The organism is Hongsoonwoonella zoysiae (assembly GCF_013266695.1).
In the GTDB taxonomy this organism is placed as follows: domain Bacteria; phylum Pseudomonadota; class Alphaproteobacteria; order Rhizobiales; family Stappiaceae; genus Hongsoonwoonella; species Hongsoonwoonella zoysiae.
In genome coordinates, this window is record NZ_JABRXF010000003.1 from 287060 (window position 1) to 401101 (window position 114042).

At 60.0% G+C, this 114042-nt stretch carries 103 protein-coding genes, 2 tRNA genes and 3 pseudogenes (1 of these 108 running past the window's edge); 33 read left to right on the plus strand and 75 right to left on the minus strand.

What is annotated here, in order from left to right; genetic code table 11:
- Positions 1-16: 16 nt before the first annotated feature.
- Both speB and HPQ64_RS17730 read right to left on the minus strand, forming a co-directional pair.
- Positions 17-1069 carry an agmatinase gene (gene speB, locus HPQ64_RS17725; protein WP_172889971.1) on the minus strand — a complete coding sequence of 351 codons (1053 nt, stop codon included), beginning with the start codon at positions 1067-1069 and terminating at the stop codon, positions 17-19.
- A gap of 8 nt (positions 1070-1077) precedes the next feature.
- On the minus strand, positions 1078-2277 hold the full coding sequence (locus tag HPQ64_RS17730) for an aminotransferase (protein ID WP_172889972.1): 1200 nt from the start codon (positions 2275-2277) through the stop codon (positions 1078-1080).
- A 155-nt stretch (positions 2278-2432) separates the two neighbouring features.
- Here HPQ64_RS17730 and HPQ64_RS17735 point away from each other — a divergent pair, with 155 nt between their 5' ends.
- Complete coding sequence (locus tag HPQ64_RS17735) at positions 2433-3335, plus strand: LysR family transcriptional regulator (RefSeq protein WP_172889973.1); 903 nt, start codon at positions 2433-2435, stop codon at positions 3333-3335.
- Positions 3336-3427: 92 nt separating this feature from the next.
- On the plus strand, positions 3428-3745 hold the full coding sequence (locus tag HPQ64_RS17740; RefSeq protein ID WP_172889974.1) for an antibiotic biosynthesis monooxygenase family protein: 318 nt from the start codon (positions 3428-3430) through the stop codon (positions 3743-3745).
- Positions 3746-4014: 269 nt separating this feature from the next.
- On the opposite strand, the gene katG is transcribed toward HPQ64_RS17740, so the two are convergent.
- The 16 genes from katG to HPQ64_RS17820 form a co-directional block, all read right to left on the minus strand.
- Complete coding sequence (gene katG, locus HPQ64_RS17745; protein ID WP_172889975.1) at positions 4015-6189, minus strand: catalase/peroxidase HPI; 2175 nt, start codon at positions 6187-6189, stop codon at positions 4015-4017.
- A 601-nt stretch (positions 6190-6790) separates the two neighbouring features.
- Positions 6791-6866 (minus strand) — tRNA-Phe (locus HPQ64_RS17750).
- A 176-nt stretch (positions 6867-7042) separates the two neighbouring features.
- On the minus strand, positions 7043-8233 hold the full coding sequence (locus HPQ64_RS17755) for a tetratricopeptide repeat protein (RefSeq protein WP_172889976.1): 1191 nt from the start codon (positions 8231-8233) through the stop codon (positions 7043-7045).
- 379 nt (positions 8234-8612) lie between these two features.
- The gene (locus HPQ64_RS17760) at positions 8613-10238 is read right to left on the minus strand and encodes a bifunctional metallophosphatase/5'-nucleotidase (RefSeq protein WP_172889977.1); all 1626 of its coding nucleotides are present in this window, start codon (positions 10236-10238) and stop codon (positions 8613-8615) included.
- A gap of 248 nt (positions 10239-10486) precedes the next feature.
- On the minus strand, positions 10487-11341 hold the full coding sequence (locus tag HPQ64_RS17765; RefSeq protein WP_172889978.1) for a FecR family protein: 855 nt from the start codon (positions 11339-11341) through the stop codon (positions 10487-10489).
- Positions 11342-11486: 145 nt separating this feature from the next.
- A complete protein-coding gene (gene yacG / locus HPQ64_RS17770) occupies positions 11487-11714 on the minus strand; it encodes a DNA gyrase inhibitor YacG (RefSeq protein WP_172889979.1) in 228 nt (75 codons plus the stop codon).
- A 13-nt stretch (positions 11715-11727) separates the two neighbouring features.
- Complete coding sequence (locus tag HPQ64_RS17775; protein WP_172889980.1) at positions 11728-12534, minus strand: SDR family NAD(P)-dependent oxidoreductase; 807 nt, start codon at positions 12532-12534, stop codon at positions 11728-11730.
- 39 nt (positions 12535-12573) lie between these two features.
- Positions 12574-14103 carry an AMP-binding protein gene (locus HPQ64_RS17780; RefSeq protein WP_172889981.1) on the minus strand — a complete coding sequence of 510 codons (1530 nt, stop codon included), beginning with the start codon at positions 14101-14103 and terminating at the stop codon, positions 12574-12576.
- A gap of 144 nt (positions 14104-14247) precedes the next feature.
- Positions 14248-14883 carry a Maf-like protein gene (locus HPQ64_RS17785; RefSeq protein ID WP_172889982.1) on the minus strand — a complete coding sequence of 212 codons (636 nt, stop codon included), beginning with the start codon at positions 14881-14883 and terminating at the stop codon, positions 14248-14250.
- 51 nt (positions 14884-14934) lie between these two features.
- Positions 14935-15153 carry a translation initiation factor IF-1 gene (gene infA / locus HPQ64_RS17790; protein ID WP_014327290.1) on the minus strand — a complete coding sequence of 73 codons (219 nt, stop codon included), beginning with the start codon at positions 15151-15153 and terminating at the stop codon, positions 14935-14937.
- A gap of 270 nt (positions 15154-15423) precedes the next feature.
- Positions 15424-15900: an arsenate-mycothiol transferase ArsC gene (locus HPQ64_RS17795; RefSeq protein WP_281358327.1), complete on the minus strand. Its 477-nt coding sequence runs from the start codon at positions 15898-15900 to the stop codon at positions 15424-15426.
- The gene (locus HPQ64_RS17800; RefSeq protein WP_172889983.1) at positions 15876-16373 is read right to left on the minus strand and encodes a UPF0262 family protein; all 498 of its coding nucleotides are present in this window, start codon (positions 16371-16373) and stop codon (positions 15876-15878) included. Before HPQ64_RS17800 ends, HPQ64_RS17795 begins: the two co-directional genes overlap by 25 nt.
- Before the next feature lie 41 nt (positions 16374-16414).
- Positions 16415-17710 (minus strand): histidinol dehydrogenase, encoded by a 1296-nt coding sequence (gene hisD / locus HPQ64_RS17805; protein WP_172889984.1) that lies wholly within the window; start codon positions 17708-17710, stop codon positions 16415-16417.
- Between the two features lie 51 nt (positions 17711-17761).
- Entirely contained in the window at positions 17762-18196 is a 435-nt protein-coding gene (locus HPQ64_RS17810) for a DUF2948 family protein (protein ID WP_172889985.1), read from the minus strand.
- Positions 18197-18309: 113 nt separating this feature from the next.
- Entirely contained in the window at positions 18310-19599 is a 1290-nt protein-coding gene (gene murA / locus HPQ64_RS17815) for a UDP-N-acetylglucosamine 1-carboxyvinyltransferase (protein WP_172889986.1), read from the minus strand.
- 122 nt (positions 19600-19721) lie between these two features.
- Entirely contained in the window at positions 19722-20111 is a 390-nt protein-coding gene (locus HPQ64_RS17820; protein WP_172889645.1) for a hypothetical protein, read from the minus strand.
- Between the two features lie 52 nt (positions 20112-20163).
- On the opposite strand from HPQ64_RS17820, the gene HPQ64_RS17825 reads away from it, so the two are divergent.
- Positions 20164-20238 (plus strand) — tRNA-Thr (locus HPQ64_RS17825).
- A gap of 144 nt (positions 20239-20382) precedes the next feature.
- Here the strand turns inward: HPQ64_RS17825 and HPQ64_RS17830 are convergent.
- The 6 genes from HPQ64_RS17830 to HPQ64_RS17855 form a co-directional block, all read right to left on the minus strand.
- Positions 20383-21684, minus strand: a complete 1302-nt coding sequence (locus tag HPQ64_RS17830) for an NAD(P)/FAD-dependent oxidoreductase (protein ID WP_172889987.1) — start codon at positions 21682-21684, stop codon at positions 20383-20385.
- Between the two features lie 11 nt (positions 21685-21695).
- The gene (locus tag HPQ64_RS17835) at positions 21696-23318 is read right to left on the minus strand and encodes a GMC family oxidoreductase (protein ID WP_172889988.1); all 1623 of its coding nucleotides are present in this window, start codon (positions 23316-23318) and stop codon (positions 21696-21698) included.
- 11 nt (positions 23319-23329) lie between these two features.
- Positions 23330-24190, minus strand: a complete 861-nt coding sequence (locus HPQ64_RS17840) for an ABC transporter permease (protein WP_172889989.1) — start codon at positions 24188-24190, stop codon at positions 23330-23332.
- A 12-nt stretch (positions 24191-24202) separates the two neighbouring features.
- A complete protein-coding gene (locus tag HPQ64_RS17845; RefSeq protein WP_172889990.1) occupies positions 24203-25072 on the minus strand; it encodes an ABC transporter permease in 870 nt (289 codons plus the stop codon).
- Entirely contained in the window at positions 25072-26199 is a 1128-nt protein-coding gene (locus HPQ64_RS17850) for an ABC transporter ATP-binding protein (RefSeq protein ID WP_172889991.1), read from the minus strand. Before HPQ64_RS17850 ends, HPQ64_RS17845 begins: the two co-directional genes overlap by 1 nt.
- A 152-nt stretch (positions 26200-26351) precedes the next feature.
- Entirely contained in the window at positions 26352-27428 is a 1077-nt protein-coding gene (locus HPQ64_RS17855) for an extracellular solute-binding protein (protein ID WP_172889992.1), read from the minus strand.
- 559 nt (positions 27429-27987) lie between these two features.
- On the opposite strand from HPQ64_RS17855, the gene HPQ64_RS17860 reads away from it, so the two are divergent.
- The 3 genes and pseudogenes from HPQ64_RS17860 to HPQ64_RS17870 all read left to right on the plus strand — a co-directional run bounded on the left by HPQ64_RS17860 (position 27988) and on the right by HPQ64_RS17870 (position 31168).
- On the plus strand, positions 27988-29094 hold the full coding sequence (locus tag HPQ64_RS17860) for a mandelate racemase/muconate lactonizing enzyme family protein (protein WP_172889993.1): 1107 nt from the start codon (positions 27988-27990) through the stop codon (positions 29092-29094).
- A gap of 116 nt (positions 29095-29210) precedes the next feature.
- Positions 29211-30529 (plus strand): annotated as a pseudogene (locus HPQ64_RS17865) (aldehyde dehydrogenase family protein).
- 258 nt (positions 30530-30787) lie between these two features.
- Complete coding sequence (locus HPQ64_RS17870; protein ID WP_172889994.1) at positions 30788-31168, plus strand: hypothetical protein; 381 nt, start codon at positions 30788-30790, stop codon at positions 31166-31168.
- A gap of 143 nt (positions 31169-31311) precedes the next feature.
- Here HPQ64_RS17870 and HPQ64_RS17875 read toward each other — a convergent pair whose 3' ends face one another.
- From HPQ64_RS17875 to ccoG, 6 genes are all read right to left on the minus strand, one after another.
- Positions 31312-32154 carry a beta-keto acid cleavage family enzyme gene (locus tag HPQ64_RS17875; RefSeq protein ID WP_172889995.1) on the minus strand — a complete coding sequence of 281 codons (843 nt, stop codon included), beginning with the start codon at positions 32152-32154 and terminating at the stop codon, positions 31312-31314.
- A 130-nt stretch (positions 32155-32284) separates the two neighbouring features.
- Positions 32285-32800, minus strand: a complete 516-nt coding sequence (locus HPQ64_RS17880) for a response regulator (protein WP_172889996.1) — start codon at positions 32798-32800, stop codon at positions 32285-32287.
- 200 nt (positions 32801-33000) lie between these two features.
- A complete protein-coding gene (ccoS, locus tag HPQ64_RS17885; RefSeq protein ID WP_172889997.1) occupies positions 33001-33207 on the minus strand; it encodes a cbb3-type cytochrome oxidase assembly protein CcoS in 207 nt (68 codons plus the stop codon).
- Positions 33207-35420 carry a heavy metal translocating P-type ATPase gene (locus HPQ64_RS17890; protein ID WP_172889998.1) on the minus strand — a complete coding sequence of 738 codons (2214 nt, stop codon included), beginning with the start codon at positions 35418-35420 and terminating at the stop codon, positions 33207-33209. Before HPQ64_RS17890 ends, ccoS begins: the two co-directional genes overlap by 1 nt.
- 23 nt (positions 35421-35443) lie before the next feature.
- Positions 35444-35965 carry a FixH family protein gene (locus tag HPQ64_RS17895; RefSeq protein ID WP_172889999.1) on the minus strand — a complete coding sequence of 174 codons (522 nt, stop codon included), beginning with the start codon at positions 35963-35965 and terminating at the stop codon, positions 35444-35446.
- A 39-nt stretch (positions 35966-36004) separates the two neighbouring features.
- A complete protein-coding gene (gene ccoG / locus HPQ64_RS17900; protein WP_172890398.1) occupies positions 36005-37384 on the minus strand; it encodes a cytochrome c oxidase accessory protein CcoG in 1380 nt (459 codons plus the stop codon).
- Between the two features lie 588 nt (positions 37385-37972).
- Here ccoG and HPQ64_RS17905 point away from each other — a divergent pair.
- Positions 37973-39970, plus strand: a complete 1998-nt coding sequence (locus HPQ64_RS17905) for a copper amine oxidase (RefSeq protein WP_172890000.1) — start codon at positions 37973-37975, stop codon at positions 39968-39970.
- 70 nt (positions 39971-40040) lie between these two features.
- Here the strand turns inward: HPQ64_RS17905 and ccoP are convergent, their stop codons facing one another.
- The 6 genes from ccoP to HPQ64_RS17935 all read right to left on the minus strand — a co-directional run bounded on the left by ccoP (position 40041) and on the right by HPQ64_RS17935 (position 45738).
- Positions 40041-40919: a cytochrome-c oxidase, cbb3-type subunit III gene (gene ccoP / locus HPQ64_RS17910; protein WP_172890001.1), complete on the minus strand. Its 879-nt coding sequence runs from the start codon at positions 40917-40919 to the stop codon at positions 40041-40043.
- Positions 40920-40922: 3 nt separating this feature from the next.
- Positions 40923-41078 carry a cbb3-type cytochrome c oxidase subunit 3 gene (locus HPQ64_RS17915; protein ID WP_172890002.1) on the minus strand — a complete coding sequence of 52 codons (156 nt, stop codon included), beginning with the start codon at positions 41076-41078 and terminating at the stop codon, positions 40923-40925.
- A 10-nt stretch (positions 41079-41088) separates the two neighbouring features.
- Positions 41089-41823, minus strand: a complete 735-nt coding sequence (ccoO, locus tag HPQ64_RS17920; protein ID WP_172890003.1) for a cytochrome-c oxidase, cbb3-type subunit II — start codon at positions 41821-41823, stop codon at positions 41089-41091.
- 17 nt (positions 41824-41840) lie between these two features.
- Positions 41841-43496, minus strand: a complete 1656-nt coding sequence (gene ccoN, locus HPQ64_RS17925) for a cytochrome-c oxidase, cbb3-type subunit I (RefSeq protein WP_172890004.1) — start codon at positions 43494-43496, stop codon at positions 41841-41843.
- Between the two features lie 251 nt (positions 43497-43747).
- Positions 43748-44809 (minus strand): AbrB family transcriptional regulator, encoded by a 1062-nt coding sequence (locus tag HPQ64_RS17930; RefSeq protein WP_210260360.1) that lies wholly within the window; start codon positions 44807-44809, stop codon positions 43748-43750.
- 128 nt (positions 44810-44937) lie between these two features.
- The gene (locus HPQ64_RS17935) at positions 44938-45738 is read right to left on the minus strand and encodes a glutathione S-transferase N-terminal domain-containing protein (protein ID WP_172890005.1); all 801 of its coding nucleotides are present in this window, start codon (positions 45736-45738) and stop codon (positions 44938-44940) included.
- A 9-nt stretch (positions 45739-45747) separates the two neighbouring features.
- Here HPQ64_RS17935 and hemN point away from each other — a divergent pair, with 9 nt between their 5' ends.
- Positions 45748-47097 carry an oxygen-independent coproporphyrinogen III oxidase gene (gene hemN / locus HPQ64_RS17940; protein ID WP_172890006.1) on the plus strand — a complete coding sequence of 450 codons (1350 nt, stop codon included), beginning with the start codon at positions 45748-45750 and terminating at the stop codon, positions 47095-47097.
- A 164-nt stretch (positions 47098-47261) separates the two neighbouring features.
- Here the strand turns inward: hemN and HPQ64_RS17945 are convergent, their stop codons facing one another.
- From HPQ64_RS17945 to HPQ64_RS17965, 5 genes are all read right to left on the minus strand, one after another.
- A complete protein-coding gene (locus HPQ64_RS17945; protein ID WP_172890007.1) occupies positions 47262-47972 on the minus strand; it encodes a Crp/Fnr family transcriptional regulator in 711 nt (236 codons plus the stop codon).
- A 315-nt stretch (positions 47973-48287) separates the two neighbouring features.
- Positions 48288-48626 (minus strand): response regulator, encoded by a 339-nt coding sequence (locus tag HPQ64_RS17950; RefSeq protein ID WP_172890008.1) that lies wholly within the window; start codon positions 48624-48626, stop codon positions 48288-48290.
- Positions 48627-48841: 215 nt separating this feature from the next.
- Positions 48842-49462 (minus strand): response regulator transcription factor, encoded by a 621-nt coding sequence (locus HPQ64_RS17955; RefSeq protein WP_172890009.1) that lies wholly within the window; start codon positions 49460-49462, stop codon positions 48842-48844.
- A 12-nt stretch (positions 49463-49474) separates the two neighbouring features.
- Positions 49475-50668 carry a two-component system sensor histidine kinase NtrB gene (locus HPQ64_RS17960; RefSeq protein ID WP_246270781.1) on the minus strand — a complete coding sequence of 398 codons (1194 nt, stop codon included), beginning with the start codon at positions 50666-50668 and terminating at the stop codon, positions 49475-49477.
- 68 nt (positions 50669-50736) lie between these two features.
- Positions 50737-51891 (minus strand): pyridoxal phosphate-dependent aminotransferase, encoded by a 1155-nt coding sequence (locus HPQ64_RS17965; RefSeq protein ID WP_172890401.1) that lies wholly within the window; start codon positions 51889-51891, stop codon positions 50737-50739.
- Between the two features lie 229 nt (positions 51892-52120).
- On the opposite strand from HPQ64_RS17965, the gene HPQ64_RS17970 reads away from it, so the two are divergent.
- Positions 52121-55645 (plus strand): PAS domain-containing hybrid sensor histidine kinase/response regulator, encoded by a 3525-nt coding sequence (locus tag HPQ64_RS17970; RefSeq protein WP_172890010.1) that lies wholly within the window; start codon positions 52121-52123, stop codon positions 55643-55645.
- 45 nt (positions 55646-55690) lie between these two features.
- Here the strand turns inward: HPQ64_RS17970 and HPQ64_RS17975 are convergent, their stop codons facing one another.
- Positions 55691-56359 carry a response regulator gene (locus HPQ64_RS17975; RefSeq protein ID WP_172890011.1) on the minus strand — a complete coding sequence of 223 codons (669 nt, stop codon included), beginning with the start codon at positions 56357-56359 and terminating at the stop codon, positions 55691-55693.
- Between the two features lie 458 nt (positions 56360-56817).
- Here HPQ64_RS17975 and HPQ64_RS17980 point away from each other — a divergent pair, with 458 nt between their 5' ends.
- Genes HPQ64_RS17980 through pip form a run of 3 tightly spaced genes read left to right on the plus strand, consistent with a single transcriptional unit; the run spans position 56818 to position 59711 of the window.
- Entirely contained in the window at positions 56818-57132 is a 315-nt protein-coding gene (locus HPQ64_RS17980; protein ID WP_172890012.1) for a hypothetical protein, read from the plus strand.
- Positions 57129-58712: a sodium:solute symporter family transporter gene (locus HPQ64_RS17985; protein ID WP_172890013.1), complete on the plus strand. Its 1584-nt coding sequence runs from the start codon at positions 57129-57131 to the stop codon at positions 58710-58712. The genes HPQ64_RS17980 and HPQ64_RS17985 overlap by 4 nt, the downstream gene beginning before the upstream one ends.
- A gap of 18 nt (positions 58713-58730) precedes the next feature.
- A complete protein-coding gene (gene pip / locus HPQ64_RS17990) occupies positions 58731-59711 on the plus strand; it encodes a prolyl aminopeptidase (protein ID WP_172890014.1) in 981 nt (326 codons plus the stop codon).
- Here pip and HPQ64_RS17995 read toward each other — a convergent pair.
- Positions 59692-60102, minus strand: coding sequence for a DUF1475 family protein (locus tag HPQ64_RS17995; protein WP_172890402.1), 411 nt, complete (start codon positions 60100-60102; stop codon positions 59692-59694). The genes pip and HPQ64_RS17995 overlap by 20 nt on opposite strands.
- Positions 60103-60138: 36 nt before the next feature.
- Positions 60139-60618, minus strand: coding sequence for a secondary thiamine-phosphate synthase enzyme YjbQ (locus tag HPQ64_RS18000; protein ID WP_172890015.1), 480 nt, complete (start codon positions 60616-60618; stop codon positions 60139-60141).
- Positions 60619-60792: 174 nt separating this feature from the next.
- Here HPQ64_RS18000 and HPQ64_RS18005 point away from each other — a divergent pair, with 174 nt between their 5' ends.
- Complete coding sequence (locus HPQ64_RS18005) at positions 60793-61749, plus strand: alpha/beta hydrolase (RefSeq protein WP_172890016.1); 957 nt, start codon at positions 60793-60795, stop codon at positions 61747-61749.
- Positions 61750-62004: 255 nt separating this feature from the next.
- The gene (locus tag HPQ64_RS18010) at positions 62005-62871 is read left to right on the plus strand and encodes a thioesterase family protein (protein WP_172890017.1); all 867 of its coding nucleotides are present in this window, start codon (positions 62005-62007) and stop codon (positions 62869-62871) included.
- 25 nt (positions 62872-62896) lie between these two features.
- Here the strand turns inward: HPQ64_RS18010 and HPQ64_RS18015 are convergent, their stop codons facing one another.
- From HPQ64_RS18015 to HPQ64_RS18035, 5 genes are all read right to left on the minus strand, one after another.
- Entirely contained in the window at positions 62897-63391 is a 495-nt protein-coding gene (locus HPQ64_RS18015) for a hypothetical protein (RefSeq protein WP_172890018.1), read from the minus strand.
- Between the two features lie 77 nt (positions 63392-63468).
- A complete protein-coding gene (locus HPQ64_RS18020; RefSeq protein WP_172890019.1) occupies positions 63469-64089 on the minus strand; it encodes a 2-hydroxychromene-2-carboxylate isomerase in 621 nt (206 codons plus the stop codon).
- Positions 64090-64146: 57 nt separating this feature from the next.
- Complete coding sequence (locus HPQ64_RS18025) at positions 64147-65778, minus strand: cisplatin damage response ATP-dependent DNA ligase (protein WP_172890020.1); 1632 nt, start codon at positions 65776-65778, stop codon at positions 64147-64149.
- Positions 65779-65794: 16 nt separating this feature from the next.
- Complete coding sequence (locus tag HPQ64_RS18030; RefSeq protein ID WP_246270783.1) at positions 65795-66214, minus strand: DUF4440 domain-containing protein; 420 nt, start codon at positions 66212-66214, stop codon at positions 65795-65797.
- Positions 66215-66281: 67 nt separating this feature from the next.
- Positions 66282-67310, minus strand: coding sequence for a ligase-associated DNA damage response exonuclease (locus HPQ64_RS18035; protein ID WP_172890403.1), 1029 nt, complete (start codon positions 67308-67310; stop codon positions 66282-66284).
- 238 nt (positions 67311-67548) lie between these two features.
- On the opposite strand from HPQ64_RS18035, the gene HPQ64_RS18040 reads away from it, so the two are divergent.
- Both HPQ64_RS18040 and HPQ64_RS18045 read left to right on the plus strand, forming a co-directional pair.
- Positions 67549-68394, plus strand: a complete 846-nt coding sequence (locus HPQ64_RS18040) for an META domain-containing protein (RefSeq protein ID WP_172890022.1) — start codon at positions 67549-67551, stop codon at positions 68392-68394.
- 168 nt (positions 68395-68562) lie between these two features.
- The gene (locus tag HPQ64_RS18045) at positions 68563-69312 is read left to right on the plus strand and encodes a 2OG-Fe(II) oxygenase (RefSeq protein ID WP_172890023.1); all 750 of its coding nucleotides are present in this window, start codon (positions 68563-68565) and stop codon (positions 69310-69312) included.
- 4 nt (positions 69313-69316) lie between these two features.
- Here the strand turns inward: HPQ64_RS18045 and HPQ64_RS18050 are convergent, their stop codons facing one another.
- The 13 genes from HPQ64_RS18050 to HPQ64_RS18110 form a co-directional block, all read right to left on the minus strand.
- Entirely contained in the window at positions 69317-69859 is a 543-nt protein-coding gene (locus HPQ64_RS18050; RefSeq protein WP_172890024.1) for a hypothetical protein, read from the minus strand.
- 2 nt (positions 69860-69861) lie between these two features.
- The gene (locus tag HPQ64_RS18055; protein WP_172890025.1) at positions 69862-70503 is read right to left on the minus strand and encodes a lysophospholipid acyltransferase family protein; all 642 of its coding nucleotides are present in this window, start codon (positions 70501-70503) and stop codon (positions 69862-69864) included.
- A gap of 7 nt (positions 70504-70510) precedes the next feature.
- Positions 70511-71449, minus strand: a complete 939-nt coding sequence (locus HPQ64_RS18060; RefSeq protein WP_172890026.1) for a phosphatidate cytidylyltransferase — start codon at positions 71447-71449, stop codon at positions 70511-70513.
- Positions 71446-72054 carry a CDP-alcohol phosphatidyltransferase family protein gene (locus HPQ64_RS18065; RefSeq protein ID WP_172890027.1) on the minus strand — a complete coding sequence of 203 codons (609 nt, stop codon included), beginning with the start codon at positions 72052-72054 and terminating at the stop codon, positions 71446-71448. Before HPQ64_RS18065 ends, HPQ64_RS18060 begins: the two co-directional genes overlap by 4 nt.
- 173 nt (positions 72055-72227) lie before the next feature.
- Complete coding sequence (locus HPQ64_RS18070) at positions 72228-73427, minus strand: MFS transporter (protein ID WP_343036083.1); 1200 nt, start codon at positions 73425-73427, stop codon at positions 72228-72230.
- Positions 73428-73641: 214 nt separating this feature from the next.
- Complete coding sequence (locus tag HPQ64_RS18075; RefSeq protein WP_172890029.1) at positions 73642-75858, minus strand: 3-hydroxyacyl-CoA dehydrogenase NAD-binding domain-containing protein; 2217 nt, start codon at positions 75856-75858, stop codon at positions 73642-73644.
- 18 nt (positions 75859-75876) lie between these two features.
- Positions 75877-77085 (minus strand): acetyl-CoA C-acetyltransferase, encoded by a 1209-nt coding sequence (locus tag HPQ64_RS18080; protein WP_172890030.1) that lies wholly within the window; start codon positions 77083-77085, stop codon positions 75877-75879.
- Between the two features lie 57 nt (positions 77086-77142).
- Positions 77143-78306, minus strand: a complete 1164-nt coding sequence (locus tag HPQ64_RS18085) for an acyl-CoA dehydrogenase family protein (protein ID WP_172890031.1) — start codon at positions 78304-78306, stop codon at positions 77143-77145.
- A 79-nt stretch (positions 78307-78385) separates the two neighbouring features.
- Complete coding sequence (locus HPQ64_RS18090) at positions 78386-80182, minus strand: acyl-CoA dehydrogenase C-terminal domain-containing protein (RefSeq protein ID WP_172890032.1); 1797 nt, start codon at positions 80180-80182, stop codon at positions 78386-78388.
- Between the two features lie 387 nt (positions 80183-80569).
- Positions 80570-81868 carry an MFS transporter gene (locus tag HPQ64_RS18095; RefSeq protein ID WP_210260361.1) on the minus strand — a complete coding sequence of 433 codons (1299 nt, stop codon included), beginning with the start codon at positions 81866-81868 and terminating at the stop codon, positions 80570-80572.
- 190 nt (positions 81869-82058) lie between these two features.
- The gene (locus HPQ64_RS18100) at positions 82059-82835 is read right to left on the minus strand and encodes a TIGR02186 family protein (RefSeq protein ID WP_172890033.1); all 777 of its coding nucleotides are present in this window, start codon (positions 82833-82835) and stop codon (positions 82059-82061) included.
- On the minus strand, positions 82832-83761 hold the full coding sequence (locus HPQ64_RS18105) for a TSUP family transporter (RefSeq protein WP_172890034.1): 930 nt from the start codon (positions 83759-83761) through the stop codon (positions 82832-82834). The genes HPQ64_RS18100 and HPQ64_RS18105 overlap by 4 nt, the downstream gene beginning before the upstream one ends.
- 270 nt (positions 83762-84031) lie before the next feature.
- The gene (locus HPQ64_RS18110) at positions 84032-88012 is read right to left on the minus strand and encodes a peptidoglycan-binding protein (RefSeq protein ID WP_172890035.1); all 3981 of its coding nucleotides are present in this window, start codon (positions 88010-88012) and stop codon (positions 84032-84034) included.
- Between the two features lie 387 nt (positions 88013-88399).
- On the opposite strand from HPQ64_RS18110, the gene HPQ64_RS18115 reads away from it, so the two are divergent.
- The 3 genes from HPQ64_RS18115 to HPQ64_RS18125 all read left to right on the plus strand — a co-directional run bounded on the left by HPQ64_RS18115 (position 88400) and on the right by HPQ64_RS18125 (position 89901).
- Positions 88400-88855 carry a MerR family transcriptional regulator gene (locus tag HPQ64_RS18115; protein ID WP_172890036.1) on the plus strand — a complete coding sequence of 152 codons (456 nt, stop codon included), beginning with the start codon at positions 88400-88402 and terminating at the stop codon, positions 88853-88855.
- A 216-nt stretch (positions 88856-89071) separates the two neighbouring features.
- On the plus strand, positions 89072-89374 hold the full coding sequence (locus tag HPQ64_RS18120; RefSeq protein WP_172890037.1) for a hypothetical protein: 303 nt from the start codon (positions 89072-89074) through the stop codon (positions 89372-89374).
- Between the two features lie 14 nt (positions 89375-89388).
- Positions 89389-89901 (plus strand): hypothetical protein, encoded by a 513-nt coding sequence (locus HPQ64_RS18125; protein ID WP_172890038.1) that lies wholly within the window; start codon positions 89389-89391, stop codon positions 89899-89901.
- 192 nt (positions 89902-90093) lie between these two features.
- On the opposite strand, the gene pdeM is transcribed toward HPQ64_RS18125, so the two are convergent.
- Positions 90094-90765 carry a ligase-associated DNA damage response endonuclease PdeM gene (gene pdeM, locus HPQ64_RS18130; protein ID WP_172890405.1) on the minus strand — a complete coding sequence of 224 codons (672 nt, stop codon included), beginning with the start codon at positions 90763-90765 and terminating at the stop codon, positions 90094-90096.
- A gap of 53 nt (positions 90766-90818) precedes the next feature.
- Positions 90819-93335: a ligase-associated DNA damage response DEXH box helicase gene (locus tag HPQ64_RS18135; protein ID WP_172890039.1), complete on the minus strand. Its 2517-nt coding sequence runs from the start codon at positions 93333-93335 to the stop codon at positions 90819-90821.
- A gap of 135 nt (positions 93336-93470) precedes the next feature.
- Between HPQ64_RS18135 and HPQ64_RS18140 the strand changes: the two genes are divergently transcribed.
- Positions 93471-93728 (plus strand): DUF6460 domain-containing protein, encoded by a 258-nt coding sequence (locus HPQ64_RS18140; RefSeq protein WP_246270784.1) that lies wholly within the window; start codon positions 93471-93473, stop codon positions 93726-93728.
- 10 nt (positions 93729-93738) lie between these two features.
- On the opposite strand, the gene HPQ64_RS18145 is transcribed toward HPQ64_RS18140, so the two are convergent.
- The gene (locus HPQ64_RS18145; RefSeq protein WP_172890406.1) at positions 93739-94641 is read right to left on the minus strand and encodes a histone deacetylase family protein; all 903 of its coding nucleotides are present in this window, start codon (positions 94639-94641) and stop codon (positions 93739-93741) included.
- 278 nt (positions 94642-94919) lie between these two features.
- On the opposite strand from HPQ64_RS18145, the gene HPQ64_RS18150 reads away from it, so the two are divergent.
- Together HPQ64_RS18150 and HPQ64_RS18155 are read left to right on the plus strand one after the other, a co-directional pair.
- Positions 94920-96206: an MATE family efflux transporter gene (locus HPQ64_RS18150; RefSeq protein WP_246270785.1), complete on the plus strand. Its 1287-nt coding sequence runs from the start codon at positions 94920-94922 to the stop codon at positions 96204-96206.
- 107 nt (positions 96207-96313) lie between these two features.
- Complete coding sequence (locus HPQ64_RS18155) at positions 96314-97429, plus strand: Gfo/Idh/MocA family protein (RefSeq protein WP_172890042.1); 1116 nt, start codon at positions 96314-96316, stop codon at positions 97427-97429.
- Here the strand turns inward: HPQ64_RS18155 and HPQ64_RS18160 are convergent.
- From HPQ64_RS18160 to HPQ64_RS18175, 4 genes are all read right to left on the minus strand, one after another.
- On the minus strand, positions 97426-97965 hold the full coding sequence (locus tag HPQ64_RS18160; protein ID WP_172890043.1) for a GNAT family N-acetyltransferase: 540 nt from the start codon (positions 97963-97965) through the stop codon (positions 97426-97428). The genes HPQ64_RS18155 and HPQ64_RS18160 overlap by 4 nt on opposite strands.
- 90 nt (positions 97966-98055) lie before the next feature.
- Positions 98056-99093, minus strand: coding sequence for a choline ABC transporter ATP-binding protein (gene choV, locus HPQ64_RS18165; RefSeq protein ID WP_172890044.1), 1038 nt, complete (start codon positions 99091-99093; stop codon positions 98056-98058).
- Complete coding sequence (choW, locus tag HPQ64_RS18170) at positions 99090-99935, minus strand: choline ABC transporter permease subunit (RefSeq protein ID WP_172890045.1); 846 nt, start codon at positions 99933-99935, stop codon at positions 99090-99092. Before choW ends, choV begins: the two co-directional genes overlap by 4 nt.
- A 75-nt stretch (positions 99936-100010) precedes the next feature.
- A complete protein-coding gene (locus HPQ64_RS18175; protein ID WP_172890046.1) occupies positions 100011-100958 on the minus strand; it encodes a choline ABC transporter substrate-binding protein in 948 nt (315 codons plus the stop codon).
- Positions 100959-101266: 308 nt separating this feature from the next.
- On the opposite strand from HPQ64_RS18175, the gene betI reads away from it, so the two are divergent.
- From betI to HPQ64_RS18195, 4 genes are all read left to right on the plus strand, one after another.
- Positions 101267-101845, plus strand: coding sequence for a transcriptional regulator BetI (betI, locus tag HPQ64_RS18180; RefSeq protein ID WP_172890047.1), 579 nt, complete (start codon positions 101267-101269; stop codon positions 101843-101845).
- Positions 101846-101850: 5 nt separating this feature from the next.
- The gene (gene betA / locus HPQ64_RS18185; RefSeq protein ID WP_172890048.1) at positions 101851-103518 is read left to right on the plus strand and encodes a choline dehydrogenase; all 1668 of its coding nucleotides are present in this window, start codon (positions 101851-101853) and stop codon (positions 103516-103518) included.
- A gap of 104 nt (positions 103519-103622) precedes the next feature.
- The gene (betB, locus tag HPQ64_RS18190) at positions 103623-105086 is read left to right on the plus strand and encodes a betaine-aldehyde dehydrogenase (protein WP_172890049.1); all 1464 of its coding nucleotides are present in this window, start codon (positions 103623-103625) and stop codon (positions 105084-105086) included.
- A 51-nt stretch (positions 105087-105137) separates the two neighbouring features.
- Positions 105138-105779, plus strand: coding sequence for a glutathione S-transferase family protein (locus tag HPQ64_RS18195; RefSeq protein ID WP_172890050.1), 642 nt, complete (start codon positions 105138-105140; stop codon positions 105777-105779).
- On the opposite strand, the gene HPQ64_RS18200 is transcribed toward HPQ64_RS18195, so the two are convergent.
- Positions 105772-106371 (minus strand): TetR/AcrR family transcriptional regulator, encoded by a 600-nt coding sequence (locus tag HPQ64_RS18200; protein ID WP_172890051.1) that lies wholly within the window; start codon positions 106369-106371, stop codon positions 105772-105774. The genes HPQ64_RS18195 and HPQ64_RS18200 overlap by 8 nt on opposite strands.
- A 199-nt stretch (positions 106372-106570) precedes the next feature.
- Here HPQ64_RS18200 and HPQ64_RS18205 point away from each other — a divergent pair, with 199 nt between their 5' ends.
- From HPQ64_RS18205 to HPQ64_RS18220, 4 genes are read left to right on the plus strand one after another with little or no spacing between them, the layout of a single operon-like run.
- Positions 106571-106891, plus strand: coding sequence for a hypothetical protein (locus HPQ64_RS18205; RefSeq protein WP_172890052.1), 321 nt, complete (start codon positions 106571-106573; stop codon positions 106889-106891).
- The gene (locus tag HPQ64_RS18210; protein ID WP_172890053.1) at positions 106888-108528 is read left to right on the plus strand and encodes a sodium:solute symporter family transporter; all 1641 of its coding nucleotides are present in this window, start codon (positions 106888-106890) and stop codon (positions 108526-108528) included. Before HPQ64_RS18205 ends, HPQ64_RS18210 begins: the two co-directional genes overlap by 4 nt.
- Positions 108465-109028 carry a hypothetical protein gene (locus HPQ64_RS18215; protein ID WP_172890054.1) on the plus strand — a complete coding sequence of 188 codons (564 nt, stop codon included), beginning with the start codon at positions 108465-108467 and terminating at the stop codon, positions 109026-109028. Before HPQ64_RS18210 ends, HPQ64_RS18215 begins: the two co-directional genes overlap by 64 nt.
- 19 nt (positions 109029-109047) lie before the next feature.
- Positions 109048-109785 carry a haloacid dehalogenase type II gene (locus HPQ64_RS18220; RefSeq protein WP_172890055.1) on the plus strand — a complete coding sequence of 246 codons (738 nt, stop codon included), beginning with the start codon at positions 109048-109050 and terminating at the stop codon, positions 109783-109785.
- A gap of 10 nt (positions 109786-109795) precedes the next feature.
- Here the strand turns inward: HPQ64_RS18220 and arsC are convergent, their stop codons facing one another.
- From arsC to HPQ64_RS18235, 3 genes are read right to left on the minus strand one after another with little or no spacing between them, the layout of a single operon-like run.
- Positions 109796-110143 (minus strand): arsenate reductase (glutaredoxin), encoded by a 348-nt coding sequence (gene arsC, locus HPQ64_RS18225; protein WP_172890056.1) that lies wholly within the window; start codon positions 110141-110143, stop codon positions 109796-109798.
- Between the two features lie 6 nt (positions 110144-110149).
- Positions 110150-111247, minus strand: coding sequence for a quinone-dependent dihydroorotate dehydrogenase (locus HPQ64_RS18230; RefSeq protein WP_172890057.1), 1098 nt, complete (start codon positions 111245-111247; stop codon positions 110150-110152).
- Complete coding sequence (locus tag HPQ64_RS18235; protein WP_172890058.1) at positions 111247-111588, minus strand: DUF952 domain-containing protein; 342 nt, start codon at positions 111586-111588, stop codon at positions 111247-111249. The genes HPQ64_RS18230 and HPQ64_RS18235 overlap by 1 nt, the downstream gene beginning before the upstream one ends.
- Before the next feature lie 218 nt (positions 111589-111806).
- Between HPQ64_RS18235 and HPQ64_RS20825 the strand changes: the two are divergent.
- The 3 genes and pseudogenes from HPQ64_RS20825 to HPQ64_RS18245 form a co-directional block, all read left to right on the plus strand.
- Positions 111807-111999, plus strand: a pseudogene (locus HPQ64_RS20825) (helix-turn-helix transcriptional regulator); the annotation flags it as partial.
- A 77-nt stretch (positions 112000-112076) separates the two neighbouring features.
- Positions 112077-112454, plus strand: a pseudogene (locus HPQ64_RS20830) (S24 family peptidase); the annotation flags it as partial.
- Between the two features lie 21 nt (positions 112455-112475).
- The gene (locus HPQ64_RS18245; protein WP_172890060.1) at positions 112476-113282 is read left to right on the plus strand and encodes a thermonuclease family protein; all 807 of its coding nucleotides are present in this window, start codon (positions 112476-112478) and stop codon (positions 113280-113282) included.
- Between the two features lie 6 nt (positions 113283-113288).
- Here HPQ64_RS18245 and HPQ64_RS18250 read toward each other — a convergent pair whose 3' ends face one another.
- Both HPQ64_RS18250 and HPQ64_RS18255 read right to left on the minus strand, forming a co-directional pair.
- Positions 113289-113990 (minus strand): GDSL-type esterase/lipase family protein, encoded by a 702-nt coding sequence (locus HPQ64_RS18250; protein ID WP_172890061.1) that lies wholly within the window; start codon positions 113988-113990, stop codon positions 113289-113291.
- 21 nt (positions 113991-114011) lie between these two features.
- Positions 114012-114042 carry the final stretch of a lysine--tRNA ligase gene (locus HPQ64_RS18255; RefSeq protein ID WP_172890062.1) on the minus strand. The gene runs 1631 nt beyond the window's last position, so only the last 31 of its 1662 coding nucleotides appear in the window; the start codon falls outside the window, past its right edge — the gene reads right to left on this strand; the stop codon is at positions 114012-114014.

The following is a 114042-nucleotide window of genomic DNA, read 5'->3' on the forward strand; positions in this document are numbered from 1 at the left end:
TCCTAATTGTCGAAGCTTACTTGCCCACCCCGATCGACGAACTGAAGACCATCAGCGAAAGGATTTCAAAAAGCATCTGCGCGCCCGCGTGCGCGCTATTCGTCGTCGCATCATACTGGGGTGCGACTTCAACCACATCCCCACCAATGAGATTGACGCCTTTGAGCCCCCTCAGGATTTCCTGCGCCTCGCGCGTCGTCAGCCCGCCGATCTCCGGCGTTCCGGTTCCCGGCGCGAAAGCGGGATCCAGGCTGTCGATGTCAAAGGAAAGATACACCGGCCCATCACCGACCTTTTCACGCGCCATTTCGGCGATACGGTCTGTGCCCAGCCTCGAAATCTCTTCGGCATGGATGACGGTCATGCCGGATTCCGTCGAAAATTCCCAGAGATAGTCCGACGAGCCGCGGATGCCGATCTGGATCGTGCGCTCAGGGTCAAGCACGCCATCCAGCACCGCCTGACGGAACGGGCCGCCATGATGAAAACGGCTGCCGTCAAACGGCCCGGCTGTGTCGCAATGGGCGTCGATATGGATCATGCCCACCGGCTTGTCGCGCCCGACCGCGCGCAGGATGGGCAGCGTCATCGAATGATCGCCGCCGGCCGAAAGCGGCGCGACCCCGGCTGCCACGAGCTTTGAGACCGCCGCCTCGATATCCTCATGTGACTGCTCGAGGAAAAAGCGACTGCGGAATGGTACGTCGCCGATATCCGCAACGCCCAGGTCCGCCAAGGGCATGCACTTCAAGACATGATGGAACGGGCCGACACGCTCGATCGCGCGAAGCGCGCGCGGACCGAACCGGCAGCCGTTCCTGTTCGTGATACCGAGATCCATGGGCACGCCGAGAAGCGCGACATCGAGGTCGGAGAAATCCGGCGCTGCCCAGTCAACTGGGCGGTAAGGCGCATCGAGCAACGTCGGAACGCCGGCATAAGGAGCGACGCGCGTGCCCTTTTCATCGAAGAGCTTGTCGACAGCCGCCTTGAAGACGGGATCGTAAACCGCCGCCTCGTTATCGCCGCCGAAACGCCTGCGAAGTTCGTCAAGCTTGACGCTATCCATGATCCGCCTCATTTGCACGCGATGTTGCCTGAAATCGAGAGGTTTCCTGCGGCCGCAAACCTCTCGCCAAGGCCTAAAAGCACGTTTGCATCCACATTGGCGAATGCAACGCGAAGGTGGCCTTCCTGGCCGGGGCCGAAATAGCTGCCGGGAAGCGTGAGCACGCCCGTTTCGCGGGCAAGTGCTGCCGCAACGTCTCGCGCTGCCGCCCCTTCGTATGGATGACGCAGATACGCGAAATAGGCGCCGATCTGATCGATCCGCCAGGCCGGGAAAGGCTGAAGAGCGGCGCGGAAGGCCTCGATACGCTCCAGTATTGCAGCGCGCGTTTCCTCCCGCCAGTCCTTCAACTCGCGAATAGCCCAGGGGAGTGCAAGTTGAGGTACGCGCGGGGGCGAAATCTGCACGCAGTCCAGAATCTTGCCCGCTTCTGCTATGAAATCACCGGAGGCAATAATCGCGCCGACGCGATGACCGGGAATGGCATAGGCTTTCGAGAAACTGTAGAGGCTGACGACCGTTTTTCGCCAATCCGATGCGGAAAAAAGCGTATGCGGCGCCTCACCGGCTTGCGGCAGAAAATCCCGATAGGTCTCGTCGACGATGAGCCAGATGCCTCGCGCCTCGCAAAGATCCTTGAAGGCCCGCAGCGTGGTATCGGGGTAGACCGCCCCAGTCGGATTGTTGGGCGTCACAAGAACGACCGCCTTGACCTTTTCGTCGATCAGCTCCGCCGCACGCCGCGCATCCGGCACGAATCTATCTTCCGCTGAAAGCGGTAGCGGGCGAGCTTCGATGCCCAGCATATCCAGCGTCATCTTGTGATTGAAATACCAGGGCGCGGGCAGCAGCACGGCATCACCCGCCTTCGCCACGGCCATGACGCTTACGAAGAACGCCTGATTGCAGCCGGCGGTGATCGCCGTCTCATTCGCCGATATCTCCGCCCCGTAAAGGGCGCGGACATCCTCGGCAAACGCTTCGCGCAGGGTGCGGTCTCCGAATATATCGCCGTATTTCGCCGCTTCCGGCAACGCGGCGGCGTCCGAAAGCCTGGCGAGGAAGGATTGCGGCGGCGGATCGCCCGGCACCGCTTGGCTAAGGTTGACGACCGGCCCATATGCGCCGGAATAACCCGCAAGCCAGCCTTGCGCTTCGGGGATCGGCGGCGTCGCGGTATCGACGATCAGGCGATTGACCTCGGCCATGCAAAAATCCGTTCAGCTTCGCTGCGGGCCGCCCGCTTATTTGCCCAAGCGATAGACATGCCCATTCAGCAACCATAGCCGAGACACCCAGCACTTGAAGAATAGGAAAGTTTCAAAGATAACCTTGAAAAATATCAATCTGAATTGCGGATACCATGCGCCTGTCTGGAAGTGACCTTCATCTCCTCCGTGTCTTCGACGCGGTGGTACGTAGCGGTGGCTTCGCTGCTGCCGAAGTCGAGTTGAACCTAAGCCAATCGACGATTTCCAACCACATGAGCGCACTGGAGCAGCGCCTTGGCGTCACGCTTTGCCAGCGAGGCCGGCGCGGATTTCGCCTGACCGAACATGGCCGCGCGGTGCATGAAGCCTCGCGCCGGCTGGACAAGGCCTTGTTCGATTTTTCGGCCGAAATCGGCGCGGTTCGGGGAGAATTAAGCGGCGAATTGCGGATCGCCATCCTCGACGCGGTTGCGGACGACCAGGCAAACCGATTGCCGCAAGCGATCGCCGGCTTCCGGAAAAACGCAGCCAAAGTGAAACTCTATGTCGCGCAGGAACGGGCACAAGACCTCCAGCAGAAGGTGCGCGACGGGGTCTATCACTGTGGCATCGGCGTGCGGCTGAACCGGGTGGACGGGCTCGATGAACGGGTCTTGTACCGGGAACACCATGGGCTCTATTGCGGGCGGGGCCACCCCCTGTTCGATGCCGATGACGCGGCACTTACGCGCGAGACATTGAATGACTATCCATTCGTCCAGCGTGGCTACTGGCGCGATCGCGAAGCGCGGCAAACCGCGCTTGGCCCCATCGAAGCGACGGTTCACCAGATCGAACCACAGTTGCTTCTCATCCTGTCAGGTGAATTTATCGGCTTTCTGCCAACGCATTTCGCCGAAGCACGCGTGCGCTCGGGCGAGCTGCGCCGCCTTGCGCCGGACAAATTCGGTTACGAATCCGATTTCTGCCTTTTCACCGCGAAATCCGAACGCACGACTGATGTGATGACAGCCTTCATCGAAGCATCGCTCGACGCATGGCGCGACGCCATATAATCTGACAAACGAAATCGCTTTCGTTTTTCAATCATGGGTCGCAAGCTGGCAAGTCCAATGTAACCTGACAAGCACCGCCAAGGGAGGATCCGATGCTGACGATTTCGCCTGACACCGAATGCCAGACCGTCATCAGCACGTTCGAGGTCACGCCCGGCACATGCCAGGATCTGCTTGATGCGTTGAATGACGCCTATGACAGCTTTATCCGTCATCAGCCGGGCTTCATCGCGGGCGCCATTCATGTGAACGATGCCCAGATCCGTATCGCGACCTATTCCCAATGGCGCCGCCGCGAAGACTTCCAGGCGATGCTGCGCACCGAGGAAATGCGCAAGCGCAACCGTCACATCAACGATCTGTGCAAAAGTTTCGAGCCTGTCATGTATGAGGTTGTGGCCGGCTACTGATTTGCCCGCCGCGCGAATACCCTTTTGACACGCCGAAGCCGCTCGCGTTCTTCGCCTTCCGTCCAAAACGAGCCGATACGGCCAAGGAAGGGGATTTCGGTTCGGCAAGGAACGGCAGTGAAGCCGGAAAAGAAATCTTGCCCCAAATGACAACGCACGGCGAATTTCTTCGCCGTGCGTCTCTTTGAGCTTTCAATGTTTCGATCAGCCGCAACCAAAACTCGACAGCGGCTGGTCTTTCACGCTCGGGAATGCGTTCTTCCTGACAATCAGGAAAGATCGAAGCGATCCGCGTTCATCACCTTGGTCCATGCCGCGACGAAGTCCTTGACGAACTTCTCGTCGGCATCGTCCTGCGCGTAAAACTCGGCATAGGCGCGCAGAACCGAATTGGACCCGAATACCAGATCCATGCGCGTCGCTGTCCACTTCACCGAACCGGTCTTGCGATCCCGGATTTCATAGAGGCCGTCGCCCGAAGGCGTCCACTTGTAGGCCATGTCGGTCAGGTTGACGAAGAAATCGTTCGTCAAAGCGCCTTCCCGATCGGTGAATACGCCGTGCTTCGTGGCGCCGTGGTTGGTGCCGAGGACACGCATACCGCCAACCAGGACTGTCATCTCATGCGCGGTCAGACCCATCAGTTGGGTGCGGTCGAGCATCAGTTCTTCCGGGCTGACGACATAGTCCTTCTTGAGCCAATTGCGATAGCCATCGGCGAGCGGCTCCAGCACATCGAAGGACTCGGCGTCGGTCATCTCGTTGGTTGCGTCGCCGCGGCCCGGAGCGAACGGAACCGAGACATCGAAGCCGGCTGCCTTGGCCGCTTGCTCGATGCCGACATTGCCCGCCAGAACGATCACGTCAGCAATGCTTGCACCTGCTTCCTTCGCGATCGGCTCCAGAACGCCAAGCACCTTCGCAAGACGGTCCGGCTCATTGCCTTCCCAGTCCTTTTGAGGAGCCAGACGAATACGCGCACCATTGGCGCCGCCACGGTTGTCCGAACCACGGAACGTGCGGGCGCTATCCCAGGCGGTGGAGACCATTTCGGCAATGGAAAGGCCGCTTTCGGCAATCTTCCGCTTGACGCCACCGATGTCGTAGCCGGTCGGGCCCGCCGGGATCGGGTCCTGCCAGATCAGGTCTTCCTCAGGCACGTCCGGACCGATATAACGTGCCTTCGGCCCCATGTCGCGGTGGGTCAACTTGAACCAGGCGCGGGCGAATGTGTCCTTGAAATACTCCGGGTCCGCCATGAACTTTTCGCAGATCGCACGATAGGCCGGGTCAACCTTCATGGCCATGTCGGCATCTGTCATGATCGGATTGCGGCGGATCGAAGGATCGCTGGCATCGACCGGCTTGTCCTCTTCCTTGATATTGACCGGCTCCCACTGATTGGCGCCTGCGGGGCTTTTCCTCAACTCCCACTCGTAACCGAACAGGAGATCGAAATAGCCCATGTCGAAAACAGTCGGATGCGTGGTCCATGCACCTTCCAGACCGGAAGAAACGGCATCGGCGGCTTTGCCGCCCATGTGCGGATTGGCCCAGCCGAGACCCTGCTCTTCGACGCCTGCCGCCGCGGGCACCGGCCCCAACGCACCCGCATCCCCATTGCCATGAGCCTTGCCGACAGTGTGACCACCTGCGGTCAGTGCCGCGGTTTCCTCGTCATTCATCGCCATCCGGGCGAAGGTTTCGCGAACCTGAGCCGCAGTCTTCAGCGGGTCGGGCTTGCCGTTCACCCCTTCGGGATTGACGTATATGAGGCCCATCTGCACCGCCGCCAGCGGGTTTTCCATAGTCGTGGGGTCATCGACGCTTTCATAACGGTTATCGCTCGGCGCGAGCCATTCCTTTTCGGCACCCCAGTAAATGTCCTTTTCCGGATGCCAAATGTCCTCACGTCCGAAAGCGAAGCCGAAGGTTGTAAGGCCCATTGATTCATAAGCAATGTTGCCGGCCAGGATGAGCAGGTCCGCCCAGGAAATCTTGTTGCCGTATTTCTTCTTGATCGGCCACAGCAAGCGGCGCGCCTTGTCGAGGCTGACGTTGTCCGGCCAGGAATCAAGTGGAGCAAAGCGCTGGTTGCCCGTGCCGCCGCCACCGCGACCGTCAGCCAGGCGATAGGTGCCTGCAGCGTGCCACGCCATGCGAACCATCAAGCCGCCGTAGTGCCCGTAATCAGCCGGCCACCAATCCTGGCTTTCGGTCATCAGCGCATGAAGGTCTTTCTTGAGAGCCTCCACATCAAGCTTCTTCAGCTCTTCGCGATAGTTGAAATCCTTGCCCAACGGATTGGTCTTCGTGTCGTGCTGATGGAGGATGTCGAGGTTGAGGGCATTGGGCCACCAATCCATGACATTCGCTCCCATGGCGGTATTGCCACCGTGCATAACCGGGCATTTGCCTGTGCTGTCGTCAGTCATCGCGTCCATGGCCATCTCCTATCGTGGCTGTTTTTCGAGTTCTTACCGAGTGGCGAATTCAAGCATTTCACGGGGGTGTCGGGAGCTTGAGGGAAATTATCTTGAGGGAACGGTTCCTCGCGTGCACGGCCCGAACCCCGTCGCGTTTCCCAGAGCATATTCCGCCAAAGCCTGAAACGGATCTGGCGAAAAGGATATGCTCAAAGCATCGTCTCCAAAGCGATTTCTTGTCACGAAAGCGCTGCAGTATCAAATGCCGCTCCGCCAGTTCCATCGCTCCCGTCAACCCGCCCGTATGCAACAGAAACGCCGTGCGACTTGGTGATGCGGGATGTCCATAACAATCGCACACCATTGGATCGTGGCGCCTTTCTATCAAACGCATTGCATCAGATGAAATCGCAAAAATCGAGCGTCACGATAAATTATTCTTATGACCCCTTTACTCTTATGGCGGTGCGGTACGCAGTATCCTCGCACGCATGGTGTTCTTCTCGAGCGTGCGGTTCTGATTTACGAGAGGCCGCCAAACCCGCAATGCATCGGCGGAGAGTCATGCCGATGCATTTGCTCCGGTCTCGTGCAGATGAATTTCTATGGAAGGAACAAGTGGTGCCCAGGGGCGGAATCGAACCACCGACACGCGGATTTTCAATCCGCTGCTCTACCAACTGAGCTACCTGGGCAGAGGCGGCTGAGGTTGCCGAAGGCAGTTCGCCGCCCGAAGTGCGGGTCTTATAAAAGCTCGCTTGTCGTCTGTCCAGCGGGTCTTTTCCAGTTTTTCACAGCCAGGGAGAGAAACGTCGGGCCACCCTTGCCTCAAGGCAGCGCATGGCCGAGGCTGCCTCTGAAAAATAAACCTTCAAAACGTTTTCACAACGGAAACCATCCCAAGACCGTTGGAATATTGGCGTGTCTCATAGTTGGACTGAAGCCTGTGGATCTCGCTGGTAAATGCGAACGCTACATCCTCGCGAACCGGGACAGTAAGGATACCGCGCAGCCAGAACTCATTGTCGCGCTCAGCCTGGGTGAAACTGTTGAAACCGTCGGGATCGGCATATTCGCGCCGTATGTAACCCGCTTCGAGATCGAACGCCCATGGGTAATTCAACGCCTGCAAAGGCGAAGCGAAAATCACCGTTCCGCCGGCGGCGACACCAAGCTCCCAGTTTTCCTCATACCCGACTTCGGCGCTTTCGTAATCTCCCATCACCTGACCACGAAGCTGGAGAGCATCCGCCAACTGATAAAAATAGGTCAGCTTACCAAGCACCTGATATCCGTCGCGATTGGAAACGGTCGGATAATTGAGACTGTCGTAGAACCAGCGTCTGCGGATTTCCATGCGTGCGTTCACCGACGATTTTATATCCGGCAGATATTCGAACTTCGCGCCACCGCCGAGCTGAGCGTAGTAATTTTCGTTGTCAAGGCGCGCACCACCGACAATTCCGTAGAAGCCAAGCCGCGCGTTATAGAGGTCGAAACGGCCCATATTGAATGACGGGCCGAAGTTCAATTCCGCAAGTTCGTTGTCCAGCCGATGTATATCGGCGTAGCGGGAGCCGTAGAAAAGAAGATCCGCCTCGAACAGGTCTCCCTGATTGCCAAGATCAACAGACCCGTGAACCCCGCCGGATATAAACGCGTTCCAGTCCGGACTGCCGCTCGCATCCGGATTGAGAAGCACCGGAAAGCCGTTGAGGTTCAGCAGACTGTCGCCCGGACCCGCGTTGGCATTGGTCTGATAGCGCCCGCCAACCACGATAGCTCCGCCGAACTTCGCTGGTTCCTCCGCCTTTTCGATGGCCGCCAGGTAGGTGTCGGCGGTATTGGCGAGCTCTGATCCGGGAGCGGCATCATCCCGCGCTATTTCGAGATGCACGCGAGCGGTATCGAAAGAGCCCAACCGAAAATAAAGGACGCCCAGTTCAAGCCTCACCCGGGCAAGCTCGGGAGCAAAGACCAGCATGCGCTCGAATGTCCCGATCGCTGCTTCATAATCTTCCAGCCTCACGGAGACGATCGCATATTCAAAGGCAAGCTGCATATTGTCCGGTTCGCGGAGCATTGCTTGTAGCAACTGCGCCTGGCGGGCCACTATCTCTTTTTCAGCATGCTCACGCGGGTCGAAAACCTGCGCCGTTGCGGGCAAGGAATTCAGACAGGCAAAAGCAACCATCACGCTGGAAAACGCCAACGCTAGAAATACACCTCCCGCCCCGCTGTACGATTCACGGCTCAATTGAAAAGGTCCGCCCGCCTGTCTGTCGTCGCGGAACTTTAAATAATTAGCTGGATTGAGTCGCCGTCATTGGCGGTATTGGCAGGATTCAGGAGTCGATTGTTGCGTAGCAGCAACAAGGTAGTCTTAAAAAAGCGGCGCACCTTACTGGTGCGCCGCAATGCCGTTGTCAATTTAATTCAGATTATTCGACTTCGCGCACACGCTCGTCAAGATAAGGCTGATAGGGTTCTTCAAGTGCCGCAATATAATCCGCGACGACCTGCTCCAGCCCGGGCCCATAGTCGTAGGCATTCGTCGCATTGGCCGCGAAGATCTTGTAACCGTCGCCGCCGCCACGCATGTAATTGTTGCTAACGACCCCGTAGGTCTTCTCCGGATCGAGCGGAACCCAGCTTCCGTCCTGCTCGACTTCCACCTTGATGATCCTGCCTTCAAGCGGCTTTTTCGCCCTGGTCCAGACGTAACGCATTCCGGCAACCTGCGGGAAGCGGCCAGCACCTTCCTCAACCTGGGAGACGCCGTTTTCTAGAGCTGCGACGATATCCGCCCCCTTAAGCTGGAAGGTCGACAGCGTGTTCTGGAATGGCAGGACCGTGAGAACTTCGCCCATCGTGACCTCGCCATCGTCGATCGATGCCCGGAGGCCGCCGCCGTTCTGGATGGCTATATCGATGCCCTGGGCCTTGACGCGTTCAAGCATCGCGTCGGCAACGAGATTTCCCATTTCGCATTCGCGGGCACGGCAACTATCGCGCGACCCGTCGATAATCGCCGCGGAAGCGCCGACAATCTGGTTCTTGAGCTCCTCTAGCGGACCGGCAAGCTCTTTCACGCGCGCCGCAACGTCCTTGTCCGCGGCAATCGATGCATCCAGCAGGATCGGATCGCCGGCGGCGGAAAGAACGTTTCCATCGTCGTCGAACACAATCTCGATTTCGCCAAGGTATTTGCCGAAGGCATAGGCCTGAACGATAGGCACTTGCTTTCCAACCGGATTCTGGACGATGACCGGATAAGGCCCGGCCGCACCATCGTCCGTATTGGACAAGAGCGTATGTGAATGGCCGCCAACGATGACGTCGATACCCGGTACCTTGGATGCAATCTGCATATCGCGCGGAAGCCCCATATGTGTGAGCGCGATTATCTTGTCCACACCGGCGGCTTCAAGGCCCTCAACCGCCCCTTTCAGGTAATCTTCGGCGCTGATGAAGCGAACGTTCTCACCCGGAGACGATGTTTCGGACGTATCTTCCGCCAACGCCGAAACGATGCCGATCTTCGCACCGCCAACCTCGAGCACGAGAGTGCCTGGCACTTTTCCCTTCAGCGTCGGCTCATTCTCGACTTCGATGTTGCCCGATATGACCGGAAACTCGACCATATCGAGAAAACTCGAAAGGCCTTGCGGGCCATCGTCGAACTCGTGGTTGCCGACTGCCATGGCATCGAAGCCGATCACATTCATGAATTCCGCGGCGGCCTTGCCCTTGTAGGATGAATAGAAGAGCGAGCCTTGAAACTGATCCCCAGCGTCGAGCGTGACCACGTTCTTGCCTGCATCGCCCAATGCATCGCGCCGCTCGTCCAGCTTCGCCTTGAGGCGAGCGACGCCGCCATAGCATTCGCCATTTTCGTCGTCTTCAGCCGAACAGGTTGCATCGTATTTGTTAATTGGTTCAATGCGTGAGTGCAGATCGTTGATGTGAAGAATCGTCAAAGCGTATTCTGCGTGGGCCACGGTGGAAATCATTCCGCCCGATAGCGCTACAACCGCCACGCCCGCTGCCAAAAGATGTCGTTTCATGCCCTGTCCCCGTCCCAATTAGCCGCCGCTGCTTCGAATGGACACAGTGACGCGCATCCTGTGAAGTCGGGAGCAGCTCAACCCATGGTGACCGCCAAAGAACTTACGACGATCAAGTGACAAGAGATTGCCAGCCGGTTCGCGTACCGTCCAGCATTCCGGGCATAACAAGTTCAAAGTCGTGTGAATATCGCGCAAAAACCCGACGGATGGGAAAAAATCCCGCCGGAGTGGAGCGGCCTACAAGCTCAACAATTCGATGGCGGGTAGCAGTAGCGGGAGCTATGTCCGGGTCCGCGAATGTAATCCGCATTGGCGTCCGGAATGTCGAGCTTGCGGTCAAGCGGTTCCTGCGGGTTTCCTTTGAGGACGGGAGCCGGAATGGGGGAGCGGTATCGCGGTGCAAGAGCAGAATTGATCTGGCCGAAGGTTTGAAGCTGGTTCGCACCAGGCTCGGAAGCAGACCCGCCATTATTGCCGCGCTTGCCCGACAGGCTTGCGACTATCTGTCGGTAAAGCCCTTGCGGCGTACGACCCACCTTTCCTTTGCCTCCCGAGGCGAAAACCGAAAAGCCGGGACGGTAGATACGTTCGCTTCCACCGGCTCTTCCGCTGAAGACAAGGTCTTTTCCATAAACGAAAGAGTAGACGGACTGCCCGCCTTGCTCCAGCAAGGTCGCTATCCCGCCGCGGATACCGACGGTGCCCTGGCGGGTATTGATCGTCACACCACCTTTGTTCTTTGAGAGCCGACCGCCGACGAAACGGGCCACGCCTTTCGAAAAGGTCGCGACCATCTCCCCGGACTCGGCGGCAGGATCGTAGACAAAGGAATCGATAATCAGATTCGAATCAGGCCCCACGGTGAAAGTCGACCCGTCAACGAGCAGAATCTGCAGAAGTCCCGAACTGCTGGTGCGAATTTGCTCATTATAGAACACCGATTGCCCAAGCCGGATCGTATGAAGCTTTCCGCCCCCAAGCTGACCTTGAGCCGATTGATTGACCGCACTGGTAACGCCGACACCTTCTGCAGCGGCGCTTGCTGCAAACGAAGCGAGGAGAATTGTGCCTGCCGAAATGGATACACGGATCCGCTGCATGGAATGACGTTCTCCGATAAAACGATTCCGCCGACGCCCGCCCTCGGAATGCGTCTTTTGGCCGGCGCCACACACAGAAAACGCCTGATATGGTGCCGAGTCTGTGCTTTAGATCACTTAACGTCAATTGCAGCGTTGCAACAGATCACTCCCAATCGCGATCCCGTATCTGCTCCAGTTCATCGTAATCTTCCGGCTCCATTTCCACGACCGGTGTGGAATAGCCGCCGGACAGCCACCGGTTCAGATCCACGTCTGCGCATCGTTTGGAACAGAATGGATAAAAAGCTTCGATCGAGAGTTTCTGGCAGATCGGACAGGGACGCGGACGACGGGGCGTCTTTTCCTCTGCATTCACAGTATCTTTTGCCATCACGAATTCCGTATCAGCTGTATTTCAGCGTAATGCCCCCATCGACGACGAGTTCGATGCCAGTGACATATTTCGCCTCGTCGCTGGCAAGGAAGAGAGCCGCGTTGGCCACGTCCCAGGCATCTCCCATGTGGCCCATGGGAACTTGCGCATCACGCACCCGCCACATCTCTTCCACGTCACCCTCGGCATATGCATCGGCAAGTCCTGCCGCCTTTTCCACCATCGGTGTTTTCATCAAGCCCGGCAGGACGGCATTTACGCGGATATGCTCGCTGGCATATTGCACCGCGGTCGTGCGCGTCAAATGGTTCACCGCTGCCTTCGTCGCATAGTAAGTGGCATAAGGAACGCCCGTGTAGCGGATTGAGGCAATGGAGGAGATATTGACGATAGATCCGCCGCCGGCCTTCTGCATGACCGGAATGACGTATTTCATCGCCAGGAAAACGCTCTTGAGGTTAACAGCATTCACCTTGTCCCATTCATCCTCCGGCAGTTCCACCACGCCACCGACCTCGGCAATGCCGACATTATTGTCCAGGACATTTATCGTTCCGTAGGCATCGACCGCTCTTGCGACCATAGCCTTGACTTCGGCGGAATTCGTCACGTCGCATTTCAGCGCGATGGCACTACCGCCTTCGCCCTCAATAATCGAGCGCGTCTCTTCGGCAGCCGCCTCGTTGATATCGGCGCAAACGACCTTGGCGCCCTCGCGCGCGAAGAGAACCGCCGCAGCCTTTCCATTTCCCCATCCCGGCCCGATGGACCCCGCTCCCACCACGAGCGCCACTTTATCGGCAAGCCGTCCGGCCATTTGCCATCTCCCCTGTCAGATTTGTTTTTCAAGAACGTCTCAGTGGCCCTCTTCGAATTTTCCGGCACGCTTTTCATCCGCTTCGCGAAGATCGGTTTTCAATATCTTTCCGTAATTATTCTTCGGCAAGCTCTCCAGCCGGATGTAGTCCTTGGGGCGCTTGAACCGTGCGATCCGATTGAGGCAAAGCTCATCAAGTTCGCCAGGGCCCGCCTCGCCCGAATAATAGGCGATGACGACTTCCCCCCATTCCGGATCGGTTCTTCCGATCACCGAGGCTTCTCTGACGCCTGGATGTGACAACAGCACTTCTTCCACCTCCCTGGGGTAGATATTGCTGCCGCCGGAAATGATCACATCCTTGGAACGATCCTTGAGAGTGACGTAGCCCTCCTCATCGATCGCACCGACATCGCCGGTGTGCAGCCAGCCACCACGAAGTGTTTCTTTCGTGGCCTCCGTATTGTTCCAATATCCAAGCATGACGGCATCGCCACGAACGAGGATTTCTCCCGTTTCTCCCGCCGGCAAGGTTTCATCATTTTCGCCGCCGATACGAATCTCCACAGCGGAATTGACGATGCCCGCCGACCCCAGGCGCTCAAGCCATCGGGGATGGTCGCGATCGGCAATATCCGCCTTGGAAAGCACTGTTGCCGTCATTGGCGTTTCGCCCTGTCCGTAGATTTGCGCGAAATGCGGCCCGAACCGATCGACCGCACGACGAATGTCCGCAATGTGCATCGGCGCCCCGCCCCAAATGATAGTGCGAATGTTTTCGTTGGCCGGCTCAAGCGGACACTCGACAAGCCTTTTTATCATGGTAGGTGCCGCGAACATGGAAATGCCGGGCTTTTCCGCAAACGCCGACAACACTTCCACCGGGTCGAAGCCGCCTGACTCCGCAACAGCGTTGATACCGAACCGCCCCACATGCGCCATGATGTAAATACCCGATCCATGGCTCATCGGCGCAGCATGCAGCAACGTGTCGCCAGGGTTTGTCGGGTCGACATCGGTCAGATAGCCATAGGATGCTGACAGGAGATTCCGGTGACTCAGCATTGCGCCCTTCGGACGCCCGGTTGTGCCGGACGTATAAAATAGCCACGCAAGATCGTCCGGAGCGGTATCGGCAAGTGGGGCAGCATCGCCGGAAAACAGCCTATCGTATGCTGGCGAGCGAATCGTGACGAGGTGTCTCAACGATTCGGGTGCGCGAGCGCCAATTTCCGCCTCCGCGTCCGCTCCTACGAAAGCGACACTCGCGCCGGAATGCTCAAGGATCCAGGCCGCTTCGGCAGCGTGAAGCTTGGCGTTTATCGGCACCGCAGCAAGCCCGGCCCACCATATGCCGTACAGGATTTCCAAATACTCGATGCAGTTCTTGGAAAAAATCGCGACGCGGTCGCCGGCCTTCACTTCCGGCAGGGCGCACAGTCCTTCGGCAAGCCGTGCGGCCCTCCTGGCGAAATCCGAATATGTCGCTACCGATCTTGTGCCAACCGCGACCGCCGGACTTCCCGGTTGCGCACGCCCGGCACGCAGCAGCCAGGCTGCGAGGTTCATGGCGTTTCCCCTTGGATGCAGATCATGCCCGGCGCAGCATCCTGCCGGGCACTCGCATTCTTTCGAATTATTGCAATCCTATCGAGGATGGGAAGCGCGTAAACTCCGCCACAAGGTCAAGCGGGGCTATGTTCGTACGGATATTCAAGCTGAAAGGGCGGCAGGGTCCGCCCATAGGGCCGTCGCCGGATAGCCCACTCCGGAAAGCAGGGTCGCAGTCTCATATAGCGGCAGGCCCACGACATTCGGATAGGACCCGACCAGCTTGGCGACAAAACTTCCGGCAAGGCCCTGGATGGCATAACCGCCCGCCTTGCCGCGCCATTCTCCGGACGCGAGATAATCTCTTATCTCCTGGCGGGAAAGGCGCTTGAAACGCACGCGCGTCTCGATCACCCGCTGGCGTAAAACGCCCTTCGACGCGCTCACGCAAACGCCCGTATAAACACGATGCGCACGGCCTGAGAGAAGCTGAAGACAAGCATCCGCCTGATCGGAGGTTTCCGCCTTCGGCAGGACGCGCCTGCCCACCGCCACCACCGTATCCGCGGCGAGGATGACGGTGTCGGCTCCCTCAACCAACCTGTCGGCATCACGACGTGCGGCTTCCGCTTTCGTTCGCGCAAGCCTCGTTGCAAGCGCGCGCGGAGATTCACCCCGGTGCGGGCTTTCATCAATGTCGGCAGGCAGAAGTTTGTCCGGATCGATGCCGATCTGCTGCAAAAGCGCCAGACGACGCGGCGAGCCGGAAGCCAGAATAAGTGTCGGGCGTTTTTTCATGGGAAGCCGGTCGAAGACACGCGGATCGGCCGAAAAGCTTATCTCACGCGATCATTTGAAACGATAGGTGATGCGGCCCTTGGTCAGGTCATAGGGCGTCATCTCCACGAGAACCTTGTCGCCCGCCAGGACGCGAATGCGGTTCTTGCGCATGCGGCCCGCTGTGTGAGCAATGATTTCGTGGTCGTTTTCGAGCTTCACGCGAAAAGTCGCGTTGGGGAGCAGTTCCGTGACCACTCCGGGAAATTCTAGTACTTCTTCCTTCGCCATATGGTGTCCTGGTTGTAAGTGCCTATGAAAGCCTATCGCTTCGAAACTCGACATTCGAGACGAAACGACGACGCTTCAGTTAATTTGACCTGATCGCATGGAATGCATTCGACAGCAGTCGAATTCGAATGCAAAACGCGTCCGCGTGGCGGGAAACTAGCGGATCGCGAAGGAAATGTGAACAGGGCGTATCCGCCTGCGGCGATTTCCTTCTATTGAACGAAACTGCGCGGCGGAATCAATGCGTTTCATCATATCACAGAGCCTTCCTCAGCCGCTCGGCGCGGGCGACCATGCGAGGCGTTTCTTTATCCGCTCCATAAGAAGGTCACGCACACTGCGATAGGATTCGAGAATCTGATCGCGCGATCCGGTAGCAAGCGTAGGATCGGGCGTCGGCCAGTATTCAACCTCCACGGCCTCCGTCCGCGTCAATTCCAGCGCCTTATGATGGGCCTCGGGTGCGAGCGTGATTATGAGGTCGAAACCGGATTCGTCCAATTCCTCGAAGGTTTTCGCCCGATGGCTGGAAAGGTCGCAACCTATTTCCTGCATGACGGCATCGACAAACGGATCCGGTGCGCCACTTCTTGCTCCGCAGGAGCGGACGTAAATCTGCTGCGGGAAAAGCTTTCTGGTTATGCATGCCGCCATGGGCGAACGCACCGCATTCATGCTGCAGGCGAACAGGATAGCTCCCGGACGCACGCCGCCCACAGATGTCAGCCTTTCCAGTGCAGTGCGCAGATCAGCGTGAACAAGCGCCGCGCCGTCTGCATGTCAACGCGCACTTTTCCCTCAAGGCGCTCCATCAGGATGCGGGAGCCATCGTTGTGAACACCGCGCCGCCCCATGTCGATCGCTTCGATCTGGCTCGGGCTGGAGTGGCGAATCGCCTCGAAGTAGCTTTCGCATATCAGAAAATAGTCTTTGATGATCTTTCTAAGCGGCGTTAGCGACAGCACATGCGTAATGGCCGGCACGCCATTCTCTTGCGCGATTTCGAAGACGAGCTTCTTTTCGACGATGGAAAGCCGCAGCCGAAAAGGCCCTTCGAACTGGCCAACCGGCTCGAATTCATTCTCCTCCACGAGATCATATATGGCGACCGCACGCTCATGCTCGACGTCCGGCGTGGATCGGGCAATCGAGGCGTCATCGAGCTCCACCTCAACGAGGCGCCCTTTCGATATTGTCGAGCCCCCCTGCCCTTCCGCCATGAACCCTTTTTCCTTCCTCGCGGCAGGCTGCCGCCTCTTCATCAAAGATTGAGGCGGATCGCCACAGAACGTCCGTGAGCTTCCAGCCCCTCGGATCTCGCCAGCGCGATTGCAGAAGGGCCCAATTGCCTAAGGTTATCCGCATTGCACTTCAGGATCGAGGTGCGTTTGACGAAATCCAGAACCGACAGCCCCGAGGAGAACCTGGCCGAGCGGGCGGTCGGCAACACATGATTTGACCCGCCGATATAATCGCCAATTGCTTCAGGCGTATATCTGCCCAGGAACACGGCACCCGCGTTGGATATCCGGGCGAGTAAGGCCTCTGGATCTTCGACGGCAAGTTCCAGATGCTCCGGGGCGATCCGGTCCACGAGCGCGGGCGCTTCTTCAAGGCTTTCAGTGACGATAATCGCGCCAAAGTCCCGCCAGCTCGCGCCGGCGACATCGCTCCGTGGGAGCGTGAGGAGCTGCGCCGCAACCGCCTGATCGACCCTTTCGGCAAATGCGGCATCGTTGGTAATCAGGATCGACTGCGCGCTTTCATCATGTTCGGCCTGCGAGAGCAGGTCGGCTGCAATCCAGTCCGGATCGTTCCGTCCGTCCGCGACCACGAGGATTTCCGATGGTCCGGCGATCATGTCGATGCCGACTGTTCCGAAAACCCTGCGCTTCGCCGCCGCTACATAGGCGTTGCCGGGGCCGACGATCTTGAACACCGGTGCGATCGTCTCCGTGCCATAGGCCAATGCCCCGACTGCCTGAGCGCCGCCGATCCGGTAAATCTCCTCAACACCGGCGAGCCGGGCGGCAACAAGCACAAGCGGGTTCAAAACCCCGTCCGGGCTTGGGACGACCATGGCGATACGCTCAACGCCCGCCACCTTCGCCGGCACGGCGTTCATCAGCACGGAGGAAGGATAACTCGCCGTTCCTCCGGGAACGTAGAGGCCGACAGCCTGGATCGCACCCCATCGCGAGCCCAGCTCTACGCCGATCGGGTCCACATATCGGTCGTCTTTTGGGACTTGCCGGGCGTGATGGCTGGCGATCCGGTCGCACGCCAATTCCAGCGCTTTCAACGTTTCCGGATCAACGCTTTCCATCGCTGCGTCGATTTCCGATTTCGTGACCCGCAGTTCCGCGACAGAGCCTGCCGTCAGCCGGTCAAAACGCGCGGTATAATCCAGAAGCGCTGCATCGCCGCGTATCCGCACATCATCAAGGATACCGCGCACCGTCTCGTCGACATCCACCGACGCCTCGCGCTTGCTTTCAAGAAGCGCCCTGAAATCATCGTCGAAGGCTTGTTCTGCGGAAAATAGCTTCACCGCCAAAGGCTTGTCCTCATCGTGAAATGTTTGAATGTCTGCCAGGCAGGCAGAGCATCATGCCTCATGCTTTGGCATATGTTCGGTCGCCCAGGCGGCGCCAAGGTCGGCAAGCTGCGCTTCTATGCATTCCACATCGAAGCTCAGAGCTGCACCACCTGAAAAATATAGTGTCACGCGCCCTGCGGGGGCGTCTGTCGCGGCGAATTCGATCGCAAGCAGCGAAAGAACCGCATCCTTTTCGCCCTGGCGAATGCGTGTCGCCTTGACGTTCGACGCGCGGGCAAATGAAAGTGCGGCTCTGCGCCGTTCCAGATCGCGCGCCTGTTTTCCGAGCGCCTTGTCCCAGGCAAACCGGTTCATAACGACGAGAAGGCGGTCTTCACGCGGCAGGAAGCGAATGTCACCGACCTTCAGAACCGCATCCTGTACGTGCGCCGAAATAACGGCGAGATCTTCCTCGTCCAGAGCTGCGAGCTTCAGTTGATCCATGCCTGATTGCCCCAAACGGCAGAAGCGGCAACGGGCCGCCTGAGCCTCAGTTTGATTGCGGCATAGACGTAATGATCCGAGCTTGTCAAAGCAATAGCGGCATATCTGAGCCGTCAGGCGGAGATACGCTCGATTTGCGCGCCGCAGCGCGAAAGCTTTTCCTCAAGGCGCTCGAAACCACGGTCGAGATGATAAACACGATTGACCGTCGTTTCGCCTTCCGCCGCAAGGCCCGCAATCACGAGCGAGACGGAAGCCCGCAGGTCAGTCGCCATTACCGGGGCACCATGGAGGCTGCTCATCCCTTCTACGACAGCCGTACGGCCATCCACCCTGATATTTGCTCCCAGACGCGCAAGTTCCTGAACATGCATGAACCGGTTTTCGAAGATTGTCTCCGTAATTCGGGACGTACCGCCTGAACGTGTCATGAGCGCCATGAACTGGGCCTGAAGGTCCGTCGGAAAGCCCGGATAGGGTTCCGTCGTGATATCGACCGGGGCGATTCCATTGCCATTGCGGTATACTCTAAGCCCGCCATCGGTTTCCTCGAAATGCGTTCCCGCTTCCCGCATCGCCCCGATAGCCGATGCAAGCAGGTCGGCCCGTGCCCCTTCAAGGAATACATCGCCGCCCGTCATTGCCACCGCCATGGCGTAAGTGCCCGTTTCGATACGATCCGGGATCACACGGTGTTTGTATCCATGCAGGCTCGGCACCCCCTGGATATGGATGGTATCCGTGCCGGCGCCTTCTATCTTCGCCCCCATGCCGATCAGGCAGTCCGCAAGGTCTTTCACCTCCGGTTCGCGGGCCGCGTTTTCGATCACGCTTTCGCCTTTCGCGAGAGCGGCAGCCATCATTACGGTGTGGGTCGCACCCACAGAGATCTTCGGAAAGCGCACACGATTACCGATCAGACCTTTGGGGGCGCGGGCCACGGCATACCCCTGGTCGATCGTCGTCTCCGCACCCAGCGCCAGAAGTCCCTGGATAAAGAAATCGACAGGCCTTGTGCCGATGGCGCAGCCGCCGGGCAGCGACACCCGTGCCTCTCCGGCACGCGCAAGCAACGGCCCGATCACCCAGAAACTGGCGCGCATCTTGGAGACAAGCTCATATGGCGCCGTCGTATCGACGATTTCGGCAGCGTTAAGATGAAGGGTCTGGCCCTTCATGGGATCCTGACCCTGCCTGCGACCCGCGACCGTATAGTCGACGCCATGGTTAGAGAGGATATGCAGAAGCTGCGCGACATCGCGCAGGCGCGGCACATTTTCAAGCGTCAGCGTATCGGGCGTCAGAAGCGACGCGATCATCAGCGGCAAAGTGGCGTTTTTCGCACCCGAAATCGGCAGCGTGCCGTTGAGTTCGTTACCGCCAACGATCTTGATACTGTCCATAAGATGAAAACCTGCCGATCGAACAAGAAATGGGCACCGCCGGGCAAATGCGACCGCACCGTGTAGCATCATGCTCTCAAGCGACGCAACTCGGGATTTGGCCCAAGCGGCCTTCGAAACGATCAGTCAACCGCTTCTTCGTCGGCTGAATTTCCCGTCGCACCGCCACCGTCACTTGACCCCGGCTTTTTGGCGGCTTTGCGGCGGCGAAGGTTCGCCCGCAAGGCTTCTGCGAGGCGCTTTTCCTTATCCGCCTTGGCTACGTGTTGCGCATTCTTTTTCCCGCCTTCCCTGTCCATCGGCGCCGCCCATGCTCCAAAGCGTTGATACTGCGCTCCTTCTCTACACCAGGCGATTGTCATCGCAAAAGGACGGTGGAGAAAATCTGCCGCAGGTAAAGGCGGGTTGCTACGGCAGGAATGTCCACAGTTCGCGCTTATCCGGGCTTGCGCCGCATCGGACGTTGTGGCAAAAGCGCTTGCGTTCAGCGGAACAAATCCGCTGGCGGCCATTCAAATAGGGTGGAGTTATTCCTTCGCACCCGCCAACAATGGCAACAGGCGCGCTGCCGTAGCTCAGGGGTAGAGCACTCCCTTGGTAAGGGAGAGGTCGAGAGTTCAAATCTCTCCGGCAGCACCAGTTTTCCTAAAAGAAAATCAAAGAGATACTGAAAGTTGGCGAGCTGGATATCCGCTCCAACTGCGCCACGCTTCCCAGCAGCTTATGGATCTGTAAACCTTTGGCTCTTGGCCCAGGGCGGGGAAAACGCGGGAGCCCAGAAGATCAAATCCCAAATTTGTCGCGCAGGCGATAAATCAGCACCGATGGTGCGAGAAACCAAGGATTTCCGTTGTAAAGTGGCCTTGTCGGAAAGGATATCCTCTCAAAGGCGGATGGAAGCATCTCACGCCCCGCAGCCTTCAGCCCCATTCGCATTCCAAGGTAGCTGGCCATGCCGACGCCGGACCCGCAGTAGCCCATGGCGTAGTAAAGACCATTGTCATCACCGCAATGGGCAAGCGTGTCGAACGTATATCCGACAAAGCCCATCCAGGAGTGGCGGACTTTGATATCCTTCAATTCGGGAAAAAGCGCGACCATGTCCCGGTGCAGCTTGACGGCGCTTTTCCTCGGGTCCGTCTCGCTCAACGACACCCGCCCACCGAACAGAACCCGCTTCCGGTCGGGCGAAAGCCGATAGTAGTAGACCAGCTTCCGGGTATCGGAGATGACCCGATCGGTCGGAAACAACCTGTCCACCAAGCTTGAGGCAATCTCTTCCGTGGCGATGACATATGATCCTATCGGGATGATCCGTCTACGGTGATACGGAGATAGCGGCCCTGAATATCCATTTGTGGCGACAATGACTTTGCCGGCCTTGATCCGGCCGGCTTCTGTGCGAACCGCAAAACCTGTCTTGAGGCGCTCGATCGAAACCACCTTGGTATGGTTTTTCACAAGCGCGCCAGCTTCGAGGACGCGTTTCAACAGTGCCGGGTGGTATCTACCCACATCGATACTGCAATGGCGCGGAAAAACCATTCCCCCGTGATAGGCATCGGACCCGATCTCCGAGGCCATCTCTTCTTTGGGCACCATGAAGGCATCCATTTTCCATACCGGATGTCCCGCCTCGCATTCCCGAGCGAGCTTCTCGTAGAGGTGGGGTAGATGGGCACCGTGAAATCGCCCCACCGCTTTGAAATCGCAATCGAGGCGCTCTTCGCGAACCAGTCGATGCATATAATCGAGGGAAGCCTGCCCCTCTTTCAGGATATCCGCTGCGATTTCGGAGCCGTAGCGGCGTCTAAGCGCTGAAAAGGTGGGCTTTACGCTGGTTGAAACCTGGCCTCCGTTGCGCGTGCTGCAGCCCCAACCTGCCGCCTCGGCATCGAGGACAAGAGTCGACATCCCCTCGCGAGCGGTTTGCAGCGCGGCATTAAGACCGGTGTAACCTGCCCCGATAACGACGACATCAGCTTCCGGCGTAAGGTTGCTCGCGTTGAGGTCGACCGGCTTTGCCGTTTCCCACCAATAGGGCTCGGGCTTGAAGTCCTCCGTGAACAGTTCCGCGCCCTTCATGTGCCTTACCTTTAAATATCCTGATGATCCTGCAGGATGAGATCAGCCCCCTTTTCGCCGACCATTATTGTCGGCGCATTGGTGTTGCCTGATGTCATCGCCGGAAAAATGGAAGCGTCGACCACGCGCAACCCCGTGACGCCGTAAACGCGCAGCCTGGCATCGACAACATCCTCATCCGGATTTGGCCCCATGCGACAGGTGCTGACGGGGTGGAAGACCGTCGAACACCTGCTTCGTATGTCTTCCTGCATTTCCTCATCGCTCTGCACTTTAGGGCCCGGCAAGATTTCTTCTTCGATCACCGCCTGCATCGCCGGCGCCGAAGCGATCTTGCGCATAACCCTGCAACCTTCAACCATCTCGATGAGATCGCGGTTGGTGCTGAGCGAATTGGGATGGATTTCCGGCGCATCCAAAGGATCGCCGGAACGCAAGGTGATCCGCCCCCGGCTGGTCGGCCGCGTCGGCTGAATTCCAAGCAGAAAACCCGGAAACGGATCCGGATTCATGAGCGGGCGCTTGCCTTTCGGCGCTTTTGTGTAACTGACGGGTGAGAAATAAAGCTGCATATTGGGCCGACTTTCGCCTGGATTCGTTTTTACGAATCCTCCAGCCTGATTGACGCTGAGCGAAAGCGGCCCTCGCCTCGTTGCGACATAACGCATGCCTTGCAGAAGCTTTCCCCACCAGGGATTGAGCTGATTGTTCAGCGTAGGCACCTTCGACCGGTAGAGGTAATCAAGCCCCAGATGATCCTGAAGATGCCGGCCCACACCCTTGCGCTCCACGGCAACTTCGATGCCATGCGCCCTCAATTCTTGCGCCCCCCCGATACCGGAAAGCATCAGAAGCTGGGGAGAGTTCACGGCACCGGCGCTGAGAATGACTTCACGACTAGTTCTGATGGTCGCTTGCTTGCCATCGCGGAGGAAAACGACGCCGACCGCGCGGCGTCCTTCCATCAGCACCTTCGTGGCATGGGCGTGAGTGAGGATCGTCACATTGGGCCGCTTCTTCACTGAGGAAAGATAAGCCCGCGCGGCGGACATCCTGAAGCCCCCCTTCGCCGTGATCTGGTAGCAGCCGACACCTTCCTGGTCCGCGCCATTGAAATCGGCGTTGTGCCTGAAGCCCGCCTGCTGCCCCGCTTCCAGAAAGACATCGCAAAGCGGATGCAGGTCCCGCTTCATGGTCGAAACGTGAAGCGGGCCGCTGCCCCCTCGAAATTCCGAAGCGCCGGCGTCGTTGGTTTCGCATCGCTTGAAGTAAGGCAATACGTCCTCCCAGCCCCAGCCGGGGTTACCCATCGCCTTCCAGTCGTTGAAGTCGTCGTGCTGACCTCGGATATAAACCATGGCATTGATCGAACTGGAACCGCCCAGAACCTTGCCTCTCGGCCAGTATCCCTTGCGCCCGTTCAGCCCTGGATCCGCCTCGGTCTCATACATCCAGTTAATCTTGCGATTGTAGAACGCCTTGCCATACCCGATCGGCATCCAGATCCAGAAATTCAGATCCGATCCGCCCGCCTCAAGCAGGCAAACCGTGAATTTGCCATTTTCCGAAAGCCGGTCTGCAAGCACCGAGCCGGCAGAGCCGGCCCCAACAATGACGAAATCGAATTCGCGCATCGGTGCGTGGCCTATCTGGAGGATTTGTCGCGCTGGACAAGAATGGAAAGGAGCGCAAGCAGGCCCGAACCGACCATCAGGAAGAAGGAGACTGCGTTAAGCACGGGAGTGGAACCGACCTTCGCCATGCGGTCATACATGGTGATCGTCAGCGGAGCCTCGGAACCGACCAGAAACAGGGTCGTGTTGAAATTCTCGAATGAGACGAGGAAGGCCACGATGCCTGCCGCAATCATCGCGGGGCGCAGGAACGGCAGGGTGATCGTGCGCAATACACGTGCACGACTTGCACCGAGATTCAGCGCCGCCTCCTCCATCGTTTCATCGAATTTCTTGAGGCGCGCCGTGATAACCAGTGACGTGATGGTGGTGATGAAGGAGAATTGACCTAACACAACGAGGAAAATGCCTGGCCGCAGGAACTCCAGTTCGAGGTCGAGGTTGTTCTCAAGATAGTTTGCCGTGTCGCTTGCCAGCACCAGGATCGAGATACCCAGAATGACCCCCGGAATCACGAGCGGAATGACCATCACGATGTAGAAAAAGTTCTTTGCCGGAAACCGTCCGCGCACGAACAGAAAAGCGTTGGTTGTCCCGACAAATACCGACAGCGCCGAAACCGTGACCGCGATCACAAAAGAATAATAGAGCCCCCTCAGGAGACGCCGGTCATGAAACATGCCGAGTTTGGGTTCGGTGTCGTTGAAAAACCAGTCAAGCGTGAAGCCCTGCCAGGGAAGAGCGGGAAACAGGCTGTCATTGAAGGCGAAAGCGCCCGCCGCAATGAGAGGTGATGCGAGGAAGACGAAGAATACCGCCACATAAAGGCGGAATCCCCAAAGGAACGGCGTGGATCTGTTTTGTGCAAGCATCGCTCGTCCTCCTCAGCTCTTGGCAACGGTGTTGGCAAGAGTCTGACCGCTCAGCTTCAGGCCAAGCCAGATGACGGTCGATGTGAAGAGCAAGAGCAAAATGCCGAAGGCAGCGCCCGCCTCCCAGTTAAATCTCGTGATGAACTGATTGTATATCTGTTCGGTGAACCAGCTTGAGTTCTTACCGCCAAGAAGGATCGGCGTGAGATAGGAACCCGCAGTCAGCATGAAAACCACGATGCAGCCGGAAACGATACCGGGCATCGCATAGGGGACGATGATCCGGCGGAGCACGGTGAAGCCGTTGCCGCCGAGATTGTATCCCGCCTCGATCATCGAATTGTCCATTCCGTCGAGCGTCGAGACGAGCGGCACGATCATGAAAAGCATGACCGTGTAGACCAGACCGATAATCACTGTCACATCGTTGTAAAGAAACTCGATCGGTTGATTAACGATCCCGGCCCATTGCAGGAAAGAAGATATGACGCCGGTTTCCCGCAACAGCAAAATCCAGCCGAAGGCGCGTATCAGATCGCTGACCCATAGCGGGATAAGACAGATCAGAAAAAGCGCGCCGCGCGTGCGATTGCTCGCTAGCTTCGCGATGTAATAGGCGATGGGAAAACCAATCAAGAGCGCCAGTGCCGTCACCAGGAGCGACATGGAACCCGTGCGCAGCAACGTGTTCCAGTAGATCGGTTCATTGATGAAATCCAGATAGTTGGCAAAACCGAACTCATAGACGCGCGGGGCTACTTTCTCGCGCAGGGAAAGCCTGATCATGCCTATATGCGGCAAAACGACCAGCAGCGCGATCCACAGAGCGAACGGCGCGAAGAGAAGGATCATCGCAAGGCGCCTGAAATCCTTTTGAAGCATCAGGCCGCCCCCCGGGAAGCGAAGCACATGGCCTGCCTGGAAGACCAGAAGAGATACACATTCTCTCCGGGCCTGATGTCGTTTTGGCCCGTCAATGTAACATCGGCCTCGATGAGCTCTCCCTGCGGGCCACGCACGAGAACGCGGCTGTTCGCGCCATTGAAAAGCAGGCTGTCGACGATGCCTTCCATCCGGTTATCGCCGGTCGCAGCCGCGTCATCGGCATCGGCATCGGTTTGGCGGACCGCATGGATGAATTCCGGACGCACGAAAATTTCGACACTTGCCCCTTCCGGGATATTTTCACCACCAGCGGCGGTAAAGGCCATTTCGAGGCCTTGTTCGGTTTCCACCTTCCCGCCACTGCCGTCGCTGGATTTCACCCTGCCGGACCAGCGGTTGCTGTCGCCGACGAACGCCGCGACGAACGCCGTCTTCGGACGGTGATAAAGATCCTGAGGCTTGCCGATCTGCTCGAACTGGCCCTGGTTCATAATGGCGACATGATCCGACATCACCAAAGCTTCCGACTGATCGTGCGTAATGTAGATGAAGGTCGTGTTGAACTGATGCTGCAAAAGCTTGAGCTCGATCTTCATGGCCTCGCGCAGCTTCAGGTCAAGCGCGCCCAATGGCTCGTCGAGCAAGAGAACGTCGGGATCGAGCACCATGCAGCGCGCGATTGCAATCCGCTGCTTCTGGCCGCCCGAAAGCTGGTGGATTTCCCGTTCTGCCACATCTGGCAGGGCGATACGCTCCAGTACGTCATGTACCTTCCGTTTGATTTCCGCGTTTCCCACACCATTGCAGCGCAGCCCGTAAGCGATGTTCTCATAGACATTCATCATCGGGAAAAGGGCTAGGTGCTGGAACACCATTTTGACGTTGCGCTTGTTCGGCGGAGTGCCGAGAACGGAGCGACCCTTGATCTTGATGTCCCCGCCACTCGGCTCCTCGAAGCCTGCGATCATGCGCATCAATGTGGTCTTGCCGCAGCCGGAAGGCCCGAGAATTGAAAAGAACGAGCCGCTCGGAATGTCGAAGGAAACGTCGTCCACGGCACGAATGGAGCCGAAAGACTTGGCAATATTGATGCATTCCAGATCGTACATCGGGGAAGTCGTCATGAGGTGGTGCCACTTGGATGGGGACAGGTAATTGGGGGACGCCGCCGGGTAGCGGCATCCCCCATCTGAAAAGGGCCGGCGTTCCGCCCGCGGATGGCATGAACGTGCCGAAACCCGACGCACCGAAGCGATGCGTCAAGGCTTAGCAGGGCTCAGCCGCCGGTTGCCGCCTTGATCTTCTCAAGCGTACGGCCTTCCATGTCCTCGACACCCGGAGGAATGTTGGCGAAGAACTTGAGGTTATCGATATCGGCATCGGTGAAGGCGGCATTCACAGCGGCCTTCTTGTCTTCCGGAAGCAGGTCCTTGGCTCCCTTTACGGAAGCAATCGCCCCCGTGCTGGCGGACATGATGGTCACGTTTTCCGGCTGCAGGACGAAATTGATCCACTTGTAAGCGGCATCGTCCGCCTTGCCCTTGGCCGGGATCGCGAAAGTGTCGATCCAGGCAAGCGCCCCGGTTTCCGGGGGAATGAAGACGATATTCTGGTTCTGGTCGTAGAGCTTGTAGGCGGTGGAATCCCATGTTTCGGATGCCACGATTTCACCGGACAGCATCATTGCCGACAGATCGTCGCCGCTGTTCCAGTAAGCCTTGATATTGTCTTTACACTCGATCAGCTTGTCCGCAACCTTGTCCAGAATTTGCTGATATTTCTCAAGGTCCGAATAGGCGGCGAACGGATCCTCACCCATCGCGAAGGCAGTGCCGAGCAGGATCGTGCGCTTCAGGCGCATCGACGTCTTGCCCTTGTACTGCGGATCGCAGAGGTCGTCCCAGCCCTTGAAGTCAGGGGCCTTGGTCTTGTCGGCCATGAGGCCAGACGTGCCCCACTGGTGCGGCACGGCATAGACTTCGCCATCGATCGTCGTGTTCGCCTTCACACCATCGAGCAGCTTGGCCTGCATGGCGTCGGTGTTGATTTTCGAAAGATCGAGCGGCTTGTAGATTTCATACTCAAGCTGCGCCGCATAGATACGGTCATGGCTTGGCTGAGCCAGGTCATAACCCGCCCCGCCCGTGGCACGCAGCTTGGCGATCATTTCCTCGTTGTTGGAGAAAGTGACCTCAACCTCGATATCCGGGTATTCTTCCTCGAACTTCTGGATCAGCTCTTCCGGAGCATAGGAGCCCCAGGTCAGAAGGCGCAGCGTTTCCGCCTGCGCGGTGCCGGCGCCCGCCAGCATCGTTGCAGCCAGCAAACTGGCGACAGTCATCTTGATCCGCATTATTTCCTCCCTTCAACCCAATCCACACCGTCTATTTGTTCTAGGCAAAAGCTTAGGGTCTGGGCTGTAAAATATATCCTTTACAGATAATCTTACAGTCCAATCCGGCACGCTTCATCGTCGACTTGAGCGATGAAACCGTTTCGTATCAAAGCAGGTTTCTTTGAAGCGTGCATACACCTTTTCGTATTTCATCCGGCGATATGCTGCCGAAGCCGAGGCTTCGCGAAGCACCGGTTGCCGCGGGAGAATGCCGCCGTGAGCCTTTGTTGCGCCGCCAGTTCCTTGCCCACATATGCTCCGGTGCCGACGCGGGGTTCCAGAAGCGCCTTGGCAATAATTCACGCGACCCGTTGTAGAGCTGGACCGAAACCCGCCGGGCGGTGGATTTATCGATCCGGGCCGAGGATAGCAGGGCACCGGCGCGGCGTTTCATCGGGCCTGATGATTGGTATCGCAATTTCCGCAAAACGGACCTTTTATGAAGGCCAATCGCTGATATTTTGGCAAGCCTGAATCCATCTCGCTTCCGGGCGCGCCAAAAAAGTCCAGATCAGCCATGAAAATCCGCTCGATAGAGACCTTCACCAATGAGTTCGTCTGTTTCCTCCGCGTGACAACAGATACGAACACGCAAGGCTGGGGTCAGGTCGCACCGTATTATGCGGATATCACGGCCGAGGTTGTTCATCGGCAGGTCGCGCCATATGCGCTCGGTCATGATGCTCTCGATATCCCGCACCTGATGGAAATCATTCCCGAGCGCGAGCATAAATTTCCGGGCTCTTACCTGCGCCGCGCCATGGGTGGCCTCGATACCGCGCTTTTCGACCTCCGCGGCAAGCTGGAAGGCAAGCCCGTTTGCGAACTGCTTGGCGGAACGCCGGGCAGGATACGGGCATATGGTTCATCCATGAAGCGGGACATCACACCGAACGATGAAGCCTATCGACTGAAAAAGCTGCAGGACGAACATGGCTTTACCGCTTTCAAGTTCCGCATCGGCGCCGAATGCGGGCGCAACCAGGACGAATGGCCGGGCCGGACAGAGGAGATCGTGCCGACAATGCGCAAAGCTTTTAGCGACGATACGGCCCTCCTCGTCGACGCCAATTCCTGCTACTCGCCGGAAAAGGCGATCGAGATCGGCAGGTTCTTGCAGGACAACGGCATCAGCCACTACGAGGAGCCCTGCCCCTATTGGCATTATTACCAGACCAAGCAGGTAACCGACGCACTGGATATCGACGTCACTGGCGGCGAACAGGATTGTTCGCTCGTGGACTGGCAACGCATGATCGACGATCGCGTCGTTGACATCATCCAGCCGGATGTCTGCTATCTGGGCGGTATGGTAAGAACCCTGAAGGTGGCTCAGATGGCGCATGAAGCCGAGATCGCCTGCACGCCCCATTCCGCCAACCTGTCACTCGTTACGCTTTTCACGATGCATTTGCTGCGGGCAATTCCCAATCCCGGCAAATACCTGGAATTCTCGATCGAGGGGGAGGATTACTATCCATGGCAGGACGGCCTCTTCGTATCCTCGCCTTATGATATCGAGGACGGTCATGTGGTTGTGAGCGATGCCCCAGGCTGGGGCGTTGAGATCAATCCCGATTGGCTTGCCCGTTCCACTTACAAGATCAGCGAGGCTCAGGCCTGATCATGTCGAGCGCCAGAACACTCGCGGCCGAAGTACTGCGCTCCGGTACCCTGCACGGTTTGCCGGAAGGCCATTTCATTGATGGTAGTTTCACAAAACCCTCCCACAACCGGACCATGGAAAGCTTCGATCCCGGGCGGGGGGGGGAGGCATTCGCGTCCTTCGCCGCCGGTACTGTTGAAGATGTCAACAATGCCGTGGAATGCGCTCGAACAGCATTCGAGAGAGGTTGGCGCGACACGCCTCAGGTCGAGCGTGCCCGTATCCTGCGCCGTGCCTCCGACCTGATCCTGGAAAATCTGGATCGTTTGGCGGTTGCCGAAAGCCTCGATAGCGGCAAGCCTCTGCAGGAAGCGCTTGGCGATGTGCGCGGCGCTTCGCGTACATTCGAATATTACGCCGGCGCCTGCGACAAACTGCAGGGAGACAGCTTTCCCTTGGGCCTGACTATATGGGTTATTCGATACATGAGCCGGCCGGCGTAACCGCGCATATCATTCCCTGGAACTTTCCGATCTCCACGACCGCGCGTGGCATTGCACCAGCACTTGCCGCAGGATGCACCGTTGTCGCCAAGCCGGCGAAGCAAACGCCCTTTACCGCGCTGCTGCTCGCGGAACTTCTGGCAAAAGCCGGGCTGCCTGCCGGCGTCTGCAATATAGTCACGGGAACAGGCGCGGATGTCGGCACCCCGCTTACGCGCCATCCGCAAGTCGACCACATCACCTTCACCGGTTCCGTCCAAACCGGGAGAGCCGTCATGAAAGCCGCGGCGGACGAAATAACTCGCGTCGTTCTGGAACTTGGTGGAAAGTCTCCGGTCGTCGTCCTGAAGGACTGCGACCGTGAACAGGCGCTCGCTGGCGTCATGGGCGCGATTTTCGAGCACGCCGGCCAGATTTGTTCGGCCGGATCACGACTTGTGATCGAACGCGAAATCCACGCTGAGTTCGTCGCAGAACTTATTGCCCGCACGAGAGCTCTCAAACCGGGGCACGGATTGCGCGAACCCGATCTCGGCCCGGTCAATTCCGCCCAACACCTTGAGAAAATCGCCGGCTTCGTCGAACATGCGAGGGCGGCAGGTGCCAATATCGCAACGGGGGGTTCGGCGACGAGCGATCCTGAAACAGGTAAGGGATGGTTTTTCGAGCCCACTATCATCGATGGAGCGGCCCCTGCCGACGAAGTCGTTTGCGAAGAGATATTCGGGCCCGTTCTGACGATCCAGATAGCCGAAGATGGCGATCATGCACTGGCGCTCGCCAACGACTGCCAATATGGGCTGGTTGCCGGCATCTACACCCGGGATTTTGTAAAAGCCCACCAGTTCGCACGGAAAACCGACGCGGGCCAGATCTACATCAACGAATATTTCGCAGGTGGCATAGAAGTTCCCTTCGGAGGTAACAAAAAAATCCGGTTTCGGCCGTGAGAAAGGCATCGAGGGATTGAAATCCTACTGCAAAACCAAGAGTATCGTTGCGAAAATTTCCTGAAAATCGCTGGACCCCATTGCTTGCTCGGAATGCCCCCTAAAAGCGGCCGCAACCTGCAGGCGCTTGCGCGAATTGTTGTTCTGGGCGATAAATTGCCAATTGCGTGCACATACACGCTTTCGAATAGATTGTTGCCGCACTTTGTAAAAAGCAGGCCAAGCTGGTTGCCAGAATCGCGGTCGGATAGGCGAAACGTGATCGGCACCCCGAAATCCGGAGTTGAAACCCGTATGAAGAAATCAGGTTATCGGTCGGCCGCGTGCGTTGTGATAGCGGCATCCCTCCTTGCCGGTTGCGCCGGCATTCCAGGATTGTCCTCGCTCGGCAACGGTCAGGACGGCGCTTTCGCGCATGAGGGCAAAACCTGGATCGTCACCGATGACACCGTACAATCCAAGATTGTTACGTCTCCCTCCGGATTGTCCTTTGGTTTTTTCGGGGCCTCTGACGAAAGAAGCACGCGCAGGCAGATCGCCCAGGCGTATTTGAACGAGCAAGGCCGGGAGAATTGCTTTGCTCTCGATACGAAGAAGATCTCTTCGTCCGAATATGAAAGCCAGTATATCTGCGCCTGATTTCATTTCGCATCGCGTCGGCGGAGATCGTCACCTTCGCGACAGGTATGATTTGATGATGTCGCCTGGCGAACGGGCTCCATCGTCAAACTCAATGGGCGTTTCCGCCCTGTTTGCGACAGTCGTTTTCCGGCTGAATTCGCTCAACCCATGCCGAGGATTTGCCGCACCTCGAACGCCGTGGCCAGGGTGCGGTCGAACCTTACGGCTTCTTGCGCGGCAGAACGCACCAGCGCTGCATTGTTTTCAGCCGTGGTCCCGTCAGGCAGCAAGGTGTTGTTTTCAAACCCTACCCGCGCATGGCCGCCCAGAATTGCGGCCAGAACCGTAGCCTTGTGCTCAAGGTCCCGGAATGCGCAGACGGACCAGATATCGCGCTCTTGGGCAACCTGCAGGAAATCGACAAGATCGCGCGCCGACGCCGTACCCGCTTGTGAATAGCGCCCAAGGACAAACAGAAGAAAAGCTTCTTCAAAAGGAATTACACCTTTGTCGCGCAGCGCGTGAAAACGCCTCAGGTCGTTCGCATCGTAGACGATGAATTGCGGCGCAACATGACTGGCGAGCATCCAGTTGAAAAGCGCCGCAGCTTCCGCTTCATGCTCTTCGTCGGGAATGATCTCCCTGACGGCGAGAGAAACGGCTTCGGCGCGAACTTCTCGCACGAGTTTTATCTGTTCAGCGGCCGTATAGCGTCCGACAGCTTCCGTCGTGATCTGCACGACGAGCCTGTCGCCCACTTCCCTGCGGATCGCCTGTGTCACCTGGGAGTAAGCGGCGGCATCGAGGAGATGCGCACCGGCCTTGTCACGCACATGTACGTGGATCATCGAAGCGCCTGCCTCACAAACCTCGGCGGCCGTGCGCGCTATATCGCTGGCGGTGATTGGCAGAGCCGGGTGATCGCTCGGCATCTTCCGCGCGCCGTTCGGAGCGGACATCAGGATCATGCGCGTCGCGCCGGTCCGTATTTTTTCGCCAGCCATCCCTAGAAATCACCCCTTTGTAACGCCGAAGCATACCAAGGCGGAAATTAAACCTGTTGCTCGAGGAGCCTCAACCCGCGAGTTTCAAGTATTGGGCGTTATGTGGGAATTTTACAGAAGGCCGCCGAAATCAACCGAGCGCCAGGCGCTGACCATCCTGACCGTCCACACCCTGCCAGATTTTCTGGCGATTGCGAATCTCGCGCGGGGCCGGACCGAAGTAGCTCGGTGTCTTCACAAAATCGCGTGGGTGCATGATGACGCTCGAAACACGCTGATAAAGCGCCTTTGCAGAAATCGGCTTGGAGAGAAGCTCATGCACACCCAGCCGTCGCGCCTCTATGATACGGCTTCGCTCCGTATGGCCGGTGACCATAATGATCGGAATGTAGGCGAACGGATTTTGCGGACTGCGGATCATGCGCACCATATCCGCGCCGTCCAGGATCGGCATGACCCAATCGAGGATGAGAATATCCGGGTTTGCGCGCTCCATCGCCTCGAGGCCCGACGCGCCGTCTTCGGCTTCGACGATCCGCCTTGCGCCAAATCCCTGCAACATCGTACGCAGGATCGTGCGCATGTAGGCACTGTCCTCAACCAGCAAAAACGTCAAAGATGCAAGATCCAGACTCAACGCGAGCATCCTCCTTCAGCCGGGACGATGGCATCTAAGTCTGAAAAAGCGGTTATTCGGCCCGAGAAAAATTCGAAGACCTGCATTAATCTTTTCCACGCGGCGTCCGAGGGTTGACGCAAGAACTTCAAGGCAATCGCCGCTACATAGGCAAACCTGCACGACCTGCCGTTAACATCGCGTTTTCGCGATAGACCGTAAAAAATCGTTTATCGAGCGCCGCCGTGCCCATTGCGTTTCGTTTCGCTTTCGTCGGCACCGTTCTTGGCATCGGGAAGGTCATCGTCGCTGAGGATGCGCCATTTCGCACCTTCCAGGTCATCGAACTGTCCGGATTTCAGCGACCAAAGGAACGCGCCAAGGCCAAGAAGCCCGAGAAAAAGCGCAATCGGAACGAGATAGATAAGGACATCCATCAGCCCCGGCCCCCCCGTCCGGCCTGACCGAAACGAAGACGAAGCGCATTGGCCGTCACCACGACCGAGGAAGCCGACATCGCAAGTGCGGCAATAAGCGGCGTGACGAAACCGAGAACGGCGAAAGGAACAGCAATCACGTTGTAAAGCGCCGAGAAACCGAGATTCTCGACCATGGCCCGTTTCGAAACACCGGCGATATGCAGGGCGTCGGCAACCGGCGCAAGATGTTTGCCGAGGAAAACCGCATCGGCTGCGGACTGGCTGATGTGTACGGCCGTGACCGGCGAAATCGAAACATATGCGGCGGCAAGTGCCGGTGCGTCGTTGAGGCCGTCGCCGACCATCAGAACCTTCCGTCCCTCCCGCGCAAGTTCATCAAGGCGGGTTATCTTGTCGCTCGGCGATTGTTCCGCGCTCCAGCGGGTCACACCGAGTGCTTTCGCAACAGCCTCGACAGGAGCCGAACGGTCGCCGGAAAGGATTTCGACTTCCAGCCCCTTCAGCTTGAGACGGTCGATCGTCTCGCGTGCGTCCTCTCGCAGTTGCTGCTGAAGCCAGAAGAAATGGCTGTTCCCGTCGCCATCGCGGTAGACGATCAGCGATGCGCCGTCCCTTGCTTCGGGCTTGTCCATCATGCTGGCCGGGTCAACTCCGCAAAAAAGAGCGCTGCCGAGACGAATTTCCCGGCCTTTCCCATCAATGGCGTGCACACCGCTGCCGGATACTTCGGCAGCATCCGTATGGGGGTGTTCTGCCCCGCTTGCCGCAGCAAGGGATGCGGCCAACGGATGATGGCTTGAAAGGGCCAGTCGGCCGGCCTCCTGGAGGGTCCGGCTCGAAATATCCTTCTGGTTGATGAGCTCCGGTATTGCGAGCGTCAAAGTGCCCGTCTTGTCGAAGACCACTGTATCCGCATCGGCAAGGCGTTCGATCGCATCGCCGGAGTTCAGCAATACGCCCGAGCGGAAAAGCAACCCGGAGGCGACCACCTGCACGGCGGGGATAGCCAGACCGAGCGCGCATGGGCAGGTGATGATGAGTACGGAAATCGAAACGACAACCGACTGCTGCCATCCCGCCCCGATCAAGAGCCAACCGGCGAAGGTCAGACCAGCCGCCAGATGCACCACGGGCGCATAAAGGCTGGCAGCCCGGTCGGCCAGCCGCACATAGGTCGATTTCGCCTGGGCCGCGGTTTCAAGCAGGCGGTTGACGTCATCAAGCAGCGTCTTGCCGGAAGCGGCGGTCACCCTGACGGTCAGATTGCCCGAGGCGTTAAGTGTGCCAGCATAAACGGTTTGGCCCGCGCAAACCGCCTTGAGCGCCGTTTCCCCGGTGACGAGACTCTGGTCAATCTCGGAAGCACCCTTCTCCACCACCCCGTCGAGTGGCACGCGTTCGCCGGCGCGTACAAGCACGCATTCACCTGGCTCCACCTTCGAAAGCGGCACTTCCCGCACCGTGCCGTCATCGAGCAGCTTTGCCGCGCTCTCGGCCTTTAGTGCCGCGATATTCTCCGCGAAAGCCCGCGTGCGCCGCCTCATGCCGTGGTCGAGGTAGCGGCCGATCAGCAGGAAGAAGAGCAGCATAACGGCAGATTCGAAATAGGCGTGCTCCGCATGCTGGGCTGTCTGGACGATTGAAAGAAACACCGCCAACATAACGCCAAGGACGATCGGCACATCCATGTTGAGACGCCGTCCCTTGATCGCCGACCATGCGGAGCGGAAGAACGGTCTCCCCGCATAGGCAGTCGCAGGCAGCGCGATCAACGCCGAAAGCCAGTGAAAGAAGTCCCGCGTTTCCGGCGTGATGTCGGTTGCGTTGCCCGACCAGACTGAGACGGAAAGCAGCATGATGTTCATCGCCGCGAAACCGGCGACTGCCATCGCCCGCAGAAGCTCGCGCCCCTGCGCATCGCCTCGTTCACGAACCTCCGCCGGGTCGAAAGGATGCGCGGCATAGCCAAGCCGCGACAGCCGGTCGACAATCGTCTGCGGAGCGGTCTCGCCTTCATTCCAGTCGACGGAAAGCCTGTGGCTCGTCAGGTTGAGCCGCGCATTCTTCACGCCTGGCAGGCCGGCCAACCCGCGTTCGATCTCCACCATGCAGGCCGCACAGGTTACGCCCTCCACGGCAAGGTCCATATGCATCGCGCCGTCATCGGCCACGCTGACGAAAGAGTCCCAATCGCGCTCATGCACACTCATGAAAGCCGCCTTGCGTGCGCCGTTCACTCGGCAGAAAGGAACATGCGGTTGCGGGAACGAAAGACGACGCCATCGGCGCCTTCCGCTTCCAGTTCCAGGATCCACCGCCCTTCGCTCACTCCGGATGCAATGCCCGTGTAGCTTCCGCTCTCGCCCTCGCTCAGCGTGACTGTACGATACGCTTGTGCACTCGCGGGGCGGATGAAGGTCGCCGTAAAAGCAAGTCCGCTCAAGGGAGAGCCGGCCTCGTCTCTGGCGAGGATCCCGATGTCGGCGGTTCCGTCCGCGCGCCGCTTGACATTTGCTTCCACGCCCCAGTGACGCTTCGCCTGCTCCTTCGAGGCGGCGATCTCCTCATTATAGGTGAGGCCGGCCTTGTAGGAGCTTTCAACGGCGACACCGGGAAAAGAGCCGAGCGCCAGCCATATGAAGACGGCATTCGCCGCGAAGATCGCACCGAAGAAACCGCAAAGCCAGATCAGGACAGTGCGTCCCGTCACTCGCCTTTCCTTGTTCTTGAGCCCGGGTGCTGTGCTTGCTTGCATGGTCGTTTCCGTAATTCCTGCCTAACCAAGGCACCCAAATCAGGGCGCCTTGAAGAAGTCGCTTGCCGTTGCTTCCTCGCCTGAGGAAAGCTCAAAGATGCGGAATGTTACCGGCGTCGATTTTGGCATGGTGACACCTTCCGGGGAGAAGACAAGCACGCGCACTTCGCGGGTCTGGTCGCGGCCGACGGTCACCACCGGCTTGCCGTCCACGGCCTTGTCCACGCCGACCACCTCGATTCTGCTATCGTCCGGCATCCCTTCAACCGAAAGGACGAAGTCCCTCGCCGAAGGCTCCTTGTTGAGGAAGCGCACGGTATAGCCGTTGCGCACCGTGCCGTCCGACTGTTCGACGTATATCGGGTTGCGGTCATGCAGCACATTTATGCCGGCAACATCGCGCGTGGCGAACGCGAATGCCATGATCGCTGCAACGCCGAGGATGATCACCGCGTAGATGATCGTGCGCGGCCGGACGATGCGATAGGTCGCCGGCAAGCCTTCGGCGCGGCGCTTGATATTATCGTCTGTGTCATAACCGATCAGGCCGGTCGGCTTGCCGATCTTGGTCATCACCGTGTCGCAGGCATCGATGCAAAGACCGCACTGGATGCAGTCGAGTTGCAAGCCCTTGCGGATGTCCACTCCCGTCGGGCAGGCGTGGAGACACTGATAGCAGTCTATGCAGTCGCCGGCTGGCTGTCCCTGAGCCGTCAGTTTCTTGTTTTCCTTAAGAGAACCGCGCGGCTCGCCCCGGTCCCAGCGATAGGCGACATTCAGCGCGTCGTCATCGGTCAGCGCCGCCTGTATGCGCGGCCATGGGCACATGAAAACGCAGACCTGCTCACGCATGTGGCCCGCAAGCGTGTAGGTCGTAAATGTCAGGATCGCGATCCACGCATAGGCCGCCATGGCAGCCTGGCCCGTGGCGAGATCGACCACCAGAGTCGGCGCGTCGGCGAAATAAAGGACCCAGGCGCCGCCCGTCCACCACGCGATCATCAGCCAAAGGAAATGCTTGGCGCCTTTGCGCGCCACTTTCTGGGCCGTCCAGGGCTCCTTGTCGCGGATCATCCGCTCGCGGCGGTCACCTTCCAAATGGCGCTCAACCCACAGGAACAGGTCGGTCCAGACCGTTTGCGGGCAGAGATAGCCGCACCACAAGCGCCCCGCAACGGCGTTCATGAGAAAGAGAGCCATGGAGGCAAGGATCAGGAGGCCCGTGATGTAGTAGACTTCCTGAGGCCAAATCTCGATGAAGAAGAAATACGCGCGCCGCCCGGCAAGATCGATCAAGACCGCCTGGTCCGGCGCATCCGGCCCCCGATCCCACCTGATGAAGGGCGTAAAATAATAAATACCGAGCGTGACGAAGAGCAGTGCCCATTTGATCTTGCGGAAGGTGCCTTCCACAGCCATAGGATATATTTTTTTGGCCGACGCGAACCAGGTGTCCTCGTCTTTCGGTGCGGCAACCGGTTTCATCTGAGCGTTCATCCTACCGTCCGTTCTTCGCTCTATCGACGGCAAGCCCCTCGCGTGCCGACATCGAGATGGTGAGAGCGCTTTCGCCCGACCCCGCTGCGCCCATTCCCGGCAGTAAATACCTGCCTGGGAAAGGTTTTGCCGTGTGACAGGTTGGCCGCGCGACGATCCGTCACGGCTTGAACCCGTTCGCCAGCATGTGCGCGATCAACGAGGCACACCCTTGCCGCGATCACTATTCGAGCGTGGGCGCTGCGACATTGACAAGTGTCAATCCACGCCCTCCCGGCCGGTCACACACGCGTTATCGCGACGCCTCTGAATTTAGCCCAATACGTTGAAGTCAAACGTTTTCCTCGCCCCTCCTAATCATCGCGCAAGAGCGCTCAACCAACCGCGTCAAATCGGCTGAAAATGTTCGGTGCCCGGCATTTCGTTAGGATACCATGGAAGCTGTCCGAATATCGAACCGAAGAAGTTCGAGTCGTACAGAAAGGTCTTTAAACAGGGGGAGTTGCTTCCATGAAGTTCTATAAAAGCGGAACGGGCATTGCGGCGGCTGCGGGAATGCTTGTGCTATCGGCGGCAAATGCTTACGCCCATCCGCTCGACGGTCTAAGCGAGGCCGAAATATCGCAAGCTGTCCAGCTTCTGAAAAGTAGCGGCAACGCGGGCGACGATACGCTCTTTCCCTACATAACTTTGAAGGAGCCGGAAAAATCCGTCGTCCTTGCCTGGAAGGAAGGCGATCCCGAACCGCGTGCGGCCACTGTTCATTTCAAGACGCCTGACGGTGCGTTCGTCGCGGAAGTCGATCTTGCCGGCGACAGTGTAGTCTCCATCGAGCCTGCCCCCGGCGAGACAATGATACTGCTCGCCGAATTCCTGACGGCCATGGAACTTGCCACCGGCGCGCCGGAATTCGTCGCGGGGCTGGAAAAGCGCGGCCTGACGGCCGATCAGGTCTTCTGCCTGCCCCTGACCGCAGGTCGCTTTGGCCTGCCGGAGGAGGAAGGCCGCCGGCTCATGAAGGTTCCCTGCTATCTCCTGCCGGAAGGCTCGAATTTTTATGCCAAACCGATCGAAGGGCTTTATGCGGTCGTGGATCTTAATGCGCGCGAGGTCGTGGAGGTTTTCGACACCGGGGCGGTACCCGTTCCAGAAGATCCGTGGGGCTATACCGATGAAGAGGTGGAAAGGCGCACAGGCGCGCTCCGTCCGCAGATGAACGCGGCGAAGCTTTCCCAGCCGGAAGGCGCAAACTTCACCGTTGAGAGCGGCTTCGTGAACTGGGACATCTGGCGCTTCCGCGTGCGTGTCGACAAACGGCCTGGCGTCGTTATCTCGAATATAGACGTGAATGACGACGGAGACTGGCGCTCGGTGCTCTATCAGGCGCATTTGTCGGAAGTTTTCGTTCCTTACATGGACCCGGATGAGGGCTGGTACTGGCGCACCTATATGGATAGCGGAGAGTATGGATTCGGTATCTTCCTGACCCCGCTGCGCGCCGGCGTGGACTGCCCGGCCTATGGCACATACCTGCCGGCGGTCGTGCATCAGGATGACGGGTCGCCGCTCTCAATCCCCGATGCCATCTGCATCTTCGAGCGAAATATCGGTGACCCCGCCTGGCGCCACTATGAGATCTTCGCCCAGTCGGAGGATCAGGCCGTGCCGGCGGAAGGCCGCCCCGCCACCCAGCTTGTGGTGCGCTCGGCTTCCGAGGTCGGCAATTACGATTATCTTGTCGACTACATCTTCCATCAGGACGGGCGGATCGACGTCATGGTCGGCTCCACCGGTCTGGATGCGGTCAAGGGTGCGGCCGCGAAGTCCATGAACGACGAAGGCGCCGAGGACGAAACCCGTTTCGGCACCTTGATCGCGCCGAACCTTATCGCGCCCAACCACGACCATTACTTCAACTTCAAGCTCGATTTCGACGTCGACGGGCGGAAAAACACCTTCATGCGCACCGGGCTTGTCGCCGGCAATCCGCATGACGAGGCACTTCGCCGCTCGTTCTGGGTGACGGAGACCAAGCTCGCGAAGACCGAGATGGAAGGGCGATACAAGATCAACCCGTCAACGCCGGCCATGTACCATGTCATGAACATGAACGCGGAGGGATCGCTCGGCCACAAGCCAGGCTACATGATCGTGCCCAACAACAGCGTCGCCTACGGTCCGCTGGACTTCGCGGCCGATCCGCCTATGAAGCGCAATGCCTATATCGAGTATACGATCTGGAATACGCCCTATAATCGCGACGAGCGCTATGCGGGAGGCGAATTCGCCTTTCAGAGCGATGGGTCGGATACGCTTGCGGCATGGGTCGAGAAGGACCGGCCGATCGATAATACCGATGTCGTGACATGGTACACGATGGGCTTTCACCACATACCCCACACCGAGGATTGGCCGGTCATGTCCACCATGTGGAAAGGCTTCATGCTCAGACCTTTCAATTTCTTCGATCACAACCCTGCTCTGACGATCAGAACGCCTGAACGATGAGGCATTGCAGGCAGGCCATATAAAAAGGGCGCCCGTCGGCGCCCTTTCGCCATTGCGTTATGCGTGAATGTTACTGACCGCCACCCAGGGAGTGCACGTAGACGGCAAGCGACTTGACGGTGGCGGGCTCGAGCCTGGGAGCCCACGCCGGCATGACACCGTTTCGGGGATTGTTCACCTGGTTCTTGATGGCCTCGATGGATTTTCCATAAAGGTAATTCGAGCCGGTAAGATCCGGCGCGCCAAGCTCCTGCATGCCCTTGCCGTCCTCGCCGTGGCATGCGGCGCAGTTGTCGATATAGACGGTCAGGCCCGCATCCAGGTCGACGCCGTCTTCAGGTTCGAGCCCGGCGATTGAGCCGACGTAGTTGGAGACCTGCGTCACTTGCTCATCATCGAGGATCCCGTCGCGGCCGAATGCCGGCATATCGCCGAATCGCGCTTCGTCGTTGCCGTTGCGCACACCATAGCTGATCGTGTGGTGGATATCGTCGAGCGTACCGCCCCAGATCCATTTGTCATCCTGCAGGTTCGGATAACCGATCGCGCCCGTCGCGCCCGATCCATGACAAGGTGCGCAGTTGTCGCCGAAAGCCGCCTGGCCGCTCGCCATGGCGAATTCGAGGAGTTCCGGGGTCGAACGGATATCCTCAAGCGAGGCATCGATAAGTTGTTCGCCCGTCTTCGCGCGCTCCTCAAGCCCCGCGTTATAGGCTGCAAGCGCATCCGCGCGTTGCGATGCGCCGATAACGCCGGCCGTGTAGCTGGAAATCAACGGCCAGGACGGATAGACAACCCAATATCCGACCGCCCAGACAACGGTCGCATAGAAGATATAGAGCCACCATTTCGGAAGGGGGTTGTTGAGTTCCCTCAGCCCATCCCATTCGTGGCCGGTTGTCTCCACCCCGGAGATGGTATCGATTTCCTTGGATTGTGTATCAGCCATCGATCAATCCTCCCGCAGGGGGATATGTGCGGCCTCGTCGAAGCGCTTGCGGTTTTTCGGCCACAAGGCGTATGCGAGTACGCAAAGAAAAAGGATTACGAAGTAGACAAGGCCCCAGGTCTGCGCGAAGGAAGCCATGGCAGTGTAGGATTCGTTCATCGCCCACTCCTCAACGCAGGTTTGCTTTGTCGTCGTAGATGGAGAAGTCGACCAGCGTACCCATCATCTGCAGATAGGCGATAAGGGCATCCATCTCCGTCACTTCTCCGGGGTTTCCGTCAAAGTCCCGAACGATTGCATTTGGATAACGCTCCAGGAATGCGTCGACATCGTTGCCTTCGGGATCGGCCTGGGCCCGAAGGTCGAGCCTGGCGTTGTCGATCTGCTCCTGCGAATAGGGAACGCCCGCCACTGCATTGGCTTCGAGGTGTGCCGAGATTTCCCGGTCTTCCACCTTCGCTTCGGACAGGAACGGATAGCCCGGCATGATCGATTCAGGCACGACCGACCGCGGATCGATCAGATGGTCGAGGTGCCATTCGTCGGAATATTTGCCGCCGACGCGGGCTAGGTCAGGGCCTGTGCGCTTGGAGCCCCACTGGAACGGATGATCGTACATGGATTCCGCCGCCAGAGAGAAGTGGCCGTAGCGCTCGATCTCGTCGCGCATCGGCCGGATCATCTGCGAGTGGCAGAGGTAGCAGCCTTCGCGGACGTAGACGTTGCGTCCGGCCAGTTCCAGCGGCGTGTAGGGACGCATGCCCTCCACTTTCTCGATCGTGCTCTTGAGATAGAAGAGCGGCACGATTTCCACCAGGCCGCCGATCGCAATGACGATGACGATGCCGACGAGCAGGACGAAGGACTTCTTTTCGAAGATTTCGTGCTTTTTCCAAAGCGACATGTTTTTGCTCCCCGTCTTCACTCGGCCGGAGCCAGGGCTTCGCCGGAAGCCGTCTCGGCTTCTTCGGCCTCGCCGTAGCGGACGGTCATATAGAGGTTGTAGGCCATGATCAGGCTACCGATGACGAAGAGCGCTCCGCCCATTGCCCGGATCACATAGAAGGGATGCATGGCCTCCACGGTTTCGATGAAGGAATATTCAAGGAAGCCCAGCCGGTCATAGGCGCGCCACATCAGGCCCTGCATGATACCCGACACCCACATGGCGCAGATGTAGAGCACAATGCCGATCGTGGAGATCCAGAAGTGCCAGTTGACGAGCTTGAGGGAATAAACCTGACGCTTTTTCCAAAGCCACGGAATGAGGCAGTAGAGAGCGCCGAAGGAGATGTAGCCCACCCAGCCGAGCGCGCCGGAATGAACGTGGCCGATTGTCCAGTCGGTATAGTGTGACAGGGAGTTGACCGAGCGAAGCGACATCAGCGGCCCTTCGAAGGTCGACATGCCGTAGAATGCGACCGACACCACCATCATGCGCAGCACCGGGTCGGTTCGAAGCTTGTCCCACGCGCCCGAAAGCGTCATCAGGCCGTTGATCATGCCGCCCCAGGAGGGCATCCACAGCATGATGGAGAAGGTAGCGCCGAGCGTCGATGCCCATTGGGGCAGCGCCGTGTAATGCAGGTGATGCGGGCCGGCCCAGATGTAGAGGAAAATCAGCGCCCAGAAGTGGACGATCGAAAGGCGGTAGGAATAGACCGGCCGGTCGGCGCGCTTGGGGATGAAGTAGTACATGATGGCCAGGAAGCCTGCCGTCAGGAAGAAGCCGACGGCGTTGTGGCCATACCACCATTGAACCATGGCGTCCTGAACACCGGACCAAAGAATGTAGGACTTCGTGCCGAACACCGAGACCGGGATCGTCAAGTTGTTGACGATATGCAGCATCGCGATCGTGACGATGAACGCCAGGTAGAACCAGTTCGCCACGTAGATGTGCGGCTCCTTGCGCTTCCACAAGGTGCCCATGAAGACGAGGAGATAGACCACCCAGACGATCGTCAACCAAAGGTCCGCATACCATTCCGGCTCCGCATATTCCTTGGACTGCGTGGCACCCAGCAGGTAGCCCGTACCGGCAATCACGATGAAGGCGTTGTAGCCGAGGATCACGAACCAGGGCGCGATGCGGCCCGGCATGCGGGCGCGACAGGTGCGCTGCACGACGTAGAACGACGAAGCCAGAAGGACGTTGCCGCCAAAGGCGAAGATAACCGCCGACGTATGCAGCGGACGCAGCCTTCCGAAATTGGTCCACGGCAGATCGAAGTTCAACACGGGATAAGCAAGCTGCAGTGCGATTATCAGCCCGACCGTGAAGCCAGCAACGCCCCAGAACACAGCGGCCCAAGCGCCGAATTTGATCGGCCCGAGGTTATAGTTCGGCTTGCCGCCGACCTCCTGCGGGATATCGACCCCGCCGTCGTCAAAATAGTTCTTGAAGATGATGAACGCGCCGGAGGCCGCAAACAGCGCGCCTATCGAGGTGTGAAACGCCATCACCTGGTCGTAGGTCTTGCCGGCGATGATTACGCAGGCAAATGCGAGCACGAGAAGGAAAGCGGCGAAGAAGCCCTCCTCGAGCGTGAGATATTTGGCTTTTGCTTGAGCCATTTTTTCGCGCCCCAAGTCCTTTGGTCCCGATTGGATCAAGCCGACTTATGGCCGAGCGGTGCGAACCCGCCTTGATCCAGGTCAACACGACTACGTCCGAATGGCGATGGTTGCATGAATGCCATTCGCCGCTGCGACGAAATGCGCAACCTGAAACGCTAACGATACGAACAGGATACAAATTTGCCGCTACGTCAGAAAACTATCGCCGAGAAACATCGCGCCCGCAACTAAAGGCTGAAGGGGAAGTTTCAGGCGCCGGCAGTCTGCCTTGGTCCAAGAACGATGCGGGTGACAATGGGAAGAAGCAGGACCATCCCGATGTAGCGGGCAAGCTGATGGCTCGCGACGAAGGCCGGATCGAAGTTCAGGATAAAGGAAAGCAGTGTCATCGCCTCCAGCCCGCCCGGAGCATAGGCGAGCAGCACCTGGCCGAACGGCAGGCCGAAGGCTTGCGACACCAAGTATGACGCGATCATGGATATTCCGAAACCGACTATGAACGCGCCGACGGAGGCCGCAAGCAGCTTCATGAACATGGAAAGGTTTGTATTGCCGAAGCGAGCGCCCACCATGCAGCCGAGCGCGATATAGCAGGGAATCACCATCCACTGCGGCAGAGCCACCGGAAAGACGCCGAAGGCGTTAAGCCCGGAACTCATGAAAAATGCGCCGGTCAGCCATCCGCCCGGCAAGCGCAACCTTACCGCGGCAATACTCGCGGCGATGCAGAGCAAGAAGATGACCGCCATCTCGCTAGCGTCTGGGGTTGCCTGTGGCGCAGGCGCCGTTATCGGGTGTTCCGTTGTTCCGGAGATGAGCGAGGGCAAAAGCGCGATCAGCACGAAAAGGCGGAAGGACTGCGATACCGCGATGCGCGACAAGTCGGCCGAACGATCCGAAGCCAATGCGAACACGAAGGAGAGCGCGCCGGGGATGGCGCCGAAATAGGCAGCTTCCCGATCCCACTTTCCAACATAGTGAAGGAAGGCATATGTGGCTGCCGTAATCGCCAGCACGACCACGACAAGCGCTGCCATCGTGAGCGGCCATTCGCTTACCCGCTCCACCACGTCCGGCCTGACGCCAGCACCCATCGAAACGCCAAGCACAACGAATATTCCGTCCCGCAAACGGTCGGGAATCATCGTCGGAACCTTCGAAAATGTCCCAACGGCCACAAAAATCATCGCCCCCGACAGCCAGGCCGCCGGCAGGGCCGCCAGATCGAAAATGAACCCGCCCAGCGCGCCGAGAAGGAGCGTGGCGGCCACGCGGGCGAGGACGGGCGATGAGGGCGACAAAAGCGACAAGTTCGGGAACCGGAATCTGGGAGCGACAGCGCCTCTATATAACGCTCTCGTCCGGATGGCATTATTGATTCATATAATCAATATATAGACAGACATTGATTATAAGATCGGGTCTTCCGAGCGTTCCACTACCCCATAACGGCAGCCAAATCCGTCTCCGGAAATCTTGGACTTAAAAGTACATTGCCGGGTATGTTTTCTCGCTCCGCCGAACGTCTCACGGAAGCTCGTTCCTGCAGTTTTTCCAGAAAGCCGGCCAGATGGCGAAACGAATGGAGATCCTGCTCATAACCAGGCGGATAGAGTTGAGCCCAACGCGCACAGGCGCCAAGATAAAAATCCGCCACCGTGAGATCCTCTCCGGCCAGATTTTTACGGCCGCTCTTGCCGAGTTCGCCGTCGACAAGCGCAAAATGATCCCGAACGCGCCTCTGCACGGCTTTCCTAAGCATATCTTCGGCACGCTGCCCGTCCGCGTATCGATGAGCGTAGAAGCCAATCCTCAGATCCGCATGCAAGGTGTTTGAGATATAGAACAGCCATTTCAGCAGTTGTCCGCGCGCGGGTGCACTGGGCAAAGGTGCAAGCCGTCCCGCCTTGTCGGCAAGGTGAAGGATTATGGCGCCGGTCTCGAACATTGGCGCATCCTGATCCTCGTCGATCAGGACTGGAATCAGCCCCTGCGGGTTGAGCGCGCGGTATTCCGGCTTCGTATGTTCCCTGGAAGAACGGTTGAGGAGCACCTCTTCGTAGGCGAGTTCCAATTCTTCGAGTACGAAACGAACGGCGAGATTGGCGCTGTCGGGAGAGTAATAAAGTACAAACGGCTTGGTCATTTGGGTTGATCGAGCTCCGGCCCGGATGGATTTTCCCCGATGATTTGACTCGGCTTGAGCAAAATCAAGGCGCCATCCGCACGTCCATGTCACTTCACCGGCATGAACACGCTAGAGCAGAAATACGCAACTCGAAACGTCCCGCGCTACACCAGCTATCCGACGGCGCCGCACTTTCATGCCCGTGTCGACGGCACGACCTATGGCGATTGGCTGGAGGAGCTTGATCCCGCGCTGGACCTTTCGATCTACCTTCACGTGCCTTATTGCCGGCACATCTGTCATTACTGCGGCTGTCATACCAAGGCCGCACGGCGCGACGATCCGGTCATCGCCTATGCCGAGACCCTGGTGAAGGAAATCGAGCTTACGGCAAAAAAGCTCGGATCCAGGCGCCGTGTCAGCCACATTCACTGGGGCGGCGGCACGCCGAGCCTCTTGCCGCGCGATTCGTTTCTGAAGGTAGCCAGAACACTTGCGGAAGTATTTACATTTGCGCCGGACCTCGAGCACGCGATAGAGCTCGATCCGCGCACTGTAACACCGGGGCTTGTCGAAACGCTTGCCGAAGCGGGCATAACGCGGGCAAGCCTCGGCGTTCAGGATTTCGATGCGAAGGTGCAGACGTCGATCGGCCGGTTTCAACCATTCAAGATTGTCGCCCGCTCCGTGGAACTCTTGCGAAGCGCTGGAATCACGTCGATCAACTTCGACCTGATGTACGGCCTTCCCCATCAGGATCGCGACACGATCCTGCGCACGATCGAACTCACGCGCGAGCTCGCCCCAGGCCGCATCGCTCTGTTCGGATATGCGCATGTTCCCTGGATGAAGAAGCATCAGCGGCTCATCGACGAAGCGGCCCTTCCCGGCGCAGCTGAGAGGATCGAGCTTGCCGATTGCGCGCACCGGGCTCTGGTGGAAGCAGGATACGAAGAGATCGGCCTAGATCATTTCGCCTTGCCGGACGATTCGATGGCGCTCGCTCTTCATGCCGGTACCCTGCGCCGCAATTTCCAGGGCTACACCACGGATACGGCCGATGCGCTCATCGGGTTCGGCGCTTCGTCGATCGGCTTCCTGCCGCAGGGCTACGTTCAGAACGCGCCCGATGTCGGCGGCTGGGCACGGTCGATCGAAAACGGCGTCCTGCCGATCGCGCGCGGCATAGCGCTTGATGCCGACGACCGGATGCGAGCCGCGATCATCGAGGCCCTCATGACCGATTATGAGGTAGACGTGCACGCCGTGGCCACTCGCTCCGGCTTGCACGGCCACGATTTCACGGACGATTTAGCGGCGCTGGAGGAATTGGTTCGCGACGAAATCGTCACCGTCGATAACGGCCGGATAGCGATGACCCGTGCCGGGCGGCCTTTCGTTCGCGTGGCGGCGGCTGCGTTCGATGCTTATCTGGAGCGCGGCGCGGCGCGCCATTCAGTGGCAGTCTGATCCAGAAAAAAAGCCCCGGTTAAAAACCGGGGCGAAGGCAGAGAGAGAGCTTCCCTCACTTTGGAGGAAAGGTGGGCGATCATTTCAGCCCCTGGAAGGCTTTAACCCGGCCCATGACGGTGGCCAATCGAACGCGTCCGACGCCACCGCCCCAAGGCAGATGATCAATGCATGCCCGTCATCTGACACACCCGGCAGATGTTGACGATCCTGATTTGGTCCTGACGGTCGATGCAAATCAGGCCCTTGCGTTTCATTTCCGAGATCACTCGGCTGACGGTTTCGATCGTAAGGCCGAGATAGTCGGCGATTTCCTGCCGTGTCATATGCAATGTGACGCTTCGACTGTCTTCGCCTGCTTCCTCCGTCGGGCCCACACACCCGAATCCGCCGCGATTGGGCACCAGACGCATCAGGAAGGTTGATACCCTTTCCATCGCGGATTTACGGCCAAGAAGTACCGCATGATCATGCAGCGTCTCCAATTGCGACAGCAGGCAGCGTGTGACATGCCTTTGAAGCGAGGGTGAGGTCTCCAGAGAATTGCGATCCAGCGTGCTAACCTTGACAGGCGTCAACGATTCCGCCGAGCAGTCATACACCTCTCCTGCCGAAAGGCCGAAAACCGAGCCCGCATTCAGAATTTCCACCACCTGACGGCGTCCGTCGGGCAAGAGCTTGAAGAGCATGACGACACCTTCATCGAGCTCGTAAACCCGCTCCGCCTTGTCGCCTTCGTAAAAAAGCACGGAATGCTGCGGGTGTCGCGCCGGACGCAAAGTACAGTCGTTTTGGATCCCGGCCCTGGCGAACTCGGCGCTTGTCGGCGAAATACGTCCGCCGCCCGAGTTGAATCCACGATCAACGTAAGCCATGCCACCCTCCATTAAACGGCATGAAAGAAAATGATGAGGCGAAGGTCCGGCCGGACTGGCCGGTTCCATCGGGAAATCGGCGCCCCGTCCGACGCCGATCTCCCCATCGCTCCGCCATTACCCTAGCCTTTTGATTGATCTGGATAAATTCGGTCGTTTCCGTACGTCATCCTACCTATCAAAAATGTCGCACCCTTTTCACGAAGGAGGCCGTCCCGCAGATGCAGGTGGAAATGCACGGAATTTCAGGTGCAGGCACCGTTCTCCGCCCTCGGCATGTCGCCTCCCGCTTACGCGGCGCGCTGGGAACCGGGCTTACAGGTGCTGCAACAACGCTTCTTCCTGCAATGGTTTGCGCAGCAGTACGTCAGGAGTATCGCCATCCAGGAGACTGTCGATCGCCCGGCTCGACTGACCGGAAATTGCGATCACTTTCGGCTGGTTTTTCAAACCCTTGACCCATCTGATCAATTGGATTCCCGTTAGGCCGGGCAATCCCAAGTCGACGATGACCGTATCGCGCTCGCCCGGAGGAGTTTCCTCGAAGAACGATTCGGCGTCCGGATAGGTAGCCGTCTCATGCCCCACGGAGGCGAGAAGCAATGCGAGTGCGTCTGATACACCCGGGTCGTCTTCAACGATATGGATCGTCACGAGCAGGTTGGTCCGTTTTCTTGCCTGAAAGAAACCGGAAAACTATAGCCTCTTATTGGCGGTGTAGAACTACGGACAAACGCGTAATGCAGCATGACGACAGCGATACGGCTTGGAAAAGCCTGCTTCACCGAAAGGAAAACGGCTGCTCAGATTCTCGTGAACGCTGATCAGGCAGTATCGCTTCGCCATTAAAGGGCGACATCCCCGGCAGATCAGGATTCCGGAGTCTCGCCTGTCAGCACGATGCGCACGAGATCGGCCGCATTGCGCGCACCCAGCTTTTCCATAATGCGAGCGCGATGCACTTCGATTGTCCGCGGGCTTATGCCAAGCACGCGCCCGGCCTCCTTGTTAGAAGCGCCCGCCGTGATTTGCTCCAGCACTTCCCTCTCGCGAGGGGTGAGGTTTTCGGCGCCAGGAAAATCGTCGGGGGCCCGCGTGACCGTTTCATCGCTTCGCTTGCGCGCATCTATAGCTTCGCGAAGCCGCCTGACCACCGTTTCCGCGTCAAATGGTTTTTCGATAAAATCGTGCGCGCCTTGCTTAATGGCCTCGACGGCCATGGGGATGTCGCCCTGCCCCGAGATGACGAAAACGGGCCGGTCGAATTGCCTGTCGTGAAGAATGCGCAAAATTTCTATACCCGAGCGTCCGGGCATATGTACGTCAATGATGACACTATCGGGTGTTGCTCGGGAGATCCGCTCAAGAAAATCATCACCGGTCTCGAATGTCTCCACGTCGAACCCGTCCAGTTCGAACACGACGGACAGCGCATCTCGAACCGCTGGATCATCATCCACGATATGGATCGACGGGGACGCCTCTAACATTCAATTGTCCTTTCAGTTTGTATCGGCACGCTCAGCCGGCGGCGCTTCGCCCGTTGAGAGCAGCGGAAGTTTCAGTTGGAAGACAGCTCCGCCTTCCGAGCCCCCGGGCTCCACGACCAGATCTCCGCCATGGTTTTGCGCAAGCGACTTGGAAATCGCGAGCCCAAGGCCGAGGCCCCGCCGTTTTGATCCCGAAAACGGCTTGAAGAGACCCGGTACAAGTTCCGGCGGCACCCCAGGGCCAGAGTCGCGAACCGCGATCACCAGATGGGTATCTGTCTTGCTTGCCGAAACCTTCACAGCACGGAATGGCGCGCATTTCACCGCTTCCATGGCGTTGCGCATCAGGTTGACGACCACCTGCTGGATCTGCACCGGATCGGCATGGAGCATGGGCAGGCCATCCTCGACGTCGAGGCTCAACTGGATTTCCTGTGATATATCGCCGAGGCTGACCAGTTCCAGGCACTCTTTCAGAAGTTGAGGCACATCGACGGGCTTGCGCTCCGGGTCTCGCTTTTCCACGAACTGGCGCATCCGCTGGATGATCTGGCTCGCCCGCTCCGCTTCCTTGACGGTCTTGTCGATCACGCTGGCGAATGTATCGTCCAGACCGGCGATGCCGGCCGCCTTTCGCTTGATGGCCTGCAGATAAAGCATGATTGCGGTAAGTGGCTGGTTGAGTTCATGGGCGATCGCCGCGCCCATTTCGTCAAGCGCGTTTATCCGCGTCATGTTGACGAGTTGCGCCTGGGCCTGGGCCAGGCGCCTTTCAACCGCCTTGCGGGCCCTGATGTCCCGCATGATGCCGATGAACTGCCGGCCCTCGGGCGTATGCGCCTCGCCGACGGAAAGTTCTATCGGAAATTCCGTGCCATCACGATGGCGGGCGCGCACCTCACGCCCAATGCCGATGATGCGCCGTTCCCCGGTGTCGAGATAATGTCTCACATAGCCGTCGTGGCGCTCGGCATAATCCTCAGGCATCAGAATCTTGACATTGCGCCCGCGCACTTCTTCGGCGGAATAGCCGAACAACCGTTCACATGCCTTGTTGTAGAGGATGATGCGCGCCCGGTCGTCCATGACGACGATGCCGTCCACGGCCGTATCGAGCACGCTATGCAGGCGAGCCTTCGAAACGCTGGCATCCGTCGAGAGGCTTTCGCTGTAATCCTCACGCATGGTAAGGGAACCTGAACTCATGTCCCCCGATAGGAGGATTTTATTTCACGATCTACGAAAAAATGCGTAGCGCATCGGGTTGTGCCTCGTCAACGTGACAGCCAACCTTGAAGCCGCTCTGCCGCTTGCGCCAGGTCGCGTGAGCTTCGGGCGAAGCAAAGCCGCAGATATCCTTCGCCTGCCGGGCCGAATGCCGCTCCAGGGGCAAGTCCGACACCGGTCTGCGATACGATCGTTTTGGCCAGTTCACGACTATCGTCGAACCCCATGACTTTGAAAAACAAATAGAATGCGCCTTGCGGCGGGGCGTATTCCACGCGTTCCGAGTTATCGAGAACTTCCCGTATCAGCGTCGATCCGGCCTTCGCACGGGTCACCTGTTCCTCGACGAAATTATCCCCGTCGTTCAACGCGGCAATCGCCGCGCGCTGCATGAAACCGGCAACGCCCGATGTCGAATACTGAATCAGGTTTTCGATAATCTGGCCGAGTTCCGCCGGCGCGCCGAGCCAGCCGATTCGCCAGCCCGTCATCGCCCAGTTCTTGGAAAACGTATTGACGTAGAGAATCCGGTCACCCTTTTCCGCTACGTCGTAAAACGACGGCGCACGGGCCTCGCCACCGTAGACGAAACGGCTGTAAACCTCGTCGGCGATTATCCAGAGCCCGAGTTGGCGCGCCCTGTCCAGCACCGCCTTCAGTGTCTCGCGGCCAGCCACCCACCCCGTCGGGTTGCAGGGAGAATTGAGATAGATAGCCCTTGTTCGCGGGGTAACGGCATCGAACATTCGATCGATATCAAGGCTCCAGCCGTCGGCCGAAAACCGCATGGGAACGGGCACGGCCCGCGCACCCATGATACCCACCACCGCCGCAAGGTTCGGCCACGCCGGATCGTGCAGGATGACCTCGTCGCCCACCCCCGCCACGCATTGGATCGCAATCTGCATGGCCTGCATGCCGGAGCCCGTGACGTAAAATTCTTCCTGTGTGAAACCTCGGCCGTACTGCCGTGAATGATAGTCGGCGAGCGCCCGGCGCAACTCGGGGATTCCACGCTGATAGGTATAGAAGGTTTCGCCCGCATCAAGTCCTAGGTACGCCGCTTCGCGGATGAAATCGGGTGTTTTGAGGTCGCCCTCGCCAACCCAAAGGGGAATCAGGTCTTCGCGTTCGCGCGCAAAATTGACCACTTCCACGATTCCGCTTTCCGGTGCTTCCCGGGCTTCCTTGCGCAACGACATCGGCAGTTCGTTCACGGCCTTCGGCTCCTTGGCTGTTCGGCTCGGCGGAACACTATATGCGTGCATAGCCCGCGTCATCTCCGGTCCGACTTCAAATTCGTGATGAGTCCCGTCCGGACACTCGTGAAATGGGCGGCAACCTGTCTCTCCGCACAAGGCAGAATGGACAGGCCCGTCCAAACATGCTCCGATCCGAAAAAGCACGTGAGATCGGAGGAAACGCAAGGTCATGCTGGAGGGATGGGTCGTCATCCTGTCTGCGCTCGGCTATGTGATCCTGCTGTTTGCGATCGCAAGCTACGGCGACCGCGCCTCGCGCCACGTCGTTCCGGGCCGCGGGCGCCCGCTCATCTATGCCTTGTCGCTGTCTGTTTATTGCACGTCCTGGACATTCTTCGGTTCCGTCGGCGGCGCGACGCGCAATGGCATAGAATTCCTGACGATCTACATTGGCCCGGCAATCGTCTTTGCCCTGGGTTATCCGCTCCTGCGTCGCATAATCCGCCTTGCCAAATCCGAGCGAATAACCTCGATTGCGGACTTCATCGGCGCGCGCTACGGCAAGAGCCAGTCGGTCGCCGCCGTCGTCACGATCATCGCCGTCGTCGGCATCATTCCCTATATCGCCCTGCAGCTTAAGGCCGTCTCCCTTTCCGTGACGACCATGATCGCGGAACTCAGCGTGCCGGTGGGAGAGGCGAACGTGCCGGTATTCGGCGATATCGCGCTTCTGATCGCGATTTGCATGGCAGTCTTCGCGTGGCTCTTCGGCACCCGCCATATTGATGCGACGGAGCATCAGGAAGGCATGATGCTTGCCATCGCTTCCGAAGCCGTGGTCAAGCTTGTCGCATTCCTCGCCGTCGGCGTCTGGGTCACGTTTTTCCTTTATGACGGACCGGGAGAGATTTTCTCCGCCATCGCCGGCAATCCCGCGGTTATGGACAATTTCACGCAACCTCTTCGCGGCGGCAACTGGATCGTGATGTCCATGTTGTCGCTTTTCGCGATCCTCATGCTCCCGCGCCAGTTCCACGTCACGGTCACCGAGAACAATTCCGATGCGGAATTGCGGCGCGCTACGTGGCTTTTTCCGCTTTACCTGATTGCCATAAACATTTTCGTGGTGCCGATTGCCGCCGCCGGGATGATGCTCGTCAGCGACGGCACCAATCCGGACACCTACGTGCTTGCCCTGCCGCTCGCGATGGATCAGCCATTGCTTGCGCTTTTCGCCTTCATCGGCGGGCTTTCGGCGGCAACCGCCATGGTCATCGTGGCGACCGTGGCGCTTGCGATCATGATTTCCAACGATCTCGTAATGCCTTTCATCCTGCGGCAAAGTTCGGAAGACGCGGTCATCTCGTCCTCGGGCGACGACATGAGCAGGCTGCTCTTGCGCATCAGGCGCGTGGCGATCTTCTTCATTCTCATCCTGGCCTATGCCTACTACCGCGCGGCGGGCGATACGGCAGCACTTTCTTCCATCGGCCTTCTCTCCTTCGCCGCCATTGCGCAATTCGCACCCGCTTTTTTCGGCGGTTTGCTATGGCGGCGCGGCACCGCCCGTGGCGCAATCGCCGGCATGACGGCGGGCTTCACCGTCTGGATCTACACTCTCTTGCTACCGACCTTCGCTCAATCGGGGATAATCTCCGGCGAATTCATGACGACAGGTCCGTTCGGTTTGTGGCTCTTTCGCCCGCAAGCGCTTTTCTCGCTTTCGTTCGACCCCTTCATTCATGGCGTCTTCTGGAGTCTTGCACTCAACCTGATCGCCTATACGCTCGTCTCCATTACCCGCGCACCAGAACCGATCGAACGGCTTCAGGCCAATATCTTCGTACCTTCCGAGCTGTCGCCGGCGCCCTCGCTTCGGTTGTGGCGCACCACCGTCACCGTGGGCGACCTGAGGTCGACAATCGCCCGCTACCTCGGCGAAGAAAGGACCGAGCGTTCGTTCACCCGCTTCGCGCGTGAGCACAACCAGGTGATGGACGAGGCGGAAACCGCAGACCCTCAGATCCTCCGCTTTTCCGAGCAGTTGCTTGCCAGCGCCATCGGCGCCGCATCGTCGCGGCTTGTGCTTTCGCTTCTTCTCAAGCGCCGCGATCCATCCGGCAAAGGCGCGATGAAGCTCCTTGACGATGCGACCGCCGCCATTCAGTACAATCGCGACCTTCTTCAGACGGCCCTCGACCAGGTCCGCCAGGGCATCAGCGTATTCGACCGGGATCTGCGGCTGATTTGCTGGAACCGGCAGTTTCGCGAGCTTTTGGGCCTGCCGGCGGAATACGGGCAGGTCGGCACGCCGCTCGACGCGGTCATTCGCTTCAACGCCGAGCGGGGCGAATACGGTTCCGGCCCGGTTCCCGCTCTCATCGCCGAACGTATCGACAAGCTCGTCCTTCACCAGGAAACGTTTCAGGAGCGGCTTGCCTCCTCCGGCACCGTACTGGAGGTGCGCACCAACCCGATGCCGGACGGCGGCATCGTGACCACTTACACCGACATCACGGAACGGGTGATGGCCGAAGAAGCGCTTGCCCGCGCCAATGAAACGCTGGAGCGGCGCGTCCGCGAACGCACGCAGGAGTTGACCCGCGTCAATGAGGAACTCGTGCGCGCCAAGCGCGAGGCTGACGAGGCGAACATCGGCAAAACCCGTTTCCTGGCTGCTGCCGGTCACGACATCCTTCAGCCGCTCAACGCCGCCCGGCTCTACGCATCGAGCCTTGTTGACCGGTTCGCCGACAGCGAAAACAGCAATCTCGTGCGCAACGTCGAATCCTCGCTTGAATCGGTGGAGGAGATCATAGGCGCTGTGCTTGACATTTCCCGCCTCGATACCGGCGCGCTCAAACCTGAGTACTCCGTTTTCCGCCTTGAAGAGATCCTGGAACCGCTGCGCAAGGACTTCGGCCCGATCGCCAGGGAAAAGGAGCTCGGTCTCAAGATTCTTCCAACGGAACTATCCGTCCGCTCGGATCGCAGGCTCCTGCGTCGCCTTATCCAGAATCTCGTCTCCAACGGTATCAAATACACCGCGTCGGGCCGGGTTCTCGTCGGCATTCGCCGGCGTGGCAACAAGGCCGTGGTCGAAATCCACGACACGGGCATGGGCATTCCGGCCTCCAAGCAGAAGCTGATTTTCCTGGAATTCCAACGCCTGGACGACGGCGCGAGGGTGGCGCGCGGCCTTGGGCTCGGCCTTTCCATCGTCGAGCGCATTTCCCGGGTGCTCGATCATCCGGTCGAGCTTGTCTCCACAGTCGGCAAAGGTTCCATTTTCCGGGTGGAATTGCCTGTCGCGGCGGCGATACCGGCGGAACAGGCGGCCCCGCAGCCGGTACTTGCAGCCAATCAGCTTGATGACATGCTGGTTCTTGCCATTGACAACGAACCGAACATCCTCGACGGAATGTCGGTGCTCCTGACCGGCTGGAATTGCCGCGTCATAACGGCTGGAGATGCGAAGGAAGCCGCCGCCAAGATCCAGGACATCGGAGACCGGCCGGATATCCTGCTTGTCGACTATCATCTCGACGAGGGTACGGGCGTGGATGCGGTCGTATCGCTACGTTGGAAATTTGGCGCCGATCTCCCGGCTATCCTGATTACCGCCGACCGTTCGCACGCCGTGCGTGCGGAAGCGGAGGAAAAGGGCATCGAACTCCTGAACAAGCCGGTCAAGCCCGCTGTTTTGCGTGCTCGCCTTTCCCGCCACCGCAGCAGCCCGCAAGCGGCGGAATAGCAGGCCGGACGGGATCTGCCACCGGTGTGGGTTCCTTTGGCGGGGTTATGCGCCGAGCGCTGCCTGCCACTGCCCCTGCTCGATTTTCGAAGCAGCGATCACGGCTTGCGTGCGGCTTTCGACGCCGAGCTTTTGGAGGATGGCGGACACATGCGCCTTGACGGTCGCTTCCGACACGCTGAGCTCATAGGCAATCTGCTTGTTCAAGAGCCCTTCCGAAAGCATCATCAGCACGCGCACTTGCTGCGGCGTCAGCGTTGAGAGCCGCTGCACCATGCCGGCCACCGCGTCGTCCTCGCTCGTCAGGTCCACATCCGGCGGCGTCCACGTGCCGCCTTCCATGACCTCCTTCACCGCGTCGCGGATGATATCGATCCCGAGCGACTTGGGGATGAAGCCGGAAGCACCGAATTCCATGCACCTTCGGATCGCGGAATGATCCTCGTTCGCGGAGACGACCACCACCGGAACCGACGGATATTGCGCTCGAAGGTACATGAGCCCTGAAAACCCCCGCATTCCCGGCATCGAAAGGTCCAGCAGCACAAGGTCGATTTCGTCGCGCTCGTCGAGCTCCGCTATCGCATCCTCAAGCGTGCCGACTTCGGAAATGCCCGCATCGTGATAAAGCGTTTCCAGCGTCTGCCTCAGCGCACCGCGAAACAACGGATGATCGTCTGCGATAACGAAGTGATATGAAGCGTTTTCGGCCACGCTATTCCTCCCCCTCGCGCCGGTTTTCCGCCCGCTGCATCGACCGGCCGACGCCCGAATGCTTAGAGCGGCTTTCACGAAAACAGAGCCGCTTTCGAAACAAGATCCCGCTCCAAATTCATTATGTTGGAGCACAATCTTATCGTCAAAACGGCGTCGTTTTGACGGAATATGCTCTGGCTACGGTGTGCTCGCCGACTGTTACCGAGTATAACCGCCCGTTCAAACGTCATGGATGACGGGCTCCAACTCTACGAAAGAGTGCACCGAATACGCGCTTGCGGCAAGCTGCGCGCAACCGACCTAATGGCTCCCGGTTGCGGCGCAAGGCATGCCCGGAGCGATGGGCGGCAGAGATTGCGGCGATTACCTGTCGCCATTTGCTCCATGCGCCCGTAGATCTTGTAAGCCTCGCCAAGCTGCCGGTAAAAGGGCGGAAAGACGGCGGAAAGGACGAAATGGCTCGGACCATACGAATAGGCTTCAATCCGCGGACCGCGTGGCGCACCCGTACAAGGTTGCTCACGTTGATTGCCGTTGCTCTGTTGCTGGTAGCCGGAATCGGGCCGCTTGCCTCGGTCGTTACGCGCGGCCCGATCGAAGCCGCGGGTTTCGTGGTAGATGACGTGCGTGCCGCTCTCTTGTGCCTAGGCGTACTTGTGCTCTTGTCCGTCAGGCTTTGCAGGACTTTCGAGAATATCGACAGGCTGATCGCGGACGAACCGGATGAAAGCCCGTTCGCCGTTCCCGGCAGGGGAGATGTCGAATCGTGAAGTTCATAGGCCCTGTCGACAAGGCCCCCAGCAATCGTCGTTATATCGCCTTTGCGGGGGGGCTCTTGGCTCTCATGGCGTTGCTTGCCGCGCTCGATCGTCTTGGCGTCCCGGAAACGCTGATTCGCTTCGTTATTTTCGCCGGCCCCCTCATCGCCTTCATTGTTGTGGGCCTTGCCTATGGCACGGTCTCCCCCATCGGCTATCTCGTGGGAGACCGGAACGTGCCGGCCGGGCTCAATGGCCTCGCGATCGGCGCCAGCCTTGTCGGCGGCGCGGCTTTCATCGGCCTTGCGGACGCTCTACGCTTGTGGGGAGCGGCGGGCTTTCTTATTCTCGCCTCCCTGGCGGGCGGTCTCTACCTGGCCGGCTTTGTCTTCGCGCCCTACCTCAGACGCGCCGAAGCGCTCACCCTGCCGGATTATTTCGGCCGAAAATTCGAAAGCGGCTTCGTTAGGCATCTCGGCGCGCTAGTCCTCATTGGTGCCTTGCTGCCCCTGTTCCTGGCAGAGGTCGAAATTGCGGGTTGGCTCATCGCCGCCTTTTTCGGGCTTTCCCTGAAGGCAAGCGTTCTCGGGGTTATTGTCGCCCTGCTTCTCATGGTGCTTCCAGGCGGCATGCGTTCTCTGACCTGGAATCAGGCCGTGCAGGCGGTCACTCTTGGCGTGGCATTCGCATTGCCGATCTTTTATTTCTGGGTGATCGGCAGCGACGGTTTGTCATTCGCGGGATCGGTGTCGGATGCCGGCATCGCCGTGGAGCACCTCCCCCCCGAATTGCAGGGCATGCTTTCATCGCTGTCTTCAATTGAACTCGGCGCGCTTACGGTAACTGTCCTTTTGGGCACCGCGTGCCTGCCGCACGTTCTTGGCCGCAGCCTCGTCGTCGCAAGTCCGGGCGGCGCGCGCCGTTCCTTCGCCTGGGGCCTTTTCTTCGTCGCCGTGTTTTTTGCCGTCGCCATTGCCTATTCACGGCAGATTCACTGGCAACCAGTGGCAGGCGAACCGCTTTCCTGGGGCAAGGCCGCCGGTGGACTGCCGCCCGTACTTTCCGGGTTCCTGTGGATCGGCGCTTTCGCTGCCGTGCTGTCCACGGCAGCCGGCACGCTCGTGGCTCTGGGCGGTACGCTGGCGCATGACGTTTATTCCCATGCGATCGACCGCATGACGCCGGCAAGCCGAAAGGTCTTCGCCGCACGCCTTGCTGTCATCATGCTTTGTCTTCTCGCAGGCAGATTTGTCATCTTTCCTGTGGCGCAGGTGCCGAACCTCGCAGCGATGTCCTTCTCGCTTGCGGCTAGCGGCTTTTTTCCGGTCCTCGTGCTGTCTATCTGGACACGAGGTATTTCGTGGGTCGCGGCTCTTGCCGGCATGATTGCCGGAATAGCCGGTTCGCTCGGCTACTTTGCCGGGATCGAATATCTGGGGATGAGCGAAATAATGGGCATTTCGCCATTGGCAAGCGCGGTTTTCGGCGTTCCAGCCGGCTTTCTTGCGTCATTCCTCGTCCATACGGGCGAATGGGCGCATAAATTCTCCCGGCGTACCCGCCCGCCGAAACCGGCTACCAATTCCGTTTGATAAAAAGGCTTCCAATCCATGCCGAATGCCGGAGCGCACGCAGTGTCAGAATTTCTTTTCCCAGCGATCGCCCCACGTCGAACGGGTAGGCTCAAGGTTGGCGGTCTGCACGAGATCTATTGGGAAGAAAGCGGCAATCCGCAGGGCAAGCCCGTCGTGATGCTGCACGGCGGCCCCGGCGGCGGCTCCAATCCTGCAATGCACCGCTTCCACGATCCTGACGCCCATCGCGTCGTCGTCTTCGACCAGCGCGGCTGCGGGCGATCGACCCCTCACGCGGAGCTTTCGGACAATACCACCTGGCATCTCGTCTCCGATATCGAGGCCTTGCGCGAACATCTCGGCATCGAGCAATGGCAGGTTTTCGGTGGCTCTTGGGGTTCCGCGCTGGCTCTTGCCTACGCGCAATCTCATCCGGGGCGGGTGTCGGAGCTGGTACTGCGGGGCATATTCACGCTTCGCCGGGCCGAGTTGCAGTGGTTCTATCAGTGCGGCGCCAGCTGGCTTTTCCCGGATCTGTTCGCTCTCTTTCGCGACTATATCCCCGAAGATGAACGGGGCGACCTGATCGCGGCCTATCACCGCCGCCTTACGGGGAGCGATGCGCAGGTTCGCCTCGAAGCCGCCAAGCGCTGGGCGCAATGGGAAGGTGCGACCCTTTCTGTGAAGCCCGACCCCGCCCGCGTCGAACATTTCGGGGAAGACGACTTCGCCCTCGCCTTCGCCTCGATAGAGGCGCATTACTTCGTGAACGGCGGCTTTTTCGAAAGAGACGATCATTTGTTGAGGAATGTCGGCCGGATACGCCACATACCGGGCGTCATCGTCCAGGGCCGCTATGATGTGGTCACACCTGCGCAAACCGCGTTCGAACTTGCGAATGCCTGGCCGGAAGCGGAACTTAAGATCATCGACGTCGCCGGACACACGGCGACGGAGCCCGGCATTTCCGAAGCGCTCGTTACCGCCACCAATTCCTTCAAGGGGCGGCCTGCCTGATCAGGCGGCGAAGGCGCAGCGCGAGCCATATCGCCGAAGCGATGTTGCCCAGGAAGAACAGCGCCACGATCCAGGCGGCGGCTGATATCCGGTTGCCTTCGACCAAGGCGATCACGATCGCTGAGACGAGAAATCCCAGATAGAGATCGGCAAGACCGACAAGTCCCCACGGATTTGCCGCGACCGCGCCAAAGCTTTCCCAGAACGGCGCATCAGTGGCGAATGCCCAGGCAATCAACGCCGAAAGCACCAATGCAGCGGTTGCGAGAACCAAGCGGGTGAGGATGAGCATAGACCGGCCTTCGCTTTTTTTGCCGTTCCAGAGCGCTTTCCACGAAAGCGGGATCGCTTTCGTTAGAAGAATTCGCTCCAGAACTAGTATCTTGAAAATACGGCAGCGGGAAAACTGCGGATCTCTCCTTCCCGGTCACGTTCCATGGTAGTGGAGCGTCAGGCTGCGCCGATGACCGCTCGCGCGATGCTCAACCACGTATATTTCCTGCCAGGTTCCAAGGTCGAGGCGCCGGTCGACGACCGGCACCTGAAGGCTCACGCCGGTTAGCGCCGCCTTGACGTGGGCTGGCATGTCGTCGGGGCCTTCGAGCGAATGTCGCCAGCCGTAGTCCGCCGGCGCCAATTCGTCGAGCGCGTCGAGTATGTCGGCCTGCACGTCCGGGTCGGTATTTTCCTGCACGACGAGCGAGGCGGACGTATGCTGCAGAAAAAGCGTCAGCAATCCATCGCACGCATCGACCGTTTCGAGCCATCGGTTGATGTTTGCCGAAATTCCCAGCATGGAGCGGCCTCGTGTGGAAACAAGCAGCCGCCCCAGATGTTGCTTGAGTTCGCGCGCTTCCTCGTCCAGCGTCCAGGCGCCAATGCCGGCGCCACCGCCTTTTCCCGGCATGGTTCCCACCCCGCAGAACTTCATCTGGAGGAAAACTATGCGGCGCGTAGGCACGATGCGCAAGGCACCGGCTTGAACCCCGCACTTGTGGAAAATTACCAAAGGGGAGAAACTTGGCTGCCGCGTTGCCGAATTGGCTTGCGGCCCGAAGCTACGGTTGGATATTTCAACGCCATGGCCGATCTCGATCCCGACCTTTTCCTGAACGAGGCGATCTCGCCAGAGACGAGGGACTTCAACAACGAGCTTGTCGCCCGGCTTGCAGCCCTGCCGGATCAGTGGGCCTATCCCCCCGCCTTGATACGGGAGCGGCGCGCGCAGGGCCTGGGCCCTTTTCCGCTGCCGCCCAAGAGTGAGCGGGCGGAAACGATTACGATCTCCGGCCCACACGGCGATATCCCTTTGCGCATCATCCCGCCAGAGGGGCGAGCGCCCGTCGGCGCCTATCTTCACATTCACGGTGGCGGCTGGACCCTGGGCGCCGCCGACCAGCAGGATCCACGCCTGGTGGAGATCGCCGACAACACCGGGCTCGTCGTCGTCTCGGTGGATTACCGGCTTGCGCCCGAACACCCCTATCCGGAAGGCCCCGACGACTGCGAGGCCGCCGCCCTCTGGCTTTTGTCGGAAGGGGCGCTCAGGTTCGGCATCGAGCGGTTTGCGATCGGCGGCGATTCGGCCGGCGCGAACCTGTCGGCGACGACATTGCTCAGGCTGCGAAATTCGCGCGGGGCATGTCCTTTCTCCGCGGTCGTCTTCATCTGCGGCTGCTTCGACCTGACACTGACGCCGAGCGCGCGGGCGTGGGGGACGGAAAAGCTCGTGCTCAACACGCGGGATATAGAGATGTTCACGCGCCACTACCTCGCCCGGGGCGGCGATCCGGCGGATGCGGACATTTCCCCGCTTTTCGCCGACCTTTCGAATATGCCTCCCGCCCACTTCGTCGTCGGCACGCGTGATCCCCTGCTGGACGATACGCTTTTCATGGCGAGCCGCTGGCGGGCAGCCGGCAATGCTTGCGAGTTGCAGGTCTATCCGGGTGGTTGCCACGTATTCCAGCATTTCCCGCTCGGGATCGCGGACCAAAGCAACACCGAGATAGACCGGTTCCTGGTCACCCGAATCTGAAGTTCGTCTCAATTTCCGGCATGCTCTGAACGAACTTCGGATTCAAAAGGGTGACTGGCAAACATATGCTTCAAGTGTGGTTTTTGAATTCGAAATACGCTCCGGGAGGCAGCTGCCAGGATGAGGCGTATTTCAAATCCACCACACTGGCCCTCCACGCAGGCGTTGCGTGAATGCAGCCCTTTGCCGGGCGAATTAAGAAACAAGCCACCGTGCACACCGGGCAGTTCACGTCCGGAGACAAGGAAAGAAGACATGCCGGCCGTGGAGACGCTGTTTTCCTTCGTAAATCGCTGGGAGTGCGACGAGAACGACCATCTCAACGTTCAGTTCTATTTCTCCCGCTTCGATGAGGCCGACCGCCAGTTTCGCCTTATTACCGGGCTCACCGACGCGCTTGTCGGCACCCGCCGTGTGCGGCACGTGCGCTATCACTGCGAACTGGTGACCGGCGATGTCCTTGTCGTGCGTTCGTTCGTCGCCTTCGACGGCCCGCACATGCTTACCGTTGTTCACGAGATGTGCACGGACGAAGGCGTCCTTTCGGCCACCGCGATCGATGGCTATGAAGTCGCCGAAACCGCAATCCGCGAGTTGAGGCGCCGTTTCAAGGCGTTCGAGCGGGAAATGCCCGACGAGGCGCTGCCACGTGGCCTTTCCGCCGCACAGCCCTCATTCAAGGTCAGTCCGGATGCGCTGATCAAGGCGGGTGCCGCGGTCGTCAACCGGTCGACGATCACCGCGCGAAATCTCGGACCGGACAGCCGCGCCGACGACGAGCTGGCGCTCGCGCGTTTTACCGAAGGCGCGCCACATGTCTGGAACATGACGCCGATGACGAGCCGCTGGCTGGCCGAACGCGGACTCGGTCGCGTCGCGGTGGAAATGAAGCTTGCCTGGGCCGGACCTATCAAGGCGGGCGATCCGGTCCTCGTCATCAGCGGCCCGGTGGCGGCGGCGAAATCCACTTTCACCTTCCGCCATCACCTTTTCGAGGCGCGGGCCAGCCGCCTCGCAGCGGTATGCGAGGTCGTAGCGCTGACAATGGACCTTGAGACGCGCAAAGCCGTGCCTCTTGAAGATGACATCCGCAAGGCGATCGCAGACATGGCGATCGGCTGAACGGCGCACTATCGGCAGGCCATGCCTATTGGTTGGAGTCCTCGAATTCGTCGCGCAGATCCTTCATGAGGCCGAAGAACCTGCGCATCGCCTTCTCGGTGAAATCCAGCGCCCGGTCGATCTGCTCTTCGTCGTTCCGCGTCAGGCTGTCGGACGGTGCATCGGTCTTCGGTCTGACATCGTCTTCCGAAATTCCACTCAACGCCTCGTCCGCCGCGCGGCTGATGGCGAGAATTTTCGCCTCCAACTCGCTATTGCGTGCGGAAAGCCTCTCGATCTCGCTTCTGAGTTTGTCGATCTCGTCTTCCAGCGCAAGCTGTGCGTCCGGAACCGGCGCACAGCGCCAGGCCCCGTTCGCCTTCTGGCAGAGCGAAACATGGCCGCTCTCCCGGTCAACCCGCAGATAGCCCTCGTCCGTTTTCTCGATGCTGTAGCGCTCGCGGTCGAGCGTCTCTTCCTGGGCAAAGGCCGTTTGCGCCAGCAGGATGCCGAGCAGGAACGCAATCACCCTTGGAATCATTTTGGTATCCTCGCGGCAAGCCATTGAGATGCAATCATAACGGCTTTGAAGCGCAAGGGCATCAAATGAGTTGCCGGTTATTCGGCGCTAAAGGGCTCCCGGTCGCTCTTCAGGGCATCTTCCAGAAGCTCCAGGCTGTCCTGCCCCCAGAATACCTCTCCCTTCCAGACGTAGCTTGGCGAACCGAAGACGCCCGCCTCGACCGCCTCCTGCCGAAGGGCCTCATAGCGCTCGGCGATTTCCGGTTCATCCGCCGCTTTCAGGATCTCACCGCCGTCGATGCCGAGGTCGTCGAGAATCGCCTTCAGCACATCGCGCTCGGCAATGTCGCGCTCCTCCGCCCAGCAGGCGCGGAAGGCACGGTCGGAAAAATCTCTCACCGGGCCGCCTTCGCGCGCGAGCACGATTACCGCACGATTTGCGGGTCCGGCATCGGTCGGAAAGTGTTTCGGGTGAAGGTTTAGCGGAAGGTCCCGCTTTTCGCGCCACCGCTGCAGGTCGAGAAGCCGGTATGCCTGGCGCGCGGGGTGGCGCTTGCCAAGCGGCAGCCCGCCCGTTTCGGCGAACACCTGCCCAAGATCCACCGGCTTGAAACGCACTGCATAGCCATATTCATCCGCAAGCTTCAAAACCGCCTGGTGTCCGAGGTAGGCCCAGGGTGAAACTTGTGAGAAATAATAATCGATAACGCGCTGCATCGTGCGATCTCCGCTGAGAATTTTCGGCGGCTACCCTGCGCGCGCATGGCCCATGTTTCAAGCCTTCTCGTCGTCGTTCACCAAAGCTTCAAGAAGGTCGATGCGGTCCGCTTCCGCCGGCGGTTTGTCCCACCTGAGGCGGGCAATACGCGGAAAGCGCATGGCAAGGCCCGATTTATGTCGTTTCGAACGCGCAATTCCCTCAAACGCAATCTCAAGCACGAGTCCGTTTTCGCTTGTGTGGACAACCTCGCGCACAGGGCCGAAACGGTTCAGAGTATTGTTGCGCACGAAGCGATCGATCTTCAGCAACTCCTCGTCGGTAAAGCCGAAATAAGCCTTGCCGACCGGCACAAGCTCGCCTTCGCGCCAGACGCCGAATGTGTAATCGGAGTAATAGGAAGAGCGTTTTCCGTGTCCACGCTGCGCATACATCAGCACGGCATCAACGAGGAACGGGTCGCGTTTCCACTTGAACCACAGGCCCTTCGGCCTGCCCGGAACGTATGGGGCGTCCCGGCGTTTCAACATGACGCCCTCGATTGCGGCGGCATCCTCGCCCGCATCGAAACGTGCGGGATCCTCGCGCGCCGAGGCAAGTTCCGCCCAGCTTGAAAAGCCGACCATTGGCGAAACATGCAAGGCCGGATGGCCTAGACGGTCGAGAAAGTCCTCCAGCCTGTCGCGCCGCTCCTCGAACGGCCGCTCGCGCAAGTCTTCGCCATCAAGCGCCAGAAGGTCATAGGCGCGAATACCGACGGGGGCGGAGTTCATCAGCGCCTTCGTCACGGTCTTTCGGTTCAGCCTTTGCTGAAGCGCGTTGAAGGACTGCACCCGTCCCTCGATCATGACGAGAAGCTCACCATCGATCGCCGCATCGAAGTCGAACTCGTCCACGAGATCGCGAAAGGCTGCGGAAATATCGTCGCCGGAGCGTGAAAAAAGCTTTCGCGCAGTTGCGCCGTTCCGCTCCCGTCCGGCAACGGCCTGTACCCGGATGCCGTCCCACTTCCATTCGGCAGCGAAATGCTCAGGCTGCAGGCGCTCGAAATCCGCCTCGTCGATCGGGTGCGCCAGCATCGGCGGACGGAAGGGCGCCGGGTTGTTCGTCTCAGGCTTTTCGGCGCCCCCTTCGGCCCAGGCGAACAGGGCCTCGTAAGGCGGTTTCAGGCCGTGCCAGACCTCTTCCACATCATCGGGAGAAAGAGACCCGAGCCCGGCGACCACCGTTTTCGCAAGCCTCGCCGAAACGCCGACACGCATACCTCCGGTCACGAGTTTTAAAAGCGCCCAGCGCCCGGTCTCGTCCAGCGTGTCGAGCCAGCCGGAAACGAGGCCCGGAACTTCGGTCTTGCCGGCCTTGGAAAGCGTCTCGACAACTTCCGAAAGGTTCGGCGGAGCCGCATTCGCGCCTTCGCGCTTGGGCCACATCAGCGCGATGGTCTCGGAAAGGTCGCCCACGAAATCGTAGGATAGGGCGAACAGCACCGGGTCGGTCCGTTCGCCAATCAGCGAGCGCAGCATCGCGGGCTTGGCGTGCCGGAAATCGAGTTCACCGGTAAGCGCGGCCAGCGCCAGTCCCCGGTCCGGGTCGGGGGTTGAGGCGAAGTAGTCCGTCAGCAACGCAAGCTTCGCATTGCGCCTCGGCTCGAAGGAAAGGCGGTCGAGCAGTTCGGCGAAATCCTGCATTGCCGCCCGCCCCCGCTCACATCTCGTTCACGATCATCGCGATGCGCCAGTCCTCGCCTTCGAGCATCAGGTGGTAGTGGCAGGTAAACTCCAGGATCGGCTCGTCATCGCGGTCGTCCTGCGACCACGCCAGCGATACGAGCGCGGTGGAGCCGCTGACATGCGCCGAAATCACTTCGAAGTCGGAGTGGACGACGTCTTCCTTTTCAAGCGCTTCGAGCAGTTTCTCGATGTTTTCAAGAAGCTCCTCTTCATCGGCGAAATGCGTGCCCCGCCCGAACTGCCAGATCACCACCGGAAAGGCAAAGCAATCCGCGATCGCGTGCGCATCGTAGTCGTCGAAACCTGCCCGATAGGCCTCGAAGAGTTCGGCGATCGCTGCCTGCGCCTCTTCCTCGTAAGCGTCTTCGCCCATTTGGCTGCTGTCGTCCTGCATCACAATCATCTCCCTCCTCATTTCCCGACAGGTATCGGAAATTGAGGCAATAGCACGGCCTTGATTTCTAAGTTCCACCGGATTCTGAGGTTTCGCCGCTGTCTTCATATCCGATCAGGTTCAGCGGCCGCGCTTTCAGCCCCATTGTCCCGCACCAGTGGACAAGCGCTTCTTCCGCCCCATGCGTCACCCAGATTTCCTCTGCTCCCGTTTCCGCGACGGTCGCGCAAAGGTCGTCCCAGTCGGCATGATCGGAAATGATGAGCGGCAGTTCGGCGCCGCGCTGGCGCGCGCGCGCCCTCACCCGCATCCAGCCGCTGGCGGCCGCCGTCACCGGGTCACCGAAGCGCCTCGACCAGCGGTCGGCAAGTTGCCCTGGCGGCGCGATGACGATTTCGCCCGCCAGTTCCCGCCCGCGCTTGCCGACGGGCTCAAGCGGACCAAGCTTCACCCCTTCTTCCTCATAAAGCCGGCACAGCGCCTCCAGCGCTCCGTGCAGGTAGACAGGCTTGTCGTATCCCGCCTGGCGAAGCAGCGCGATCACGCGTTGCGCCTTGCCGAGCGCATATGCCCCGACAAGATGCGTCTTGTCAGGAAACAGCTCCAACGACTTCAAGAGCTTCGCGATCTCGTCTTCGGCCTTAGGATGGCGGAAAACGGGCAGTCCGAACGTCGCTTCGGTGATAAATATATCGCACGGCACGAGTTCGAAGGCAGCGCACGTCGGGTCGGCCTGCCGCTTGTAGTCGCCCGAGACGACGATCCTGAAGCCAGAGAAATCCAGTTTGATCTGGCAGGAGCCGAGCACGTGGCCGGCGGGGTGGAAGGAAACCGCGACATTGCCGATGGGCATGCTTTCGCCAATTCCTGCCATCTCGGTGACACTTGCGAAGTCCTCGCCATATCGCGCGGCCATGATCTTCAGCGTCTCGGCGCTTGCCATCACCGCGCCATGGCCCGCGCGGGCGTGGTCCGCATGGCCATGCGTTATCAGCGCACGCTTCACCGGGCGCACGGGGTCGATATGAAATCCGCCGGCCGGACAATAAAGGCCGGCTTCGGTCAGTATCAGATGTTCGCGCGAGGTGTTAATCAGTGCCCCCAAAAATAGAATTTACCGAGCGGCATCGGATCTTTACCCGACAAGATAGGCTGTTTTGCCCCGCTGTCACCGGATTGTCGAATCATGACATTTCACGGACCGGCATACCCGGATTCAGGCACCCCATTTCAATCATGGCCATGCCGTTCAGGCTCTATTCAATTTCCCGCCGTAAAATTCCGCATGGATCGGACCCGCCTTTAGCGGCCCGTCCGATAAGGGATATGACGTCATGAAATGGTTTTCCGCTATTCTTGGTGCAACATTTATCGCAGTTGTCTCTTCGGCTGCACCGGCGTTCGCCGAAATCGTGCATCTCCGGTCCCACCAAAGCGGGCGCTATGTCACGCTAAGTGCGGATCGCGCGGGCCTTCTTGCCGCCACCGCGCGAAAAAAGCGTAATGCCGCCAAGCTCGATCTTGTGCATCTGTCCGGCAACCGGGTCGCCTTTCGTGTGCCGAACGATAATACATTCGTGCGCGCCGGTGTCGGGCGCCACACGCTTCTTTCCGCCGGCAGCCTTGAAATCGACGGTTGGGAAACATTCGAGATGCACCGCCTCTCGCGCCACCGCTTCGCGCTTCGTTCGCTGCAGAACGGAAAATATGTGCGCGCGGGCGTAGGTCGCGGTTCCCTGCTTGCTGCCGTCAGCAAGCGGATCGGCGAATGGGAGACCTTCGTGCTCGTCAAGGCGCGGAGCAGGCCCCACGCGAGAAAGCCGGCAATTCCCTCGCTTTACGGCGATTGGCAGATCCGGCTCGTGCGCGGAGAAAACGGGCGCCTTACTCCGGTCGCCCCCGTACTTGCCCAATTCGCGAAGATGGAAGTTGGGCCAACAGGCCGCTTCACCGCTTTTGCCGGATGCAACGAAATTGCAGGCCGCCTCTCTCAGGACCGGACGCGCATCGCCGTTTCGCGCGTTGTCACGACGAACAAGGGCTGTTCGGGCAAACGAGGCGATCTGGAGCGCCGGTTCCTCGACGCGATCCGCTCAGCCATCCGCGTCAACGGCAACCGCCAGCGGCTCACACTTTATGAACGCGGCGGCCGGCCGCTCATGGTGCTTTCCGGGCGCTAACCGCCGGTCAGGGCAGGAATTAGGGCGGCGGCGCGATCCGCTTTTTGCATATGGCCGCAATTCCTGACGGCATCGATCTGTTTTCGGGCGGCGCCAGCGTTGGCCGTATGGTCAAATCGGCTTTCGAAATCACTCACGACGGGCGCCCCGCGAAGGAACTGCCGAAACATGCCTGAAGACCCTGCCACCTTGAAGCACGACATCTTGCAAACGGATTACGCTACACGGGTGAACGGCCTCGACTGGCCACGTATCCTCGCCGATCTCGACACATTCGGCTTTGCGACGACAGGCCCGCTGTTAACCCGTGAGGCGTGCGAGGCGCTTGCCTGCGCCTATGACAACGACGGCCTGTTTCGCACGCGAATCGTCATGGCCCGTCACGGTTTCGGCAGTGGAGAGTACAAATACCTCGCCTATCCCCTGCCGAGCCTCGTCCAGTCGCTGCGCTCAAGCCTATATCCGCATCTGGCTCCACTTGCGAATTCGTGGTCGGAACGGACCGGAAGAGGCGTTTCCTTCCCCTCCGAACATTCGGACTTTCTCAAGCGCTGTCATGACGCCGGCCAGACGCGGCCCACGCCCCTTCTGTTGCGCTACAGGCAAGACGATTTCAACTGCCTGCATCAGGATCTTTACGGCGATCACGTCTTTCCGCTGCAGGCCGCCTTTCTCCTGTCCGAACCGGGTAAGGACTTCACGGGCGGCGAATTCGTTTTGACCGAACAGCGCCCCCGCCAGCAGTCGCGCGCCTCAGTCGTGCCGCTGTCGCGGGGAGAAGCGGTTATCTTCGCCGTCAACGAACGCCCGGTGGAAGGAACGCGCGGCACTTACCGCGTGCGCATGCGCCACGGCGTCAGCCGCATTTTGAGCGGCAACCGCCATACGCTCGGCGTCATCTTCCACGATGGAGCCTGAGGCTTCAGTTCGGCATTGTGGAGAAATAGAAAACGTAAAACAGGCACCAGAAGCCGAACCAGGCCGGGGCCGCGCGGTGCTCCATTCCGGCTCTTTTCAGCCCGGCAATGGCAATTCGTGCAAGCAGCACAGCCAGCACGAAACGCGCAAGCCGTGCCGCAAAAGCAACGCTCAAAAAAGCCTCCTCCGCAATCTGGAGTACCGCCGACTGGACGGCGAATATCTTGAAGGGAACTCCCGTCACCGCTCCAATGAAGACAGCGAAGGGCCAATTCTCGATCATCTCCGCACGCGTTTCGGCGATCATTCCAGGAGAGATCGCCGGAATGGCATCCAATATCGCGGTTACGGCGGCCGCATGATGGCCGGCGGCGGCGATCATCACCGCCCCGCCCGCCACCGCTCCAATGGCGGCGGTCGCCGAGAGCGCAAACGCCGTCTTCATGCCGAAGCGGATTGCCGTAAAAGTCAGCAGAACGTCAGGAACGAGGAAGAAGACGGTTGCCTCGGCAAATCCCCAGGCGATTGCTGCGAGATGCCAGGGCATCGTCACTCCCACACCGGCAGGTGCAGATCGCTCGCAAGGTGCTTCATCTCCGCCTCGTAGCGGGTCATGAACGCGGAAATATCCTCTTCGCCGTAAAGCTCATCTCCTACGACGATATCGCAGTTGAAGGGTACCAGAATGAAGGAGCCTTTCGGAAGCGCCCGCCCCAGCCCGTACATGAAGATCGGGATAACGGGCACATCCGGGCATCCGCGCGCAAGATGGGCGATCCCCTTCTTGAAGCCGGAAAGCCGCTCCGGCTCCCCGCGCGACCCTTCGGGAAACAGGATCAGGATATCCCCGCGCACAAGCGCCTCCTCGCAAGCCTCTAGCGGGTTTGCGCCCTCTTTCGCCCCGCTCTGCCGGTCGATCGGCAGAATGCCGATGATGTTCGTCGCGAACCACGCGAGAAAGCGGTTCTTCAGGAAATAATCCATCGCCGCCACGGGGCGTATGCGCGGCAGGTCGCGCAGGGGAAAAAGAGCGATCAGCGTCAGCGTGTCGAGGTGCGAATTGTGATTTGCCGCAAGCACCGCCGGCCCGCTTATCGGAAGCTTCTCCCGCCCGCGCAGGTTGACGCCGAGCAGGATGAGAAGCACGGGCCGGATGACGAGCGCGAAAAAGGCGAGGCGAAGAAGCTTCATCGCGCCCTCACGCGTAGAAATAGCGGATGATGTGGAAGAAGGCGGGAGCGGCGTATGTCAGGCTGTCGACCCGGTCGAGAATGCCGCCATGACCGGGGATCAGTCCGCTTGAATCCTTCACCTTCAGGTCGCGCTTCAGCGCTGAAATCGTCACATCGCCGATGAAGCCGGCAGCCGCGATCGCCGCGCCCGCGAAGGCAGACCACAGTGGATCCATCACCGTCAAAAACGGCCCGAGAAAGACTGCGACAAGCGTCGTTGTCGCCAACCCGCCGAGAAAACCTTCCCACGTCTTCTTCGGGCTCACTTTCGACACGATCGCGTGCTTCCCGAACAGTTTTCCCCAGGTGAACTGGGCAACGTCGTTGAATTGCGTGAGGAAGACGAGGAAGAGAAGCAGCCCCGCGCCACCCGCCGGGTTGCCGATCTCCCGCCCCAGGAACATGAGCCCGGCAAGATGGCTCAGCGCGAAGACGGTGATCATCAGCCCCCACGTATAGGTGCCGACGGCGCGAAGGAAACCTTCTGTTTCCCCGCGCAAGGTAATCACCATCGAAAGGAACAGGAACATCCACACAGGGATAAAGACGATGAACATCCCGTACCATTCGCTGTAGACCCAGTAGAACTGTATCGGCACGGCAAGATAGGCCCACAAGAGCACTTCCCGGTCGATCCGGCGTGTCGGGATCAGCGAGAAATATTCCTTCAGCGCGAGGAACGACAGGAAGCCCAGGAAGATGACGGAAGCAGCCGGTCCGATCAGGATCGCGAAGGTAAAGACACCGATCATCCACCACCAGGATTTTACCCGCGCGACCAGTTCGCCCGAACCGGAAACGCCTTTGCGCAAAAGGGCGGCGACGATGCCGCTTGCGATGAGAAGCAGCGCATAAATGCCGATGAGCGCTTGATGGACGGTGGAAAGCCCCGAAAGCACGCTCATGCACTCGTCCCTTCGTTCAGCGCCGCCTTCGCGCGTCGGAATATGGTGACTATCGAAAGAAAGACGACAATCCAGCCCGCGAAATCGACGTAAGGGTCCGGCTTGAGCCCGAGGCCGACGAGGAACCCAAGCGCGCCGAAAAGCGCCGCCCGGTCGCTCTTGCCGAATGGCCCGTCATAGCGCCGGCTTGCGCCGATCGTCTGGCCAAGCACGCCGGTCAGTTCCGCCGCCCCTGCCAGAACGACGAACAGGATAACGGGGAGTGCCGCCCCGCCGGAAAGCAGGGCAAAAGGCAGGTAGAGTGCCGCATCCGCCAGAACGTCCGTCAGTTCGTTCAGGATAGCGCCGAGCCGGCTTTTCTGCCCGAATTCGCGCGCCAGCATCCCGTCGATGGCGTTCAGCGCCATGCGCGCGAAAAGGATGACCGGCAACAGCAGGAACGGCCATCGCGATGCGGGTTGAAGCGCCATCCAGAGGCCGAAGGCAAGGCTCGCGGCAAAAGCGGCAAGCGTCACCTGATTTGCCGTCACGCCCCGCCCCTCAAGCCAGCGGCAGAACGGACGCAGCAGGTTCTGGAACCGGGGCTTCAGATCGTAGATGGTCATCTGATCTTCAATTCCGATAGCCGCAATCCGTTAAAACCAAAACTCGGAATAAATAACCTTCCCAGATTAAGGAACCGTAAGACCCTCCTCTTACGGAAACGAAACGGGGCGGCCATGGCCGCCTCATTTGAAAATCTGCGCTTTCGGAAGTCGATTCTATTTTGCGGTTGAATTCAATGCTGATCCGCTGTTTCCGGACCAGTTTGCAGGATGAGCGTAACACTCACCAACCCGATGCCTATTCCCACAATGAGCAAGAGTGAGGCGGCATCGAAGATATCGGCGGCAACACCGCCAATAAGGACACCGGCACCCAGTCCCATTTCAGCCCCAAGCCGCCAGAGCGCGTGGGCACGCGCCAAAAGGCGCGCCGCCGCGTATTTTTGAATCAATGTGGTGACGAAGACATCCTGAAAGGCGAAGGAGGCACCACCCGCAAAACCGATGGCCATTTGCGTTGTAAGGACGGATGACTGGCCGATAAGCAGGAAGGAAAGGCCGGCGACGAACATGCCTCCACCGACCATCAGATCCGAGCGGCCTGCCGGGAGGCCGGCGATGAGAACGTTTGCGGCAATGCCGCCGAATGCGAATGCGCCGATGACGCTGGCATAGGCGCCCGCCCCGCCATCGCTGCCTTCAAGCAATATCCGCGGCAGGATCGCGAAATAGGCTGCGCCGTGAAAAAGCGCATAGACAGCCGAACAACCAAGCACCGCCGCCAGCACTTTTGAGGCATAAATGGTGCGGATAGCCCGAAATTGTTCGCTGATGCTCACAGGAAGGGTTATCGCCTGTGGCCGAATTTTACGCGATAGAGCGGCCGAGACGCCCACCATGATCGCAAAGGTCGCTGCCGCGATATCGAGCACCAGGTAGGTTGCCGCCTTGCCAAGCAACATGGCCGGGAATGGTGCGGCGAGCCGACCGAGCCGCTTGGCGTTATCGAGCACGTTGTTGAGGCTCTTTGTCGTCCAGGCGGGTTGCATCGCCGGAACGATGGCCGTCAGGGCTGGCGGTTCGAAGGCCCTGGCACAGCCGATTGCAAAGGCGGCCATCAGCACGGTTATCGCTTCAGGAGCACCGGCGACCATGGCAAGCGTTGCCAGCACTGCGACCAGAATCGCGACGATGTTCGCCCGCCGCAAGATCGGAAGGGCACCCAGCCGGTCGGTGAACGTCGCGCCCACGAAGCCGAATAGCCAGAAAGGCGCGCGCTGAATGAAGACAGCAAGCCCTGTGAAGGAGGACGACTTGGTCAGTTGCCACACTGCCCAAATGAGGATGATTTCGAGAATCTGATCGCCGCATGCCGAACTGGCACGCCCAATGCCGAGTTTGAGGCCATCGGCTCGGGAGTTTATCAAGCGCACCAATATGCACCTTTTCTATTATAGATTGTATAAATTGCATTTCTATCGTTCGGTGTATTTAATAAGGGAAACATTACAGCCGGGAACTCAACACTTTGTATTCTTTATACAAAAAAATTGATTTGGCGGATGCATCGCTCATTTTCGCTGCAAAACGAAACGGGGCGGCCAAAGCCGCCCCGTCGATCATCTAATCAGGATTTCAACTGCGCGATCACGCCGCCTTCTTCGCCTCTTCCTCGCTCTTCGGCGGGAAGCGGCCATAGAAGGTTTCGTCGCTCTTTGCCATTTCGCGCAGGAGCCTGTTCGGCTTGAAGCGCGGGCCCCATTTCTTGGTGAACTTCTTGAGCATCTCGACAAAAGCGGTCGTGCCCATATTGTCGATATAGCTCAGCGTTCCGCCCGAATAGGGCGCGAAGCCGAAGCCGAGGATGGAGCCGACATCCGCCTCACGCACGTCGGTCAGGCAATTCTCCTCGAAGATGCGCGCCGTCTCCAGCGCCTGCATGCCGAGAAGGCGCTGCTTCAGCTCCTCGATGTTGAAGCTGTCGGCAGGCTTCGCAGGGCCCACGACTTCGGCGATCCCCGGCCAGAGCGATTTCTCCTTGCCCTGGTAGTCGTAGAAGCCCTTGCCGTTCTTGCGCCCGAAGCGCTCGCGCTTGACGACCATCTCTTCCAGGATGTTGTCGAGCGGACCTTCGACGTAATTGACGCCAAGGTCCTTGCGCGTCGCCGAAACGATCTTCCAGGCAAGGTCGAGCGCCACCTCGTCGCCGAGCGACAGCGGCCCGACGGGCATGCCCGCCATACGGCCCGCGTTTTCGATCATTGCCGGCGGCACGCCGTCGGCAAGCATCATCAGGCCTTCGCGGATGTAGGTCATCACCACGCGTGAGGTGTAGAAGCCGCGTGAGTCATTGACGACGATCGGCGTCTTCTTGATCGCCTTTACATAGTCAAGCGCCATGGCAAGCGCCCGGTCGCCCGTCTTCTTGCCCATGATGATCTCGACCAGCATCATCTTGTCGACGGGCGAGAAGAAGTGGATGCCGATGAAGTTCTTCGGCCGCGTCGACGCCTCGGCAAGCGAGGTGATCGGCAGCGTGGAGGTGTTGGAGGCGTAGATGCCGCGCGATTTCATGGCGGCTTCCGCCTTTTCCGTCACCACGCGCTTGATCTCACGGTCCTCGAACACGGCTTCGATCACGAGGTCGCAATCGGCAAGCTGGTCATAATCGACGGTCGCCGTGATCTTCGAAAGAAGTTTCTCCTTGTCTTCTTCCCTGGCCCGGCCGCGCTTTACCGCCTTCGACATCAGCTCGTCGGAATGCGCCTTGCCCTTGTCGGCTGCTTCCTGGTCGCGGTCGATCAGCACCACGTCGATGCCCGCCTTGGCGGTGACATAGGCGATGCCAGCCCCCATGAAACCGGCGCCCAGAACGCCGATTTTCCTGATCTTGTTCGGGCGCACGTCCGCCGGGCGCCTTGCGCCCTTGTTAAGCTCCTGCATGGAGACGAAAAGCGAGCGGATCATGTTCGCCGCTTCCTTCGACTGCAGAACGTTGGCGAAATAGCGGCTTTCCACTGTCAGCGCCTGGTCCATCGGCAGCAGAAGACCTTCGTAGACGGAATGAAGCACGCCGCGCGCACCGGGGTAGTTGTCGTAGGTCTCGCGGCGATAGATCGCATTCGCCGCCGGCCAGAACTGGAAACCCGCGGGCGAATAGATCGGCCCGTTCGGCAGCTTGAAGCCCTTCTTGTCCCATGGCTTCACCGGGTCGACGCCGGTTTTCAGAAGCTTCTTGGCCGCCGCGACCAGCTTCTTCGGCGCGGCCAATTCATCGACAAGCTTCATGGAAAGGGCCTGGCCGGCGCGCAGCGTCTTGCCCTGCATCAGGAACTGAAGGCCCTGCTGGCCGTCGGCCATGCGCATCACGCGCTGCGTGCCGCCCGCTCCGGGGAAAAGGCCGACCTTCACCTCCGGCAGGCCCATCTTGAAGGCGTCGCTCTCGTCGGCCACGCGCGCGTGGCAGGCCAGCGCAAGCTCCGTCGCCCCGCCCATGCAGGTGCCGTTGATGGCTGCGACGAAGGGTTTGCCGCATGTCTCTAACTTGCGGTAGATCAGCGTCAGCCGCCGCGATCCCTCGAAAAGCTCCTTCGCCGCCCCTTCCGGGTCCTTCGCGCGCTTCTGGTGGAAGCCCTTCAAAAGCCCTTCGAGCATGGTGAGGTCCGCACCGCCGGAAAAGGCCGCCTTGCCGGAGGTTATCACCGCGCCCTTGATCGCATCATTGGCGACCACGTCGTCGATGATCCTGTCGAGGTCGTCCATCACCGAAATGTCGATGACGTTCATCGACTTGCCGGCCATATCCCATGTGACGAGCGCGATCCCGTCGGCATCCGTTTCAAGGGTGAAATTCTTGTAAGCCATTATCCTGTCTCCCCCGCCTCAAACGCGCTCGATGATCGTCGCCGTGCCCATGCCGGCACCGATGCAAAGCGTCACCAGCGCGGTGTTGAGGTCGCGTCGCTCCAGTTCGTCGAGAACCGTGCCGAGGATCATCGCCCCGGTCGCCCCCAGCGGATGGCCCATGGCGATCGCCCCGCCGTTGACGTTCACCTTCTGCGGGTCGAGGTCGAAGGCCTGATGGTAGCGCAGCACCACGGAAGCGAATGCCTCGTTGATCTCGAAGAGATCGATGTCCTCAAGCTTCATCTTCGCGTTTTTCAGGAGCTTTTCGGTCACATCCACGGGCCCGGTCAGCATAAGTGCGGGTTCGGAGCCGATATTGGCGAAGGCCTTGATGCGCGCGCGCGCCGTGAGGCCCGCCTTCTTGCCGGCCTTGCGCGAGCCGATCAGCACGGCGGCCGCACCGTCAACGATGCCAGACGAATTGCCGGCGTGGTGCACGTGGCGGATCTTCTCCACCTCCGGATGCGCCTGGATGGCGACCGCGTCGAAGCCGCCCATCGCGCCCATGATCTCGAACGAGGGGTTGAGCGAGCCGAGCGCCTGCATATCGGTATCGGGGCGCATGTGCTCGTCGCGGTCGAGGATCGTGATGCCGTTGATGTCCTTCACCGGCACGACGGAGTTCTTGAAGTAGCCCTTGTCCCAGGCATTTGCCGCGCGCTTCTGGCTTTCCACCGCATAGGCGTCGACATCGTCACGCGAGAAGCCGTATTTGGTGGCGATCAGATCGGCGGAAACGCCCTGCGGCATGAAGTAGGAGGGGATCGCCACTTGCGGATCGACCGGCCATGCACCGCCGGATGCGCCGATGCCGACCCGGCTCATGCTTTCCACGCCGCCCGCGATCACCATGTCGTGCTGGCCGGACATCACCTGTGCCGCGCCGAAGTTCACCGCATCGAGGCCGGAAGCACAGAACCGGTTGAGCTGGATGCCCGGCACCGTCCTGTCGTATTTCGCGGCGAAGACGGATGCACGTGCGATATCGCCGCCCGCCTCGCCCACGGGGTCGACGCAGCCGAGCACCACATCGTCGACGAGATTTGTATCAAGCTCGTTGCGGTCGCGCACGGCCTCCAGCGCGCTTGCGGCCAGGCGTACCGCCGGCACCTCGTGCAGCGCGCCGTCCTTCTTGCCGCGTCCGCGCGGGGTCCGCACGTGGTCGTAGATGAATGCGTCAGGCATATGTGCCTCCTTTGATCGAATTCATGTGTTCAAAGACGAAAGCCGCATTCGCGCCGCTCAAAGGCTGCGCGCGATGAGCACTTTCATGATCTCGTTCGTTCCCGCGTAGATGCGCTGCACGCGCGCGTCCGCATAAAGTCGCGCGATCGGATATTCGTTCATGTAGCCATAGCCGCCGTGAAGCTGCAGGCATTCGTCCATCACCTTGCACTGGAGGTCGGTGGTCCAGTATTTGGCCATGGATGCGGTCACCGTATCGAGCCCGCCTTCCAGATGTTTGGCGATGCAGTCGTTGACGAAGACCCTGCCGATGGTGGCCTCGGTCTTGAGTTCGGCAAGCTTGAACTGCGTGTTCTGGAAATCGATCACCGCCTTGCCGAAGGCCTTGCGTTCCTTAACGTAATCCAGCGTTACGGTGAGCGCGCGCTCGATCGCCGCCATCGCCTGGATGGTCACGATCAGCCGCTCCTGCGGCAGTTGCTCCATCAGTTGATAGAAGCCCTTGCCCTCGTCCTGGCCGAGAAGCGCATCCGCCGGCACGCGCACATTGTCGAAAAAAAGCTCCGAGGTGTCGTTGCCTTTCAGGCCGATCTTGTCGAGGTTGCGCCCCCGCCGGAAACCTTCCACCTCTTCCGTTTCGACGACAAAGAGCGAGGTACCCTTGGCACCCTCCTTCGGGTCGGTCTTGGCGACGACGACGATGAGGTTGGCGAGCTGGCCGTTGGTAATAAAGGTCTTGGAGCCGTTGATGACATAGTGGTTGCCATCCTTCACAGCCGTCGTTTTGATGCCTTGCAGGTCGGAGCCCGCGCCCGGCTCCGTCATGGCGATCGCACCTATGAGATCGCCGGAAACGAGGCCCGGCAGCCAGCGCTTCTTCTGGTCTTCGGAGCCGTAGTGCAGGATGTAGGGCGCGACGATGCCGGAATGCAGCGCAATGCCGAAGTGGTCGAACCCGTCAACACCGAGCCGGTGCATGATCGCCGCTTCATGGGCGAATGTGCCGCCCACCCCGCCATATTCCTCCGGAATCGCGGGACACAGGAAGCCGCCTTCGCCGGTCTTCTTCCAGGCTTCTTTGGTAACGCAACCCGCCTCGACCCAGTCTTCATAGCCGGGCGCGATTTCCTGCTCCAGAAACCGGGCGAAAGCATCGTCGAGGAGCTTGACCTCCTCATCCATCCATTGCGGTTCGGCGACGTCGATTGCTGCCAACTTCATTTCCTCCCGAGAAACACCTGTCAGCCGGGTTTATCATTCGTTCGGGCGCGGAAAGCCTCCGCGCCCGGCAATCATCTGATCAGAACGCCTCCGCCGGCACACCCATCATCGTGTCGGCACCGGTCGAAATACGCGCCAGATGCGCGCCCGTTTCCGGCATCACACGCTGCATGAAATGCGTGCCGAAAGCGAGCTTCGCGTTCAGCCAGTCCTCCTTGCCGTCAGCGCCGGCAGCCAGTTTCGCATTGGCCGCCTTGGCGATCTGCGCCCACATGAAGCCAAGCGCCACCAGCCCGAAAAGATGCATGTAGTCGGTCGAACCCGCGCCTGCGTTGTCCGGTTTCTGCATGGCGTTCTGCATGAACCACATGGTGGCCTTCTGGAGGTCGTCCAGGCCGGTTTTCAGCGGGCCGGTAAAACCCTTGAGAGCTTCGTCATCGCCATTCTCCTTGAGGAAAGTCTTGATTTCCTCGAAGAAGGCCATGACGGCGCGCCCGCCGTTTTTCGGCAGCTTCCGGCCCACGAGGTCGAGCGCCTGAATGCCGTTCGCCCCCTCGTAGATCATCGTGATGCGGGCATCGCGCGCGAACTGCGACATGCCCCATTCCTCGATATAGCCGTGCCCGCCATACATTTGCTGCGCCTGGATGGCGTTCTCAAAGCCCTTGTCGGTCAAAACGCCCTTGATGACGGGCGTCATGAGGCCGAGATAGTCGTCGGCTTTCTGGCGCTCGCCCTCGTCGGCGGAGCGATGCGCGACGTCGGATTGCAGAGCGGTCCAAAGCACCAGCGCACGCGCCGCTTCGTTGAAGGAGCGAATGTTGAGCAGCACCCGGCGCACGTCCGGATGAACGATGATCGGGTCCGCCTTGGCATCGGGGTTCTTCGCACCTGAAAGCGCGCGTCCCTGCAGGCGTTCGCGGGCGTATTCCACGGCGTTCTGATAGGCGACTTCGGATTGGGAAAGCCCCTGCACGCCGACGGCGAGCCGCGCCTCGTTCATCATCACGAACATGGCGTTGAGGCCCCGGTTTTCCTCACCAATCAGCCAGCCCGTCGCCTCGTCGTAGTTCATGACGCAGGTGGAATTGCCGTGGATGCCCATCTTCTCCTCGATGGAGCCGCAGGAAACGCCATTGCGCTCGCCCGCGTTTCCCTCCTCATCTGGCACGAACTTGGGCACGATGAAAAGCGAAATGCCCTTGGTGCCCTCCGGCGCGCCCTCGATGCGCGCGAGCACCAGATGGACGATGTTTTCGGTCAGGTCGTGCTCGCCGGCGGAAATGAAGATCTTCTGGCCGGAAATCCTGTAGGTGCCGTCGCCCTGGGGCACGGCCTTCGTCTTGATCAGGCCAAGGTCCGTGCCGCAATGCGGCTCGGTTAGGTTCATCGTGCCGGACCACTCGCCGGAGGCGATCTTCGGCAGGTAAAGCGCTTTCTGCTCCTCGCTGCCGTGCTCAAGAATCGCGGCGGCCGCCCCCTGGGACAGGCCCGGATACATCCCCCACGCCAGATTGGCGCTGGACATGAACTCGCCGATGATGGTGTTGAGCGTCGTCGGCAGGCCCTGCCCGCCGTATTCCTCCGGCATGGAAAGCGCGATCCAGCCGCCTTCCTTGTAGGTATCATATGCCGCCTTGAAGCCGTCGGGCGTCGTCACGCTGCCGTCTTCGTTGCGTGTGCAGCCCTGCTTGTCGCCCACGACATTGAGCGGCTGAAGCATTTCCTCGCAGAATTTTGCGCCTTCGCCGAGGATAGCCTCCACAAGGTCGGGAGTCGCTTCGCCGAAACCCGGCAGATTGGAATAGCGCTGGTAGCCCAGAACATCGTTCAGCAGAAACATCACGTCTTCGACTGGGGCCTTAAAGCTCGGCATCTGAAGCACCTCCCGGCAGTTGTCTCGTCGGATACGCCATTCAAGCGAATTCGACCTTACGTTTGCGTAAACGTCATCTTGAGCGGTATATACGCCACCGGCCGGCGCTCGGCAACCCGTATACTGGAGCAGGTTCCGACAAGACCCAGCCCTTTTGACGGCGGGAATATGCTCCAACACATTGAACCTGGCGCACTATCTCGATCCGGGAATGCGATTTCACGTTGGTGGGAAACGCTCCGGACCATGGACACATAAAGCCAACGCAAGTCACGCCAAGAGGCTGCAAAAAATGCGATCTGTGCCGATATCGGCAAAATCGCGCGATGGCCGCTTCTCAAAGGGCGCGGACCCGTCCTCTCGGTTGATACCGGCAATGGCCGATAGTCAGCGCAGGGGATCGCGGCTTCTATCGGGTGTCAGCGAGAGCGCCACGACAGCCACCAGGGCCGCCGCAATCAGGTAGAAGACCGGCGCCATTGCCGTTCCGGTCGTCACTATCAGGCTCGTCGCGATCATCGGGGTCAATCCGCCAAAAATCCCGACGCCCACGTTGAATGCGACCGAATACCCCGACAAGCGGTCGCGTTCGGGAAACATTTCCACGAATAACGCTGGGCCCGAGCCCAGCGGCACTGCGAGAAGCGCGAATGTCAATGCGTGCGCGAATATGACCGAGACCAGCGACCCGTCGGAGGCCATCATCCAGCGGTGAAACGGCCATGCGATCAATGCGAGAACGAGGATGGATAGCCCAATCCAGGTGCGGCGCGGCAACCACCTGTCGCCTACGATAGCGGCCAGAGGCATGGCCGGTATGACGATAAGCGTCATTGCCGTATTGATCGTCAGCGCCGTCGCGCGCGCCATGAGGCCCTGCGAGGCCAGCCACTCCGGGAGATAGACAAAGGCGATATAGTAGCAAGTGCCGTAACTTGCTGCGAATGCAAGCGCCAACAGGGTCTCGCGCCGGTTGGTCGTGAAAGCTTCCAGAAGCGGAGAAGTCTCTTCACGCCCGGCATGATGCTCCTGGAAACGCCTGGAATTATGTAAATTGCGCCTTATCCAGATGGCCGAAACGCCCAAAAGCGCGCCCCCGAGAAAGGGAAGACGCCACGCCCAATCGACCAGTTTTTCCGGTTCGAACAGGTTGGTCACCAGTGCCGCGGCCCCAACGCCGAGCAGCGATCCCGTCATTGAGCCGATATTCGCAAAGCTGCCGATCAGCCCGCGTTTGCTTTCCGGCGCGGTTTCGACGAGGTAAGTCACCGATGAAGAAAACTCTCCCCCCACCGAAAGTCCCTGCAGCAACCGCACCAGAACAAGTAGCAGCGGGGCAAGGAGACCGGCCTGTGCATACGTAGGCAACAAACCGAGGAACATGGTTGGCAGCGCCATCATGGCAACTGAAATCTGCATCGTGCGCGCACGTCCGTACCGGTCTCCGAACCACCCGAACGCAGCAGCGCCGATAGGGCGCATTATAAACCCTGCCGCAAAGATTCCGTAGGTCGCAATCAGCCCGGCGACCGCTGCGCCCGGCGGGAAGAACACCGGTGCGATTACGCCTGCCAGATAGCCGTAAAGGGCAAAATCGTACCATTCCACGACATTGCCGATGAACCCTGCCATGATCCGGTGCCGGAGTTCCGGCGACCGCACCGCGGTCTTGCCCGCCGCGTTCATCCCGCCGCTTCCGTCTCGTTCGGTCGCGCATGTAGCCAGGTCCCGCTTCGGCAGTCGAAAGGGTGCGAGTCGCTACGCTGCACAACAATCCCTGCCGAGCGTCGCGCGATGGCAGCGGCGGGGGCATTTCCGACGGGGCTGCAGCGGGTGCATTCGCGAACCGAAATTGATTGGCGGCACCGCATTCCAGTCAATCTCTCCTGAACACCACGCCGGCCAGCCAGCCGGTCAGAAGCGCCAGCATTACGGCGGCGGCGCCGTAAATCGGGGCGTAGCGGTGCGCGAGCGAGAAGGTGAGCTGCTCGAACCCCGTTTTGGCGATGGTGAGCTTCTGTTCCTGCTGGGCAAGCAGGGCCCCGCCCCTCAAAAGGTAGGTCGTCACCTTATATTCGCCGACCGGCACGTTTGAGGGGAGCGGGATCGTCGTGCGGAAAAGGTTGTCGCTCAGGAACTGGATGGAATGTACCCGCTCGGCAAAGAGCGCATTCTGGATCCGAAGCCGCAGGAACGCGTCGCGAAAATCGTCCCGGTCGGAGAAAGGCACGTTCGACTTGCCGATGATCGGGAGGTTTATGTTGTGCAGGCCGATCTGCAGTCTCTCCAGCACGACACGGGTGGCCATATCGACGGCGGACCGGGTCAGATGCGCGGCGTAGAAGCCCGGCACTTTCCGGTAATCTTCCGCATCACGATTGACCCACACCCCCAGCAAGCGCCCCTTGCGGCGGACGGTCACTCGCTGCGGCGGGCCGGTAACGATGATCGCAAGGTCGTAAGGGTCCGCCCTGGCGACGGTCGCCGCATCGCGCGAAATCTCGCCAAAGACGACTATTTCCGTACCCGTGAAGTTGGATTCTATCTTTACACGGTCGGAAGACAGCGCGGCGATCAGGTTTTCCGCCTTGGCCGAGCCGGCGCCCGCAAGCAGGGCAACCGCCAGGAAAAGCGCTCCGGCAAGCCCTCTCATGGCAGCCTCCCGGACGTCACGGCAACCGAATAAAGCTCGTCTGGCTGGACGATCAGCCCGACGGCGAAACGCATACCGACGGCAAGCACCAGCAGCGCAAGCAGAAGCCTCAGTTGGTCGCCGCGAAGTTTCTGCCCGGTGCGCGCGCCGAATTGCGCGCCGATCACTCCCCCCACCATCAGGATCATCGCCAGCACAATGTCGACCGATTGGGTCGAGACCGCGTGCAGGAAGGTCGCCACCGCCATGGTAACGAGGATCTGCAGGAGCGATGTTCCGATGACGATATTCGTCGGCACCCTCAGGATGTAGATCAGTGCCGGCACCATCATGAAACCGCCGCCGATGCCAAGCACCGCTCCAAGAAAGCCGATCGACGATCCCAGGAAAACGATCGGAATAACGCTGACGTAAAGCCTCGACTGGCGAAAGCGCATCTTCAGCGGCAGCCCGTGGATCCAGTTGTGCTTCCCCGGCAGGCGCGTGTGATGCGCTCCGCCCGCGCGGCGCCGGGACATGGCGCGCACGGATTCAACCAGCATCAGAACGCCGATGGTGCCGAGAAACGTCACATATGACAGTGAGATGACGAGATCGAGTTGGCCAAGGCCTCGCAGGATATCGAAGACCCACACACCGAGCGCGGAACCGACGACGCCTGAGGCGAGCAGCATTCCCGCAAGTTTGAAGTCGATAGCCTTGCGCCGCCAGTAGGACAGCACGCCGGAAGCCGACGAAGCGACGATCTGCGTCGTCACCGTCGCAACCGAAACCGCGGGCGGAATGCCGGAAAAGATCAGGAGCGGCGTCAACAGGAATCCGCCGCCGATCCCGAACAGCCCGGACAGGAAACCCACCGCCCCGCCCATACCGAACACGGTGAACATATTCACCGGAAGCTCAGCAATGGGGAGATAGATCTGCACGCGACACCAAGGCTTCCGGAAACTGTCAGGGACCAGCGCATCCTGCGTTCGAATGAACACAGACATGATGCCCCGGCATTCTGAACGCGATCAAATTTTCCGGGTTCAGGCGGCTTCACCTGAACCCGGAAAAGTTGATCCGGGCTTCACCATCCGTTGTGAATGCCACAACGCCCATATTGGATAAGGCGCAGTCGCCGCGATACTGTCAACGCTGAATGCGCCTTGTTAGTCATATTGTATGTAAGGCGTTGCGGACCGGTCGGAACCTCAGATGGAACGGCCGAGCAACGCCCTTAGAAGCTTGCCGTCAATTTCGCCGGTCACAGGCAGCCCCGCCTCCTTCTGGAACGCGCTCACCGCCGCTCTGGTACGCGGGCCTATCTGGCCGTCGGCCGCACCCGGATCGAAGCCAAGGGTTGCCAGCATCTTCTGGGCGCGGCGCACCATCTCCGCCGGATCCTCGGTCAGCGATGCTTCCGATACATTCGCGGCGGACGTGGACCACGCCGGATCGGAAGCGACTTCGTTCGCGGCCGGATTCACGGGCTTCGGCTTCCAGGTCTCGACGGCAAGGCTCGCCTCGGCCATTTCCGCCTTGGTGAGGATATTGGCCACCTCATCGCGTTTCTTGGCCGCTTCCCGGTCGCCCTGCTTGGCGGCCAGCGCGAACCACTTGTAGCTTTCGGTCAGGTTCTTTTCGGTGCCGAGCCCACGGGCATACAGAATTCCAAGGTTGTACTGGCTGTCGCGCACGCCGTAGTTCGCGGCGCGCTCGAACCAGTCGGCCGCGACCTCGAAATCCGGATCGCCGGAAATTCCTTCGGCGTGCAGGACCGCAAGATTGTGGGTCGCCTTCGCGCTTCCCTGGTCGGCGGCGCGCCGGTACCAGAGCCTTGCGGTCTCAAGGTTCTTTTCGACGCCTTGCCCCTTCTCGTAAAGGCTGCCCAGGCGGTATTGCGCGGGCGCTAGACCGCCTGCCGCCGCCTCTTCGTAGTATTTCACGGCCTTGGCCAGGTCCGGCGAAACACCTTTTCCTTCAGAATAGCGCACGGCTACTTCGAACAGGGCTCTCGGGTCGCCCTTTTCCGCCGCCTGACGCAGGCTTACCGGCCCGATCGATTCCGGCAGTTCGCCGGAAGCGGCGGGTGCCCTCGCAGCCTCGCCCGCGGAAGCGGCATTGGCGGGCCGCTGCTCGATCCTGCCGGGCGGGATCGCCGGAACCGACGAGCCGAAGGCATTGGCAAGCCCGCTCGGCGGGGCGAAGGCGAGGCTGTCGGTGCTGTTATTCACTGCTGCCGGCGGTGCGGCCTGCGCTCCTGCTTCCGGTGTCCTCTGCGCGGTCTTCGGCGCGGCGGAAACCGTCGGCCCTTCGCCCTCCGGAACCTTCGCCTCGGCTTGCGATGTGTTCGCCGGCACATCCCGTTTCGCGGGCGGGTTTTGTGCCGGCGGTGTGGCGGCCGTGCTCGTTACCGGCGGCTCGCCGGCCCCTTGCGGAAGGGTGACGGAAGCGGTCTCGACCGGGGCATCTCCGGCTTCGGTCGTTGCCGCAACCGGTGAAGGTGTTTCGTTGACGGCGATCTCACCGCCGGACGGACCAACAAGACGGAAGACCTGCAGTGTGCCGAGCGCGATCACCACCGCGGCGGCTGCAAGCAGGATCGCACGCCGGCGTGAAGAGCTCGGCGCGGCCCCCGCCCTTGCGGGTTTGTCTCCGGCGGTCGGAGCCTCGGGGGCTGCCGCCGTTTCCTTCGCAGGCTCCGCATCGGCGCGCAGCGCTGCCATGGATGCGGCGATTTCCGCACGGATCTTCTTGCGGTTTTCCGTGTTGCGCGCATCCTTTTGATCGGCCGTTTCGTCAGCGGGGTCCGCCTTCTTGCGCCCGATGCCCGAAAGACGGCCTTTCAGCCAGCTTTTCTTGGCAGCGCCTTCCTCCCCGCCCTCTTCTGCGGGTTCGCTGCGTTGCGGTTCATAGGCTGCTTCGGCTGCCGCGGCCTGGGCCGCACGCCGTGCTGCGGCAATGAAATCGGCCTTGCGGTTGCGTGCTTCCTCCTGAGGAGAAGCCGCTGCCTTGCGCACGCGCGGGTCTTCCAGAGTCGGGGGCGGGTTGCGTAAGGTCGGAAGGCCTGAACCCGGCTCCAGCGGACGGTCGTCCTCCGGATCGACCGATTTCACGTCCGCTGAGCGGCGGCCGAAGGTTTCCGCCGGTTCGAGCGCCGCCAGCCGGTCGTTGATGGATGAAAGCAGCCGCTGGATATCGCCTGTTTCCTGGCGGTAGCGCTGGTCGGTCTGGTCAGCCGCCGAAAGCAGGCGCCGCAGGTCGCCGCGAAGTCCTTCGACAAGGGCATCGCCAGCCTGCCCTCCACCCGCCAGACCTGCGCCCGCATTGCCCATGCCGGAGACGCGCCGCTCCGCCTCGTCGATTACCGAAGATAGCCTTGCGACCTTTTCCTCGATGTTCCTCAACGCCTCATCGTCGGCGTTCGCGCCGCCACGTCCGACCGCTTCGGCCAGCTCGCGGATACGCGCTTCCAGATCCGCACCCGGACGGTCCTCGATAACAGCACGGCGGAGGTCGGCGATCTCCTCGTGAATCCGGCCGAGCGCCGAAGGATCGGCGGAAATGTCACCGTCGAGCTTTTCGTTGAGCCGCTGAATACCCTCCTCGAGCCGCGACAGCACATCGGCATCGAAGGTGGGCGCAACCGCGTCCCGGCCGGCCTTGAGGTCCGGCATTTCCAGCGCGTCGATCTTGCCGTCGATCGCCGCAAGCCGCTTTTCCAGGAGGGTGAAAGCCGCGTCATAGCTCTTGGCCGCGCGCGCGTGCTCGATCCGCTCCAGCCTGTCGACGATATCGTCGAACCTGGCATCGACCTCGTCGAATTTCGACGGCTCTTCGCGGCTGCGATCCTCCGCCAGCATCGCGGTGATCTCTTCAAGCCGCTCCTGCAACCTGTCGACCGCGACCGCATCCGGCATGCGGTTTTCCATCGAGGTCAGCCGTTCGGAGAAGCGGCGCTGCTCGGCGAGATACCCGTCCACGTCGTCGAGCCTGCGCGTCACTTCGCCGAGCCGGTCTCCAATCCCCGTAACGAGATCGCCCACATCCATGCTCTCGACGATCCCTCGAAGCGAGCGGACCTCCTGCCCGAGCATTTCAATGTCCCGTCCGCCGCTGCGCTCGGCAAGGACTTCCAGGCGCTTGCCGATATCGTGAACATGCCGGTCGAGCGTTTCCACCTGCTCGGCACGCGGCATCATCCGGAAGGCGTTCTCGACTTCGGCAAGCCTCTCGCCGATCCCGTCGAGAAGCGACGGGTCGACGGAGTTGCGTGAAAGGTCGTCCAGCCGCTCCACAAGGTGCGCATAGCCGCTTTCGAGCGATTTCAGCAGCCCTTCGACATTGGAACGGTTGAGGCTCGCACGCAGATCGGCGATCTCGTTTCGTAGCGCATAGACGAGGCGGTTGTCCCCGCGCTCGGACTTGAGGCCCTCAACCGCACTCGCAAGCCGGCGAAAATCCTGTCCCCCCGACGTATCGGTTTGCGAATCGCGCGTTTTCAGCGCCTCGCGCAGGCTTTCGATTTCCCGGCGCATGCAGGAAAGATGTTCTTCCTGCGGGCCGCCCAGCCGGTCCATCTTGTCGGAAATCTCGCGCAGGAGCGGCTTAACGTCGTCATCGCCGTATTTCTCGCCGCTCATGCGGGCAGGCCCGCGCACGGCCATGGGTTCGCGCGTATCAAACGCGGGGACGTCGGCGGGGCGCGGCACCCCTGCGCCTTCATGCGGGCGGGGTTCGCGGGGAAGCGGCTTTTGCCTTGCAGCCGGGGGGATGTCTTCTTCCTCGCCGCGGCCGGAAAGGTCCTCTACCCTCCGGTCCAGCCTGTCGAGCGCGCGCAAAACGGATTCGATGCGCCCTGCCCGCGCATCCGTGTCGCGGGCTCCGCCCGCCCGCCGGCCGCCGTCTCGGTCGTTTCGTTTTTCGTCTGAAAGGCCGGGCACGAGCCGCTCCAGCGCGGCCGCCACGTCCTCCAGTTCCTCACGGGCGCTGCGCGCCACACCGCCTGCCTGCCCGCCGACGCTCGCCGTTGCCGATCCGGTCAGCCTTTCGGCTCTTCGCTCGGCATCGGCGATGTCGCGCCGCCGGTCGCCGACATACCAGTCGTCGGTGAATGAGCCGTCATATCCCGCCGCGGGTTCCGGCGTATTGAAGCCTTTCCCATGATCGCGATATCGAACAGTCCGGGACATATGGCTGGCCTCGTGGTCCTGTCGTCCTGTGCCTTGGCAGGCGGGCACGAAAAATGAAGGTGCTTCCTCCTGGCCCGGTACGGAGGAACGGGAGCCTGGATTCACCGCGTTAAGAATTTGCTACTTAGGGTAAACAGGCAGTTAATTTCCCGGAAATTTGCTTCATTCTGCGAGTTTTTCCGGTCGGATTGGTTAAACCGGAGACGCAACGTTAACCATAATTGACCCTGCCCGACGCAGGGAAACATTGACGCTTACGTACGCGTCAAGTAAATCTTTCCTCAATCCAACCACAAGGCATAGACCGAGTCGCGCTTGCGGCGGGTCTGGTGCGCATGGCCATCGGTGCAAACCGCCCGGGTGCCGGAATATGAAAAGAGACAGGAAATGAGCGAAGCGCTCTCCGTGAACAACGACATCGTCGAAGCCGTGGCGGCCAAGGACCAGTCCACCAGGAAGACGCATTTCACCATCGGCGATCTGGCCAAGGAATTCGGCGTGACCCTTCGCACGCTCCGCTTTTACGAGGACAAGGGCCTGATCAACCCGAAGCGCGAGGGTCTGAACCGCATCTACACCCGTCGCGACCGGGCGCGCCTCAAGCTCGTCTTGATGGGCAAGTCCGTCGGCTTCTCGCTAGCCGAGATCCGCGACATGCTGGACCTTTACGACCTTCGCGACGGTCAGGTGACACAGTTGAAGGTCGCCCTGTCGAAATTCAACGAGCAGATCGACGTGCTGAAGAAGCAGCGCTCGGACATCGACCGCGCGATAGAAGAGCTTGGCCGCACGGTCGAGATCGTCGGCGGCATGCTCAAGGCCAAGGAAGGCGAAGAGGCGTAAACTCAGCCTGTCGTGCCCGCGAAGGCGGGCACCTTCCTCCGCACGCCGTGCCCTCTCTACCTGTCATGCCCGCGCAGGCGGGCATCTCCATCCAAGGCCGTATCAAGGCAACGATTAACCCAGCCTTTCCTGCCCTTGGTGACATGTAAACTTTTCAGACCATATACTGCAGGCTGTAGCATCAACAATTTACGCCTGTAGGATTTTCACCTCGCCATGCATGTTCTCGCGCTGCTTTCCAGCCTCCTGATTTTCTCGACGTCCTTCGCGCTTGCCGAAGAATGCAAACAGCCGAAGGTAAACCAGGCGCTTCAGGACAAGATTCAGGCATATGTGGATGAGAATGTTGAGCCGCTCCTGTTCGCAGATGAAGCGGCCCTCGAAAAGCTCCGCAGCATGGGCAGCGAAGCGGCAGCCGTCGCCGATCAATTGAAATGGGTGACCGGACCCGGCACGATCCAGCAGCCCGACGTTGATGCATATTTTGAGAATACGCAGTCCCTTACCGACGTTACCTGAGCCATTATCTCCTTATGCTCGCCCAAATACGTATCGGCAACACTGCGTCAAAGAATAAATACCGGGATGCATACGAAAAGCTCGCTGGTTTCAACGAGAAGACCTGCCTCCTGAAAGAAGACGATTTTCTCTATGCTCTTGCGAGTTTCAGATATCACTCGACCTTCGAAAGCACCATTTACTCAAACATTGATCAGATAAGAAATCTACGCTGGATGACGATGAACTCCAACGATGCAATTTATGAGGACGTATATCGAAAATTTCTGAACGACGTTCCAGAATTCATGGTCAATATGGAAATTGAATACTGGAGAGAGCGTGACAGTTCCTCACTATGCACTAGTGCAAAAATGCGCAGTCAGTGCACCGAAGAAATTATTGATGCGGTTGGCCGATACAGACATAGACTGCCCGCAAAATACGACCTTCCGGAAAACCTTCTGGAGTTCGATTCAGCATGCGATGCCGTGGTTTATTCGGGAGACAGCTACATGAAGATAGACATTTGCGGCAGAGGTGATTGATCTGCGGTCCTGTCCTCGGCCGGGTCGGGGTCTCCTCCACATGCCGTGACATCTCTATCGTCTTTGCCGGGCTTGACCCGGCAACCCATGGAGCATCCGTAAAACGCATCAAGGCCGATGGATACGCGGGTCAAGCCCGCGCATGACGACCTCAGAGGCTTTCGTAATGTTGCTCTATTCTAGAAGCCCCCCTCAATCCGCCAGAAGCTTTGACGCGGTGAAGGGGTAAAGCCGCCCCTCGCCCAGCAGGAAGGCGGAAAACCGTTTTTCGGCGAAAATGCCCGCCCAGGCTTCATCGAGCACGTTGAGCCCGCCGGTCAGCACGCCGAAGGCCGGCAGCACCAGCCGTTCGCCGTCGGTGGCGAAGCACGGGCGGCGGATGGAGCGGCCGTAGCGGCGCACGCGCCCGGCCGGGTGCAGATGGCCGGCGACTTCCGCGAAACCTTCCGGTCCCGGCTTCGGCTCGTGCCGGAAAGTGAGGCCGGAAAGCCGCACTTCATCGGCGGTTTCCCCGCACAGTTTCAGCGGCGCAATCGGATCGTGATTGCCGGTCACCCAGATCCATTCGCGCCCGAGCTGCAGCGTTGTCAGCATGGCGCGATAGGCGGCGGGCAGCCGGTCTGATCCGTGCCTGTCGTGGAAGCTGTCGCCAAGCGCGATCACCCGGTGCGGGTCGAAGGCGTCGATGGCAAGCTTGAGCTTTTCCAGCGTCGCCGCCGTGTCATAGGGCGGCAGCATCAGGCCGCGCTGGGCGAAGCTCGACGATTTTTCGAGGTGAAGGTCGGCAACCACGAGCGTGTGTTCATCCGGCAGCCACAGCGCGCCACTGTCGTGCAGGCCGACAAGCGCGCCGGCAATCGACATGTCATGGCAAACCGGCACGAATGGCCGCGCTTTCTTTGCGGCTGCGAAGCCCCTCACCCCATCGCCTCCTTGATCAGGTCGTCCGCCGCTTCGGCGAGCAAAACTTCCTGCGCCTCGCCGTAGACGGGCTCCCTGCCGATTTCCAGCATCACGGGAACAGCAAGCGGCGAGACTTTCTCGAGGGCAGTATGCGTGATTCGACCCTGAATACGTGTAAGAAGTTTGCTCAATCTGGAGATATCCAAAAGTCCTGTCGCCGCATCATGCCATGTCGCCCGTAAAAGTATGTGGTCGGGCTCGTGGGAACGCAGAACATCGTAAATAAGGTCGGACGAAACGGTAATCTGCCTGCCGGACTTTTCCTGCCCGGGATGGCGGCGCTCTATCAGCCCGGCGATCACGGCGCAAGCGCGGAAGGTGCGTTTCATCAGGCTCGACTCGGCAAGCCAGGCGTCCAGATCGTCGCCCAGCATGTCTTCATCGAAGAGTTCGCCCAAGGAAAGCTGCCCGCCCGCGATCCGCTGCGACATATCGCTCAAGGTCCAGACAGCCAGGGCATAATCATTGGCGACGAAGCCCATGGGCCTTGCGCCCGTTCTCTCAAGCCGCCGCGTCAGCAGCATGCCAAGGGTCTGGTGCGCAAGCCGCCCGTCGAACGGGTAGCAGACGAGATAATGCTTGCCAGCGTGCGGGAAGGTCTCAATCAAAAGCCCGTCGCGGCTTGGCAGCAGCGAGCGGGCTTTCTGGATTTCCAGCCACTCGCGCACCTGCCCCGGCAGCACGTTCCACGAAGAAGGGTCGGACAGCGTCCGGCGCACCCGTTCCGCCAGATAGGTGGAAAGCGGAAATTTGCCGCCCTGGTAGGAGGGTATTTGCGGGTTTTCGGCACGCGAGCGCGAGACATAGACCTCGTTTTCGCGAATGCCCTCGAAGCGCAATATCTCCCCGCCGAAGATGAAGGTATCGCCCGCCGTAAGTTGCTCGACGAACCATTCCTCGATCTGGCCCAGCATCCGCCCGCCGCGCCCGACAGGCGTGCGCCGCCCGTCCGCCCTGGAGCGTATCAGCCGCACTTTCAGCATCGGCGCTTCGACGATGGTGCCAACGTTCAGGCGATATTGCTGGGCGACCTTGGGGTGTGCGATGCGCCATGTCCCATCGCCGGTCTTCTTCAGCCGCGCGTATCGGTCGTAGGTCTTGAGCGCATATCCGCCGGTCGCCACGAAATCGACCACACGCTCGAAAGTCTCCCAATCGAGGTTGCGGTAGGGTTCGGCGGAGGTGATCTCGTCGTAGAGGCCGTCCGGCCTGAAGGGTGCTGCACACGCCATGCCGAGCACGTGCTGGGCCAGCACGTCGAGCGCGCCTTCGCGAAGCGGCGGCGTGTCCTGCGCGCCTTCTTTTGATGCTTCGAGCGCCGCCTCGCATTCGATCACCTCGAAGCGGTTCGCCGGCACGAGGATCGCCTTCGAAGGCTCGTCCATGCGGTGGTTGGCGCGGCCGATCCGCTGGGCCAGCCGGCTTGCCCCCTTCGGCGCGCCGACATTGACGACAAGGTCGATATCGCCCCAGTCGATGCCAAGGTCGAGCGATGAGGTCGACACGATCGCCCGCAGGCTTCCCGCCACCATCGCCGCTTCCACCTTGCGCCGCTGGCCGACGTCGAGCGAGCCGTGATGCAGTGCGATCGGCAAATTGTCGTCGTTGATGCGCCAAAGCTCCTGGAACAGCATCTCCGCCTGGCTGCGCGTGTTGACGAAGACTAGCGTCATGCGGTGCTCTTTAAGCACCTCGTAGAGATCGCCAAGCGCGTATCTTGCCGAATGGCCGGACCACGGCAGGCGCTCGCCGGTTTCTAGGATCGTGATGTCGGGCTCCGCCCCGCCCGTCACCGTTACGAGTTCAGAAAGTCGCCGCTCGTTCCCCTTCGGCTGGGCGACCAGATAGGCGCGCAGGTCGTCGGGTTCGGCAACTGTGGCCGAAAGGCCGATGGTCTTGAGGTTGGGCGCAAGCGTCCTCAGCCTCGCAAGGCCGAGCGACAGCAGGTCGCCGCGCTTGGAGGTTACCAGCGCATGCAGCTCGTCCAGGATCACCGTATCGAGGTCGGCGAAAAGCCTTTCGCTCGTCGGATCGGACAGGAGCAGCGCGATCTGTTCCGGCGTCGTCAGCAAGATGTCGGGCGGCACCTGCTTCTGCCGCTGGCGCTTGTGGGAGGGCGTGTCGCCCGTGCGCGTTTCGATGCGGATCGGCAGTCCCATCTCGCTGACGGGCGCCTCAAGATTTCTGGCGATGTCGACGGCAAGCGCCTTCAGCGGCGAGATATAAAGCGTGTGCACGCCCCGCCTGCCCGCTTCGCCCGGCCTTCGTTTCCCGCGTTTCGTCAGGTCCACAAGGCTTGGCAGAAACCCGGCCAGCGTCTTGCCCGCCCCCGTCGGCGCGATCAGCAGCGTCGAGCGGCCAGCGCCCGCCCGCTCCAAAAGGTCGAGCTGATGCGCCCTGGGGCTCCAGCCCCGGGCCTGAAACCATTCCTGAAACACCTTCGGCAAGGGCTCGTCGGCAGGCGCGTGCATGGCTCAAGGAATAGTCGCGAATTGCAGCCCGGTCGAGGCTCCGCTCTGCCCCGCATTGCAATTGCTGAATTTACCATCCATTTAGAAAGGGATGCATCAAACGGCAGGACACTTCAGGGTATGGCGAACACGTCTTTGGATAAATTTCTCGGCGGCTCTCCGGGGCGCGTCGTGCTCCGGCTCATATTCCTGTCCTTCGTCGTCGGCGTCATCATGTCCGCGCTCAACCTTTACCCGCTCGACCTTCTGGAAGGCGTCGTCAATTTCGTGCGCGAGCTTTGGCGTGCGGGCTTCGAGGCGCTAGGCCGCGTCGGCGAATATTTCGTCCTCGGCGCCATGGTCGTCGTGCCGGTCTGGGTGGTGCTCAGGCTCCTCAGCATGGGTAAGAACTGAGGTTCCGCCCTCACACATACTCCCCCGCAACCCTATGCAGCGTCGCGTGACGCCGCGCGAGCCGGTCGATGTCGGTGAGATACCCCCCGCCGATGACGCCCGTCAGCGGAAAGCCGGCATTGGCAACCGTGCGGATCACGAAGCGGTCGCGCGCCTCCAGCCCCTCGTCGGAAAGTGCAAGGCGCCCCAGCCTGTCTTCCTCATGCGGATCGACACCAGCGTTGAAGAATACGATATCGGGCCGGAATGTTCTCAGGATTTCAGGCAAGTTTTCGCCAAGAACGGCGAGATACGCCGCGTCCCCGGTCAGGTCGGGAAGCGCGATATCGAGGCTCGAAGGCACTTTTCTCACCGGATAGTTCTTTTCCGCATGCATGGAGAATGTGAAGACGTCCCGATCACCGGCGAAGATTTCCGCCGTCCCGTCGCCCTGATGCACGTCGAGATCGATGACCAGCGCCCTTGAAATCAGCCCGCTCGCCTGCAGCACCCGGATCGCGACCGCTACGTCATTGAAAACGCAGAACCCCGCCCCGTGGCTCTTTCGCGCGTGGTGGCTGCCGCCCGCCGTATTGCAGGCGATGCCGTGCTCCAGCGCCAGCATCGCCGTCAGAACCGTACCCGCAACCGCGCATCTGGCGCGCATTCCGACCGCTTCCGTCATCGGCAGGCCGATCTCGCGGGCAATCTTTGCCGGGACGTCGGCTGAAAACACCTGATCCACATAAGTGCGATCATGGGCAAGCGACACCCATTCGGCGGGAGCAGGCGCGGGGATAAAATATCCGTCCGGCGCGACGATACCGTCCTCGACCAGAATTTCAGCGACTCGCCTGAATTTGTTCATCGGGAATCGATGCCCTAGCGGCAGCTCTGCCCGGAAGGCGGGGTGGTGTACGATCGGCAGCGGCATGGCGGTCACGATAGCCGCCTCGTCGCGGCACGGAAATCAAAATTGGTCATGACGCCTCACCGGAATTCTGAGTAACCTTCAAAACCCCTTCCGGGCACGAATTTACCCCGCCTGGAATTTTCCTCGCGGCTCTTTTCGTCATCCGAAACCCGCCTGAAAGCGATTGACCGTTCGATTTTTGTTCTATACGCAAATGCGGTCATTCCGATCAGGTCCGTTTCATGGATTCCGCCGTTTCCAGCCAAAGACCCTTTGACGTCACGAACCGCAGCGTTCTCATGATCGCGGTTCCAATGACGCTTGCCTATCTGTCGACGCCGATCCTCGGCCTTGTCGATACCGCCGTCATCGGGCAATTAGGTGACGCTGCGCTCATCGGCGGAATTGCGCTCGGCGGCGTCCTTTTCGACCTCGTCTTCACGACCTTCAATTTCCTGCGCTCCGGCACCACGGGCCTCACGGCGCAGGCCGTCGGTTCCGGTAACGCCTTGCAGGAGCACGCGGTTTTCTTCCGTGCGAGCCTGCTTGCGATCGGCCTCGGGCTCGCGGTGGTGCTCCTGCGCGCGCCCATATTGGAAACCGGTCTTCTCGCCATGGGCGGAAGTGCCGCCGTTCAGGCCGCCACCCGCGATTATTTTCTGGTGCGCGCGCTTTCCGCGCCTTTTGCCCTCATGAATTACGCCATCCTCGGCTGGTTCATCGGGCGCGGGCAAGCCGGAACGGGGCTCATTCTCCAGACGGTTTTGAACGGCCTCAACATCGCGCTTTCCGTGCTTTTCGTTATCGGCTTCGCGTGGGGCATCACAGGTGTCGCGGCGGCAACAGTCGTCAGCGAGATTACCGCCTGCCTGATAGGTTCCACGCTTGTCGCCCGCTCCATGCGCGGCCGTCCGTTGCCCACACTTGCGCAAGTCCTTGAAAAGGCTGAATTCCGGCGGATGATCGCGGTTAATCGCGACATCATGATCCGCTCGTTCACCCTGCTTTTCGCCTTCGCCTTCTTCACCTCCCGCTCGGCGGTGCAGGGAGACACGATCCTTGCCGCCAACGCGATCCTGCAGAAGTTTTTCCTGATCGGCGGCTATTTTCTGGACGGTTTCGCAACCGCCGCCGAACAGCTTTGCGGGCGCGCCATTGGAGCAAGATACCGCCCGGCGTTCGACCAGGCGGTCAGGCTCACGCTTGTCTGGGGCTTTGTCCTGGCGGGACTCGCAGCCGCTGTTTTCTGGGGCGCGGGCGATGCCATCGTCGCCTTCATAACAACCGCTGAGGATGTCCGCACCACTGCCGGCCAGTACCTGTTCTGGGCGGCGCTTACGCCCGTCTTCGGCGTGCTTGCCTTCCAGATGGACGGCATTTTCATCGGCGCGACCTGGTCGCGCGACATGCGCAACATGATGCTCATCTCGCTCGCTCTCTACCTTGCAAGCTACTTTGTCCTGTTTCCGCTTCTCGGCAACCATGGCCTTTGGCTGGCACTTGAGATTTTCCTAGGTATCCGCGGCCTTTCGCTCAGCTACATCTGCCGCATACGGGCCGCCGAAACATTTAGGGCCGCAGCGTAATGTCGGAATTTTTGAGGCCCAACTTTACCTTTGCGGGCACTGTATTTTTCGATATTTGATGGTAGGCACAACCACCCCTCCCCCGCTCGGAAACTGGAAGAAGAACGATGAAGAGCATCGGCGTCGGACTGATCGGCAGCGGCTTCATGGGCAAGTGCCACGCCATCGCCTGGAGCGGGGTGAAACCCGTCTTCGGCGACGTGCCCGCACCGCGCCTCGTACAACTGGCTGACGTGAACGCGGATCTCGCCCGGCAGAAAGCGGAGGAATTCGGCTTCTCATCGTCCACCGCCGACTGGCGCGACCTCCTTCGCAATGACGAGATCGACATCATCTCCATCACGTCGCCGAACGAGTTTCACGCCGAAATGGCGATTGCGGCAATGGAAGCAGGAAAGCACGTTTGGTGCGAAAAGCCGATGGCGCCGAGCGAGGCGGATGCTGAGCTCATGCTTGAAGCCGCCCGAAAATCCGGCCGCGTGGCGCTGCTTGGTTACAACTACATCCAGAATCCCGCGATCCGCTTCATTCGAAAGTTTCTGGAAGATGGGGCAATCGGCACCCCCTATCAGACCAGGATCGAAATGGACGAAGACTTCATGGCCGATCCCGATACGCCGTTTTTCTGGAAGCACGCTCGCACATCCGGTTACGGGGCGCTGGACGATTTCGCCGTTCATCCGCTCTCGCTTATCCGCACCCTTTTCGGCGGCATTTCCGAGGTCTTTTGCGCGATGGGCAAGCCATACGCCGACAGGCGGACCGGTGACGGCTCGCGGCGGGCGGTCGAGACATACGACTTCGCGACGATGCTGATGCGCCTTGAAAACGGCATGCAGGGCACGATCGAGGTGAACCGTTCCGCTTGGGGGCGGAAAGGGCGGATATTCCTTCAGATTTTCGGCTCGAAAGGAATGATCGTCTACGATCAGGAGCGAATGAACGAGGTCGAGGTCTATCAGGCAACAGGGCCCGCGAACGAGCAGGGTTTCAAGAAGGTGCTGATGTCGCCGCACCATCCTCCTTATGAAAAATTCGTGCCCGCCCCCGGTCACCAGCTCGGCTTCAACGACCTCAAGATCATCGAATGCAGGGAGCTTCTGAAGCTCGTCAATGGCGAGCCGGCAAACGCCATAACCTTCGAGGATGGGCTCCAGATCGAGAAGACGATTCACGCCGCCGCACGCGCGTTCGAAGCCGGGCACTGGAAAAAGGTGGATTAGGCCGGTTTGTCTTTCCGCCAGAAACGGCAGTTTTCGTGGCGATTTCGCGACGGCGCATAAACCAGCCGTTCTCCCGCCTCCTTCATGCCAAGCTTCTTCAGGAGATGATGCGAAACCGCATTTTCCGGCTGGGCGCCCGCCTCAACCGCATTCGCGCCCAACCTCGAAAATGCCGTATCGACGGACGCTGAGGCAGCTTCGAATGCATAGCCTTTTCCCTGCGCGTTTTCGGCAATCCAATATCCAAGTTCCAATACCCCCGCGTCACTCTCGCTCTGCTCAAGCCCGAGCCAACCGATAATACCGCCTTCCGCCCTGGCGGTGATAACCATGGGCCAGATGCGGACGTCCGCTGCGCTATCGAGCCTGCTTGAAATCAGGCTCCTCGCGATCTCAACCGTAGTCGGATAGGGCCAGGCGGCGACCCAGCGGCTGATGCCCGGTGTGATCAACCCCGCAAGCGCTTCGGCATCCTCAAGGCGGGCGAGACGCAAATGCAGGCGCTCGGTATCGATGGCGAATTCGGGAATATTCATTCTTATTTTTCAACGCTTGCCGCAAATGCCGCGCTGAAACGCGTCAGCGCGGCAATAATGCTTTCACGCAGCGGCCCTCCGCTCAACCGATCACCGCAGGCAGTCGAGAATTTCGCCGTCGCCGATAAGCCCCACTGGCGAACCGCCCTCTTCCACCACCACCGGCGCTTCGCTGCCGCGTTTCATGGCGATCACATCGCGCACCGGCGTCCTGGCCGCACAGCGCGGGGCAACCTCGGCATTGGGGATCGCAGCTCCATTGACCGGCTTCATGATATCGCGCGCGCGCAGCACGTTGAGCGGGTTCATGTGACCGACAAAATCCGCGACGTATTCCGTCGCAGGCCGCTGCACGATTTGCTGCGGCGTGCCAAGCTGGATAACGTGCCCGCCTTCCATGATGGCGATGCGCGAGCCGATTTTCGCGGCCTCGTCGAGATCGTGGCTGACGAAGATGATCGTCTTGTTGAGCTGGTCCTGAAGGGCGAGAAGCTCGTCCTGCAACCGGTCGCGGATCAGCGGATCGAGCGCGGAGAACGGCTCGTCCATCAAGAGGATCGGCGCATCGGTGGCGAACGCGCGGGCGAGACCAACGCGCTGCTGCATGCCGCCCGAAAGCTCATGCACGTATTTGTCGCCCCATTCGGCAAGGCCCACAAGTTCAAGCTGGTGGCTGACCTTTTCCGTGCGCTCGGCCTTACCCATGCCGGAAAGTTCCAGCCCGAAACCGACGTTCTCGCGAACCGTGCGCCAGGGCAGAAGCGCAAACTGCTGAAATACCATGGCAATCCGCGACCGACGGAGACGCCGCAGACGCTCCGGGTCGCAGGTCGTGGGGTTCACCCATTCGCCGTTGTCGCGCACCTTGATCGAGCCGCGGATGATCTTGTTGAGCCCGTTGACACCACGCAGGAGCGTCGACTTGCCGGAGCCGGAAAGGCCCATCAGCACGATCACCTCTCCCTCGACGATATCGAAGCTTGCGCCCGCGACCCCGAGGATCTGCCCGGTTTCAGCCTGGATTTCCGCCCGCGTCTTGCCGGCATCGATCAGCGGCAACGCCTTTTGCGGTTTGTCGCCGAAGACTATGTCGACATCCTTGAACCTGACGATGGGATCGCCACTCATGATCCGCCTCCGTTTTCCTTGCGACGGAAGAAACGATCAAGCACGATGGCGACCAGCACGATCGATATACCGACCTCGAAGCCCTGGGCGATGTTCACGCTGTTAAGCGCGCGCAAGGTCGGGACGCCAAGCCCGTCGGCGCCGACGAGAGCTGCGATCACCACCATCGACAAAGACAGCATGATGGTTTGGGTGAGGCCCGCCATGATTTGCGGCAGGGCGTAGGGAAGTTCCACCTTCCACAGAAGCTGTGACTTCGTGGCGCCGAATGCCTCACCCGCTTCCAGCAGTTGCCTGGGCGTTGAGGACACGCCGAGCTGAGTGAGACGGATGGGGGCAGGGATAGCGAAGATGACCGTCGCGATCAGGCCCGGCACCATGCCAAGGCCAAAAAGAATGAGCGCGGGGATCAGATAAACGAAGGTCGGGATCGTCTGCATAAGGTCCAGAACCGGGCGCATGGCGGCAAAAAGCCTCGGCCGATGCGCGGCGGCGACACCAAGCGGCACGCCGACGATCATGCAAACCACGGTCGCCCCGATCACCAGCGCCAGCGTCTCCGTCGTCTCTTCCCAATAGCCCTGGTTGATGATGAGAAGCAGGCTTCCCGCCACGAAGGCGGTGAAGGCGATCGTGCGGTGAACGATATAGCCGAGCGCACCGGCGACCACGACAACGACCAGGGGATGCGGTGTCTGCAGGATCCAGAGGATGGCGTCGATCATCGCCTCGAGTGCAACGGAAATACCGTCGAACACCCAATAGGCGTTGTCCGTCAGCCAGTCGACGAAGGCCCGCGCCCACGGCCCGATGGGGATCTTGTGGTCAGTCAGCCATTCCAAGGGAATGCCTCATGGATTGTTCATGGGTCAGGAAGCGAAACGCCGGGAAACCCCGGCGTTTCAACTGGCGGACTGTCAGAGGCCGAGAGCCTGCTTGACGGCGGGAATCGCTTCGCCGCCGTCGAAGGTCTTCACGCCTGCGAGCCAGCCCTCGAATGTTGCCGGTTGTTCCTTGAGCCATGCGGCGGCGGCTTTCTGCGGATCTTCGCCGTCGTTCAGAATCGCGCCCATGATCTCGTTTTCCATCGAGAGCGTGAACTTGAGGTTTTCCAGAAACTTGCCGACGTTCGGGCACTCTTTGGTGTAGCCCGCGCGAACGTTGGTATAAACGGTAGCTCCGCCGTAGTTCGGGCCGAAGACATCATCGCCACCGTCGAGATAGGCCATCTCGAAGCTGGCGTTCATGGGATGGGGCTCCCAACCGAGAAAGACGATATCCTCCTTGCGCTTCGTCGCACGCGCAACCTGCGCCAGCATGCCCTGTTCGGAACTTTCGACAACCTCAAAGTCCTTCAGGCCGAAGGTATTCTGGTCGATCATGTCGATGATCAGGCGATTGCCGTCGTTGCCCGGTTCGATACCGTAGATCTTGCCGTCGAGATCGTCCTGAAACTTGGCGATATCGGCAAAGGACTTGATCCCCTTGTCGTAAGTGTATTTGGGAACGGCCAGAGTGTATTTCGCGCCTTCGAGGTTTTCGCGCACCGTTTCCACCGAGCCGTCCTCGCGGTAGGCCTTGATGTCGCCTTCCATCGTCGGCATCCAGTTGCCGAGGAAAACGTCGATGTCCTTGTTCTTGAGCGAAGCATAGGTGACCGGCACGGAAAGGATCTTCACGTCCGTCTCATAGCCGAGAGCCTTGAGAACCACAGTCGTCGCGGCGGTGGTGGCGGTAATGTCGGTCCAGCCGACATCCGAGAAGCGAACCGTCTTGCACGATTCCGGTTCGGCGGCGAAGGCCGGACCCGACGCAAGCCCGAGCGCCAGAACGGCAGCACCGAATCCAAATTTGACAGTCTTCATAAAAGCTCCTCCTGAATTTCGGATATATTTTCGGGTGAGGGATCACCGTCGGCCAATTGTTCCCCGGCGCGTAGAAGGTCGCGCCCTTGTTCTTCTGATTTCGTATTCCTGCCGGTTCGCCCGCTTCGCTCGCGCAACCTCCGATGAAGGGCGCAACCCCCGGCGATGCGATCCATGGTCAATAAAATCACTTTTCTTCTGCTTTGGCAAATCTTCGCCGAAATTCGCTTTTTTTATTGATTGAACAGCCAATCAAAATTATGTCTGGGTTCTATTGGGTTTTTGGAGCGGAGCCTGGACCGGAGCGGATGCCAAGGATCGGAATGGAGAGCGAACGGCGCCGCGCGCTGATCGACGCGACCGTGGAAACCATTCACGAGCGCGGCTTCTCCGACGCGACGATTTCGGAAATCGCCAAGCGCGCCGGCGTGTCAGGTGGGCTGGCGCACCATTACTTCGGCTCGAAGGCGGGACTGCTGAACGCGACGATGCGCGCGCTTCTGACGGACCTTTCGCGGGAGATGCGGGCGCGCATGGCGAACGCGAAGACCGCGCGCGAGAGAATCAGCGCCAGCATTGGCGCGAGTTTCGCCGCGAACCAGTTCCAGCCGGCGCTGATTTCCGCATGGCTCGCCTTCTACCTGCAGGCGCGGGTGGAGCAGGAAACGCGGCGGCTCTTGCGCATATATCACAAAAGGCTCGTGTCGAACCTCGCGCACGACTTCGCAAATCTCCTGCCGCGCGAGGAAGCCCGGCGCGCGGCGGAAGGAACGGCGGCGCTGATCGACGGGCTCTGGCTGCAGCACGTCTTCGCAGATGGCCCGCCGCAGCCACGCTCGGCGATCCGCATGGTCGAAGACTACGTCGAAAGACAACTCGGGACCTGAACGAAATGGCTCACGCCACCTACATCATCGTCGGAGCGGGCTCCGCCGGTTGCGCGCTCGCCTATCGGCTTTCGGAAAATCCGGAAAATCGCGTGCTCGTGCTGGAATACGGCGGCACGGATGCCGGACCCTTTATCCAGATGCCGGCGGCCCTCAGCTACCCGATGAACATGTCGCGCTACGACTGGGGTTTCGAGACCGAACCCGAACCGCACCTCGGCGGACGAAGGCTCGCCACTCCGCGCGGCAAGGTCGTCGGCGGATCGTCCTCGATCAACGGCATGGTCTATGTGCGCGGCCACGCCTGCGACTACGACACATGGGCGGAAATGGGCGCGAAGGACTGGGATTATGCCCACGTACTTCCCTATTTCCAGCGCATGGAAAGCGCGCATCACCCCCACCTTGAGGAAGAACCGGGAGTGCGGGGTACGAACGGCCCGCTGCACATAACGCGCGGGACCAAGTGGAACCCGCTTTATGCCGCATTCGTGGAGGCCGGCAAACAGGCCGGATATGGAGCGACGCACGATTATAACGGGCTGAAGCAGGAAGGCTTCGGCGACATGGAAATGACGGTCTGGAAAGGCCGCCGCTGGTCTGCCGCGAACGCCTACCTGAAGCCGGCGCTGAAGCGGGCCAATGTGGAACTCGTCAAAGGCGCTTTCGTCACCCGCATCCTGTTCGACGGCAAGCGCGCGGTGGGCGTCGAATACGAGCGCGGCGGGCGGAGCGAAACCGCCCACGCGGACGGGGAAGTGATTATTGCCGCCTCCTCCATCAACTCACCGCGTATCCTGATGCTTTCGGGTGTGGGCGACGGCAAGGCGCTCTCCGATCTCGGCATTCCGGTTGTCGCCGACCGTCCGGGCGTGGGGCAGAACCTGCAGGACCATCTTGAGCTTTATATCCAGCGGGCGTGCTCCCAGCCCATCACGCTTTACAAGCACTGGAACCTCGTCTCCAAGGGCATGATCGGCCTGCAATGGATGCTGCAGGGCAAGGGGCTGGGTGCTTCCAACCACTTCGAGGCATGCGCCTTCATCCGCTCGAAAGCGGGCGTGAAATACCCCGACATCCAGTATCACTTCCTGCCTTTCGCGGTGCGATACGACGGCAAGGCGGCGGCCGAAGGCCACGGCTTCCAGGCGCATGTGGGGCCGATGCGCTCCAAATCGCGCGGGCGGATCGCGCTAACCTCGCCCGACCCGAAGGCAAATCCCTCGATCCTCTTCAACTACATGTCGCACCCTGACGACTGGGAAGACTTCAGGACGGCGATCCGCCTGACGCGGGAAATATTCGGGCAGGACGCCTTCACGCCCTACCGGGGCAAGGAAATCCAGCCCGGAGAGGCGGTGCAGAGCGACGAGGAACTGGACACCTTCATCCGCGAGCACGTGGAAAGCGCCTACCACCCGTGCGGCACCTGCCGGATGGGAGCCGCCGACGACCCGAATGCCGTCGTAGACCCGGAAGGCCGGGTGATCGGCGTCGAGGGTCTTCGCGTCGCCGACAGCTCGATCTTCCCGCAGATCACCAACGGCAACCTGAACGGGCCGTCGATCCTCGTCGGCGAAAAGATGTCCGACCATATTCTGGGCCGCACACCCTTGCCGCCATCGAATCAGGAAGCCTGGATCCACCCCGATTGGCAAACCGCCCAGCGCTGAAACGAACCCGCTCCGCCGATTGAACGCACCGGCGGCGGGGCGTACCCTTTTTTCGACTTTCTTTCGGGATGGCAGACATCCTACGCTTCAAGAGGAAAAAGCCGATGCGCGCCCAGCCAACCGCCTCGCACTATATCAACGGCGAATACATCGACGATGAGAGCGGCGCGCCGCTGGAAAGCCGCTATCCGGCGACGGGCGAAGTGATCGCGATGCTGAACGTGGCGACCCACGCCACGATCAACGCAGCCGTGGCCGCAGCGCGGAACGGCTTCAAGGTCTGGTCCGCCACGCCGCCCGCCGAGCGAGGGCAGGTGCTCTTGCGCGCGGCCCAAATCCTGCGGGAGCGGAACCGGGAGCTTTCCGAACTCGAAACGCTCGACACCGGCAAGCCGCTGCAGGAAACGCTGGTGGCCGACGCGGCTTCCGGGGCGGACTGCCTGGACTATTTCGGGGGCCTTGCCCGAACGCTTACCGGCGAGCATATCGACCTTGGCGGCTCCTTCGCCTACACCCGCCGGGAGCCCCTCGGCGTCGTGGCTGCGATCGGCGCATGGAACTACCCCATCCAGATCGCCTGCTGGAAGGCGGCCCCTGCCCTTGCCTGCGGTAACTCCGTTGTCTTCAAGCCATCGGAACTCACTCCGCTTTCAGCGCTGAAACTTGCCGAAGCGCTGTCGGAAGCCGGGCTGCCCGATGGTGTCTTCAACGTGATCCAGGGCCTCGGCGAAACGGGCGCGCATCTCGTCTCGCATCCCGATGTGGCCAAGGTATCGCTGACAGGCTCCGTGCCGACGGGCATCAAGGTCGCCGAAACGGCGGCAAAGACACTGAAGCATGTGACACTGGAACTTGGCGGAAAGTCGCCGCTGATCATCTTCGACGACGCTGATGTGGAGAACGCGGTTTCGGCGGCAATCAACGCGAACTTCTATTCCACGGGGCAAATCTGCTCCAACGGCACGCGCGTCTTCGTGCAAAAGGGCATCAAGGGCGCTTTCCTGAAACGCCTTGCCGAACGCACGGCCCTGGCCAAACTGGGCGATCCGCTCGATGAGGAAACGCATATCGGCCCGCTTGTTTCGGCAGGGCAGATGGACAAGGTGCTTTCCTACATGAAGCTGGGGCAGGAAGAAGGCGCGCGGCTCATCTGTGGCGGCGGCAAGGCACAAGTACCGGGCCTTGCCGAAGGCCTCTTCGTGAAACCGACCGTATTCGCCGATGTTGCCGACCACATGCGGATTGCACGTGAGGAAATCTTCGGCCCCGTCATGTGCGTGCTCGACTTCGAGACGGAAGAAGAGGCTGTCGCACGGGCCAACGCCACCGAGTTCGGGCTTGCCGCGGGTGTGTTCACCGGCAACCTTGCGCGCGGCCACCGCGTGGTCGCCGCCCTTCACGCCGGAACCTGCTGGATCAACACCTATAACCTGACCCCGATCGAGATGCCCTTCGGCGGCTACAAGCATTCAGGCATCGGCCGAGAAAACGGCCATGCGGCAATCGAACACTACAGCCAGATCAAGTCGGTCTATGTGGAGCTCGGGAACGTGGAGAGCGCTTATTAGGGTCTTACGATTTGAAACCGCAAATTTCTATTCTCGATTACGGGATTTCCTATGCTGACAATCTGGGGACGTAAGACTTCATCCAATGTTCAGGCAGTGATGTGGTGCATTGGCGAGCTCGAACTCGCCTTTTCACGGATCGACGTGGGGCACAAATTCGGCGGGAACGATACGCCCGAGTTTTTAGCGATGAACCCGAACGGAACCGTTCCAGTTCTTCAGGATGGCGATGGAGAGCCCATTTGGGAAACAGGTGCGATCCTGCGATACCTTGCCAATCGCTACGCCAAAGCGCCTTTCTGGCCGTCAAAGCTTGAATCACGAACGCAAATCGACAAATGGACCGAGTGGGCCAAGATCAATATTGCCGCGGGTTTCACCGTACCGATCTTCTGGCAGGTGGTGCGCACCCCGCCGAATGACAGGAGCGAAGCCGCAATCAAACGAGGTATTGATGCACTGGGCAAGAAGCTCGATATCGCCGAAGCGCGCCTTGCTTCCCATGCTTATCTTGCCGGAGACGAATTTACGCTTGCCGACATCCAGTTCGCGCATGTCCTGTTCCGCTATTTCGACATTGAAATCGACCGCCCGCAGCACCCTTCATTGCGACGCTACTACGACAGGATGACGGAACGCCCGGCATTTCAGGAACATGTCATGGTGTCTTATGAGGACCTGCGGGTCACCTGACGCAATCTTCTTCCAATGCGGTGACGGGCAGCATTGCCGCGTCGACGATACCGTTCAATTTCTGCCGGTCGGGGGCGGTTTTCGACAGGACATTTAGCCCTTGCGCGACGCAGACGAGATAGCGCGCAAAATCCACCGGCTCAAGGCGACAGGGAAGGTCTGCCCGGTCCCGCTCCAGCGCTTCGCGGAACGCCACTTCAAGCTTGTCGAAATGCTCTTTCATGATTGTCTGCACGGTATCGTCGCGGTCAGCCATTTCCATGAATGCGTTGGTGCCGAGGCATCCCCACTGCCGGCGGCCGGAGACGATGCCTTCCGTAAGATAATCGAAATACGACCGAATGCCTTCCCGTCCGGTCGGGGCCGCCGCTATCCGATCGATACCCTCGCGCGTCACATCCTCAAGGTAGCGGCGCATGGCAGCGATGAAGAGGTCATGCTTATTACCATAGGCTCCGTAGACGCTGCCGGGGTTTAGCCCCATCGCGGCACAAAGCTCCTGCATCCCGGCAGCCGAATAGCCACGCTGCCAGAATACTTCCAATGCGCCAGCTAGCGCCTTTTCTTCATCGAATTCGCGATGGCGAGCCATAACCTGCGATACCGCAAATGAAATTCGCCTGCAAGGCAAAGCCTTGCCCGGCATTCCCCATTATGCCCGCGAATTCTTGAATTGACATTCTAAAATTTTCATGAATCTTCATTCAAGAATGCGAGAGCGGTGTAAAGGCAGGGAGGAATGAACTTAGCCGCTCCCGCAGGGAAAAAATCATCTTCCTGGGAGTGAAACAATGAACGCATACAAGAAGGAGTGGACGTCGACGCTCGTGTTCGGCGTACTCTATGTCGTTCTCGCGCATACCGGTCTGTTCGCCATCGCATTCGGTGTCGACAACAGCACGCGCGTGCTTGGCTTTCCGCTGCATTACTTCATTGCCATAGTTCTCGGCTCTGCAGGCATCCTGGCCGTTTCCATCGTCTGGAACCGCTACGCTGACCAATTGGAAAGCGAGATCGAAGCGGAAAACAACTCGGCAACGCCCGAGGCCGCACCTGCAGCCGGCGCGGTCGCGAGCGCAAACGGCTTCGCCCGGGAAGGAGCACAGTCATGACCGAGGCAGACTGGCAGATCCAGAATATCTGGCTGGGCATGGGGATCACGCTGGCGGTCTTCGCGCTCTATTACATCGTCGCCGTCATCTCCAACAAACAGACCCACACCTCCGCCGACCTTTACCTGGCCGGCAGATCCGTCGGCCCGGTGGTGAACTCGCTTGCCGCCGCTTCTACCTGGATGAGCGTCGCCACCTTCCTTGGCGTCGTAGCCCTTATCCAGCAGCTTCACCTGCCCTTCGTCTACATGTGGATACAGCTCATCCTGAGCGTGCCGCTGCTCGTGCTGCTTTACGGCGCATCGCTGTGGCGGTCCGGCGTCTACACGTCGGTGCATTTCGTGCAGATGCGCTACGGTCGTTCCGCCGGTTATCTCGCCGCGGTGTGGATGCTGCTCATCATGCTCATGTACATGATCGGCCAGTTCATCGGCATTGCGAAGGTCTTCGAGGTTCTTCTCGGTCTTCCCTACACGCCATCGCTGATCATCTCCGCACTGGTGATCACCGGTTACATCACCGTCGGCGGCATGAAGGGAGCGACTTACAACGACGCGATCCAAATGGTGATCATGATGATCGCCCTGCTCGTGCCGCTTGCGGCGATCCTGAAGCAGATGGGCGTTACCGGATACTGGTTCCCGCCGCTCGGCTACGGCGACCTGACGGATGTGCTCCTGGAGCGCATTCCGACGTTCTTCGACCTGAAATATGAGCCACGCTTCTACTTGGCACTTTTCGTCGCGCTGACGCTCGGCACCCTTGGCCTGCCGCAGCTTGCCCAGCGTGTCCTGACGTCATCAAGCATTCGCGCCGCGCGCCGGGTCGTGCCCTGGTTCTGCCTCTGGGTCGGGATGATGTTTCTCGGCACTTATGCCATGGGGTTCGCCGGCGTCTATCACTTCGCCTCAATCGGCGAAACGCTGACGCCGGAGGCCGCCGACAAGACAACGTTGCTGCTCAACCTTGCCTATAATCCGGAGTGGGTGAGCGCCTTCGTGATCGCAGGCGTGCTTGCGGCCGGTGTGTCGACCATCGCCGGACTCATGATCGGCATCGCAACGGTCGTCGGTCACGACATTGTCGGCAGCTTCAAGCCCGAGATGCCCGACATCAAGAAGTTGCGCTGGGGTTATGTCGCGCTGGCTGGAACGGGCGTGGTCTCCATGCTCGTTTCGCTAGACCCGCCTGCGTTCCTGATCACCAGCATCTTCTGGGCATTTGGCCTTTGCGCGACCGCGGTTACGCCGATGGTGGTGCTCGGCGTCTGGTCTACGCGGATCAACTTCTGGGGCGCGATCTTCGGCAGCACCGTGTCCGGCCTGCTCTACATCGCCATGTCGCCATATGTGTTCCCGGACTTCTCGATCGGCAACGGGCTGATCGCCAAGCTCGGATATTCGGTGGCGCTGATAACCGTGCCGGTCGGTTTCATCCTGACGATCCTTGGCTCGCTTGCCGCCGAACGCCTGTTCGCCAACAGCGCGGCAAGCGAACTTTCGCGGGCACAGGCCATGGTGGAAGGCATGCACGGCTGGGCGACCGTCACGCGCGAGCGCTACAACGGCGTGCAATGGCTGCTGATCCTCTGCGCACTCTGGGTGCCGGTCCTGATCTGGGGCATGCAGCCGTGGTAGGCGAAGCCGCCAGACACATAGGCTTCCGGGGGCTTAGCGCCCTCGGAATGCCGATAGCCGGGCTGATGTGGAGTGCTGGCACCTTTCTCGGACGGTCGGGCGAAATCGGCGGGCTGGACATACCTGTGGCATATGCCTTCGCCGTCGTTGCCGTCGGCGGACTGTCGCAGACGCTGGCCATATGGTTCGGCTTGTCTGCCGTAACCTGGGCCATGACCCGTCTTTTCGGCGCGAAAGCCGGGTTTTTCCAGCTTCTTGCCGTCTATTCCGCATCTGCCGCACCCCTGTGGGTGGCAGCGCCCTCTGCTGCCCTTTACGTCAGCGACGAAATCGCACTGTTAGGGCCGATACTGGTCGTAGGCTGCACCGGCACGGCGCTCTTTTTCTGGAAACTGTCGGAGAACCTCGCCGCGGCTTGCGGTTGGACAAGGCTCAGGGCCTCCAGCGCCCTTGCCTGCACAGGCGTCTTCCTGGCGAGTTTTTTCTCACTTTACGCGTGATATCAATCGGGAGATCCCAATGACCATCAAAGCCATCGTCTTCGACGCCTATGGAACGCTCTACGACGTCCAGTCGGTCTCGTCGATCACCGAGGAAAAGTTTCCGGGCAAAGGCGAGCTGATCACGCAGGTCTGGCGCCTGAAACAGCTGGAATACACGTGGCTGCGCTCGCAGATGGGCGCCTTTCACGATTTCTGGGCGGTTTCTCAGGAATCGCTTGCCTATACGCTCGACTGCATCGGCATTCCCTACGAAAAAACCGTCTTTGAAGAAATTATGGCGAAATACCGCCACCTCGACCCCTATGCGGACAGCATCAGCGCGCTTGAGGCCCTGAAAGGCAGGCAGCGAGCGATCCTTTCAAACGGCAGCCAGGACATGCTGGACGATCTGATCCGCAACACCGGGCTTAACGCCCACCTGGAAGCGTGCATCAGCGTCGATGCCGTCCAGATCTTCAAGCCGAACAACAAGGCTTACGAACTGATCGAGGAGAAACTCGGCGTCAAACCCGAGGAAGTTCTCTTCGTCTCGTCCAATGCTTTCGACGCCTGCGGCGCGAAGAACTTCGGCCTCAAGGTGGCGTGGATCGAGCGAGTGACGGCGGAAGCTTTGAGAGCCGAGATCGCAGGCCTCGACAAGGTAGGCCCGACGACCATGTTCAAGATCCTGCGCATGCGCATGGAGCATTTTGGCATGGACCCGGACTACCGGCTCTCCTCACTCAACGAGCTGGCAGGCATCGTGGCCAGCTGACCGGCGGCCGTCAAAGAATTTCCAGAACCGCTTCCGGCGGGCGGCCAAGCATGGCTTTCCCGCCGGAAAAAACGACCGGACGTTCGATCAGGATTGGGTTTGACGCCATCGCGGCGACGAGAATGTCCGGGTTGGTGACCTCGGCAAGCTTCATTTCCTTGTAGAGCGCCTCTCCCGTGCGCATCAGCTTGCGCGGATCATCAAAGCCAAGCGCGTAAAGGGCCGAACGAATATCCGCCTCGTTTGGCGTATCCTTCAGATATTCGCGCACATGCGGATGAACACCCTTTCCTTCCAGTAGCGCAAGTGTTTCCCGCGATTTCGAACAGCGCGGATTGTGCCAGATGGTCACCGTCATTTTCGATCAATCCTCCTGCGCATCGGCCCAGGCGTCCACATTGGCGCCCACAGCTTCGCAAATATGGCCGAGGCCGTTTGCATCGAGTTGCCTCGACAGATGCGCCAGAATGCGTTTCACAAGGCCCGGGCCTTCATAAACCAGTCCGGTGTAAAGCTGGATCAGCGTGGCACCGGCGGCGATTTTCGTCCAGGCGGTTTCGGGACTGTCGATCCCGCCAACGCCAATGATGGGCAGTTCAGGCCCGACGAGCCTGCGCATGCGGGCGAGCGCGATCGTGGATTTTCGGAACAGCGGCCTGCCGGACAGCCCGCCTGCCTCCTTCGCCGTCGTCTTTTCCTTCAAACGATCGCGCGAGATTGTCGTATTGGAAACGATCAGCCCGTCGACTTTCGCAGCAAGAACCTCCTCGGCGATTTCCTCCATGCCGTTGGCATCGACATCCGGCGCAATCTTGAGGAGCACCGGCACCTTGCGGCCGACCCGCCGAGCCGCGCCGTCGCGGGCCTCGAGCGACCGCTTCAGGAGATCGCGCAGCGCGTCACGTTCCTGAAGATCGCGCAGGCCCGGCGTGTTGGGCGATGAAATATTGATCGTGAAATAGGAGGCGAGATCAGCAAAAGCCTTAATGCCCGCAACATAATCGGCGATACGGTCCTCGGCGTCCTTGTTCGCTCCGACATTGACGCCGACGATGCCGCCGCGATGCGCACGCGCCGCAAGCCGGGCGTGCATTGCCGCATGACCTTCGTTGTTGAAGCCATAGCGGTTGATAACGCCATGGTCCGCGGGAAGGCGGAAAACGCGTGGACGCGGGTTGCCGGTTTGTGCCCTCGGCGTGACGGTGCCGACTTCGGTAAAGCCAAATCCGAGGCGAAGTACCGCATCCGGCACTTCGCCGTTCTTGTCGAAACCCGCTGCAAGTCCGAGCGGATTGGGAAACGCAAGGTCGAAAAGCTTTACGCCGAGCCTGCCGTCAGCCGCTGGCTCGCAAGCCGGCAGGAGCCCGGTCGAAAGCGCCTTGATCGTGAGCCCGTGCGCGGTTTCCGGATCGATCGAAAATAGCGCCCTGCGCGCAAGCCCGTCGACCAGGGAAACGACCATCAAAGCTCCTCCGGAAACACATGCTTGCCATCGGGCCCGAGCGGAAGGTCCATGACCCATTCGACCATGGCGGGATCGAGGGTGCTGTATAGATGCGGGAAGAGTGCGCCTCCGCGCGACACTTCCCACTTCAACGCGCCTCCGAGCTTATCCGCCTCCAGACCTACAAGCAGCAGATCTGACATCCCGCCAAAATGCTTCGCAGCGGTTTCGCGGACCTGATCGGCTGCAGAGAGATGAATGAACCCGTCTGCATGATCGACGGGAGCACCATCAAACCGGCCCTTTTTTTCCGCTTCAGCCCACTGGCTGCGCGTAACGATCTTGTAGATGATTGCCATATTTTTCCATGTCGCCAAGTATTCAGAGCTTTTAGCCTTCGCGTGTGGCAACGGCAAGCAGCACCCTGACCTAACGCCCTGAACTCACAATTCTGGTGGCATTCAGGGGTAGACAGGAATATATACCGATGGGTAAACTGAAATCGGGATAAATTCCTCTTCACACGTGAACGGCCTGATATGCGGTCTGCGGACCGTATCACCAAAGGAGCGAAGAAATGCTCTCCCATGATCGCGTCTGGGCCGCGATCGACATGCTCGCCCGCCGCCACGGCCTGTCGCCATCCGGCCTTGCCCGGCGCGCCGGCCTTGATCCTACGACCTTCAATCCGTCAAAGCGGGTGGCGGGCGACGGGCGTCCACGCTGGCCCTCGACGGAATCGCTTGCCAAGATCCTGGAGGCGACACGCTCCGACCTCACCGATCTGTTTGGAATGATCGCCGACCGCAACCAGCCCGATCTTGCCGGAAATGACCAGAGGCGAACAGTACCGCTGCTTGGCATCGCGCAGGCGGGCGCCGGCGGCTTTTTCGACGACGGCGGTTTTCCCGCAGGCACCGGGTGGGACGAGATCGCCTTCCCGGACGACGGGCGGGAAAGCGTCTATGCGCTGGAGGTTTCGGGCGACTCCATGCAGCCGCTCTATCGCGACGGCGACGTGCTGATCGTCTCTCCCGGCTCCGCCGTCAGGCGTGGCGACCGCGTGGTCGTCAGGACGCTGGAGGGTGAGGTCATGGCCAAGGTGTTGCACCGGCAGACCGCACGGAATGTGGAACTGCATTCGCTGAACCCCGAACACGCGGCGCGCACGATCGAACTGAGAGATATAGAATGGATCGCGCGCATTATCTGGGCCAGCCAATAGCCGAAGCGGCAGGAGGCGACGATGAACATCAAGGGTTGGTGCATGGTGTTGATCGTTGCTATGGCCGGTGCCGGCGCGCTTTCCATGATACCCGAACCGCAAGGCGACTTCCGCGAAAAGCTGGCAGCTTCCCAACCGGAGCCTCTAATCGACAAACCGCCGGTCCATCCCGACAGCATCCGCGACGTTACGCCCGACGACGTGCTGCCGCATCCCCGGATCACCGGGCCGCTGAAGCGCGTTGCAGGCGTGCGCCCTCCCCCACCCGAACAGGTGAAACCCGATGAGACGCTGAACTTCCGGCGCCCGCTGGTACTAGATTCGCGTAGCCTGCGCGTCAAGAAGACGACGATCCGCCTTGCCTATCTGGCAGGCCCCGACCTCGGCGAGAAATGCCCCTCCCGCCTTGGCGGCGACTGGCCATGCGGGATGCGCGCGCGTACGGCGCTTCGCGGCCTCATCCGCAATTACGCAATTCATTGTTACAAGCATTTTCAGATCGGCGAACACGAGATCAACGCAAGCTGCACAAGGGGGCCGACCGACCTTACCCGCTGGATGCTGGAACAGGGCTGGGCGCGGCCGACAGAGGATGCCCCCAAATACCTGAAGAACCTTTCGCTGGCCGCTCAGGACGGCAGAAAGGGACTATGGCAACTCGACGGTTCTTTCTCCTGGTCGCAACCAGCGTTGGGCACGCAGGTGCAGGAACCGGACATTCCGCTCGACGATATCGAGATACTGCCCACAAACGAAGCTGACGCCGACACGCCTCCCTCCCCCGGCGAGGCGTCCACTGGCGACATATTATGGTCGGTGCGTCCGTGAGGATCGCTATTCGATGAACTGCGCCAGATGGCGCCCCCAGGCTTCGAACCCTTTCTCCGAGGGGTGAACGCCATCACCGCAAAAGGCATCCGCCGGCAGGGCTTTCATCGCGGGAATCGCGATCGCGCCACGTTCGACGCAGAGCCGGCTGCCCACCCGATTGAGGATATCGGCCCGCAATTTCAGGACCGCCCCGAGAGAGGGCGAGATCAGCGGCATTTCGTTGGGGTCCAGCACCTGCGACCAGTAAAGGCGGCTGTCGGGAAAGCGAGCCTTGAGTGCATATAAAAGTCCGCCAAAGCCGTTCTTGAAGCGCCTCCCGGAGTGGAAATTCTTAACGTCGTTAAAGCCGACGCAAACCAGGATATGCGTGTAGGGCGCGGGCTCCAGATTGTGCACCACGTGATCACGCAGTTGATCAGACGTTGCGGAGTTGAAACCTGCGCCGCGCCACCTCACTGAGCGCCCGGTTTTCTCGTTCAGCCCGCACGCAAGTGCCGGCGCCAGACCATCCGCCTGCCGCCCAATCCCGATCGCCGCAGCCGAGGAATCGCCGAGAACGAGAAGATGGACAGTCTCGCCTTCACCTTCGACATAGCCGCTGGTCGGCCCCTCGCCCGGAGGAAGGCGGAGCGACCGCACCCTTGTCCGCAGGCCTTCCACCGCATAGAGGGGAAAGCTTGCCCAAGAGACGAAAGAAGCGATCACCCCACGCTCTCCAACGGCTGATTATGCTGCAAGTTCACCGGAAAGCGCCTTG

Bases quoted from the DNA above. Each gene is read 5' to 3' on its own strand.
- speB (WP_172889971.1), bottom strand. From the start codon at position 1,069: ATGGATAGCGTCAAGCTTGACGAACTTCGCAGGCGTTTCGGCGGCGAT.
- HPQ64_RS17730 (WP_172889972.1), bottom strand. From the start codon at position 2,277: ATGGCCGAGGTCAATCGCCTGATCGTCGATACCGCGACGCCGCCGATC.
- HPQ64_RS17735 (WP_172889973.1), top strand. From the start codon at position 2,433: ATGCGCCTGTCTGGAAGTGACCTTCATCTCCTCCGTGTCTTCGACGCG.
- HPQ64_RS17740 (WP_172889974.1), top strand. From the start codon at position 3,428: ATGCTGACGATTTCGCCTGACACCGAATGCCAGACCGTCATCAGCACG.
- katG (WP_172889975.1), bottom strand. From the start codon at position 6,189: ATGGACGCGATGACTGACGACAGCACAGGCAAATGCCCGGTTATGCAC.
- HPQ64_RS17755 (WP_172889976.1), bottom strand. From the start codon at position 8,233: ATGCAGCTTGCCTTTGAATATGCGATCGTCTCCGTGAGGCTGGAAGAT.
- HPQ64_RS17760 (WP_172889977.1), bottom strand. From the start codon at position 10,238: ATGAAACGACATCTTTTGGCAGCGGGCGTGGCGGTTGTAGCGCTATCG.
- HPQ64_RS17765 (WP_172889978.1), bottom strand. From the start codon at position 11,341: ATGCAGCGGATCCGTGTATCCATTTCGGCAGGCACAATTCTCCTCGCT.
- yacG (WP_172889979.1), bottom strand. From the start codon at position 11,714: ATGGCAAAAGATACTGTGAATGCAGAGGAAAAGACGCCCCGTCGTCCG.
- HPQ64_RS17775 (WP_172889980.1), bottom strand. From the start codon at position 12,534: ATGGCCGGACGGCTTGCCGATAAAGTGGCGCTCGTGGTGGGAGCGGGG.
- HPQ64_RS17780 (WP_172889981.1), bottom strand. From the start codon at position 14,103: ATGAACCTCGCAGCCTGGCTGCTGCGTGCCGGGCGTGCGCAACCGGGA.
- HPQ64_RS17785 (WP_172889982.1), bottom strand. From the start codon at position 14,883: ATGAAAAAACGCCCGACACTTATTCTGGCTTCCGGCTCGCCGCGTCGT.
- infA (WP_014327290.1), bottom strand. From the start codon at position 15,153: ATGGCGAAGGAAGAAGTACTAGAATTTCCCGGAGTGGTCACGGAACTG.
- HPQ64_RS17800 (WP_172889983.1), bottom strand. From the start codon at position 16,373: ATGGCGGAAGGGCAGGGGGGCTCGACAATATCGAAAGGGCGCCTCGTT.
- HPQ64_RS17810 (WP_172889985.1), bottom strand. From the start codon at position 18,196: ATGGATCAACTGAAGCTCGCAGCTCTGGACGAGGAAGATCTCGCCGTT.
- murA (WP_172889986.1), bottom strand. From the start codon at position 19,599: ATGGACAGTATCAAGATCGTTGGCGGTAACGAACTCAACGGCACGCTG.
- HPQ64_RS17820 (WP_172889645.1), bottom strand. From the start codon at position 20,111: ATGGCCGCCAGCGGATTTGTTCCGCTGAACGCAAGCGCTTTTGCCACA.
- HPQ64_RS17830 (WP_172889987.1), bottom strand. From the start codon at position 21,684: ATGAAGGGCGCGGAACTGTTCACGGAGGACTTCAAGCCCGAGCCCTAT.
- HPQ64_RS17835 (WP_172889988.1), bottom strand. From the start codon at position 23,318: ATGCGCGAATTCGATTTCGTCATTGTTGGGGCCGGCTCTGCCGGCTCG.
- HPQ64_RS17840 (WP_172889989.1), bottom strand. From the start codon at position 24,190: ATGCTTGCACAAAACAGATCCACGCCGTTCCTTTGGGGATTCCGCCTT.
- HPQ64_RS17845 (WP_172889990.1), bottom strand. From the start codon at position 25,072: ATGCTTCAAAAGGATTTCAGGCGCCTTGCGATGATCCTTCTCTTCGCG.
- HPQ64_RS17850 (WP_172889991.1), bottom strand. From the start codon at position 26,199: ATGACGACTTCCCCGATGTACGATCTGGAATGCATCAATATTGCCAAG.
- HPQ64_RS17855 (WP_172889992.1), bottom strand. From the start codon at position 27,428: ATGCGGATCAAGATGACTGTCGCCAGTTTGCTGGCTGCAACGATGCTG.
- HPQ64_RS17860 (WP_172889993.1), top strand. From the start codon at position 27,988: ATGAAAATCCGCTCGATAGAGACCTTCACCAATGAGTTCGTCTGTTTC.
- HPQ64_RS17875 (WP_172889995.1), bottom strand. From the start codon at position 32,154: ATGGCTGGCGAAAAAATACGGACCGGCGCGACGCGCATGATCCTGATG.
- HPQ64_RS17880 (WP_172889996.1), bottom strand. From the start codon at position 32,800: ATGCTCGCGTTGAGTCTGGATCTTGCATCTTTGACGTTTTTGCTGGTT.
- ccoS (WP_172889997.1), bottom strand. From the start codon at position 33,207: ATGGATGTCCTTATCTATCTCGTTCCGATTGCGCTTTTTCTCGGGCTT.
- HPQ64_RS17890 (WP_172889998.1), bottom strand. From the start codon at position 35,420: ATGAGTGTGCATGAGCGCGATTGGGACTCTTTCGTCAGCGTGGCCGAT.
- HPQ64_RS17895 (WP_172889999.1), bottom strand. From the start codon at position 35,965: ATGCAAGCAAGCACAGCACCCGGGCTCAAGAACAAGGAAAGGCGAGTG.
- ccoG (WP_172890398.1), bottom strand. From the start codon at position 37,384: ATGGCTGTGGAAGGCACCTTCCGCAAGATCAAATGGGCACTGCTCTTC.
- HPQ64_RS17905 (WP_172890000.1), top strand. From the start codon at position 37,973: ATGAAGTTCTATAAAAGCGGAACGGGCATTGCGGCGGCTGCGGGAATG.
- ccoP (WP_172890001.1), bottom strand. From the start codon at position 40,919: ATGGCTGATACACAATCCAAGGAAATCGATACCATCTCCGGGGTGGAG.
- HPQ64_RS17915 (WP_172890002.1), bottom strand. From the start codon at position 41,078: ATGAACGAATCCTACACTGCCATGGCTTCCTTCGCGCAGACCTGGGGC.
- ccoO (WP_172890003.1), bottom strand. From the start codon at position 41,823: ATGTCGCTTTGGAAAAAGCACGAAATCTTCGAAAAGAAGTCCTTCGTC.
- ccoN (WP_172890004.1), bottom strand. From the start codon at position 43,496: ATGGCTCAAGCAAAAGCCAAATATCTCACGCTCGAGGAGGGCTTCTTC.
- hemN (WP_172890006.1), top strand. From the start codon at position 45,748: ATGAACACGCTAGAGCAGAAATACGCAACTCGAAACGTCCCGCGCTAC.
- HPQ64_RS17945 (WP_172890007.1), bottom strand. From the start codon at position 47,972: ATGGCTTACGTTGATCGTGGATTCAACTCGGGCGGCGGACGTATTTCG.
- HPQ64_RS17955 (WP_172890009.1), bottom strand. From the start codon at position 49,462: ATGTTAGAGGCGTCCCCGTCGATCCATATCGTGGATGATGATCCAGCG.
- HPQ64_RS17960 (WP_246270781.1), bottom strand. From the start codon at position 50,668: ATGAGTTCAGGTTCCCTTACCATGCGTGAGGATTACAGCGAAAGCCTC.
- HPQ64_RS17965 (WP_172890401.1), bottom strand. From the start codon at position 51,891: ATGTCGTTGCGCAAGGAAGCCCGGGAAGCACCGGAAAGCGGAATCGTG.
- HPQ64_RS17970 (WP_172890010.1), top strand. From the start codon at position 52,121: ATGCTGGAGGGATGGGTCGTCATCCTGTCTGCGCTCGGCTATGTGATC.
- HPQ64_RS17980 (WP_172890012.1), top strand. From the start codon at position 56,818: ATGGCTCGGACCATACGAATAGGCTTCAATCCGCGGACCGCGTGGCGC.
- pip (WP_172890014.1), top strand. From the start codon at position 58,731: ATGCCGAATGCCGGAGCGCACGCAGTGTCAGAATTTCTTTTCCCAGCG.
- HPQ64_RS18000 (WP_172890015.1), bottom strand. From the start codon at position 60,618: ATGCCGGGAAAAGGCGGTGGCGCCGGCATTGGCGCCTGGACGCTGGAC.
- HPQ64_RS18005 (WP_172890016.1), top strand. From the start codon at position 60,793: ATGGCCGATCTCGATCCCGACCTTTTCCTGAACGAGGCGATCTCGCCA.
- HPQ64_RS18010 (WP_172890017.1), top strand. From the start codon at position 62,005: ATGCCGGCCGTGGAGACGCTGTTTTCCTTCGTAAATCGCTGGGAGTGC.
- HPQ64_RS18015 (WP_172890018.1), bottom strand. From the start codon at position 63,391: ATGATTCCAAGGGTGATTGCGTTCCTGCTCGGCATCCTGCTGGCGCAA.
- HPQ64_RS18020 (WP_172890019.1), bottom strand. From the start codon at position 64,089: ATGCAGCGCGTTATCGATTATTATTTCTCACAAGTTTCACCCTGGGCC.
- HPQ64_RS18025 (WP_172890020.1), bottom strand. From the start codon at position 65,778: ATGCAGGATTTCGCCGAACTGCTCGACCGCCTTTCCTTCGAGCCGAGG.
- HPQ64_RS18030 (WP_246270783.1), bottom strand. From the start codon at position 66,214: ATGCAGGACGACAGCAGCCAAATGGGCGAAGACGCTTACGAGGAAGAG.
- HPQ64_RS18040 (WP_172890022.1), top strand. From the start codon at position 67,549: ATGAAATGGTTTTCCGCTATTCTTGGTGCAACATTTATCGCAGTTGTC.
- HPQ64_RS18045 (WP_172890023.1), top strand. From the start codon at position 68,563: ATGCCTGAAGACCCTGCCACCTTGAAGCACGACATCTTGCAAACGGAT.
- HPQ64_RS18050 (WP_172890024.1), bottom strand. From the start codon at position 69,859: ATGCCCTGGCATCTCGCAGCAATCGCCTGGGGATTTGCCGAGGCAACC.
- HPQ64_RS18055 (WP_172890025.1), bottom strand. From the start codon at position 70,503: ATGAAGCTTCTTCGCCTCGCCTTTTTCGCGCTCGTCATCCGGCCCGTG.
- HPQ64_RS18060 (WP_172890026.1), bottom strand. From the start codon at position 71,449: ATGAGCGTGCTTTCGGGGCTTTCCACCGTCCATCAAGCGCTCATCGGC.
- HPQ64_RS18065 (WP_172890027.1), bottom strand. From the start codon at position 72,054: ATGACCATCTACGATCTGAAGCCCCGGTTCCAGAACCTGCTGCGTCCG.
- HPQ64_RS18075 (WP_172890029.1), bottom strand. From the start codon at position 75,858: ATGGCTTACAAGAATTTCACCCTTGAAACGGATGCCGACGGGATCGCG.
- HPQ64_RS18080 (WP_172890030.1), bottom strand. From the start codon at position 77,085: ATGCCTGACGCATTCATCTACGACCACGTGCGGACCCCGCGCGGACGC.
- HPQ64_RS18085 (WP_172890031.1), bottom strand. From the start codon at position 78,306: ATGAAGTTGGCAGCAATCGACGTCGCCGAACCGCAATGGATGGATGAG.
- HPQ64_RS18090 (WP_172890032.1), bottom strand. From the start codon at position 80,182: ATGCCGAGCTTTAAGGCCCCAGTCGAAGACGTGATGTTTCTGCTGAAC.
- HPQ64_RS18095 (WP_210260361.1), bottom strand. From the start codon at position 81,868: ATGAACGCGGCGGGCAAGACCGCGGTGCGGTCGCCGGAACTCCGGCAC.
- HPQ64_RS18100 (WP_172890033.1), bottom strand. From the start codon at position 82,835: ATGAGAGGGCTTGCCGGAGCGCTTTTCCTGGCGGTTGCCCTGCTTGCG.
- HPQ64_RS18110 (WP_172890035.1), bottom strand. From the start codon at position 88,012: ATGTCCCGGACTGTTCGATATCGCGATCATGGGAAAGGCTTCAATACG.
- HPQ64_RS18115 (WP_172890036.1), top strand. From the start codon at position 88,400: ATGAGCGAAGCGCTCTCCGTGAACAACGACATCGTCGAAGCCGTGGCG.
- HPQ64_RS18120 (WP_172890037.1), top strand. From the start codon at position 89,072: ATGCATGTTCTCGCGCTGCTTTCCAGCCTCCTGATTTTCTCGACGTCC.
- HPQ64_RS18125 (WP_172890038.1), top strand. From the start codon at position 89,389: ATGCTCGCCCAAATACGTATCGGCAACACTGCGTCAAAGAATAAATAC.
- pdeM (WP_172890405.1), bottom strand. From the start codon at position 90,765: ATGTCGATTGCCGGCGCGCTTGTCGGCCTGCACGACAGTGGCGCGCTG.
- HPQ64_RS18135 (WP_172890039.1), bottom strand. From the start codon at position 93,335: ATGCACGCGCCTGCCGACGAGCCCTTGCCGAAGGTGTTTCAGGAATGG.
- HPQ64_RS18145 (WP_172890406.1), bottom strand. From the start codon at position 94,641: ATGCCGCTGCCGATCGTACACCACCCCGCCTTCCGGGCAGAGCTGCCG.
- HPQ64_RS18150 (WP_246270785.1), top strand. From the start codon at position 94,920: ATGATCGCGGTTCCAATGACGCTTGCCTATCTGTCGACGCCGATCCTC.
- HPQ64_RS18155 (WP_172890042.1), top strand. From the start codon at position 96,314: ATGAAGAGCATCGGCGTCGGACTGATCGGCAGCGGCTTCATGGGCAAG.
- HPQ64_RS18160 (WP_172890043.1), bottom strand. From the start codon at position 97,965: ATGAATATTCCCGAATTCGCCATCGATACCGAGCGCCTGCATTTGCGT.
- choV (WP_172890044.1), bottom strand. From the start codon at position 99,093: ATGAGTGGCGATCCCATCGTCAGGTTCAAGGATGTCGACATAGTCTTC.
- HPQ64_RS18175 (WP_172890046.1), bottom strand. From the start codon at position 100,958: ATGAAGACTGTCAAATTTGGATTCGGTGCTGCCGTTCTGGCGCTCGGG.
- betI (WP_172890047.1), top strand. From the start codon at position 101,267: ATGCCAAGGATCGGAATGGAGAGCGAACGGCGCCGCGCGCTGATCGAC.
- betA (WP_172890048.1), top strand. From the start codon at position 101,851: ATGGCTCACGCCACCTACATCATCGTCGGAGCGGGCTCCGCCGGTTGC.
- betB (WP_172890049.1), top strand. From the start codon at position 103,623: ATGCGCGCCCAGCCAACCGCCTCGCACTATATCAACGGCGAATACATC.
- HPQ64_RS18195 (WP_172890050.1), top strand. From the start codon at position 105,138: ATGCTGACAATCTGGGGACGTAAGACTTCATCCAATGTTCAGGCAGTG.
- HPQ64_RS18200 (WP_172890051.1), bottom strand. From the start codon at position 106,371: ATGGCTCGCCATCGCGAATTCGATGAAGAAAAGGCGCTAGCTGGCGCA.
- HPQ64_RS18205 (WP_172890052.1), top strand. From the start codon at position 106,571: ATGAACGCATACAAGAAGGAGTGGACGTCGACGCTCGTGTTCGGCGTA.
- HPQ64_RS18210 (WP_172890053.1), top strand. From the start codon at position 106,888: ATGACCGAGGCAGACTGGCAGATCCAGAATATCTGGCTGGGCATGGGG.
- HPQ64_RS18215 (WP_172890054.1), top strand. From the start codon at position 108,465: ATGGCTGCTGATCCTCTGCGCACTCTGGGTGCCGGTCCTGATCTGGGG.
- HPQ64_RS18220 (WP_172890055.1), top strand. From the start codon at position 109,048: ATGACCATCAAAGCCATCGTCTTCGACGCCTATGGAACGCTCTACGAC.
- arsC (WP_172890056.1), bottom strand. From the start codon at position 110,143: ATGACGGTGACCATCTGGCACAATCCGCGCTGTTCGAAATCGCGGGAA.
- HPQ64_RS18230 (WP_172890057.1), bottom strand. From the start codon at position 111,247: ATGGTCGTTTCCCTGGTCGACGGGCTTGCGCGCAGGGCGCTATTTTCG.
- HPQ64_RS18235 (WP_172890058.1), bottom strand. From the start codon at position 111,588: ATGGCAATCATCTACAAGATCGTTACGCGCAGCCAGTGGGCTGAAGCG.
- HPQ64_RS18245 (WP_172890060.1), top strand. From the start codon at position 112,476: ATGAACATCAAGGGTTGGTGCATGGTGTTGATCGTTGCTATGGCCGGT.